We start from the raw sequence: 96,230 nt of genomic DNA on the forward strand, positions 1-96,230 counted from the left end.
TTCATAGTATCTCCATTTGGAGAGATACCTTTAGGAATCATACAGGCAACATTATCAACAGTAAGTTCAAATGATGAAGAACAGATATCACCTCCTACAGGAGTTACTGTTACGGTGTAAACACCAATCTCTGTAGCTGTAGCTGTTAAACCTGTACCGATGGTAGCACCGCTGGCATCAGTCCAGTCAATATTAACTGTAGCTTCTGTATAATTATCATCAAGAGTTACTTCAAGCATATAAATTCCGCCTTCACAGCCTTGGTTAACGCTTATTATAGGTGTAGGAACAATATTTACAACGAAACTACTTTCGCTAGAACAGTCTGTACCAGGAGCCTGAGCAAAGATGTAAACCGTTTGTCCCTCTGTTAACTCATCTCCGGCAGCAAGCATATCGCCTGTTCCATCAGGACCAGTATAATAGTTATTATTTTCACTTAGCGTAGGAAGTACAAAAGCATCACAATCAGTAACATCTTCTATTACATCTGCAACAGGAATAGCGATAACTGATACTTCGATAGCTGCACGCGGGCTCTCACATCCGTTTTCGTTAGACTGACTTACATAATATGTAGTTGTACCGGCAATAGATGTATCTGGTGTTGGAGCTTCAGTAAGCGCCACACCGTCTTCAGAATCATACCAGTTAATAGTATATCCTTCCAATATTTCTGCCGTTAGAGCTGTAGCAACTGCACCTTCACAGTACATAACATTACTAACAACAGGAGCAGGAATATCAATTGTAGAATAGGTTATTACAAGTGTACTGTTACAGAAAGGTGTAGACCATTCAAAATAATAATCACCCGGAACTGTAAATCCTGTAATTGTAGTTACATTACTGTTAGGGTCTTCTATCAAAGTTGTAGAAGGGTTATTATCATAAGCTACCCACGTACCTCCACCAATAGCTTCAATATTAGCTACCGGATCAGAACAGTCTATATTAAGCGGGCTTGGTGTAACAATACCTGTATTGGCATTAAATGTAACAGCATCAAGGAAGTTACCTATTGTTGGGTCTCCGGCTGTAGGAACTGATTCAAAAATGAAACGTGTTACATCCTGACCTGCAGGAACAATATAAGTACCTGTATTATAACTCCAGTCAGTAGTACCTGTAGAAACAGGGTCACCTACCGGAAGATATGGTCCACCCGGAGGACCTGCTTTAAGCTGACAGGTCTCTACAGCCATACGCCCACGGTGAGCAAATCCATATTCAAAAACAGTTCCCGGAGGTGCAACATAATCCTGATACACACCTGCTACCTGATTAGCATTAAGCTCTATAAACTGGTTACCGCTATAAGCAGGTACATCGTTAAAGCCATCTCCCCAATATTCTATCATACCATCTGTAGCTGTTGTTCTCCAGCCCGGCACTGCATTTTGGTGGAACATAGCCCATCCTCCTAAATCAAATAGCGGCTCCTCAAAATCAGAGTTAATTGTTGTTACTAAACACTGAGAAGCTCCGTTACCATTACTATCAGGAGTTGTAATACAAAGATCACTTACATGTAATGAATTGTTTGGCGTAGTTGAATTAAGGGAAATTCTTATTTTATAAGTGGCACCTACCGTTAATCCTAATGCATTAATAGCATTGTTTTCACTACAATATAGTGGTTCGCCAAGTGCATCACCACAAAAATCTTCATAAAGAGCAAGTACAAATGGCTGAGCAGAAGCGTTACCTACTTCAAAATTACTAAGAGTAATAATATGTGTTGGGTCTCCCGCAACAAATTCATACCATACATCACCACCATTAACACCGGTACAAACCGGCTCTGTAGAGGCAGTAGCTCCTAAAAATGATACTTCTGTAAAATCAACACATTCATATGTAGTATTTACAGGTGTCATTACTGCCCCGTCACACTCATCGTTCTCAATAGCTGAAATAAAGCTAAACGGACCTGTCCATGTACTATACCCATCGGCATCGCCACAATTAGCTCTTACATAAAATACATATTCTGTAGCCGAATCAAGTCCGGTAACTGTATGAGGGTTTTGGGTTGTTTCCTCACCTGCTTCTGTTGGAGCAGGCGATCCTGAAGGAAGTGCCCATACTTCCCATGTACCAGCATCTCCCATTTCGTCCCAACTAAATGTAGCCGATGATGAAGTAGTAGATATCAATGTTATATTTTGTGGTTTTGGACATGTAGGTTCGTCACAAGAAACCGTTCCTGCAATTACTATTGTACCCTGTTCTCCCAAACCTGCCGGTTTTGAGTAAATATCTTCATACTGACTGTAAATAATCAGTCCTTTATCTGCCGGGTTAGAACCCGATGTGTTCCAATACACCTCAATATCAACATCCGGACAAAGCGGAATATCTACGGTTGCCGATGTACCCCAGGTAAAACTTGAACCTATTACCTGAATCTCTACACCACCCTGAGAAACCGTCATGGTATTACCCTGCCAGCCGGTTCCGGCTTCACTGGTCATCTCAAAAGTGAATGTACACTGATCTACAGGATCACAAACATTTGTATGTGCACTTGTAGGACCTGCCCAATCAGTAAGAGAATCATCTGCACAAACATATCTTACATAAAAGTCATAGTTTGTAGAAGGATCTAAATCATTAATCGTAACCGAAGTTTCTGTGGTTGTAGTACCGGCATCTGTTGCCGATGGTGCCGGCTCACCAGCTTCAACATAAAAATATTCATACGACCCCGGAACATCATTCCATGACAAATCAACACTTGTTGTTGTTTCATTTGAAACTGTAATTCCTACTGGCGCTATACATAGTGGTTCGTCACAATCTACAGTTCCTGTATACAATGACGTATTTTGAGAACCTGTACCAGAAGGTTTAGTATAGAAATCCTGGTTGAATCCGTTTCTGGCAATAAGTCCCACTTCATAAGCATAACTACCTCCTGAATTCCAGAAAATCTCTATAGGCATATCATTACACACCTGTACATTAACCTCATAAGGTCCAGATCCTGTAAAGCCCGGCCCTAATACTGCTACCTCAACATCATTTTGAAGTACACTTATAGTATTACCATTCCATCCGTCACCATAACTGTCAGTAAGTACAAAAGTATATGTACACTGATCTGCAGCATCACAAACTGTTGTACTAAATACAAAAGGACCAGACCATGTACTAAATGTACCATCGCCACAATCTGCTCTTACATAATATTCATAATTTGTAGCTGATACTAATGGAGTACTGTCAAACTCTGTAGTAACATTATAATCTGTACTCACAGTAGTTGTTGTACCTGCTCCTGCCGGTATACCTGCTCCTTCTTCCTGCACTACTACTTCCCATGAGGTAGAACCATTAGCATCCCAAGTAAGATCGGCAGAGGCTAACCCCATATTTGAAGCCGATAGCCCTGTAGGAGGAGGACAGTTCACCTGTTGTACCGTTAAGGTATAAGGTGTAGATTGTGGTGATGCCCAAGTAGATATAACTATATAGTAAGTAGTACCACCTGTTACAGCAATAGTTGACAGCGAAAGTGGCTGTGAAGTAAAGCCAGATACTACACCTTCTAAACAGTTATTACCTATGTCAGCACAATCATCATAAATAAACACACCTACATAAGTACCTAAATCATCTAAATCTAAACTTATTACACCATCTGAAGCAGGTGTATAAGCATATACAACGTCATCACCGTCTAAATAACTAGATGTAGACCCACAACCAGAGGAACCTGCTGAACCACTATAATCATCTCCGTAGTTCGAAGTATTATCTGTAGCAGAGTATGGCAGTGACGTAATTTCAATTGGAGCAGCACAGGTATCACCTAATCCTACCGTAGTAAAAAAGAAAGGTCCTGCCCAGTTGCTCTCGTTTACATCTTCTTCACAAATTGTTTTTACATAAAACTTATAGTCCGTATTTTCTGTAAGAAGTGTTGCATTAAATTCTGCTGTTCCGGTAACCGATACACCTGTACCTGTAGGGACATCGGCAGTAGGAAGTACTTCTACTTCCCATTCACCAGCTAGACCGGCATCCCAAGACAGGTCGGCAGTTTCTGTACCGATATTATCTGCGGCAAGGTTTGTTGGTGCAATACATTCTTCTGTAACCGAAACATTATCTACCAACCAGCGGTCGCCATCATCACCTTCCATTACAAATGCGATATAAACATTTGTAGAGGCTGCAAAGCTGGAAAGCGAAACTACTATTTCGGTATATTCCTGCTGAATTGGGTTTATTTGCAGTTCAGTCCATTCTTCAACTTGAGTGTAAGCTGTTAAGTTTGAAGGGTCTGCATCTGTAGAAACCATTATACGGTATAAACTACCATCGTCACCATTCATACTTAATCTTGAGAAAAACCGTAATTGTGCATTATTCGGTAGTAATACCAATGGTGTAACCAGCCAGTCTTGTGCCGGCACATCTCCAATTACATTTTCTTTCTCAATAAGGGCTGCATAACTTCCTTCGTGAGGAGGTAATGCATCATTACCTAATTCACTTCTCTTCCATGCCTGTACAGGCCCAATTCCATTATTATAAATATTCCAGCCTGTAGGTGGCCAGACAGAGGTGTCTTCAAACCCTTCCTGAGCCAACTGCGAATAACTGCTCATGGCTGTAAAGAGCATGAAAAGCATGAATAAATTTCCTGCTATCTTTTTCATAAGATTTTATAGTTTGTAGTTAATTATGTTCGTTATAGTTTTCATTTCCGTAAATGAAGAATCACTGTGCTACAGTCCCTTAAGATTAAACAACCTTAAGGGAACCGATTTACACAGCTATAGTTTAGTTAAGGTTTAGTTCTTAAGTATTTTTGTTGTAGCAGTAGTATTGTTATCAAAACTTACTTTTACAACATAATAGCCCGCCTGAAGATCCTGTAAATTAACCTCACCTGTAGCAGCAGTATAAACCTGCTGTCCAAGCATATTGTATATTTTTACCTCATTAACAGTACTGTTAGCTTTGATGTATAAAGTAGATGATACCGGATTAGGATATACTGTAAATACATTAGCATTGAAATCAATTGTACCAAGTGCTCCAATATTAACAACTACTTCAAGCTCACCATAAACATCGGTATTATCTACAGAGGTAGCCCTTACAGTAGCAGTACCGTTAGCCAGAGCTGTTACAAGACCGTTATCGTCTACAGATACAAAATCAGTACCTGCCTCTACGCTCCATGTAACATCGGTAACTGTAGCATCTTCCGGAGTGGTTACTGCTAAAAGCTGCAGGGTTCCGTTTTCAGTAGTGATAGTAGCTTCTGCATCATTTTCAACAACAACTTCAACAGCTGTTACATCAATATTTTGGTTAGAAACTGTGATTTCGATTTCGTCGTATACTGTTTCATCCGAAGAAAGTGTAGCTCTCACTACCACAGTACCATCTGCAACAGCAGTTACAAGTCCGTTTTCATCAACAGTAGCATATTCAGCTCCCTGCTCTACAGTCCAAACTACAGTTTCCTCTTCCGGAGTAACAGCAGCCTCTAACTGAAGTGTACCTTCGTTTACAATAATTTCAGGAAGTACTTCATCCTGAGTAGTGATTACTACTGAAGGCTCTACTGTAACCGATTGTGTTTCGCAAATACTAATTGCAATTACAGCGGTAGTTGCTGCCGGGTTTGCAGATGTTTCTTTAGTAAATTCAATAGAGCTGATAAGCTTATCATGATTTTCTTCATCAAGCGTAAACTCTGTTTGGAAAAGCTGGGTTTGTGTAAGTCCGCTAAAACTGTTTAACGGTGCCCATGCTGCTGTAGTGATAACCGATATTCTACCTATACCTCCCATTGCAACCGTAGCAGCATCAGGACTTGTAGACCACCAGTCTGTAGCATTTTGGTTTGCAAATATTTGTGAAGTACCATCGGTAAAATTAACCTGAACATCCACATTGTTAGTATTTTCTGCACTTACCCATGCGATGTATACTTTCTCTGCCTTTTTCTGCTCTGTAAGTTCAAGTGTACCTGTATTACTGGTAGTATTTCTTAATACAAGTCCGTTATTTTCAGTATAAGAAGCTAACTGGTACGTTAAACCTTCTGTAGCACTGCTTGATATTAAACCATCATTTGGAAAACCTCCGCCATAAGCAGCAGCACTAGCACCCGAACTGTGAGGATTTGTAGGAACAAAATCCTGAGCATAAAATGCATTAGCACCGTCTACAGGATGTGTTGTTTTATCGTTAGCATCTCCACCTGTACCTTCGGCAACCACATCATGATTAAATCCTGTTAATGTTAACGGAGTAAACACACACTCACCGGAATTAACAACCTCTGTAGCTGTTACACTTACTGCCAGTACAGACATACGTATTTCACTTGCCCATTCTGCAGTACTGTCACCATTAAATGTGAAAGTAATACCGGTAACCGTTTTTTCCTGATTAGCTTCATCTATCGCTAAAGCTATTTCATAAAGCCTCGGGTTAGAAGCATCACCTTCAAGGTTATTATTGCTTGTATTTATCCTTCCTATACCCTGTATTGCAGTACCGGTACCATTGTACCAGTCGTTTACAGTAAGTGAAGCCGTTTGGCTGGTTGCATCACTAAAGTTTACAGTAGCGGTAAATGGTAGTGTTTGCATACCGCCACCTGCACAAGCTGCAAGGAAATATACATCGGTTACATTTTGAGCCGAAAACTCAAGCGTTCCTGTGTTTGTACCTGTACCTACATAATCGGGTGTAAGGAACAAAGCGTTATTACCCGAGTAATCTGCAAGCTGGAAAGTAACATCAGTGGTAGTGGCACTGTTTACAACTCCATCTGCAGGTAAACCATAGGTAGGGAAAGTAGCTCCTGATGTAGCCTGAAAATCTAATGACACCAATGCACGTGTATTGGTTTGATCAAAGCTCATATCTGTACTCTCAGATGCATTACCTACTCCATTAGCAATAATGTCATGGTTAAATCCTGAAGTAATTGTTACAGCTTCGTTATAAGGTTCCTGAGCAGAAACCTGCCCGGCAGCAAGTAAGAACAGTCCCAGTAGTGATGGGGTATAGTTCTTCCTTACAAAGTTTGATGCCCTGTGCATAGTATGCACGGCATCTCTTCTAGTAAAGTTGATTTTCATAATGATTTGGTTTTTGGTTTTGTTGCTGCAAAATTAAAACTATTTAGACTAAATAAAAATAATATTTATCCCCGCTAAACAGTTTTAACAATGATTAGTTTTTAACTATCTTTTTTACAGCAGTTTGGTTATTAGCAAATTGTATTTTTACAATATATACACCGCTTTGAAGTGAAGAAAGGTCTAGTGTTGACGCTTTAGCTTCAAATACGGTTTGTCCGGTAACAGATGTTATTACAACATTCTCAACATCAGTCTCCTGTACGTTAATATTTAGTACATTATTTACAGGATTTGGTGTAAGGCTAAAATCCATAGTAGTGAAGTCATCAGTATCTAGTGTCATACTGAATCCCTGTAGGTATACAGACATAGGGAATTCACCCTGATCGCCATTAAATACAGCATCTGGAACATCAATTTTAAACGAGTGCTCACCGGCAGTCAAATCACCAAGTTCAATAACGCGAATAGGAATTTTATCCCCAGGACACCAGTTACTAAATGAAGCCCATTGTGCAGGTGTCATAGTATTGCTGCCATAAATACCGTTTGGCTGAGTATTATAATATCTAAAAGGCTCACAAGATATTCCTCCTGGTTTGTAACTAAGTACTTCCTCACCATCTAAATAAATATAATGCCATCTTCTTATGTACTCCTCTCCTCCTGAGTTAGCACCGTGGTTTGAAGTAATAAGGTAAAAATGTGCATTTGGAACATCTTCCTCCAGCGTAAAATTGATTGTTCTTACTGTTTCACCAAGCACATCTGTACCCTCAAGCGTATAATCTCTTAAAGCATACTTAAATGAAAGCGGTAAAAAGAAATTATCACCATATTCAACGCTTGTATCAACATCGGTTACAAACTCAAGGGTACCATAAAACACATCGCTTCTTCCGGCACAGCCTGCAACCTGTTCGTTAGCTGCATAAGGAACTCCAAACAGCTCAAGTTCAATCCATAAATCGTAATCAGCTAAAACAGTAGGATCCTGAAAAATTTGAGCTACATTATCCATTTCAAATGTATAAGGAACTTCATCCGGCTGTACATTCTTATTCATAAACGGAGTAATGTAACGACCAAGCTCAACACGCTCAACTTCACCATAAGCATAAGACTCCTGATCTTTTGGGACAAGCGCCAGGTTAACATTACCTATCCTGTCATAATTATCACACGCAGCTTTAATAGTGATGTTCATTGTTAGCGTATTTCCGAAAAGCGCTAACTCATCATTAGTAAGTTTACGCGTAAAACAGGAATTGCTTAAACGAAATACTCCGGCAGGAACAGGCTCATCTACAGTTGCTGCATACCCATCATAAAAAAGCACCTCATCAAACACAGTAATAGTTTGCTGTGCATTCATTTTTGATGCCCCTGTTAAAAGGAAACTAACCATCAAAAATTTGAAAATATTTTTAAAATAGGAAACAGAGAAATAAGCATTTCCAGAAAATGTAGTTTTACTCATAGTTAAAATAAAGTTTAAAGAATTGTTAAAGGTGTAAACCTCACATTTTTTAAACTTTAACTATATAACTATTGTTTCAAATACTGTAATAATTGTTTCAACCCGCACTTTTTTGAAGATATTCCGTTGGCGTTAAGGAATATACCTCTTTAAAGCATTTTGTAAAATATGACGGACTTCCAAATCCGGTTTTATAAGCAACTTCAGATATGTTGTAGTTTTCATGAAGCAATAAAACAGCTTTTTTTAGTCGGTACACCTTTACAATTTCACCTGTACTCATATTAGTAAGTGATTTAATTTTTCGGTGTAAACTCGTTCTGCTCATGTTTAATGATGAAGCAAGCTCTTCCATACTAAAAGTTTCATCATCCAATCTGCTATCAATAATATCATACATTTTTTGCAGGAACGGATCTTCTGCCACAGTAATTTCCTGTTGGGTTTCCTGAGGCAGTAATTGCAGTTGTTTATATAAAAAGTTACGTTGTTTATTTTGAAGTTCAAGCCTGTTTTCAATACGCAATAAAAGTTCTGATATATTAAAGGGTTTAGTAATATAATCATCTGCACCATAGGACAGTCCCTCCAGTTTACTTCCCAAATCTGATTTTGCGGTAAGGAGTATAGCCGGAATATGACTGGTGTTAATATCTGATTTTAAATACTTACACATTTCAAAACCGTCCATTCCCTCCATGAGTACATCACTTAAAATCAAATCGGGCATAATACTCAGTGCCAAATTTATCCCCACACGCCCGTCTAAAGCATGATGCACATTGTAGTGAGATTTAAGACTGCCTTCAATAAATGCTGCAAGCTCCTTATTATCCTCTACGAGTAATATAACAGGCTTATCTGAAGATGCCTCTGTATTTTGATCTTCAACCACCTGGAGTTCAGGTTTAGCTGTCTCAGTTTCAGTCGCCTTTTTGTAAGGAAGCGAAAGCGTAAACAATGTTCCATGATCCTGCTGTGCATCACTACTGGTAAAGGTTATTGTACCATCCTGTATTTCAATCAATTCTTTTACCAATGATAATCCAATACCTGTACCTACTTCTTTTTTCTCTCCATCAATATGATAAAATCTATTGAAAATATTAGACTGTTCTTCTTTTGGAATACCTCTACCTGTATCCTGAACTTCAAGAATTACTCCGTTATCGGTTTCTGTTAAGCGTACAAAAACTTTATCCCCTATATAACTGTATTTTAAAGCATTTGACAGAAGATTATAAAGTATTCTTTCCAGTATATCAGGCGCAAAAAAGTATTCGGCTGTTTGTGGGCCTTCAAAAACAACCTCATTATTTTTAGCCGATGCTTCCTCGCTAAACACATTAATTACCTGTTTAACAGCTGTAACAATGTCCCCCCATAACATATAAGGCTTCAAAGCGCCTGCTTCGAGCTTAGCAATATCCAGTAACTGGTTGGTTAGGTTTAACAGGCTATTGGCATTTTTGCTTATAATAGATAATAACTGTTCCTGTTGTTCCTTATCATTAATGGTTTTTAACTGCTCAGCCGGTCCCATAATAAGGGTAAGCGGAGTTCTTAACTCATGGGTTATGTTAGAAAAGAAACGGCTTTTTACCTCATCCATTTCTCTTAGCTGTTGTGCTTCTTTCTGTTTAAGTAATATCTCATTTTTTACCAGTCCCTGTTTTATACTGTAAGTAATAAACAATACGGTTAATGCAACAGCCGCAATAATATATAATGTAAATGCCCACCACGTTTTCCACCACGGAGGAGAAATCTTAATAGCAATGGCTTTAATTTTAGTACTCCATTTTCCGGTTGTATTGGTAGCATTTACCTCAAACTGATAATTTCCGGGAGGTACTTTTGTATAAATAGCTTCTCTTTTTTTTCCTGCAGGTATCCAGTCATTATCATAGCCTTTTAGCCTATAACGGTATTGTATATCCTGTGGTTGGCTAAATTCAAGTGCAGCATATTCTACCGATAGTGTATTTTGGTTATAAGGCAAGTCTATACTCGTAATTGTATTTTCGGCTTCAGCACTCTCCCCTGTAAAAGGCTCGTTATTAATTTTAATACCTGTTATCGCTGTATTGGGGTTGTATAAATCATTTGTTATGGACAACGGATTAAACACTACCCCACTTTCTATACCTCCAAATGCGATTTTACCATCAGGAAATGAAAACTGATGAAACCTGTTAAACTCATAACATGGTAATCCATGGCGTTCGGTAAACGTTCTTACCTCTAGTGATTTTGAGTCAAACCTACACAAGCCTTTATTGGTTCCCATCCACACATACCCTTCACTATCGGTTAAAACCGAATAGATTATGTTATCTGGTAACCCGTCTTCAACCGAAAACAACTTAGTTTTAAAAGTATTACTATCAAAACTTAAAAGCCCCTGTGAAGTTCCAATCCAAAAAAGACTTGTCTGTTTCCTGTCGGGCATAATACCATACAGTTTATTTACAGGTAGCGGATTGGGCTCATCTTTTGCAAAATGTTCAATACTGACCTTTTTAACATCAATATGAAGTAAGCCGCTATATTCGGTTGTTACCCATAGTTTGTTATCTCTTGCCAATATGCCTGTAGGATTAACAATAAAACCTAATTTATTTTTAACCTGTTGGTTCGTAAACAACTTTTCCCAGCCAGACATATCTTCCTTACAGCCATAAATATTGTTATCTTCATCTATAACAATAAGCCTGTTCTCATTTGAGAGTGTTATCCCTTTTATTGGCCTGAATTCTCCATACACCTCCGTTGGTAACACAGGTAGCTTTTGCGGTTTCTTGTCAGAATCGTCAAAATACCCCACCGTTCTGTTCATGGCTATCCAGGTTATCCCCCTTTTACCATCGTGTACTGAGCGAAGATAATAAGCCGGAGGTAACAACCCTCTGTCGGTAGCACTTATATTAAAAAAATGATATACCGATATTCCCAGTTCTTTTTCAAGCAAATCGACAGCAAAATCTTTTTTATACTTAAAAACTTCAAAGTCTATTTGGAAATCTATTTGGTATATTCCACCCGTATTAGCCCCAAGCCATAAAAGTCCCGACCCGTCTACCAGTAATGCCTGAGTATCCCTATCGTTTATAACATCTATATAAGTACTTTTTTCAATACCCAGTTTATCGTCATAACTGTATATTGTTTTGTTTATCTGAAAATATACTTTACCATCGGGCGCTTCAGTAAGCAGTTTCCCATTAAAGGAAGCTTTTTCAGGTAAATTCAGTTTACTGTATTTCTTTTTTGAAAAATCAAAAAAGTACAAATTGTTTTTATCCAACCATATCAGCTCACCGTTCTTTCTTTCGGTAAGTCGCGGAATCTCTTCCCCAAAGTCAAAGTTATTATCAAAATCTGCTTTATAAGGAAGTTCAAAGTTTTCAAACTTTTTTTGAGAAGCATTATATCTGCTTAACCCCTTATTTGTTAGTACCCACATATTTTTCTTACTGTCTTCCTTAATAGCCAGTACAGTTGTATCCTTAAATTCATATTGGGATACTTTTACATTTTCCTGTCCCTTTTCAGGCAGCAAAAAATTAAAAACAGTGTTGTCTTTACCTGTAAACCAAAAAGAACAGTCAGACGCTACCTGCCAGCCCCTTCTGTATATTTCCAACTTATTATGGTCCAGAAAATCGGTTGTAAGGATATGATTTATTTTATGGCTTGCCATGTCAAATATATCTATGGCACCGCTATCATACCTTAACCATAAATTATTATGCTTGTCTTTTATAGATTGCGTAATGAAATTAGTGGAAATGGATGTGGTATCGTTAGGTTTATTCTGAAAGATTTTAAACTGATGCCCATCATACCTTGCTAATCCGTTATGGGTACTTACCCATATAAAGCCATCCTTATCTTCAACAATACCCGATACGAATGACTGAGGCAAACCGTCTGCCACAGAAATATGCCTTATATTCTGGGAAAACAGTATATAGGGAAATAATAAAAACAGGGGCACTATTTTTTTTATTAACTCTTTCAAAGCGGGTAATTTTTAAGGTATGGTTTGTGTAAAATCTCACCCGCAAGATAGTTAATTAAATGTTAAGGATTTAAAATTTTACTAATATCAACATGGTTTCCGTGGCTTTTTAACAAGAAGCAAAAAAAAATACGTTTTAGTAACAAAATGTATAATTAATAACCATAAAAAAAGGGAGCCGAAGCTCCCTTACCAAATCAACCAACCTGCCTCAAATTAATTCAAGGCTGAACCTTCTCTTATTTCTTCACTGGCAAGTTTAACCAGCTTGTCATTTTCTTTTAAGCTATCACTGTAAATCTCTACCTTATCACCCTCGGTTCTTCCTTTTTTCACAGTAACTCTGTGGGCTTTTCCGTTAACCGATTGCACCACAAAAGTACCTTCACTGTAGGTTACTACTGCCGATTTGGATACTACAAACGTACTGTCTGTAGATTTTAAAGGCAATGTTACCTCGGCAACCATTCCGGGCATTAATAAAGTATTGTTTTCTATATCCATTTCTACCCTTTCAGATCGTAGCCTTGCATCAAGCGCGCCCGACATCCTTGCAATTTTTGCCTTAAAGGTTTGGTTAGGTAGTGACCTTACTGTAAAACTTATACTGTCACCGTGTTTAAGGTAAGCCGCATACGTCTCGGGCACTGCTACCGAAAGTCGGAGTTTTTTATCGTCCTGTACGGTTAACAAGGGTAGTTCTGATCCTTTACCTGCAGGCCCTACATAAGCGCCGGTATTAATGTTACGAGCTGTTACCACTCCGTCAAACGGTGCTCTTATCTGCAAATAGCTCTGCATAATCTGTACTTCCTTATAGGCGGCTTTTGCTGCCTGAAGTTTAGCATAGTCAGAATTTTTACGTGACAGTGCCACCTCAAGATCGTTTTTAGAAATAGTACCTTCTACCTTACTGGTTTCCAAAAAGCGGTTATAAGTACTGTTACTTGCTGTATATACTGCTTCCTGACTGTGTAATTGTGATTCGGCGGCTGCAAGTTGCGAACTAATCTCAGGCGCTTCAAGATCAATAAGAAGTTCTCCTTTTTTCACTTTACTACCTATGTCTACCTTTAGGTCTTTTACATAACTGCTCACTTTAGCATACAGGTCTACATATTGAAAACCTGTCATTTCTGCCGGAATGGAAACACTTGAAGATAGTATTTCTTTTTGCAGATTAAATGTTTCTAAAACAGGAGCCTTACTTTCTGTTACGGCTTCCTTGTCTGTTTTTCCGCAGCCTGCCATCAATAAGAGCAAACCCGGTAATAGTATGGTGTTTTTAACTGAATATCTTTTCATATTATCTTTCTGATGGTGATACATAAAACTTACTTTCTTCGTCCTCCGGATCCAGTGATACCGACTGCGTACTTGCCTTGCCCTGTGCCCAGGCAAATATTAACGGAAGGATTACCAGTACTGTAAAGGTTGAGAACATTAGTCCGCCAATTACTGCTCTACCCAGCGGAGAAACCTGCTCACCGCTTTCACCGTGTCCTATAGCCATTGGTAACATACCGGCTATCATAGCCACACTGGTCATAATAATAGGCCTTAAACGTATAGATGCTGCCTCTCTTGCTGCCTGTAATGCATTACCGCTAACCAAGCGGAGCTGTTCGGCATTAGTTACCAGGAGTACCGCATTGGCAATAGACACACCAACCGACATAATTATACCCATATACGACTGTAAGTTAAGTGTAGATCCTGTTGCCAATAGCAGTAATAATGCTCCCAGTACTACCGCAGGTACCGTAGTAAGTACAACAAGCGAAACTTTAAATGACTGGAAGTTTGCCGAAAGCATAAGGAAGATAACCACAATGGCTACCAGTAATCCTACCCTAAGGCTATCCATAGTTTCACTTAGTACTTTACTAAGCCCTATCGGTTCTATAAAGAGTCCCCTTGGCAATTCGCCAAGAGAAGCGATGATTTTATTTACTTCGTTTGAGGCCGTACCTAAGTTGGTATGGTCTATATTGGCAGTGATAGAGATATAAGGCATAGCCCCAACGTTATCATTCTCACCATGTGTTTCGCTTTCGGTAATGGTAGCCACATCACTAAGTACGGGCCTTGCCGAATTTCGTAACACAGGAATTTCAGATATATCCTGCTTAGTATTCATTTTATCTAAAGGTACCTGTACCTGTACACTATATGCCAGTCCGGCCTTTTCGTCAATCCAGGTGTTCTTTTCGGTATAACGAGATGATGATGTAGAGGCGATAAGTGAACGTGAAATATCACTCATATCTACCCCAAGCTGTGCTGCCTTAACCCTGTCTATATTAATATCGAGCGCCGGATAATGAATAGACTGTGCAATTTGCACATCTCTAAAGTATTCCACATCACGCATTTTTGCCATAATCTTTTCGGCATATTCCTCATTGCGTTTTTTATCTTTACCTGCCAGTCGTATCTCTATTGGTGTAGGCGATCCCTGACTCAATACCTTATCGGTAAGTTCAATCGGTTCGAAAGACACTTTCATATCGGGCACAGCCTTTTTGATTCTAGCCCTTAACTCATCTTTAAAGTCATCCATATCGGCATGGTAGTCTTTAAGCGATACCTGTAGTACTGCCTCATGCGGACCTGCCATAAAAAGATAGATAGGGTTTACCGAGAATAACGAAGGGTGTGTACCCACATACATAGAGGAGATACCTATATGCTCCTGCCCTACCATGTTTTCCACTTCGTGGAGTACTTTAACGGCTTTCTCCTCAGTACGTTCCAAACGGGTACCGTCGGGAGCACGAAGCCTTAACTGAAACTGGGTTGAGTTTACCTTAGGGAATACATCCTGACCTATTACACCCAGTATCATAACCGCTATAGCCGATACCCCAAGCAGGTAACCTATACCAATAGCTTTCCTTTTCGGCATAAGTCTGTCAATAAGCCTCATAAAGCCCATCCTGAATTTTTCAAAACGGCTTATTTTTCCGTTATCATCATAATCTTCACGTTCAGAGTACGCCTGCTTCTCAGCAGCAGCTTCTTTCTCATTATGTGAATGGGCATGGTCGTGTTTTGCATGTCCGCCTTCTTTCATTAACCAGTTGGCCATAACAGGTACAAAGGTTTGTGATAAAAGGAATGAGGTTATCATGGAGAACCCAATTGCCAGTGCTAATGGCAAGAATAAAGCTCCCGGTATACCCATCATGGTAAATGCAGGTGCAAATACCGATAGTATACAAAGTAATATTAACAGTTTAGGCAGTGCTATTTCCTTACAGGCATCCCAAATGGCGAGAGCCTTGGGTTTGCCCATATCGAGGTGCTGGTGTATATTCTCAATGGTTACGGTACTCTCATCCACCAGTATACCTATGGCAAGTGCCAGTCCGCTTAGGGACATAAGGTTAATGGTTTGCCCGAACAACTTAAGAAAGAATACACCCGATATGATTGATATTGGTATCGTTAGGATTACAATAAGTGCCGCACGCCTGTCCCCAAGGAAGAGGATAACCATAAGCCCGGTAAGTACCGCCCCTATAATCCCTTCGGTAATAAGACTCTTAACCGAGTTGATAACATATACCGACTGGTCAAACTCATAACTTACCTTCACATCTTCCGGCAGGGTACTTTGTATTTTAGGTAGTGCCTTTTTAAGGTTTTTAACCACCTCCCATGTAGAGGCGTCTCCGGCTTTTGCAATGTTTATGTAAACCGATCTTTTTCCGTTTACCAGTGCATAACCGGTGGTAACGTCGGCACCGTCTTTTACAGTAGCCACATCACCAAGGTACAGGTTTTGAACTCCGCCTTTAAACAACGGTATTTTTTCAAAATCCTTTATATTCTTTATGGTATTATTTGTTGGGGTCAAATAATTTATATCACCTACCCTTACATTACCCGGAGGTGCTGTTTGGTTGTTTAGCCTAATGGCCTCTACAACCTGATCTGGCGTTAGGTTATGTGCCCTAAGCTGTGCTGGGTCTACATTGATCTCGATAGTCCTTGGGCTACCGCCGAAAGGCGCCGGAGACAATAATCCCGGAATTGAGGTAAATGACGAACGCACGTATACGTTTGCCAAATCCTGAAGTTCGTTATTACTGCGTTCCTTACTACTCAAGACCAATTGCCCGATAGGGAGTGTAGACGAGTCAAAACGGATAACAAACGGCGGTTGTGACCCTGGTGGGAAAATAGCCTGTATCCTGTTTGCCAGTGCACTTAATTCGGCTGCTGCCTGTGCCATATTAGTGTCTTCATAATAGCTTACTTTCATTAGAGTAAGCCCCTGAAGATTTTTGGTTTCAATGGATTTTACACCATTGGCAAACAACATTATATTGATATAGTTTTTTGCAAAGTAAGATTCCATCTGGTCGGGCGTGTAACCTGCAAACGGGTGTGCCAGGTAAAGTACCGGCATGTTCATTTTTGGCAGGATATCCACCTTAACCGTTCTCACTGCCCCGATACCGAAAAAGAACAATCCGGCAACGAGCACGAGTATGGATATGGGTTTGCGGAGTGCAAATCGGATTAAATTCATTATCTGATGCTGTTAGAATTCGTTAATAAAAAGATTGAAGTCGCCCGTTGCGGCTGCTTTCATGAGCAGCGCCTGCCATACATTGGTGTAAATCACATCCCTGTCGGTCTCTGCCCTGTTCAGGGTATACAATGCCTGTGTTACATCAACAAGATTGGTAAGCCCGTTGTTGTACAGTGCCGTGCGTTGATTGTATGCCTGCTGTGCAGCGTTTACCTGTTGCGGAGCCTCATCATAATTTTGCAGAGCATAATCTATGCGGGTATTGGCAGCATCAATCTGGGTTTTAAGCTCATTGCTTATGGCATTATATTCTTCCTGTAGTCCCTGTGCTATTAGCTTTTGGGCAGCCACTTTTTTAGAAGAACGGGCTATAGTGGTGAGATTCCACGTAACTCCTACCCCCAGCAGGTAATTACTCCTAACGGGGTCTATACCGTCAAAATAATTTTTGGTATAGGAGTTTTGATTTGTGGAATAGTCAGCATTAAAGCCCGAACCTCGTGACTGAAAAACACCAAACAATGAAAAAGTAGGATAGTACTCTTTTTTATATAAACTAAGCTGGCTTTTGCTTACCTCAATCCTGCTTCTGTAAAATTCCAGTATAGGGTTAAGGCTGTCGTTTTGCACCTCGGCAGTTAAAAGTCCGCCCGGTACTTTAGTCACAAAAGTGGTATCGATATCAAAATCCCTTGCTTCGATACCCATGTAGTTTGCCAGCTCATTATTTTGAATTTTTAGCTGTTGCTTAATTTGGTTTAAGGCAATTTTTGCTCTCGAAACCTCGGCTGCTGCAAGAGTTGAATCTACTCCTGGTAACAGTCCGCTCTTAACACGTACTGCTGCATTATGATGCACCACCTCAGCACGTTCAAGATTTTTTTGCTGCGAAATCATAAGCCTGTGGCTTGCCAACAGGTTTAAATAAGCCGCTGCGATTTTAACCTTATGGTTAAATTTTTCCTGTTCATAATCTTTCTGATACCTCGTGGCATCGGCTTTTGCAATTTTAATGCGTTGCTTAGCCCTACCGAAGGTAAAAAAGTCCCAGTTGACATTTACAAGATACAGCGCACCAAAGGCAGCATTCCAGTTTTGTTCGGCAAGCGGAAGCCCTGACGAGGCTACCCCCAGTCCGCCAAAACCATATAACGGACCATTTTGACCGTTAACCGTACCATAGTCCTGCTGTGCTGCTAAGGTTAGGTTAGGCAGGTAATCCCTTTTAGCCTGCTTTACCGTTTGCTGTGCGGCATCACTGTAGTTTTGTTTGGCATGAATAATGCCGTAGTTAGACATTCCTGTCTCTATTGCATCTTTAAGTGTGAGGGTTTGCGAATTCCCCAAAACGGAATAAAAAAGCAATAGCAAGATAATTTTCCTGAAGTACATTTAAAATAATAGTTAGTAAGGATTATTAAAAGAAATTGATTAATGCTGCACAAATGTATAATGAGCAATTGGGCATTTGCCGTTTTAAATGACGAATTGAATTCGTCATGCGTTTAAGTGTATATTAAAGTATAAGTGCTTACTTTGCAGTAAAATGTAGATTAATGAACAAGTATATAAAAAGCATTTTGGAGAAAAAATGGTGGCAGGAACTGTTTATCCTAACTTTCTCTTTTGTTCTTTTTACTCTTAACGACTGGATATTAATTAAGTCATGGCGCGGTGTATGGTCGGGTTGTGCTTATTTCCTCTTGTTATATTCGCACGCACAGCTAAACAGGTTTTTCCTGCTCCCTATACTTTTAAAAAAGCATAAACCGTTACTGTATATAGTTTCCAGTTTGGCATTGCTTTCGGTATTCTCGTTATTTTTATATGAGGTTGCCACATTATGGATTTATAAAAACTGTTTTCTTTATAAAACTTCCGAACAGAAAAGCTACATCTTTCAGGCAGCAACACTGGTAGCCACTCTTATTTGTATACTATCGGTTACCCTTATACTTAAATTTTACCGTGACAGTAAAAAGCTGGACAACGAAAAACTGCTTTATAACAGGGCACAGCTTAACTCCCTTAAGGAGCAGCTTAACCCCCACTTTCTTTTCAACACTTTCAATACACTGTATGGCATAAGCCTGCAGTTCCCTGAGCGTACTCCCGAACTTATTATGCATGTTTCACAGCTAATGCGCTATCAGTTGGAAAGTCATGAAACGCAATGTGTACCACTGGAAGACGAAATTAACTTTGTAAGCAGCTATGTGGAACTGGAAAAAGAACGACTGGGTTACCGATGTAATATTACACTCAACACATCTATAGACCTGGAGAATACTTACAAGATTCCGCCAATGCTTCTTATCTGTTTTATTGAAAATGCCTTTAAACACGGAACCTGTACAGCCGAAAACTGTTTTGTAGATATTGATATAAATGTAAATAACGACAGACTTGAGTTTATGGTTAAAAACTCTATTCCTGTAAAGAAAAAGAATATCGTTTCTACCAAAATAGGTCTTAAAAATACCAAAGAGCGCCTTAAACTGCTTTATGGTAACGACCACGAACTGACTATTGAGGAAAACGGAACCTACACCGCTACCCTTAAAGTTAAACTGAAAAGATTATGACAAAGGCCGTAAGATGTATAATTGTAGACGACGAGCCTGCCGCACATTATGTGCTTAGCAATTATATAAAACAAAACCCATCACTGGAACTGGTATTTGAAGCCTTTAACGGTGAAGATACCTTAGAATATCTAAAAGAAAATGATGCCGATTTGATGTTTCTGGATATCGATATGCCCGATATTACCGGACTGGAACTTCTGCAAAAATTACAGCATCCGCCAAAAACCATACTTACTACCGCATATAGTGAATTTGCACTGGAAAGCTATGAGTATGGTGTTTTGGATTACCTGCTTAAACCGGTTTATTATCCGCGTTTTGTAAAGGCTATAAACCGATTTTTTGAAAACGGAGAACTACAGGAAAAGCAATCTACCGAGGTTTTACCCGACAATATTAGCGTTAAGGTAGACAGTGATAATATTGACATCCCTATTGATACCATACTGTATACCCAAAGCTATGGTAACTATGTAAAAATAGTAACCTCTAAACGAAACTATATAGCTACCATAACCACTGCCGATCTTGAAAAGAACCTACCGTCTGAACTTTTTATGAGAGCCCACAAATCCTACATTATCGCCATTAATAAGGTAGATGAAGTGAATAAGGATTATGTAGTTATTAAACGTACTCCAATCCCTATCGGGATAACCTACAAACGTGAAATAACCGACAGGCTTAAAAACGAATAGACACCATTCGTTTTTAATAGGTAAAGGCTATACCGCCACCTAAGCCCATATCACTGTCATAATGTGCAGAAAGCGACCAGAATTTACTTAATATATACCTACTACCTACGTTGTATTCGTAGTCGGTATTCCAGCTACCCCACAATCTTAATCGTGAAGTAAGAGGTATATCTTCTCTAGTAAACTGTAGTCTTACATTACCTTCGTGGTCTACCCTTAAATCGGTTTCCACAAACCAAGGGAGTACATATACAACACCTAAACAGGCTACTATCCTTTTATCTTTTGTACTGGTTTGCCCAAACAGATTGGTTTCTGCATCATCTGATTTCCTGTATCTAAAGTCCCATCCTGTATAAACCGACAGGAACTGTTTGTTGTCAAGATAACGGCCTATGTGTGCTTCGGTTTCATAACCCGACTCATCATCATACCCCAATCGCCATTCCAAATCGGCAAAATTCCTAGTATTAGCCAGTCGTACTTCTCCGTCACTACCGTTTGACTCTAAACCTATATCTGCCGAAAGGAAATACCTCCTATCATCATTATACACTTTTTTAAGTGCTGCAGCCTTATCCGGTAATTGCGGGTTTGGCGGAGAGTTTTCATAACTAAAAATCCTTCCCATACCCGACATCATATGATACAATATATGGCAATGGAAAAACCAATCCCCATATTCTTCCGATGCATTAAACTCAATCACATCGGTTTCCATAGGCATTACATCAATTACGTTTTTAAGAGGTGAATATTCCCCAAATTGGTTCACTACCCTAAAGTAATGCCCGTGCAGGTGCATAGGGTGGCGCATCATGGAATTGTTAGTAATTACAATACGGATGTTCTCCCCTGCTTTAATTAGTATTTTATCGGTTTCCGAAATGGTTTTGTTGTTCACTGTCCATACATAGCGGTTCATGTTTCCGGTAAGTTCGAAGTTTAATGTACGGAAAGGCTTATCGGGCAAAGTTGTTTTTACGGGCGATTTCAGCATGTTGTAATTAAGGGTAACAAGCTTCCCTTTATCCTTACCCATCTCCATATGATGCTCATGTCCATTCATATCCTTTTTTTCCATATCCATTTCCATGTGGTGTTCGTGACCGCTCATATCTTTTTTATCCATGTCCATTTTCATGTCTCCTTCCATCGACTGGTGGTCATGCTTATCCTGATTTTTAAGTTCAGGATACATAACCGAATTCATATCCATTTTCTGGAGGCTCATTTTCATGCCCATATCTTTCATGTTACCGCCTACAGTCATCATGTCGTTCATCATTTTCATCCCTGCAAAGTAATCAAGCCTACCCATAGGCTCCATGTATTTTTTATTACCATCACCCAGCCATAATGAAGCATGTCCCATCCTGTCTTCAGATGTTGCCATAAGCTCATATGAAGTATTACCTTCGGGAATTGTAACAATAACATCATACGTTTCAGAAACACCAATAATAAAGCGGTCTACCTCCACAAGTTCTACTTCAGCACCGTCTGAAGCTACAACAGCCATTTTACCTCCGGCATAATTAAGCCAAAAATAACTTGACGAACTTCCGTTTATAATACGTACCCTTACCTTATCTCCGGCTTTAAGTTCAGGGATTTCCTGCTCCTGTACACCATTGGCAAAAAAACGGTCGTAGTACACATCACTAACATCCATAGCATGCATGCGCTTAAACTCGTTAGTGAATTTAGTCCCTAAATGTCCTTTTATCAGTGCTTCGCCATAATTTTGGGTAGCCCCTTTTTTAATGGCATACCAGTCGGTTTCCTTGTGTAATGACCGTTCTATTTCGTGCGGGTTCTCATCACTCCAGTCACTTAAAAGCATTACATATTCGGGCATTTTTGGTTCTCCTTTTTTATGGATGATAAAAGCACCATACATACCCGATTGTTCCTGTAACATGGTATGAGAGTGGTACCAGTAAGTACCACTCTGTTTTAGGGGGAATTTATAAGTGTGTACGGTATTACTTTTTATAGGGGCAGTAGTTAAATAAGGTACACCGTCCTGTTCGTTTGGCAGGAGTAGCCCGTGCCAGTGTATAGATGTTTCGTGTTTTGCATTATTGTGCACACGTATAACAGCAGTATCACCTTCGGTAAAATGCAGTTCGGGTCCGGGAATGGTACCGTTAATGGCAATAGCCTTTACCGTTTTGCCCGTATAGTTTACTACGGTATCGGTTACATATAAATCGTATTCCGTTACCTTTTGTGCATTTGCCACGAACCCTATAAACAACAGGAACGGCAAAAACAATTTCATAGCTATTTGTTTTGTTTTCCTCATGATTAATCTAGTTTCAGGTTTTTGATTCGTAAGGAATTCACAATCACTGATACCGAACTCAGGCTCATAGCCAGTGCCGCTACCATAGGCGAAAGTAATATCCCGAACAGCGGATACAATACACCAGCCGCAAGCGGAATACCCAGTGCGTTATATACAAAGGCAAAAAACAGGTTCTGTTTTATATTTCGCATTACACCTTCGCTAAGTTGTCTTGCTTTTACTATACCATGAAGGTCTCCTTTTACCAGAGTAATCTGGGCGCTTTCTATAGCTACATCGGTTCCGGTTCCCATAGCGATACCCACATCGGCTTTAGCCAGTGCAGGAGCATCGTTAATACCGTCTCCCGCCATAGCCACAACCTTGCCCTGTTCCTGTAACTTTTTAATCTCATTAAGCTTGTCTTCAGGCAGGCATTCGGCCATAAAGTGTTTTAACCCCAGTTCGTCGGCTACAGCTTTAGCGGTATTTTTATTATCGCCCGTAAGCATTACCACATCAATACCCTGCTCCATTAGGGCTGCAATAGCTTTTTTACTGGTTTGTTTAATGGCATCGGTAATAGTAACAAAACCTTCTACTTTGCCGTCAATGCTTATGTAAGACACCGTTTTACCCTGTTCCTGCTCGCCTATTACCTGCTGTACTACCTCATCACTAACGGTTGCATTTATTTGCTCCAATAGCTTTTTATTACCTATGGCAATATTTTTATTATAAATAGTGCCTGTTACACCCTTACCGGAAACAGCCTCAAAATCTTTAACCGGACTTAGTTGTGCTCCCAGCTTATCGGCATAATTTACCATAGCCTGTGCCAACGGGTGTTCACTCTGCTGGTTTAGCGAGGCAATAATACCCGACAGATGTTTTTCATTAATAGCTCCAACAGTCACTACTTTTTGTACCGATGGTTTACCTTCGGTAATCGTACCGGTCTTATCGGTTATCAGTACGTTTACCTTAGCCATGTTTTCCAGTGCTTCGGCATTTTTAATCAGTACTCCGTTATGGGCTCCTTTACCCACACCAACCATAACCGACATAGGGGTGGCAAGCCCCAAGGCACACGGACACGCAATAATGAGTACCGCAACAGCATTAGCAAATGCAAATACATAAGCCTCCTGTGCTCCAAATATCGCCCAAATCACAAAGGTTATTATGGCAATACCAATTACGATAGGTACAAAATATCCTGAGATGGTATCGGCCAGTTTTTGTATTGGTGCACGCGAACGACTGGCATCGTTCACCATGTGTATAATTTGTGAAAGCAGAGTATCTTTCCCTACCCTTTCGGCAGTCATTAAAAATGATTTTGAACCATTTATAGTCCCTGAGCTTACTTTGTCCCCCTCGTTTTTACTTACAGGTATAGGCTCTCCTGTAATCATAGATTCGTCAACACTACTACCGCCTTCCTTAACTACACCGTCTACAGGGATTTTCTCTCCGGGTTTTACCCTTAAAATGTCTCCCTCTTTTATATCGTTTATATCGATTACTTTTTCATTACCATCAATTACTATCGTAGCTTCTGTTGGTGAAAGTTTTAGCAGTTCCTTAATAGCGGTATTGGTATGGCTGTGTGCCCTTGCTTCCAGTAACTGTCCCAGTAATACTAATGTCAGGATAACGGTTACTGCTTCAAAATAGAGGTAAACACCGCCTCCGTGCCCCTTAAACTCATCGGGGAAAAGCGACGGAAATAACAAACCAAGCACACTAAAAATAAATGCTGCTGCAGCACCCACACCAATAAGACTAAACATATTTAGCTTCCATGTTTTGAAGGAAACCCAGGCCCTTTCAAAAAACATCCAAGCTGCATAAAATACTACCGGAAGCGATAACACAAACTGAATCCAGTTTGAAACCGTGTGTGACACATATCTTGAAATTGGATTACCAGGAATCATTTCACCCATAGCAATGACAAATACCGGAATGGTAAAAACAAGTGCTATTTTAAACTTTTTCACCAGCATTTTGTAGGTTTCATCTTCCTCCTCAGCAGGTTCTAAGGGAACCAAATCCATACCGCAAATAGGGCATGCCCCCGGCTCATCCTTTATTATCTCAGGGTGCATGGGGCATGTATACTGCTTTTTCTTTGGGGTAAGATCGGGGGCTTTTTCAAGATTCATTCCGCAATCAGGACAACTCCCGGGTTTGTCATACGTTTTGTCGCCTTCGCAAAACATAGGGCAATAGTATTTACCCCCCTCAACCTTATGTGTATGATTGTGGTTGTGGTGGTTTTTATGTTCGTGATGATGATGATTTTCATTTTCCTTTGGCGGCTCTGTACTTATTGTATAATTACCTGCCTGTGAGAGTCTATCCTGAAGTTTTTCTAAAGGGATATGTTCTTCCATAGTAACCTCGGCAACCGGAGGATTAAGCGATACTTTTGCTTCTATCCCCTCTATTTCATTTAAGGTTTTTTCTACTTTGCCACGGCAGCCGTTACAGCTCATACCCTGTATGCTATATGTATGTTTCATAGTCTGTTATAATAAAAAATGACACCTAAAGTATTGATATAAAGGTACTGCTTATTAAAACAACAGCTTTTATGGAATTTTTGGTTTATCCTTTAAAATTTACGCAAAAAAAGCGCTTTACTGTGTAAAGCGCCTATTTGTTTAGTTACGTGAGGGAGTGTACATTTTAGCACTCTTATCTCCGTTAAGTTTTTTTGCCTGTCCGGGTGGTAATGTTTTCTTTTTTGGTGTAACAGCTGTTGACTTAGTCGATGTTGTTACAGTAGTAGTGGTTTTACAGCTTGTAAAAGCTACCGCAAAAACCAGCAATAAAGCTGCCTTAGTTAATTTGTTTAGTTTCATATTTTAGTTATAGTGGTTATTTAACCGACTAAATGTACTAAAAAAACAAATTTAACAATAACTCTTTATTTGGTTTTGCATTTAATTTGCAATTGTTCATCCTTAACTCCTTCAGCTTTTGCAGATAAAATAATATCATTACCACTACCGTTTGTTTGTACAATTACCTGTGCTAATCCGTTAAACAGTTTTCTGTGCCAAGTTCCGGCTGGTGTAACCACCTGAATTACTCCCGGATTGGTATTTACCACATCCCAGTCGTGCTCTTTATAAACCGGAGTAGCAATTATATGTATAGTGTTTGTTCCTTTTTGTAATAATGACTGAGCCAACACAAACTTTTGTTCATCATCAGGATCCGAATTAACCTTTTTACCGTTTATGAATACAGCCGACCTCCCTCCTATTTTCTGATAGAAGAAGGTAACTTTATCTTTAGTCAAATCTCCATTAAGTTCGAATGTACCTTTATATACATAGGCCGGAGCCTGTTTTTTATAATCCCTGTCTTTAAACGCTTCTTTCCATTTATCATCTGCATAAGTCGAAAGTTCATCTGGTAATGTTGCTGTAGTAAGTTCCTGTTCCTGCAGGTTATTGATATTCACTAAGCTTACAGCATCTGTAAACCTGTCCTGTTCTAAAGAGGTTGGGTTACCATTACCCACACCTATTATTTTACCACCTCTTATTATCTCAAAAGTAATATCGTTATCGGCAGTTGGTACAGGTAATCCTTTTTTATCCAGTATCTCAACGGTAATCATAGCTATATCGCTATCGTCGGTTAATGTTTGTTTATCGGCTGTAAGTTTAATAGCCTTAGCCTCTCCTGTAGTTTCCCTTATTTGCTCAAGGGTTTTCTTCCCGTTGTTATATCCTATTGCTTTTAGCTTACCGGGTTGATAGTTTACATTCCACTCCAGGTGGCTGTTAACTTTCATTTTCTTTTTTCCTAAGCTTTTACCGTTAAGGAAAAGCTCTACTTCATCACAGTTGGAATATACCCAAACCGGAATCACTTCTCCTTCCTTCCCTTTCCAGTTCCAGTGTGGTAGCAAATGTAGTACAGGTTCACTTCCCCACCATGATTTTAAGTAATAAACATTATCCTTAGGAAAACCACATACGTCCATCATTCCGAAATATGAAGTAACCGACGGCCATCCGTATGGTGTTGGTTCACCTCTGTAATCAAAACCTGTCCAAATGAACATCCCTGCCAGATAATCACGTTCGGCATAAAATGTCCACCCTTCCTCAATACTGTAAAAAGTTGGTCGGGGTTTACGGTCATAAGCTGCCTGATAATGTTTCTCATCATCGGTAAAGTAAATACCTCTTGTGGCAAAAGTAGATCCTTCTTCGGTTCCCATTCCCGGCTGTTGCTTAAATTCATTGCGATGGGCATCTATATCTCCATTACCAAGATAATTGTAGCCCATTATCTCCACTACCGATGATATACCACTCCTGAAACCGCTACTAATACCAACCGTTACAGGTCTTGTAGGGTCTATACTATGGGAATACTCCTGCATGGTTTGTGTAATGCGTTCCCCTTTTATATTGCCTTCAATATTCCACTCTTCATTGCCAACCGACCAGCAAATGATACTAGGATGGTTACGATCGCGCTCAATCATTTCCTTCACACTTTCCAGGTGTACCTTGTTTATTCCCATAAGTCGGGTTTCATCTATAACCAGCATACCCAGCCTGTCGCAGGCATCAAGCAGTTCGGGTGTTGGCGGATGATGCGAACAGCGATAAGCATTACTACCCATTTCCTTTAACTGCTTAATACGCCAGTATTGCAGTCCGTCGGGCATTGCAGTACCTACACCGGCATGATCCTGATGGTTATTGGTACCCTTTAGTTTTATATTCTTCCCGTTAAGGAAAAATCCTTTTTCGGCATCAAAACGAATGGAACGGATACCAAATGTAGTTTCATACCTGTCGATAACTAACCCGTTCTGTTTTATTTCGGTTACTAACAGGTATAAATTAGGATTATCCAAATCCCATAGTTCCGCATCAAAAATTTTAAATATTGAAGTAACATCTGTGGTTTGATAAAACTGCGGTGCTTTTGTATTTTCTGTAGCCGAATCCACCTGTTTACCCGCAGGGTTAAACACTGTTTGTACTACCTGTATATCTCCTTTATAGTAGCCTTTATTTTCTACCGATACTTTGGCAGTAATCATAGCATAATCAGTATATACATCACTTGTTACATAAGTACCGTTTTGTACCACATGTAACGGGTTTGTTTTTTGCAACCATACATGCCTGTATATACCTGCTCCCTCATAAAACCAACCTTCCTCCATAGAGGCATCTACCCTTACAACTATGGTGTTTTCTCCTCCATAATTTAAATAATCGGTAACATCATATTCAAAGCTATCATAACCGCTTTCTTCAGTTCCTAAATAGTATCCGTTAAAAAACACTTTGGAGTTCCGGAAAACACCATCAAACTTTAGGGTTATAATACGTCCTAAATCCTCTTGAGGAATTTCAATCTTTTTGCGGTACCAGCCAATGTTTCGTTCGGGGAATCCTTTCCCTGCAGCTTTAAAACCATGACTAAAACTACCCTCCTCGGTAAAAGGTTGTTCTACAGCCCAATCGTGTGGTACATCAAGTAGTCGCCATGCCCTGTCGTCAAAACCCGGGGCTGCAGGTCCTTCGCCGTTTCCTGTTTTCGCTAAATAGGAAAAATAAGCTGTGCCATGATTAAAATCTTTTTCGGTATCATACTGATGTCCGAAGTTAAAACGCCAGTCTTTATCTATTTGTATCTTTTCTCTTGTGTTTATATTTTGTGCCATACAGCACGTGGTAAATAATAAAATCAAGCCTAAAGCTTTTATCCTTTGTAAGGCAATCCCCATAACTACTATTAATTTTTGATGCTTAACCCGTAAAAATACCTTTTTTAACCTATTGCCTTTTATAGTATTTTGTCATATCCCCAACTTATATATTCTTTTTTACCGAAAAGATAAAACCCTACAGTTTCCTGTAGGGTTTCCTAATTTATTAGTAATAAATTTTTAAGTTTTACTTACATGCTCCTTAGCTTATTAAAATCTTTAAGGGTAATTTTCTTGCCCGAAAGTTCTATAAGTCCGTTTTTATTAAACTCAGATAATAGCCTGATACAACTCTCTGTTGCCGTACCTACCATACCTGCAATTTCCTCACGGGATAATTTTATCCTAAGGCTCTTGTCCTCGTTAGTACCAAAAGTTTCATAGAGTTCCAAAAGCGTTTCGGCAAGCCTTTGTCTAACCGATTTTTGAGCCATATTAACCAAGTGATCATCAGCTTCTTTTAAGTCTCCGCAAATGGATTTCATAACATTCATGGAAAATTGGTTGTTTCCATTAAAAAAGCCAAGTATTTCGCTTTTTGGCACAAAACAAACCTCCATGTCCTCAAGTGCCACAGCACTAAGGTTTACGGGTTCGTCACTAATCATAGAGCGTTGCCCCAGTAGTTCACCTTTAGCCACCAATTTTAAAATTTGCTCGTTACCGTTCTCACTAAGTTTTGAGAGTTTGCAAACACCATCCTTAATACAAAAAATGCCGTTAACATTTTCACCTTCACTAAAAATAGGCTCACCTTTTTTGATAATATAAGATGTTTTACAGTTGGCCATTTTGAGTAGCTCTTCCTTATTCAGCGCTTTAAGTGAGCTGAATTCCCTTACAATACACTGGTCACATTTACTCATAGGGCAATTATTGATTAGTTGTACAAATGTACTGATTGTATGACAAATATCATATTTTATTTTTTGGCTGTGTCTCAACTTTGTATCAGGTAAATGAGCAGATTATGGACACGCAAAATTGTTATCATTGCGGGTTAGGCTATGCAGATAAAGATGAAATTGTTTTTAACGACAAGTCTTTTTGCTGTAATGGCTGTAAAACCGTATATGAGATTTTTACCCTTAACGGGCTTACAGATTATTATTCTTTTGAAAAAACACCGGGTGCCACCCCAACCGAAATTAACGGCAAGTACGATTTTCTGGAAAATCAGGAAATCGCATACCGCCTGTTAGAGTTTCATGAACAGGACACCCATATTGTTTCACTTTACATTCCGCATATTCATTGCAGTTCCTGTATATGGATACTGGAAAACCTCAACAGGCTTAATATAGGTGTAAGCAGTTCGCAGGTAAACTTCCACAATAAAAAGGTACGCATAGTTTACAATCCCGAAAAAACAACCCTTAAAGAAATTGTACACCTGCTATGTAATATAGGTTACGAACCCTACATAAGTCTGGACAATTATGAAGCCCGCAAAAAAAAGGTAAACCGCGAACTTATCTATAAACTCGGGGTAGCCTTCTTTTGTTTTGGTAATGTAATGCTGTTATCCTTCCCGGAATATTTTGAGATGGAAGAATACTGGCTGGACAATTACAAAGGCTTTTTCCGCTGGTTAATTTTCGGGCTTTCTCTTCCGTCATTTCTGTATGCCGCTAGCGGATATTATATATCAGCATGGAAAAGCATTAAAACCGGAATGCTCAATATAGATGTACCTATTGCACTTGGTATAATAGTTATGTTCATAAGGAGTACCGTAGATATTATTTTCGGTTACGGGCAGGGCTTTTTTGACAGCCTTACAGGGCTGGTGTTCTTTATGCTTTTAGGGCGTTTGTTTCAGCAAAAAACCTATAACTTCCTTTCTTTCGAAAGGGATTTCAAATCCTATTTCCCTATTGCCGTTACCAAGATATTGCAAGACAAAAGTGAAACATCTGTATCGGTATATGATGTGGCTGCCGGAGACAGGCTGCTTATACGTAATCAGGAACTTATTCCTGTAGACGGTATACTTATTAGTGACGATACAGCGATTGATTACAGCTTTGTAACCGGTGAAGCCGACCCAATAAATAAAAAATCAGGCGATAAGCTTTTTGCCGGAGGAAGACAAATAGGTAAAATAATAGAAATGGAAGTGCTCAGCTCGGTATCACAAAGCTATCTTACACAGCTTTGGAGCAATGATATATTTACCAAAAAAGACAGACAGGACTATAAAACCATAACCGATACCATAAGCAGGTATTTTACTCCTGCCTTACTTATTATTGCCGGCCTGTCTTTTGTTTACTGGGCATTTATAGACCTTAACACTGCCTTTAATGTATTTACCGCGGTACTTATTGTGGCATGTCCCTGTGCACTGGCATTAAGTGCTCCTTTTACACTGGGTAATATACTCCGCATTATGGGGCGTAAAAAACTATACCTTAAAAATGCCACAGTAGTAGAACAAATGGCTAAAGTTGATACTATAGTTTTTGATAAAACAGGTACAATAACCACCAATAAGAAATCAGATATAGTATATGAGGGAACTCCGTTTACCGATGATGAACTCCTGCTTATCAAAAACGTATTAAGAGGATCTAATCATCCTTTAAGCCGAAGGTTATACGACTTTCTCCCTACTACAGATACACTACTTACTGATGATTTTACCGAAACCATAGGTAAAGGAATCAAAGGGAAAATAAATGGTAAGCAAATCAAAATCGGTTCGGCTCATTTTATAGGTCTTACTAAACAACTTACCCTCCAAACGGCAGTATATATAAGTATTGACGGTGAGTTTAAAGGGAAGTATGTTTTCGCCAACAGTTACCGCAATGGCGTAAAAGCCCTGTTTGAAAACCTTAGTAATAATTACGAGCTCAAAATACTATCGGGCGATAACGAGGGGGAGCGCGAAATACTCAAGCAACTCTTGCCACCCGATACCCGATGCATTTTTAACCAGAAACCCGAACAAAAACTGGCTTTTATAGAAAACCTGCAAAAGGAAGGTAAAAACGTAATGATGATAGGCGACGGATTAAACGACGCAGGGGCTTTGGCACAAAGTAATGTGGGTATATCGGTATCTGAAGATATTAATGTGTTCTCCCCCGCCTGCGACGGTATACTGGATGCTACCAAATTTGAAAGCATTGCCTACTTCCTTAAACTATCTAAAAAGGCTATTAAAACCATCAAAATGAGTTTTGGTATTTCCCTAACCTATAATGCCTTTGGACTTACGGCTGCCATAAGCGGAAAACTATCTCCGTTAACCGCTGCTATTGTTATGCCGCTAAGTACCATAACCATAATAAGTTTCGTGACTATTATGAGTAATTATTATGCTAAAAAAGAATCAAAAAATTAATGTAAAAAAATGTGTGGGCATGACAAATATCATGTTTTTTCCTGCTGCCCCACAGTAGTTTTGTTAACACAAATTAATTAGGTATGAGTGTCATTTATTTACTAATCTCCATCAGTATCGTTGTGGCAATACTGTTCTGTTTTGCCTTTATAAAGGCCGTAAAAAGCGGCCAGTATGACGATGACTACACCCCGTCTGTAAGAATGCTTTTTGACGACGAATTAAAGAAAAAAGAAAACAATCACAATAACACAAATTAATATGGAAGTGCAGCAATTTTATTATGACAATAAAATAGTTAAAAAATTCCTCTATGCCACAATAGTATTTGGTGTGGTAGGGATGCTTGTGGGCTTGTTAATAGCCTCTATGTACATGTTTCCGGGATTAACCGAAGGTATTTCGTGGCTTAGCTACGGTAGGTTAAGACCCTTACACACCAATGCGGTAATTTTTGCCTTTGTGGGTAACGCCACATTTGCAGGGATTTATTACTCTATGCAAAGGCTGCTTAAAGCCCGCATGTTTAGCGATTTTTTAAGTAACGTAAACTTTTGGGGCTGGCAGCTTATTATTGTAGCCGCAGCCATATCACTTCCTTTAGGATACACCACTTCAAAAGAATATGCCGAACTGGAATGGCCTATAGATATTGCTATCGCTATTGTTTGGGTTGTTTTTGGTATCAATATGATAGGTACTATTTTAAGGAGAAGGGAGCGCCACCTGTATGTAGCTATTTGGTTTTACATCGCAACATTTATAACCGTTGCTGTTCTACACATCTTTAACAGCCTTGAACTTCCGGTAAACGGAATGAAAAGTTACTCTGTTTATGCCGGTGTACAGGATGCCCTTGTACAATGGTGGTATGGTCACAATGCCGTGGCATTTTTCCTTACAACACCATTCCTTGGGTTAATGTACTACTACCTGCCTAAGGCAGCTAACAGACCGGTATATTCTTACAGACTGTCTATTATTCACTTCTGGTCGTTAATCTTTATCTATATATGGGCAGGACCTCACCACCTGTTATACTCTGCCCTGCCAGACTGGGCTCAAAACCTGGGTGTGGTGTTCTCAATAATGCTAATCGCTCCGTCATGGGGTGGTATGATTAACGGACTACTAACTTTAAGAGGAGCTTGGGATAAAGTACGTACAGATCCTGTTTTGAAATTCTTCGTAGTTGCCGTTACCGGATATGGTATGGCTACGTTTGAAGGACCAATGCTTTCGCTTAAAAATGTAAATGCTATTGCTCACTTTACCGACTGGATTGTGGCTCACGTACACGTAGGTGCACTGGCATGGAACGGTTTCCTAACCTTTGGTATGATTTACTGGTTAATACCAAGAATGACAAAAACATCACTATACTCTGTTAAGCTTGCCAACTTCCATTTCTGGATAGGTACACTGGGTATTATATTATATGCATTACCTATGTATGTTGCCGGATTCACTCAGGCATCTATGTGGAAACAGTTTAATCCTGATGGTACTCTTAAATACGGTAACTTCCTTGAAACTGTAAAAGAGATTATGCCAATGTACTGGATGAGAGCCATAGGTGGTACTCTGTTCGTAATAGGTTTACTGGTACTGGTATACAACATTATTATGACAGTTCGCCAGGGTAAGGCTGTTGAAGACGAACTTGCCGAAGCTCCTGCTCTTGAAAGAATAACAGGTAAAAGAATGAAAGGTGAGAAATTCCACCCTTGGTTGGAAAGAAAACCTATACAACTTACCATACTGGCTACTATCGCCATACTTATAGGTGGTATTATACAAATTGTACCTACCCTAATGGTAAAATCTAACATCCCTACTATCTCTACGGTTAAGCCATATACTCCGCTGGAGCTTGAAGGTCGTGACCTGTACATAAGAGAGGGTTGTGTAAACTGTCACTCTCAAATGATACGTCCGTTCAGATCGGAAGTTGAACGCTACGGTGAGTACTCCAAATCAGGCGAATATGTGTACGACCACCCATTCCTTTGGGGTTCTAAACGTACCGGACCAGACCTAATGCGTATAGGTGGTAAATACAGTGACAACTGGCACTTTAACCACATGTGGGATCCGCAAAGTACATCGGCAGGTTCTATAATGCCATCTTACAAATGGCTGTTTGACAACAAGAAAATGGACCGAAGCGAAATTGAGAAAAAAATGCAGGTAATGGTAAAACTTGGTGTACCATATACTGATGAGGATATTGCCAATGCACAACAGGCTATGAACGAGCAGGCTACTAAAATTGAAGAAAGTCTGCATGTTGACCCTGATTTTGTAAAAAGTTATGAAGCCAGCAAAAAAGCGGCACAGGCAAACGGTGAAGAGTTTGTCCCGATGAAAGACAGGGAAATCACAGCACTTATTGCTTACCTGCAACGCCTGGGAACCGATATTAAAATTAAACCGGCCGCTACTGCCAATAACTCAAAATAATAAGTCATGCTAAAGTTTATAAAACACAATATGGATACCATCTCAGGGATTGAGGTGTACCCTATCATATCGCTGCTTATTTTCTTCATCTTCTTTGTATCACTATATACCTGGGTGTATACCTACAAAAAAGACAAGATAAACGAAATGAGTAACCTACCGTTTTCAGATAACGACAACGACAACCAATAGTTGAACATAAACTTATAACTATGAAAAAATTTATACCGGTATACGTAAGGGTTCCTGTAATTTTTGCCCTCGTTTTCATGGCACTGGAGTACTTTATAGATTCGGGAGACAGACCTGCATTCCTCAAATATCCTGAAGTATCCATCTTCCTGTTTATCTTTTTGTTCCTTCAAATAGCCATTGAAATTACCATAAGTGCTATCGACAAGGTTACCTACAGTATTCTTACCGATGAACAAAAGAAAAAACTGGCTGAGGCCGATGCTTTAGATTTTACCGATTCTAAACTATTTAAAAAAATAAAAAGCTGGTTTGTAAAAGTTAAACCTATTGAGGAAGAAGGAGAAATACTGCTTCATCATGATTATGACGGAATCAAGGAATTGGACAATGTTCTTCCGCCATGGTGGATTAACCTTTTCTATGTAACCATAATATTCGGATTGGTCTATCTGGTTAAGTACCACATAATGGATGGAGCTGATCAGAAAAAAGAATTCGAAATTGAAATGGAAGAGGCTCGCATCGCTGTGGAAGAATACAAAAAAACAGCTAAAGACCTTATTGATGCCAACAGTGTTACACTACTTACAGATGAGGGTGACCTTGCCGCAGGTAAGAAGATTTTTGAAACTAACTGTGTAGCCTGTCACAGGGCAGATGGTGGTGGTGCAATTGGTCCAAACCTTACTGATGAGTACTGGATTTTAGGTGGCGGAATTAAAAATGTATTCCACACTATTACAGAAGGTGGTCGTGACGGTAAAGGTATGGTGGCATGGAAAGGTACACTTAAACCATCAGAAATTCAGCTGGTAGCAAGTTATGTATTGTCTTTACAGGGCACAAATCCTGTAGACCCTAAAGCTCCTGACGGAGAAATATGGAAAGACGAAACCAAAACCGATGGCGACCAGCCAACAGAAGAAGCTAAACAGGAAACAACAGAAGAAACACCTGAAGTAGCAGCAAACTAAAGCTAAATACCATGAGCAATATACAGGAAGAAGAGTTTAGGGACAGGATAGGAACCATAGATCAGGAAGGTAAACGATCATGGGTATACCCCAAAAAACCTTCGGGTAAACTATACAGGTACCGCAAATTAGTTAGTTATTTTTTGCTCCTCTTCCTGTTTGCTGCTCCGTTTGTAAAAATAAACGGGAACCAGTTTTTAATGTTCAATGTGCTGGAACGCAGGTTCAACATATTTGGTTTCCCTTTCTGGCCACAGGATTTTCACCTGTTTGTTATCTCAATGATAATCGGGGTGATATTCGTAGCACTGTTTACGGTAGCCTTTGGACGTATTTTCTGCGGATGGATTTGTCCGCAAACCATATTCATGGAAATGGTTTTCCGTCGCATTGAGTACTGGATTGAAGGCGACAGAAATGCCCAGATAAAACTGGAAAAGCAAAAATGGAACGCCGAAAAAATCAGAAAAAAAAGCCTTAAATGGTTTGTGTTCTTTGTAATATCATTTTTGATTGCCAATGTGTTCCTTGCCTACCTTACAGGTAGCGACAAACTTATACAAATGATTACCGAGGGGCCGGGGCAACATGTAAGTACTTTAATTGCCTTACTGATATTTACCGGAGTATTCTACTTCATTTATATATGGTTCAGAGAACAGGTGTGTATCATTGCCTGCCCCTACGGAAGGCTACAGGGTGTACTGCTGGACGACAAATCTATTATCGTTGCTTACGACCATAAAAGAGGCGAAGGCGAAAACGGACGCGGCAAAATTGTTAAAAATGAAAACAGGGCTGTAACGGGTAAAGGTGACTGTATAGACTGTAAACTGTGTGTACATGTTTGCCCTACCGGTATCGATATAAGAAACGGAACCCAACTGGAGTGTATTAACTGTACTGCCTGTATTGACGAGTGTAACACGGTAATGAACAGGGTTGGTTTTCAGGAAGGACTCATTCGTTATGCCAGTGAAGATGAGATTACCAAAAAGGAAAAATTTGTTTTCACTGCCAGGATGAAAGGCTACACTGCCGTACTGTTTATACTTATGGGCATATTTACCGGAATGATGTTTTTAAGAAACGATGTTGAGGCAACTGTATTACGCCTGCCGGGACAATTGTATGAGCATAAAGGTGAAAACATAAGTAATGTATTTACCTACAAAATTATAAACAAAACCACAAAAGACTTTAATGATGTACACTTTAAGCTAAAATCGCCTAAAGGAGAAATAAAAGTGGTGGGAGCTTCTCATTTTACTGTACCAAAAGCAGGTACTGCACAGGGAACTCTGTTTGTGGAAATAAACGAAGCGCTTTTAAAAAGCGACAAAACTAAAATACGCCTTGAGGTTTATGATGGTGACAGACTTATAGAAACCGAGTCGACCAACTTTTTAGGCCCAAGGACATTTAACTAAAACCTAATGATTATGAAAATTAACTGGGGAACGGGAATCGTAATCGCATTTGCTCTCTTTATGAGCTTCATACTGTTTTTTGTATTCAGGGTACAATCAGACAGGAAATATGACAACGAACTGGTTGTGGAAGATTACTACAAACAGGAAAGAATATTGCAGGATCAGTTAAACAGGCAGGAAAATGCCGTGAGCCTGCAACATCAGGTAAAAATAAACAGTACCGAAGCCGGTGTGGAAATAGAGTTTCCTGCCGAATTTGATACTGCCAAAATAAAAGGAAAAGTGTTCCTGTACAGGCCGTCTAACCAAAAGCTGGATATTGAAAAACCAATATCAATATCTGCTTCTAATCTGCTCATACCTAAAAGTGATTTGGTAGGCGGCCGCTGGAACATTACTGTAGACTGGGAATATGAAGGTAAAGGCTACCTTAATAAAAAAGAGGTCACAGTGTACTAATTAACAAAACTAAAAAATAAGAGTATGTTATATTCAGCTCTTTTATTAGGATTAATATCAAGCCTGCACTGCATGGGCATGTGCGGGCCCATAGCCATGATGCTGCCGGTAGACCGAACCAACGAAACCAAAAAAACGATACAAATACTTTTGTATCATGCCGGCAGGCTCACGGCCTACGGTTCACTGGGTTTAGTTTTCGGACTCCTGGGCAGAGGGCTTTACCTTGCCGGGATGCAGCAAAACATGGCCATAGCATCGGGAATCATCATGATAACCATAATTGCCATACCGGAAAAAAAGTTTGCCAAATACAACTTTTCAAAACCGGTATACAAAATAATAAGTAGTGTAAAAAGTAGCCTTGGAGCCCAGTTTAGAAAAAAAACCAATAAAGCGATATTTGTAACCGGGCTCCTTAACGGCTTTTTACCCTGTGCACTGGTATATGCTGCCCTGTTTGGCGCAATAGCTATGCAAAATGCACTACTGGGAGCTTTATTTATGGTACTGTATGGACTGGGTACTATCCCTATGATGAGTGCAGTTGTATATGTAAGTACCATGCTTACCTCTCCTTTTAGAAATAAGATAAATAAACTTATCCCCTATGCAGTTGCCATTATTGGCGTATTTTTTATTGTAAGGGGACTTGGGCTGGGTATCCCCTATATTTCACCGGGTAATACCAGCCTTTATGTACAGGAAATACCTCATTGCAGGTAGTTTTAAAATGATAGTTCGACAAATCGAAAAAGCCTCTTAATCAAATAAGAGGCTTTTTCTTTGGTCAGGTTGTAAGGAGTGATTTAAACAACCATCGAAAACAACTTGGTTTCCGGCGCTTTCCTTTTCAGCCTTAAATCAAAGGCCATACAAATATTTCTTACATAGGCTTTACCAGCTTCGGTAACAGTGATACTGTTTTTACCAAACTCCAGCAGCCCGTCATTTTCCATTTCCTTCAGGCTTAATAATGTTTCAGGCAGTTCAGGGAAATAAAGTGAACTATCTTCCCATGATGTTGTAAAACTGCACATAAGGTTTAAAATATGCCTTCTTATTATAAGATCTTCATCGGTTAATAAGTGCCCCCTAAAAACCGGAAGCTCATTAAGTTCTATTCTTTTATAGTAATCCTCAAGTACTTTTTCATTTTGTGCAAAGGCATACCAGCTATCACTAATTGAAGACACCCCAAGTCCTATCATAAGTTGGGTTTTAGAGGCACTGTAGCCCATAAAATTACGGTGCAGTTTACCTTCTTTATAAGCTGTGTACATTGCATCGCTTTTAAGAGCAAAATGATCCATACCTATTTCATAGTAATCATTTTCATCAAGGAGTTGTTTACCTATTTCATATAACATACGTTTCTCCTCATCTTTAGGCAGATTCTTTTCGTCATAACCGCGTTGCCCGTTACCTTTTATCCAAGGCACATGAGCATAACTGTAAAATGAAATCCTATCGGGATTCAGGGCTTTGGTTTTCTCAATGGTGTCTACCATAGTTTCCACCGTTTGGAACGGAAGTCCGAAAACCAAGTCATGACTTATAGAGGTATATCCTATTTCCTTTGCCCAAAAAGTAACTCTTGCCACATTTTGAAACGGCTGTACACGGTGAATGGCTTTCTGTACAATAATATCGTAATCCTGTACCCCGAAGCTCACCCTTCTGAACCCTAAATCATATAAGGTTTGCAGGTGCTCCTTTGTGGTATTATTAGGATGCCCTTCAAAACTGAATTCATAATCGGGTGCTTTTACAGCCCTGTCAAAAATTCCGTTTATAAGGATCTCTAAATTCTCCGGACTGAAGAATGTAGGTGTTCCTCCACCCAAATGAAGTTCTTTTACTCTTGGTTTTTCGGGTAACAAATCACAATACATATTCCACTCGTTAAGTACTGCTGTTATGTATGTGGTTTCTACCTCATGCCTGCGGGTTACCCTTTTGTTGCATCCGCAAAAAGTACACATGCTTTCACAAAACGGTAAATGGATGTACAGGCTTATACCCTCGGTTGCATTACTTTCGTCAAAAGCCTGTAAAAAACTCTGTTTCCAAACGTCTTCGGTAAAGCCGCCATTATCCCAGTATGGTACTGTAGGATAGCTGGTATAGCGTGGCCCCGGAACGTTATATTTTTGAAGTATATTATTTTCCATTGTGACTGATTTATTTGAATATCAAAATTATACCACACGCTACTGCTAAAAAATGACAATTGTCATGTAGCCGATTTTGGAAAATAAAAAATCCGCACGGGTTGCCCTATGCGGATTTCGGTCAGATTTTATTAAATAGTGTAATAAAATTTAAAGTGAATTAAGGAATTTAAGCAGGTCTTCCCTTTCGGAAGCCGAAAGTTCCTTAAACATGTTTTTGGCGGTTTGCGCCTCGCCACCGTGCCATAAAATAGCCTCAGTAATGTTACGCGCCCTTCCGTCATGCAGGAAGTTGGTATGCCCGTTTACGGTTTCAACCAATCCTATACCCCATAATGGCGGAGTTCTCCACTCACTGCCTGTTGCCAGGTAATCAGGAGCATTGTCTGCCAGCTCAGTACCCATATCGTGTAAAAGCAAATCAGTATACGGCCTTATGGTTTGGTTAGCATATCCTGAAATGTAGTAACTGTTTCCTGTATCCACTTTCGGGATATGACAAGCCACACAATTAATGTCATTAAAAATTTGCTTTCCTCTTAATACCGACCGGTCGTCATAATTCCTGCGGATAGGAACAGAAAGCGCACTGGAGTACAATACCATCCTGTTAAAAGCAAGTTCTGGTATTTCAGGATCACCTCCGTTAGGAATAGTACTACAGTCTACACCCGGTGGGCAGTTTTCCTCAGGGAATACAGGAGAAGTTATCCCCATATCACCACTAAGTGCGCCTGCAACCTGTTGCCTTACATTAGGCTGATTGGCTTTCCAGCCAAAACGGCCCATGCGTTGTGAGTTGCTCTCTACATCATATACATAGTTTGCCCTTCCTGAAATTCCGTCACCATTAGCGTCAAACTCATCGGCAAAAGAAAGCCATGTAGCCTCCGGTACTGCCTCCAGAAGTCCTAAACCAACAATCTGGTTAGCTATACGTGGCGAAATTTGCACGTTTGAAGCAAGGCTTCCGTAACCAAGATCGGTTACGGTATATGTTGGTTTTTGCAGTTCTACGGTAGTACCGTCTGCAAAAGTTTCTGTAATCGTTTGGTAAACAATGGTCATCTGTCCTTCACGAACAGGCCCTAAAATTACGTTGTCCTGTAACTGACCTCCGTAAACCGGATCGGGCAAGGCAGCCCCGTGAGCATCAACCCCCGGAACACTAAACCTGAAAAGAAGTCCTCTTCCAAGTTCGCCATCATACATAGGCGGGCGTCCTCTACCATCTTTAAAGTGACAACTGGAACAGGCAACAGCATTATAAAAAGGTCCTAAACCATCGCGCGCCGTAGTGCTTGATGGTGCCGAAACCCAAGTTTGCCTGAAAAAAGAATTACCTACCCCAAAATCAGTAGACTGATCTGGTGTTAATCCTGAGTAAGCAAAACCAAAAGCCTCTTCGGTTGCATTGTTTACGGTAGCCACACCACCGGAATACTGTTCTCCCTCTTCAGGAGAGAGGCTTACATAATCTTCATCATTATTGCTGCACCCCATGATAAAAAGGGAAGCTAACATTACTGAACAGATAACTTTTTTCATTTCCTTATAGTAACAGCAAAGTGCCCATCTTTAAAAAAGAGGGCACTTTGATATGATTTAATTTGCGTGTAAAACTACTTAATAGTTACTCTATATCCAAGTTAAGCTTAGCTGCTCCTGCTAATAAGTTAGCCCCTAACTCCTGTTGTAAATTAAGTACAGCTGCTTTTACTTTTGCTCCTTCTTCTGAAGTTGCACCGCCAGAGATAGCATAATCAAATGGTATAGCGATCGCTGCAATACTAGCTTCTGTAGTAGTTATAGCTGCATCTGTATTTTGAGCTGTTTCAGCATCGGCCTGAGCTACAAGATCTTCAAGAGAAGCACCTGATACAGAACCATACTCACCTCTGTAAACATTAATTACACCTTTATAGTTTAGGTAAACATCTCGGTGAGTGTTATCACTAAAGCAAGAGTGCTCATCTTCCTGATCCATGTTAGCAAGAGCCACATCCATACGCTCAACAGCAAGTTCGGCTGCAGCAAGAGTAGTGATACCTAAATACATATTTTGTAAAGCCTCATCTTCCGGTAAAGCAAGAAAAACACCTCTGTATTCTCCACCTTCTTTCCACTGGTCAACAAGGTAAGAAAGGTGATCTGTAAGTAAATCAGCACATACTACAAGGTACTCACGTCTTCTGTCTTCATTAAGTGCTGTTCCGCCTTCGTCAACAAAATCAGTATAAGCTCTCTGTCCCGGTAAATTATCTGCAGGAGCAGTTAAATCCTGTCCCCATAATAAGAACTCAATAGCATGGTAACCTGTACTGATGTTTTTCTCACCACCATCTTCGTTAAGACTAATAAGAAGATCCTTAGTAATTTCAGGGAAGTTTTCTGTATCGTTAATAATACCACCGTTTAAAACAGCACCGTTATTGTCTACATAGTCAATATAATTTTCATCAAGCGGCCATGCGTTAAGTAAGCCTTCCGGTCCGTTTTCATCATCAATTGGTCCGTTAGCAAAACGAAATGCCTCGGTAGTTCCGTAACTTTCCCTTGCATCTCTCCATTTGTTTTTAGCTTCAGTAAAATTAGCATCTGTAGGCTCTCCAACAAAAGTGTTGATAGCAGTTTCAAGTGCTACTGCATCATCATAAGCGTCCTTATAATTTTGGTAAACGATATTAGCGTAGTTCTCAATTACTGCTGATTTAGTCACCTGATTCCCCGCAGGTGTACTTTGATCGTCATCACTGCTACAAGAAGCTAATAGTAAACCTGCTGCTGCAACAAATGATAATCCAAAAGTAAGTTTTTTCATTATTTAAATATTTGGTTAACGTTATTTAGATTTATTAAAAACAAGGCAAATGTAAAAACTTATATAATATCTCAAAAGAAATTGGGGATAAATTATTTATAATAATTATAGATAAGTGGTTTCAGTTTTTTATTTTTGCAAAAATTTTTTAGAAATGAAAAAAATACTTGCGCTATTTATTTTGGCAGTAGTTGGATTAGGATGCTCATCTAATGATAATGAAGAAGTTAACAACACACCTACTTTTGACCGTAGTGCCATACTTGTAAACTGGGCCGATAATATTATAATCCCATCTTACGAGAATTATACTGCAAAAGTTACCACTCTAAGTGAAAAAGCTACAGCATTTACACAAACTCCTGATGAAGCAGGACTTGCAGAATTAAGAACTGCATGGCTTGATGCTTATATTGCTTACCAATATGTAGCAATTTATGATTTTGGAAAAGCATCCCTGCTTTACCTTAAATTAAGTGCTAATACTTACCCTACCGATGTTGACGGAATTGAAGCTAACATTGCTTCGGGCAGTTATAATCTTGGTACACAAATACAGTTTAGCCGTCAGGGGTTCCCTGCAATAGACTATTTAATATATGGTACAGGTACAGATAGCGAAATTATTGCTTCTTACAGCAACCAGGCAACTACCGATTACCTAAACGCTATAATAGCACAGCTAAAAAGTATTGCTGAGCAGGTTACTAACGACTGGAACGGAGCCTACAGAGATACTTTTGTAAACAACAACGGAACTTCGGTTACAAGTTCTGTAAACGTTACAACAAACAACTTTATTAAGAATTTTGAAAAAGATGTTAGAAGCGGTAAAGTAGGTATACCTGCAGGCGTATTCTCTAACGGAGTTACTTATGCAGACAAAGTAGAGGCTTATTATAAAAACGATGTTTCAAAAATGTTACTTACTGCTGGCATAAAAGCACAACAGGACTTTTTTAACGGTAAGGCTTTTAACGGTACAACAACAGGTGCGAGTCTTAAAAGTGCACTTGATGTTGTAAATGCTGTTAGAGACGGACAAAATCTTAGCACTATAATCAACAATCAGTTTGGTACAATAAATACTGCTGTAAGCGCACTTAACGAGAGTTTCTCTAACCAGATTACTCAGGATAACAACAAAATGCTTACTGCTTATGATGCCATGCAACAAAATGTAATTTACCTTAAACTGGATATGATGCAGGCTCTTAATATTACCATTGATTATGTAGATGGTGACGGTGATTAATAATGACATCACATATAAAATCATATCTAAACTCATACACTAATGCCGCAACACTGGCCTTTTACAGGCTGGTGTTCGGTTTTATGATGCTTTTAGGACTTGTACGTTTTGCATCATACGGATGGATAGATAAATTTTATATACAACCTTCCTTTCATTTTACCTATTACGGATTTAGCTGGGTTAAACCCATAGGCATATATACTTATGGTATTTTTATACTGTGTGCCTTGGCTGCTATTGGAATAGCAATTGGCTACAGGTACAGGCTTTCGGCAATTGTTTTCTTTCTATGCTTTACTTACATAGAGCTTATGGACAAAACAACCTACCTTAACCACTACTATTTTATATCAATAGTAAGCTTTGTAATGATATTTTTACCGGCAGCATCGTGCTTTTCGGTAGATGCTTATAAAAACCCCAAACGTGCCTTTTCACAAATACCACGCTGGACAGTAGATATTTTAAAGCTGTTACTTGCCATAGTATACTTTTATGCCGGACTTGCAAAACTTAATTCCGACTGGCTTTTACGAGCCATGCCATTAAAGATATGGTTATCAGGTCATGCCGAACTTCCACTAATTGGTCCGCTTATGCTTAAAAACTGGATACACTATTTCTTTAGCTGGTTTGGTGCTATATATGACTTGGGTATTGTATTCCTGCTTATAAATAAAAGGTTCAGATTAATAGGTTTTGCCTTTGTAGTTGCTTTCCATCTACTAACAGCACTGTTGTTCCCTATTGGTATGTTCCCTTATGTGATGATTGTTTCTACACTGATATTCTTTAGTAGTGACTTTCATAAAAAATGCCTATCAATACTAAGTAAAGCCCTAAGGCTTCCTTCAATAGTGATTGACAATACAAAAAAATACATTCCGCGTTTCAGGCCACTATATAATTTCAGTATTGCATTGCTTTCCCTCTTACTATTATTTCAGTTAGTGTTTCCTTTCAGGTATATATGTTATCCGGGAGAACTTTTCTGGACCGAAGAGGGCTTTAGGTTTTCATGGAGGGTAATGCTTATGGAAAAAGCAGGTTACGCCCAGTTTATAATTACCGACTCCAAAACCGGAAAAAGCATTTATGTAAATAACGAAGATTTCCTTACCCGTTTTCAGGAAAAACAAATGTCTTTCCAACCCGATTTTATACTGGAATATGCACATTACCTGCACGACCATTATGAAAAGAAAGGAATGACAAACCCTGAAGTAAGGGTAAACTGCCATGTGGCACTTAACGGAAGGCTAAGCCGACCGTATATTGATCCAAAAATAAATTTAGCAGATAAAAATGAATCATTTAAGCACAAAGACTGGATATTACCTTTTGAAGAAACTATTTGGGGGCTATAGCCTGTTGTTGCTATTGCTGCCGGTATTTGCCCTGGCACAAAACTCCATTACAGGAAAAGTAGTTTCTGATAAAGGAGATGCTATACCCTATGTGGATATTTTTAACAAAACCGCAAACAGTTCTTTGTCAACTAACGGGAAAGGTGTTTTTAAAATAAATGCCTCTACCCCTCAAACCCTTGTGTTTTATACTGATGGTTATATGCTTATTGAGCAAACTTTATCTCCGTCATCAACAGAAACTGTTATTACCCTGCAAAAAGTAATTGACCTTGACGAACTGGTTATACAGCAGGAAAAGTTCTATTCACTTAATAAGATGAAAGACATAGATGGTACCGCCATTTATGCCGGAAGAAAAACAGAAGTTATAAGTGTTGACAAAATCACTGCTAATAAGGCAACTAACAATACACGTCAGATTTACGCACAAATTGCGGGTCTTACTATTAACGAAAATTCCGACGGCGGATTACAGCTTAGTATAGGAGGCCGCGGATTAAACCCTAACCGTACCTCAAACTTCAACACCCGCCAAAACGGATATGATATAAGTGCCGATGTTTTGGGCTATCCTGAAAGTTACTATACTCCTCCTACCGAGGCTTTGGCAGAAATTCAGGTAATACGCGGTGCTGCTGCATTACAATACGGCACACAGTTTGGCGGACTGGTGAACTTTAAGTTCAAAGCACCATCAGGCCAACCAATTGAGGTGGTTACACGCAATACCGTAGGTTCATATAACCTTCTTACTAACTTTACCAGCCTTAGTGGTACAACAGGTAAATTTAGTTACTACACCTTTTTTAACTATAAGCAGGGAGATGGTTTCAGGCCTAACTCTGAGTTTAACAGTCGTAACTTTTTTGCTAACCTGAACTATCAGTTTACCGAAAAGACATCCATTCATTTTGATTATACCATGTTTGACTATCTGGCCAAACAACCCGGTGGATTAAGTGATTATATGTTTTATCAGGATATGTTTCAAAGTAACAGAAACAGAAACTGGTTTGACGTAAACTGGAATCTCTTGGCATTAAGATTAAACCATCATTTTACCGACAAGTCCCAGTTCTCATTACAACTGTTTGGACTGGATGCCAGCCGTAATGCATTAGGTTTTCGTTCTAACAGGGTAGCAAACCCTGATATTGAAGGAACAGAAAGAGACCTGCTTAAAGGAGATTTTGTAAACTGGGGTGCCGAGGCTCGTTTTTTACAACAATATGATATTAATGGTAATAGCAGTGCATTACTTATTGGTGCCAAGTACTATCAGGCGAGAAATACAGGCTCTCAGGGACCAGGAAGTTCTGGCAGTGACCCCAATTTTGACTATGCTTTTGATGAGTTCCCTAATTATGCTAATCAAAACGATTATGTGTATCCAAACCTTAATGTTGCCTTTTTTGCCGAAAACATGTTCAGGTTATCACCAAAATTCACATTAACACCGGGGATTAGAGTTGAAAATATCCGTACAAAAGCAGACGGATATTACAGAAGGATAAATACCGACCTTGCCGGAAATGTTATTCTTGACGAAACCGAATATGAAAATGTAACAAAAAACCGTAGCTTCGTTCTACTTGGACTAGCTGCCAGCTACAAACCTAATAACCGTATTGAGTTTTATGGTAATTTAGCTCAAAACTATAGGTCGGTTACTTTTAATGATATTCGAAATACTACACCAAGCCAGACAATTGACCCCAATATTACAGATGAAAAAGGATATACTTCCGATATAGGCGTTAGAGGAAAATTAGATGATCAATTATCTTATGATGCCAGTATATTTGGCTTGTATTATAATGATAAAATTGGTGAGTATCCTACATTTATAAATCGAAAATATACACGTTACAGAAGCAATGTAGGAACGGCGATAACATATGGTTTTGAAACATTATTAGACTGGAACATTACAAATACTTTTTTTAAAGGAAGTAAATTTAAATGGAGCCTGTTTACCAACACCTCAATAACAGGATCTGAATACTTAAAATCTGAAGTCCCAAATATTGAAGGTAACAGTGTTGAGTTTGTACCACTTGTAAACCTAAAGGCTGGCTCAGGACTTAGATATAAAAACTTTACCTGTAATATCCAGTTAACCTATCTTTCATCTCAATTTACCGACGCTATAAACAGTACTTCAGGAAAAGATGACAACACATACGGAATTTTTGGAGAAATACCATCGTACTATGTTGCCGATATATCTGCTTCTTACCAATGGAAAATGCTGAAACTGGAAGCTGGTATAAATAACTTTACCAACAACTACTATTTTACCCGCAGGGCAACCGGATATCCGGGGCCGGGTATTATTCCGTCTGACCCACGAGTGTTTTATACCACACTGGAAATAAAGTTTTAAAATAGCAAACGCCCGGACCAAAAACCGGGCGTTACCAATCAAAACCAATAAAAAAACATTATGAAAAAGTTTTATTCCTCCTTATCTGTAATGCAGGGTGATTTGCCCTAATTGCCCTATCAGGCTAAATGAATTGAATACCGATACTTTTGTTTTACGGGCATAAATCCATCTGTCAAGTGGTTTTTCATACCACATTTGTTTTACGGTATAACCACCGTATATTTTTTTAAGTCTTAGTAATATCTCTACATCAAACAGGCTTTTAGTTAAAAACCTTTTACCAAAGGCCAACTCTACCACATCACTCGACATTATTTTCACTCCACATTGCGCATCCCTAAAATCAAGCCCAAACACTTTTCGCATGGTATAGTTTATTACCCTGTTTAAAAACTTTCTTGTAGGCTCTGTAGAAATATCGGCTCCCATTCTGCTTATCCTGCAACCGCTAACCACTTTAAACTTTGAGTGTGTTATGGTTTTTACCAAGTCGCTAAAATCCTGGAAGTTTGTAGATAAGTCGGCATCCATAAAGCCTATATAATCAAACTGCTTTTGTTTTTCAAGACTCATCATACCAAGGCGTATTGCCTCTGCCCTTCCTACATTCTTCTTACAGTTATATATACTTATACGACCTTTATTTTCCTTTTGTATATCCCTTAGCACTTCTAGTGTACTATCGGTACTGCCATCGTTTACAAAACATAAATGGTAGCCCAGGTTTTTAAACACAAAGTTTCTAAACTCATCACTTAATAACCAAGCTTCTTCATTATAGCAGGGTATAACAACGCCTATACAACCGTTTTGTATATATCTGTTATTATTTGTCGCTTTAAGCTCTGTATAACCTCCTATGAGTCTTTTTACCCTTATTCCAATCTCTTTAAGGCTCAAAGGTTTTTTCATATACTCATTAGCACCAAGTTCAAAGCCTAACTCTATAATATCATCATCTGTATTACCGGTTAATATCATAACCGGAGTATTATGTTCTTTTATGAACCTTATATATTTTAAAACCTCTAAGCCCGACGATTTATCATTTATCTCAGCTAGTGTATTTTCTACAGAATGTTGATCTGCAGTAACCGACATATTAATATCAATAATGGCCAAATCAGGCTTATGGATATCATAGTACTGAACCGCGTCAAAAATATTATCGGCGCTTATGACTTCATATCCTAAATCGGTCAGTGTTTTTTGCAGAGACAACAATACCAGTTGCTGATCATCCATTATTAATATTTTCATTTCGTATGCTTTAGTGATTTTGATATAACAAAGTTACATTAGTATGTAAGCCCGGTGGTCAAATTTAGACAGCGTGTAATTTGGTATCGACGAACTGCTTATTTTTATCGATTTACGACATCTCTAAAAAACATAAAAAAACCCCAATGACTGTTACATCAAAGGGGCCTCGCTTTAAAAAAAATAGACATTAGTAAAGCTAACATTAAACATTAATGTTTTTGGTATTTTGTAAGGCTATCGGTATTATGGCGGGGGATTACAGCTACATAATTAACTATGTTGCTTAATCATATCGCAAAGATGTAAAGTATTGAAAAGTGTTTGAGGTAATTTTCGGTGAATGACATTTTTGTTTAGACGAAACAAAAAATTCTCCTGATAATTTAATTGGAAAGCGCTTTAAAAAAACAACCATCCCGGAGTATTAAATACCTAAATCCCCGAGATGGTCAAACTAGCTAAAAAAAGAATTAATATAAAAATATTACTCAACTAAACCCTGGGAATTACTTAAGGCCGTATTGTGTAAAGTAATTAGAGGATTAAAATTGCCCCACATAATCCTTAATTATCTTTACAGCTCCTGTACAAGAATTCCTAAAAGAGTCGCTGCAAAGCTATAGCTAATTATGACCTCTGTAAAACATAAAACTTTAAATATCATGGAATTTTCCCTGATTTTAAAAGAAAAAAAATAAATAAAAAACACTGAAAATCAAAAGATTAAAACTCAAAAAGCTACTTATATCTCTTTATCGACCTGTTTCTTTTTTTTGCTTATTTTTTTCCTTTTTTTCACAATTTTATAAGACATATAAGATAGGATTACAATAAAAACAAGTATTGAACCCAATAGCAAAAAAGTGAATTTACTTTTTGTTTCCTGTTGTGATTTTTGTGTTTCCTGAGATAAATCATTAACCACTGTGTTTAAGGATTTTTTCTCTTCTGCAATTATCCTTTTTGTTTCCTCAAAATAAAGTTTACTGTAATACTCATAATTTTGAGTATCCTTTATGGCTTTATAATTTTCAGACAATTGTTTGTAAACTTCTTTTTTTATGGAGAGGTCATTCATTTCCTCTAAATCAGCATTCACTTCCTTTAATAAGCCGATAGCCTTTTCGTTTTCATTTTCCTGTTTATAAATTCTGGAAAGTCCCATTTTTGCATACGCCAGGCTATGCCCAGAATTTACCTCAAGTGAATACTTTATAGCCTCTTTAAAATTAAATTCGGCAGCATTAAAGTCGTTTATCTCAATATAACAATCAGCAATATTATTATGGGCTATGGCTATACTTACCATATTAATTTTTTTCGACACATATTTTTTATACACATTTGCTGCCTCTTTAAAGTAAGGCAACGCATACTCACACCCCAAACTGGTGCGTTGAATAAGTCCCTTAACTATAAGTATGTTTCCGCCAAGGTATTTTAAAGAGTCGGGAATAGCTTCAGTTTTAAAAACCTCCTCGGCTTCATTAATGTATAACAATGCTTTATCATCAAGTCCAAGCCTTCTGTACTGCCCGCCAATAAAACCCGACACCTGTAACCTATTTACCGGACTCCCCTTTTCATCGGCTATTTTTTTTGCTTTTAGAGCCGTTTCCATTACCGCGTCGTGATTTTTTAAAACAGCATAGGCATTTGCCGATGTTAGCAAATAGCTAATTTGCATTGAAGGATTTGTAATGGTAGGATAAATCTCCTCAACCCGCCTTATTGCTTCTTTAGGGTTATTGTACACCATAAGATTAAGCTCTGTTTTAAGGCTATCAAGATTTACCTGTGCTGTTGCATAACCAAATACAAACAGCAGGCACATAATTAATTTAACTTTTTGCAAAGTGATTTTATGCATGGCTATTAATAGAAAAATAAATCCCGCACAAGGTACTTATTATTTTAAGCAGACTCCTTTTCCTTCTCTATTTTCTTTTTAAGAAAGTTTATAAACTGTTTTGGGGTTAAATCAGTAACCGATTTAAACACTACAGTAAAAGCACTGTGAGACGAAAAACCACAAATTTCTGCCAGGTAACTTACCTTGTAAGTAAGGTATTTTTTATCTGACTGCATTAAAGCAACTATATAATTAATACGTAAATCATTTATATAAGCATTAAAGTTTTTCCCCTTATTAGTATTAATTATATCCGACAGGTATTTTGAATTGGTTTTTACCCTTTTTGATAAAAGCTGTAACGACATGTTTGGATTGGTAAACTCATCGCCTCTCTCAAACTCTTTAAGCTTTTCCAGCACAGCCTGTTCTGTCTTTTCTGATATAGCCAATATTTTTCCCTCAGCCTTATCTGTTACCTCATTTACATCTGATACAGAAACCGTATTAATCTTGGCAGCTTCAATTCTGGATAGCAGTTTTTCAAACTTATTATATTCATCATCCAGCTTTTTGTTGTACACAAAATATACTATAAAAACTATCGCAAAAACCAGTAGCATACCTACAAATATACTGGTATACCTCGATCTGTCTTTATTAATAACAATGTTTTGCTCTTTTTCAATTTCAGTAATCAGGATATTTCTGGCATCACGTTCCTTCCATATAAGTGCTGTAGATATTTCCTTGTGCTTAATGGAGCTATCATTATACAACTCTTGGTCATCAGTTTTTAAATATAGTTCCGATAGGTTTTGGTATACATCTGCCTTTACCCACGATTCAATTACATTACAGGCCAGTGCTGCCTCAAAAGCAGCCTGTGCAACATCATATTGGCTGTTTTTAATAGCTATTTGCCCCATACCATTGTAGGCACAGGCCGCTATTGATGAAAATTCAAACCCAATTCCCTTTAAAATATCAATGCATTTTTGATAATGATTTGCTGCCGCTACATAATCAGATGCCAAAAAGGAAACATTTGCAAGCGCCTTTCTAACCTTAGCCTGCAAAACAGGATGATTCTGCTTAGTATTTTCCAGTAGCTTATTAGACGATGAAAGTGCATTAATCGCTTCACTATACTGTTTAGACTTAATTAATACACCGGCTTTTTCATATAAAATTTTGGTCTCAACCACTGTTTTGGCATCTGTACCCTCTATATGTGTCAGTTCTTGTTCTGCTCTTGCAATATATGATGATGCCCTGTCTTCAATACCAAAAAAACGGCAGCGGGAAGAAATAGCGATATACACCAAACTTTTAAGATAATAGTCATCGCCGGAATCAGCCAGAAAATTAGCCTTAAAAAGGTACTCAATACTTTCACTAAAATCATCAGTAAGGAATTTACTTTCAGAAAGCAAATAGTAAGCCTTTACCTTATCATTATTGGTTTTGGCATTTTTAAGAAGATATTCGGCAGCTTTTATAGTCTGAACAGGATTGTTATAATATCCGTTTATATTTTCCGCAAAAATTTTTTCAGTATCAGTGACAATCTGAGCCATTGTAGTTTCTGAAAATAGTAACAGAAAAGCAAATGATATGATAAACCGGATAAACATAAGCATCAATTTCTCCTACAAAGATAAACTTTTGTAAAAATGTTAAAGTCGATTTTTTATGTCTTTAGATAAATTTAATACAGTAATTGCTGTTAAACCAGAAAGATATTATTTTGAAGTATTTATATTCTTAACAAATTCAAGTATTTGCTTTATATCTAAAACAAAGTCAGGACTCATATTCTCTATGGCATACCCTGGCATATAGGCCACCTCGGCACTATCGGGTTTTTGCACTACTGTTACACCTCCCGCTTCCTTTATAGCCTGAAGCCCGGCAGTACCATCGGCATTTGCTCCAGATAGTAAAATGGCTGCAAGTGAAGGTCCGTAAACATCGGCAGCCGATTCAAAAGCTACGTCAATACTGGGACGGCTGTAGTTTACTTTTTCAGATGTGTCTAACGATATGGTTTCATCCTTTTCAAAAAGCAGGTGATAGTCAGATGGTGCTATGTAAATGTATCCCGGCTCTACCGGAACCTTGTCTTCCACCTCCATAATAGGAATGGGAGTTTTTATGGATATAAGGTTTTCCAGTAAATTATCTTCTCCGCTTTTGCGATGCAGCACTATTATAAGGGCAAAAGAGTTAAGTTGCTCCAGTTTGGGGAGTACTTCTATAAGTACTTCAAGACTTCCTGCAGAACCTCCTATAAGTAATGCCTTGCATCCTGAAATTATTTTACTTTCTTCCATATCTTCTCCCTGTTAAGTTGCTGAAATTTATCCTGAACGGTAGAAAACTTAATGGTTTCCTTAGTACCCAGTGCCAAATATCCTAAGCATGATAAACTACTATCAAACAACCTTAGAACCCTGTCCTGCAAATGTTTATCAAAATAAATAAGCACATTACGACACATTATTAAGTCAAACTCATTAAACGAAGCATCTGAAACCAGATTGTGTTGTGAAAACACCATTTTCTCATTAAGCTCACAGCTAAACTTCGCCAGTCCGTAATTTGCCGTATAATAATCTGAAAAATCCTCACTCCCTCCCGAAAGCCTGTAGTTTTCTGCATATTGCTTAATCATTCTTAACGGAAACAAACCTCTTTTAGCAGTGTCTAAAACAACCGAATTTATATCTGTTGCATACAGTAATGATTTGTGCAGCAAGTTGGCTTCCTTTAGTAATATAGCCATAGAGTACACCTCTTCTCCGGTTGAACAGCCGGCATGCCATATCCTTATAAAAGGCTTGGTAGCCAGTACCGGTACTATTTCTTCACGCAGCAATTTGTAAAACAACGGATCCCTGAACATCTCGGTAACATTAACCGTTATCTCCTCGACCAAATGCTTTACATACCCCTCTTCGCTTCTTATTTTAGAAAGCACATCAGAAAAACGGGATATACCATCTATCTGGTACAACCTTTCCACACGTCTTTTTAAAGAAGCTTTAGAGTAGCCACTAAAGTCGTAACCATAATATTCAAACACCTCATTTATCAAAACTTCAAGTTCACGGTCACTAATCATACAGTTTTATATGGTATTTAATAAAAGTAATAATTTATCTACATCAATAGGTTTGGAAATATAGGCATCGGCTCCCGCTTCAAGGCATTTCTCCCTGTCGCCTGCCATGGCCTGTGCCGTAACCGAAACTACCGGCAACAACTGCCTGTGGGGTATTTCCTTTATAAGCGGTATAGCTTCATAACCATCCATATCGGGCATCATCATATCAATTAATACAACATCTACCCCGGTATCGCCCTTTAGCATTTCTATCGCCTCTTCGGCTCCTCCACAGGATATACACTCAAACGACTTGGCCTTTAACGTTGCTGTTAATGCAAAAATGTTTCTGGCATCGTCGTCTATTATTAAAACTTTTTTACTCATTAGTTTTGTTTTATCAGGCTTTATCGTAAAGCCATACCCTTAATAATGAAAGTAGCTGGTCTACATCTACCGGCTTGGTTATATAATCAGATGCTCCCGCATTGATACATTTTTCCCTGTCTCCCGTCATGGCTTTTGCCGTAACAGCAATAACCGGAAGATCTTTAAGATTTTTGGTTTGCCTTATTCGGGTAGCTGTTTCATAACCATCCATATTAGGCATCATCATATCCAGTAGTACTATATCTACATCAGGGCGCTCTTCTAAAACCTTAAGCGCCTCTTTACCATCAATAGCGGTTAGCACATTCATTTTAAGTACTTCAAGTGCTTTGGTTAACGAATAAATGTTTCGCACATCATCATCTACCACAAGCACCGTTTTACCGTTAAGGATATTATTGAGAGTATTAAAGTTTTTGTTCTTTTTATTATTTTCCTTTTTGTTTTGTTCCACCAAATGAAGGAAAAGCGAAACCTCATCGAGCATTCGCTGATACGAATGGGCTGTTTTTATAACTATGGAGTCGGCATACTTTTTAATTTTTAGCTCTTCTTTCATGGAAAGGCTCTTACCGGTAAACACAATAACCGGAATATTATCAAGCGACTCATTTTTCACATTTTCAAGTAACTCATAAGCCTGCTTATCGGGCACTCCCATATCAAGTATTACACAGTCTACATTAGCACCCTGTAATGCAGTAACCCCATCGTTTACCTCACTCTTAATCTCTGATTTTATATCATTGGTTTCAAGGAAATAAGCCAGTGCTTTTGCATGTTTAGGGTTATCTTCAATAATCAGTACCTTTTGCGAATCCCTGTTTACAATGTGTTCAATTTTCCTGAAAACATCCGGTATCTGCTCGTAAGCTACAGGCTTATCCAAAAAGTTTACAGCACCTTTTAAAAGGCTTTCCTGCTTCACTTTGTAAGACGACATTATATGTACCGGGATATGTTTGGTAAGTACATTGTTTTTCAACTCTTCCATTACTTCCCATCCGCTTTTTATCGGAAGCTGAATATCCAGTAACACTCCTATAGGCTTGTACTTTAATGCCAGGTTAAGTGCTTCATCCCCCCTAACCGACACTACTCCTTTATAACCTCGCTGATGGGTAAAGTCCAGTAATGACTTGGCAAAATTGGTATCATCTTCCACAATGAGTATTACCTTATCGCCATCGTTTACCTCATCCCTGTCATCGGGTACATCGTCAGGAATTACAGCGCTTACATACTTATCTTCAACCACTGGTTGAGTAACGGTTTCAGTAAGCTCTTCCATTTTTTCTTTGGCAGCTACCGTAGTTGGCTTATTAACTATAAGCCTGCCCGATGCTACGCCCAGTACAGGTATGGTAAGAGTAAACTCACTACCTTTATTGGTATCACTAACCAAAGTGATTTCACCGCCCAGCAGTTTTGCCAGTTCCCTACTAATAGAAAGCCCTAACCCGGTACCACCATATTTACGTTTGGTAGAACCATCGGCCTGTTGGAATGCTTCAAAAATAAGCGGTTGTTTTTCACGTGGTATACCTATACCTGTATCTTTTACAGTGAACGAGACCAGCTTATCATTATCCTTAACCTTTTTGATTTGCAGGATTACCGAACCTTCTGCCGTAAACTTAATGGCGTTAGAAATAAGGTTCTTTAAAATTTGCTCCAGTCGCATTTTGTCTGTTTTCACCACCAGCGGAGCATCTTTATCATCTATAAGGAATTGTATATTCTTTTCTTTAGCTACTTCAGCAAAAAGATTTTTTAACCCTTCGTTAATTTCCCTTACCGAAACATCCAAGAACTCCACTTCCATTTTACCGGCTTCGATTTTAGAAAGATCTAAAATCTCATCAATCAGTCCTAACAATCCGTTACCCGAACTTTGTATAACCTTAGCAAACTCTATTTGCTCATCGGTCATGTTTTTATCATTATTTTCAGAAAGCAGTCGGCTTAAAAGTAATATTGAGTTAAGCGGGGTTCGAAGCTCATGTGACATGTTTGCCAGGAATTCCGACTTGTACCTTGTACTTAGTTCAAGGTCTTCGGTTTTCTTCTGTATCTCCATATTTCTTTCTTCCAGCAGTGTACTCCTTTCGGCAAGTTCTTCATTGGTTTGCTGAAGTTCTTCCTGCTGTACCCTTAGCTCTTCTTCTGAAGCCTGAAGTTTAGAGGTTTGTGCCTCCAGTTCGGCATTAATGTTTTCCAGTTCACTATGTTGGATAATAAGCTCTTCCGACTGTGCCTGTGTTTCTTCAAGTAGCTCCTGTATTCTTTGCCTGTTTTGAGCAGCCTTGATGGCTATTCCAATATTATTGGCGACGGATTTTAAGAACTCCATATCACGCGGGGTAAATTCGTTTACCGAAGCCAGTTCGGCTACCCCTATAACTTTATCATCTACTAAAGGAACAGCTACTACGTGCTTAGGCTTAACTTCACCTAAGGCATAAGAAATGATAATATCACTCTCTGAAAGCGATTTAAGTTCAAGTACTTTACCCGATGTTACTGCCTGCCCTGTAATACCTTCACCTATATTAAGTCGGTCTCTTTTACTGCCTCCGTAACTGTAGCCGGATATCATATACATCTCCTCACCTTCACACAGGTAAATAACACCTGCTGCTCCTTCTGTAAATTCGGCTATGTATTCTATTATGTCTTTTGTAAGTTCTTCAGGTGTTTTCTCGCCAATCATTACCTCATTGAGTTCGGCTACACCAGCCTGAAGCCATTCGTTATCCGAAAGGGATTTGAAAGAAGTATTAAGTGAACGCGCCATATTATTAAGTGAATAGGCTACCGTACCTAAGGCATCTTTCTCGCTATCGTCTACCTCTATCTCATAATTACCCTGAGCAATTTGTGAAGCAATATCACTTATAACCCTTATCCTTTCGGCCATTATTTCGTCCTTGTGTCTAAGTTCCTTGTGCAGTTTAGCTCTTTCATTATAGTCCTTAAATATTCGCATAAAAAAGGAAACACTTATTAAAAGCGCAAGGATTGCTGCAACAACAATCAGTATGGTACTGGTTGAGCCATAGGTTTCGGCAGTTGCATTACGTTGCTTTAAAAGCTCCAGTTCCTGACTCTCCATACGCTTTAAAATAACACGCATGCGATCCATAAGCTTTTTACCCTGATCCAAATCGCCGGATAGTGTGGTTTCTCCCCTTGTTTTTTCTTTTATAAGGCTTTGCAGATAATCAAAAAACTCGCTTCTTAACGGTTTCAGTTCCTGTAGGCTTTGTTGCTGTAAAGGATTATCTGACGTTAACTTTGTAATATTTTCAAATATATTGTTTGAGTTAATCTCGGCATTGGTATACTGCTCCAAAAAGCTTTGTTTGCCCGATACTAAAAAGCCCCTAACACTGGTTTGGGCATCAATCAAAACTGTAGCACCGTCGTTAATGTTATAAATAACCTCCTGAGTATGGTTTACATTCCCGTTACTTTTTAGCAAACTGGTAATGCTCACGAATGACGCTACCGAACTTACTATTAGTATAAACAGTGAAAGTCCAAAAAAGATTCCAAGATTCCGTTTAAAATTACTATCCATATTTTACCTGTTATAACGGTAGTACAATTAAAAAAGTAGCCCCTTCACCCGGAGTACTTTTTGCAGATATGAGTCCGTTATGTTTTTCGATTATTTTTTTTGCTATGGCAAGGCCTATACCTGTACCTTCATATTTTTTTCGGTCGTTAAGACTCTGGAAAATAATAAATATCTTATCCAGATACTGTTCGTCAAAACCAATTCCGTTGTCTTTTACAGTAATACGGCAATATTCTCCGTTAGCATCTTCGGGCGCATCAATATGCTTATCGGCTATTATCTCGCCGCTTATTTGTATAATTGGGCTAATATCTTTTTTAGTAAACTTTAGTGAGTTACTAAGTAGGTTTTGAAACACCTGCCTTAACTGGCTTGGTACACCTGTAACCTTAGGTAAATCCTTTTTAATTACTATAGCCTTGCTCTCCTCTATAAGATAGTCCAAATCAGTGACCACCTCATCAACCACAGCATTAATATCGGTCTGCTCAGGAGCTACGTCAGATGATAATCTGGAATAATCAAGCAAATCAGTAATCAGTTTAGACATTCTTTGAGCTGCTCTAACCGTTCGGTCTACATAATCCAAAGCCTTTTCATCATCTGTAAGGTAGCGTTCCTTTATCATTTTGATAAACATTTCTATCTTACGTATAGGCTCTTTCAAATCGTGTGAAACCACCCATGAAAACTGTTGCAGTTCATGATTTCTAAACTCCAGCTCTTCGTTCTTCTTAATGAGTTCCCTGGTTCTTTCCTCCACTTTTGCCTCAAGGTTTTCCTCGGCAGCTTTTCTTATTTCAACCTCTTTAGAAAGTATGTCTCTTATGTTTTTGAGTTCGGTTTTCTGTTCAGATAGTTTAAGGAAAGTCTTTACTTTGAGTATAAGCAAATCAGGATCTACCGGTTTGGTAATATAATCCACTCCTCCGGTTTCATATCCTTTAGAAATAAACCTTTTTTGCTTGTTTACAGCCGAAAGAAATATTACCGGAATATCTTTTGTCCTGTTACTACCGGCAAGAATCTCGGCTACTTCAAAGCCATCCATACCCGGCATTTGTACATCCAGTATTATAAGGGAATAATTTTGTTTGAGTATCTTTTTTAAGGCTTCCTCACCCGACTGGGCTGTATCTACCTGTAAATTGTGGACTTCAAGAGTTTTTCTCAGCGCCAAAAGATTCTCAGATAAATCGTCTACAATTAATATCATCGTTTAAAAAGACTCTGTGTGGCAAGAGTTATTTTTGGGGTTTTAAAATTATTTTAAGTGAGCAGTATGGATATTTTTAGTAAAAAAACTGCCCTCTTTTTTATTATTGATGCCCAAATTTAGGGAAACACAAACAGAACAGGTTTTACATTAAGACATTTTTTACAGTACTTTACCTACAAAACAGCATTTTATAACCAAATGCGTAAAATACCTAAAAACCCTGTACAAAAAACTATCGTATATATGCAGCGAAAAAAAGCTGCCCCAAACGCCGAAAAAAACACAAAATTGCCAGTGGAGGCTTGTTATTTCAAAAGAAAATTTTACATTTATTGAATAATATCCCCACTAAACAACACACTATGCTGCAATCCTCTTCTGCTCTGCAAAAAGAGTTTAATGATTTACTGCTAAAAGATCTCTCACTGTTTAATTGGTTAACCAAAGAATCCCTTGATGGTATATGGTTTTGTGACCTTGAACATCCCGGACATTTTTGGATAAACGATACCTTTTGGAAAACCATAGGCCACTCTAAACCCGAAGGCAATAATGTTTTTGACCGCTGGAGTATGGCTATTAACACCTTTGATAAAAACAGGACTTTATCACTTATTAGGCAATGTAAAGAAAAACCTGAAAAAGGTTTTAACGGTATTTTTGCCTATAACGACAGTGATAACCACGAGGTTATATTACACTCTAAAGGAAAAGTTATTTATGATGAGAATAATAAGCCTGTAAAACTGGTTATAAAGCACTATAAAGAGCGTAACCTTAAACAGGAAAAGATTTTAAGCAAGATCAAAAAGCTTAAAAAATTAAGAGTAATACTTAACGAGACTAATAAGGTTGCAAAAGTAGGTGGATGGGAAATAGACCTTGTTCACCAAAAACTGAACTGGACTAAAGTTACCAAACAAATTCATGAGGTTGACCACGGTTATAAACCCGAATTGGAAAGCGCTATCAATTTTTATGAGGAAGGCTGGAGCAGGGATAAAATAACCGAGCTTTTTGCCGAAGCTGTGGAATACGGCAAACCTTTTGATGCCGAGTTAAAAATAGTTACCGCAAAAGGAAACCCGGTATGGGTACGTACTATAGGTAAACCGGTAATTGAAGACGGACAATGCGTTCGGGTGTATGGTGCTTTTCAGGATATCTCTCCAAGAAAAAAACAGGAAGCCATTTACAAGGAGGCAAGAGAACGGTTTGAGAAAGTATTTAACCACTCCTCTATTGGTATTGTATTGGTTGACACTAAAGGAAAAATTATTAATGCAAACCCTGCTACCATAAAAATGTTTGGGTTTGATGAAAGCAATGCCGAATATGCTATCAATAATCTTACCTATAAAGACCTTATACACCCTGAAGACCTTAAAATAGCTAACGAATACAGACAAAGACTGATTGATGGTGAGTTTACTCATTACAGTCTGAGAAGCCGATACTATAAAAAGAACGGTGAACTTATACTGTGCAAGGTAAATGTATCTTACATTGAAGGTGCTGAGCCTTCTGAAAGCATGATTATTACTCACGTTGAGGATATAACAGCACAAAAAGAACTGGAAGACCAGGCACTGGAGTACTCTTTACGTTTTAAAAGTGCATTTGAATATTCTCCTAACGGTATGGCACTGGTGGGACTGGATGGAAAATGGCTTATGGTTAACAAAAGCCTTTGTACTATGCTGGGGTACTCTAAAGAAGAGTTCCTTAATCTTACGTTCCAGGATATTACCTATAAAACCGACCTTGATGCTGATTTACGATTCCTTAAAGAAACTCTTGAAGGAAAGAGAGATACCTACAGCATGGAAAAACGATACATTCATAAAGACGGCAGTATAGTATACGGCTTACTTAATGTATCATTAATAAGGGACGAGAAAAATGACCCACAATACTTTGTTTCTCAAATAAACGACATTACAAAAAGGGTTAAGGCAAAAGAAGAACTTCAAAACAGCCTGTTGGAACTTGAAGGACTTTTAGGCGCTACTACCCATGTATCTATAATAGAAACCGACCTTGTAGGTAATGTAAGGAAATTTAACAAAGGGGCTGAAAATCTATTAGGCTACAAAGCCGAAGATGTGATAGGTACATTTAATGTAGGTGCTATTCACGATGCTAAAGAGATTGAAGAGCGCGGTAAAGTGCTTTCAAAACAATACAACCAGCATATAGAAGGTTTTAATGTATTTGTACATAAACCTAATTTAGGACAGTACGACTCTCACGAGTGGACTTATATAAAGAAAGACGGAAGCAGGTTCCCGGTACAGCTTGTAGCAACTGCTATTAGAAATAAGCATAATGAAATTACCGGATATGTAGGTATTGCTACTGATATTACCCAGCTTAAGGAAATGGAAGCTTCCATTTTGAAAGAAAAACAAAAAGCAGTAGCTGCCAATAAATCTAAATCAGAGTTCCTGGCTAATATGTCGCACGAAATCCGTACACCGTTAAATGGTGTTATTGGGTTTACCGACCTGTTAATGAAAACCGACCTGAATGAAACGCAAAGAAAGTACATGCAAATGGTTAATACTTCGGCACACTCATTACTGGATCTGATAAACGATATTCTGGACTTCTCTAAAATAGAAGCCGGAAAACTGGAACTAAACCAAGATAAAACCGACCTGATTGAACTATGCTCCCAAACGGTTGATATTATTAAGCATGAAGCTCACGAAAAAGGGCTGGAACTATTACTTGATATTTCGCCAAAAGTAAAACGCTTTATTTATGCCGACTCTGTTAGGATAAGGCAAATTTTAGTGAACCTGCTGGGTAATGCCATCAAGTTTACCGAAAAAGGGGAAGTAGAACTTAAAATAAGAAACAAAAAAATAGAAAACGACGAGGACGAAATGATGTTTGAGTTTTCTATTCGTGATACAGGTATAGGTATTGCACCTCATAACCTGCAAAAAATATTCAATGCCTTTGATCAGGAAGACTCCTCCACTACCCGTAAATATGGTGGTACCGGGCTCGGGCTAACCATTAGTAACAGACTACTGGAACTTATGGACAGCCGCCTTGAGGTTGATAGTGAACTGAATAAGGGAAGTGTATTCTCCTTCAAGGTGAAGTTTAAAACCGAAGTTGGTGAAAGCTTCCCTGAAAAGAATACCGAACTGGTGAACAATGTTCTTATTGTAGATGATAACGAGAACAATCTTACCATTTTAAGGGACATGCTTGCCTTTGGTAAAGTGAACTCGGTTAGTGCCATAAACGGTATTAAGGCGCTTGAAATTCTTGAAAAAGGAAACAACTTTGACCTTGCCATTATCGACTTTAATATGCCATACCTAAACGGTTTGGAATTAATAACACATATTAGAAGAAAGCTACACATAACAAAAGACGAGCTTCCTATAATGCTATTACACAGTTCGGTTATCGATAATAAATCGTTACAAATGTGTAAAGATATGGATGTTAGGTTTGAGGTTACAAAACCTATAAGAATAGATCAGTTATTTGAATTTATCAACCATATTAATGATGATGAGGAAACAACTGTCGATGAGATTGTAACAACAGGCAGCAATGGCGAAGACCAAACCATTAATATATTAATCGCCGAAGATAATCCGGTAAACCAGTTCCTGGCAAAAACCATTATCCAAAAGGTATTACCTAAAGCTAATATTGTAGTAGCCGAAGATGGTGAAAAGGCGGTTAAAATTTACAGAAGCATGCCTTTAGACCTTATTTTTATGGATATACAAATGCCGGTTATGAGTGGTTTTGACGCTACAAAAAAAATACGATCTCTGGAAGACAGTGATACCCACATTCCTATCATTGCGCTTACAGCAAGGGCTCTTAAAGGAGAAAGAGAACGTTGCCTTGATGCCGGAATGGATGATTATATAACCAAGCCTATTATTTTTGACACCATTAAAGAAACCATAAAACTGCACATGCCCACAGCAAACAGATAAAACGGTTTCACTTAATTTATTTAACTTTAATCATTATTAAATCCCCACTCTCATGCACTTAAACATTTTAGTTGTTGAAGACAATAACACAGAAAAGGCCGCCAGACTGCTTCCGGAAGACTGGCAGGTTACTTATTGTGACAACAGCTATGACGCTATACAGTTAATAAAAAAGGAAGATAGCTTTCAGCTTTTAATGCTGGATGAGTATGCCTCACCACTTAGCGCTTACCAGACTTTTGACTATCTTAAATCAGAAATAAAAACCGAAGTACCTGTTCTTGTATTAGGAGAAGAAGGAGAAAACGGCATATTAGAGCATTATCAAAACAAAATGGCTTTTATAAAAAAGCCGGTAACAAGTAACGACATCAAAATCATAAACGATTTGGTTGAAAAAAACTTTGTCCCAAAAGAAGTTTCAGACAAGGCTTACTCACTGGAGTACCTAAATGTTATATCAGACAGTAATTTTGAGTTCATCAAAGAAACACTGGTAATATTCCGCACCTCTGTAAAAGATAAACTGATTCAGCTTAGAGAAGCTTTAGGTCAAAACGATTTTAAAAGTGTGGCAGAAATTGCCCACAATATCAAACCTTCGTTTGAGATGCTTGAAAACAAAATATCGGTACATATATGCGATCTTTTAAACAACAGAGCTCCAAAAGAAGAAGTGCCTGAACTTGTTACAGAACTTGAATCTCAATTTGATAAAATTAATACCGAACTGGAAAACGATTTCCCTGAATTAAAATAGCTATGAAAAAGAAAATTCTGGTAGTGGAAGACAACCCAATGGTTGTAAAATCATTAGAATTTAAACTGAATAAAGATGGTTATGACGTTGTTGTGGCCGTAGACGGAAGGGTTGCGCTTGACACCCTTAAAAACAACGACTTTGATTTGGTAATAACCGATTTGATGCTACCGTTTGTTACCGGTTCACAACTTATTGAGCATATTAAAAAAGAAACTCCCAATACACCTATAATAGTACTTTCTACAGCTACACAGGAAGACATCATTATGGATGCCTTTACTATGGGCGTAGATGATTTTATAACAAAACCTTTTAGTCCTAATGAGTTATCGTTAAGGGTTAAGCGAAGCCTGAGTAAAACCTAATACTTTTTAAGGATTGGAAAAGTTTTACGACTACATATATTACAACAGTGGTTTGGAGTGGATAGTAAATGTGAATATACTAATCAGTTTACTTTTTCTGCTTTTAATACTGTTGCTTATTTTGTTTATCCTTTATTTAAGGGTATACAAAAACCTTCGTAATATTAAAAAGGCTGAACATGTTGAAAAACTTACCGATTTTATTAACGGGTATCTTTTTGATACAGAGTTTGAAGAAGCCAGTATTGAAGAGTTTAGGGCGCACCATGTTAGGAGTAAACTTCAAAAAAAGGTAACCACAAAAGAGATACTTATATACAGCCAAAACTTTAAAGGCGAAGCAAACGCCTCTATCAAAAAGCTATTTTTCAGGCTGGAACTGGACGGTTTGGCTTTTAAGGAAATAGCCAGCAGGAAATGGTACCTGCGTGCACGTGGTATGCATACGGTTTCTAACATGGGAATAAAAATACAGGAATCTACTGCTGTTAGGCTTCTTAACGACAAAAGGGTTGAAGTGAGGCTACAGTCATTACTGTACTTTATAAAACTCTCTCAAAAGTATCCGCTTAACTTTTTATACCGATTAGAGGAACCCTTAACCATATGGCAGCAAATTCATATTGAAGATGCGCTAAAAGGTTATAAGGAAGAAATTCCTGATTTCTCTAAGTGGTTAAATCACAAACAGCCAACGGTTATAGGCTTTTGTATAAAGCAAATTTCGGCTTTTGACCAGTATGAAAATGTAGAAAAAGTGATTCCGTTTCTGGAACATCCTGAAGAGATGCTAAAAAAAGAAGCCGTAAGATGTATGCGAAAAATGGGTAACCATGAGTCGGTCGATATTGTACTTACCAATTTTGCTTCTGAAAACAACACCATTAAAAAGGAAATCCTTAAACTGATAAAAGAAGTAGGTTCGTATAACCAACTTCAAACATTATCTTATGAGTTAAACGGGGATAATGAGGAAATTAAGATTGAGTATTTAAAAGCAGAAGAATATTTTTTAAAGTAAAAAGCCATGAATTACGATCTTTTAGTTGACATAGCGAGCTGGCTTTTCCTGATATATGCGGTTGTTGTATCTTCGGGTTATCTTTTTGCTGCCGTATTTTCGTTTCTGGAAATAAAAGAATATAAAAGGGAAAACATTCCTACAGATGATGTTACCCTGCTACAAAGCACCTCTCTCCCACCCGTTTCGGTACTGGCTCCGGCTTATAACGAAGAGGCAAACGTGGTAGAGAATGTAAAATCACTACTAACCGTAAGTTACCCTTCTTATGAAATTGTGGTTATTAATGATGGTAGTAAAGATAACACCCTGCAAAGGCTTATAGACACTTTTGACCTTGTTAAGGACGAGTCGCTTAGATACAACTCTATACCAACAAAGGAAATTAGGGGTGTATATATGTCTACTCACAAAGCATATAAAAACCTAACGGTTATAGACAAAGCTAACGGAGGTAAGGCCGATGCACTTAATGCAGGTATAAACAACTGTAAGCACGACCTTATTTGCTGTATAGATGTTGACTGCATTTTAGAAGACGATGCACTGCTTAAACTGGTAAACCCTTTCCTTAATAATGAGAAAACAGTAATTGCATCGGGCGGTATTATCCGTGTGGCAAACTCCTGTATTATTGAGGACGGACGTATTATAGAGGTACGCCTGCCGGATAAGTTTTTGGCAAGAGCACAAATACTTGAATATTTCAGAGCTTTCCTTATGGGGCGTATGGCATGGTCAAGACTGGATGGACTCCTGCTTATATCGGGAGCATTTGGTATGTTCAATAAAAAAATAGCTATTGAGGTAGGCGGTTACAATACCAAAACCGTGGGTGAAGATATGGAACTACTGGTGCGTATGCGGAGGATGATGCGTGAGAAAAACGAACCGTATACAGTAGGTTTTATACCCGATCCGCTTTGCTGGACTGAGGTACCCCAACAATGGAAGGTTCTCCACAGGCAACGTAACCGATGGACCCGCGGTACTATGGAAACACTATGGATTCACCGCAAAATGCTCTTCAATCCAAGGTTTAAAGTACTGGGTATGCTAAGCACTCCTTACTGGATGTTTTTTGAATGGCTTGCGCCTATTATTGAATTCTTCGGGGTACTGTTTATTGTGTTACTATATGTGCTAGGCAGACTGGACTGGACTATTTTCTTTAGCTTTTTTGCTGTGGTATATTTCTTTTCGGTACTGTATTCCATTACAGCTATTTTCTTTGAGGAATACTCCTTCCAGCAATATAAAAAACCGAAGTACATATTCAGGCTTGTGGGAACTGCCTTTGCAGAACCTTTGCTGTACCATCCGTTTGTAATGTGGGCCGCCATAAAGGGAAACATCGACCTTATAAGGGGAAAAAATTCATGGGGTACTATGAGCCGTACCGGATTGGCAAATCCGCAAAAGAAACAAGTATAATTTTTAAAGACTTTTAGTGTGAAAATCATTTCCGTCAACATAACAAAATCAATTATAGCTAGCTTTTACATAATGGCTGCACTTTTGTTTGCACCTGCTGCTTTTGCACAGCAAACAAGTGACGAACTGTATGCCGAAGCCCGCACACAGGCTTTTGATAATAAAAATTATAAAGAGGCTATTATCCTTGCCCAAAAGGCGCTAGAGCAAACACCTGATTATCCGGATTTAAATATCTTTTTAGGAAGACTATACACTTGGGACGGACAAACGGAAAATGCACGCAATACATTTGACAGTGTAGTAAAAAAATACCCAAACAATGTAGATGCCTACCTTGCCTACGGAAGTTTGGAGTACTGGAGCAAAAACTACGACAAAGCATTACAACTTACAGATAAAGGTTTAGCCATAAATCCAAAATCAGAAGAATTGTTATTGCTTAAAGCCAGAATATTAAGCGATTCCAGAAAGTACCCTGAGGCTAACAAATCATTAAAAACGTTACTGGAAATAAACCCAAAAAATAATGATGCCCGAACGCTGAGCCAAAAAATAAGCATGATGAGTTCTAAAAATGCTGTAGGGATTAACTATGATTACTATCATTTTGACAAACGTTTTGATGACGACTGGCACATTGCAGGTGTAGATTACACAAGACAAGGAAGCTTTGGTACCATAACAGGTCGTGTTAATTATGCCAATAAGTTTGCCATGGATGCGCTACAATTTGAAATAGAGTCTTACCCTCGTATATCAAATACGTTTTATGCTTTTGTGAACTTTGGTATGTCAGACGATCAGGGGATTTTCCCTGAGTACAAAACAGGCTTCTCATTATTTGCAAACCTGCCAAAAGGTTTTGAAGCCGAAGGAGGTTTCAGGATGCTAAGCTTTTCGGGAGAACAAACCTGGACCTATACAGCATCTGTAGGGAAATATTATAAAAACCTATGGTTTAATTTAAGGGCTTACATCACACCAAATAGTGATTCGGTAGGTCAGTCCTATCAGCTTACTACACGCTATTACCTTGGCGGACCCGATGATTATTTAAGCTTGAGACTGGGAACAGGTATTAATCCTGACGGACAAAACAATATATTACTTAACGGTGAAGCGTTTAGTTATAAACTAAAATCTAATAATATAGCTGCAGAATACAGGACTACCATAAACCAAACTTATGTGTTTTATGTAAAAGCCGGACTGGAAAACCAAAAATATGCACCCGATACTAAAGGGAACCAAATATCGGCAGGTATTGGTGCTATAAAAAGGTTCTAAAAAAAATAACACCCGCCATCAACGGGTGTTACTCAACCAAACCAACCATAAAACTATCATAAACCTATTTGCAAGTATTTATGAAGTATCTTTATTTTTAATTAAGACAAAGTCTTGTACTTCCTGTAAGTCGTTTAACCCTTGCCTCTATTTCAGATATGCTAAGTGGCATTTTAGCATAATCATTAACTCCTAATTCAAAACTCTTATTAAATACGCCTTCATCACTATGGCATGAAACAACCATAACCGGTGTAGACTCTTTTTTAATAAGCCTTATGTACTTTAAAAGCTCCAGCCCTGCTGTATTGCCTCTGCTTTTGTTTATAAAAGGCATCACAGTATATGCTACCGGCAGGCTTATATCTGCTATCAGTAAATCTGGCCTAAAAGCCTCATAGCTCTGCTTTGCATCTATAGCGTTATCACAACACTCTATATCATAACCTAAGTCGCTAAGGCATCTGCCAAGAGACATCAGTATATGTCTTTCGTTATCCACAATTAGTACTTTCATAATCTCCTTAGCATTAATAAACTTTATTACTCTTATCTCTGTTTTGTACTATCACCTTAACCATTTAAAAAAGCATTTACGGTATTTTTGGGTTATCGGTCATCATTAGGGGCAATAATTTTCGATTCTCTTGTTACCGGGTTTCGGTGCTAATTACATTACAAATGTCCGTCAAGTTTCAAACTTTTATGTCTACTTTTCGATTAACAAGCCTTAACTGTAGACGAACGGGGTTATATCTTCCGCTAATATGTTAAATTGTATTTCATACTACGGTTAAACACCACCCTCTATAATAACAGAAAAGCCTCCGCAAGGGAGGCTTTCTGAGCATTAACCAATTTACATTCCAATCATTATTTCTTTCACCTTTATCAAAACATTCTATCCTCCTGGGGGCTTAGTCAGATAATCTGTTTTGTCATTTCTTTTTTCTTGCTTAATGAAATAGCATTAACGGTATTTTTGGGGTATCGGTTATCATTGGGGGGCAATAATTTTCGATATCTTGTTATTCGTTTGTCATTAATTACACTGCAAATATCCGACGGGATTGCAACTTTTACCCCTGTTTTTCGATTAGCAGACTTTAACTGTCGACGAATGGAACCTATTTCCGGTTAGTATGCTTTTTACTACAAAAACACTATTATTTTTTAAACTGCATAAAAACAGAAAAGCCTCCGTACGGAGGCTTTTCTAAGCATTAATCAATTGCATTCCAATCATTATATCCTTCACCTAAATAAAATTATCATAATCATTTTTTGGGGGCACAAATACGATAACCTTGTTTTGCTTATTGCTATAATTATACTGCAAAGATGGATAGATTTGATAAGTTAAACACGCTTTCTTCGACGAATGGGATTTTACTGTAGACGAATGGTTTAAACTTGTCCGACGAATTGATTTAACCTATTTATGCGCCCGGAATATAGCCATAAAAAAAGCCTCCCGAAGGAGGCCACCTGAAAATAAACATAAGTTAATTGTGTATCCTAACTGTTTATTTTTTTCTTATAAACCATTTAACTATCATAAATATTCTTGGGGGCATATAAGTATGACAATCGTTCTATATATTCATCAATTACACAACAAATGTCGGGAGAGATTAAAAAAGTTAAGATCATATTTCGACAACTGGCAAATTTCTGTAGATAAAACACCAATTATAAAAAGGCTAACCGTAATATAAAAGCCAAATTGATAGCCATAAAAAAAGGAGCCTCTTTACAAGCTCCTTTTACACACCAGTATTCTTTAACCGAATATTCAATTTATAGCACTATGATATAAATTATAAAACTAAAAACTATCAGATAAAAAGCTAATTGTTAACCTCTTATCTTCAAAGCAAATATCAATACTTATGTAAAGCTAATAAGTCTATTTCGACGAATAACATGTTAGTGTAGACGAATGGTTCCAAACAAGATGCCGCAACCCCAATAAAAACACATACAAAACACTGAAAAACAACAATTTAAATACTTATTCGCATTTTTGATGTAAGAAACTGCTTATAGCAGCTCTATTACCATTCGTCGCTCCACAACTACCATTCACCGAACATTAGACATCGGTTATCGAAAAGAAAAATAAACGGATACGGACTCCCGTAATTTTGTTCTTGGTAAAAATTGTATACATTCCAGAATCCCAGATTTTAAAATGGCGAGAGCACTTAATATATTATTAATTGAAGACGATGCTATAGAAGTTATGAAGTTTAACAGGGTTTTAAAAACCCTGCATCTTAATCATAAGATAGTTGAAGCTAATAACGGAGAAGAAGCATTATCTATACTTAAGGATAAAGAGATTATCCCGGATATTATTATCCTTGATCTTAACATGCCTAAAATTAACGGAATTGAGTTTTTAGGTATCCTTAAACAAGATGAAGTGCTTAGATACATCCCGTCCATTATTCTAACCACCTCAAACAACCACAGGGATGTAATGGAATGCTATAAAATTGGTATTGCCGGTTATTTACTAAAACCTCTTAAATATGAGGATTATGTAGACCGCGTTAAAAAGCTGATTGACTATTGGAGCGTAAACGAATTAATTTCGCAATAACAAACATATGTATGGCTTTGTTAATAATGCAATAAAAGATTATGTAGTTTCTACATTTGGGCAGCCACTTTGGTCAAAAGTGAAAAAGGAGTGTGCGCTCAAACCAACATTTTTAGATGCCGAACAACCATACAACGAAGAATTAATTTTAGCAACAGCTAAAGCAGTATCAAACCACACCCAAATCCCTATAAGCGACATACTTAGAAGTTTTGGAGAACGTATTTCGCTTACACTTTCTGAGAAATATAAATTCCTGATGGAGTCCAGAGGTGAAAACCTCAAAGATTATTTAGTAAATTTACCTAACTTTCATAACAGGATCATGTTGATTTATCCCGAATTAACCCCGCCTGAATTTAGGATTAGTAATGTAGCCCCAAATAGTTTATATCTACATTACACTTCTGATAAGAGCGGAATGAAGGATTTATTGATAGGTTATATAGATGGTTTGGTTAAAATTTTTAATGAAACAGTATTCGTAGAAACCGTTGAGTCCCCAAATGAAAGCCGCCCTCAGGAAGTTTTCAAAATCAATTGGTAATTATGAACAAAAGCCATACGTTTAATTTTAATTCCGAAAATTTTAATCGGATATTTCCCTTTTATATACTACTCAACGAGCATCTTGAGGTTGAGTCGTTAGGGAACAGTATCCAGAAAGTAGACGGTACTCTGAAAAAAGGGGTATACTTCCCTGATTATTTCTCTCTCGTAAGGCCACATTCAGAAAACATATCGCAGGAAATACTTGTAGACAACCTGAGCCAGTTAGTGATACTGGAAAGCAAAAAACAATCAGAGTTTATATTACGCGGGCAGTTTGAACCTATGGAGAATAATTTCCTGTTTGTGGGTTCACCATGGTTAATGTCGGTCGAAGAAATAAAGACCAGGAAACTTTCCATTTTTGACTTTGCCAACCACGACCCCCTGCTTGATTTACTGCAAATATTAAAAACACAGGAAACCACAACTCAGGAGCTCAAAGAGCTTTTACGTGTAAACAACGAGCAGAAAAATGCACTTAAAACCGACCGTGAGGAGCTAAACAAACTATCGGTAGTTGCCAGTGCAAACGAAAATGCCATTGTTTTTACCCACCCTAATGCACAGATATTTTGGTGTAACGATGCCTATTTAAGGCTTACGGGTTTTAGCCGTGAGGAAATTATGGGGCGTACTCCTATTGAAGTAGGACTTACAGAATCGACCGACAGGGAGGCACTGCAAAAAATGATGGACTTGTTTTACACAGGTGAATCATTTGATGTAGAGATAACCCATGGTCGCAAGGATGGCAGTTACTTTTGGACAAGAACAAAAGGTCAGCCTATTTATGATGATAACGGAAATGTGCTTCAGTATTTCGCTATGATTGAAGACATGACTGAAGTAAAGGAGAAAGAAGAACAACTGGTATTACTTTCGCTAATTGCCGAAAAAAATATTAACTCGGTTGTAATATGTGATAAGGAAGGACAAATAGAATGGGTAAACTCCAGTTTTGAACAAATGTCCGGCTACACCAAAGAAGAACTTATAGGGCAAAAACCCGGTATATTATTACAGGGACCCGACAGTCATCCTGAAACAGTTACCTATTTAAGCAACCAAATAAAAAAAGGAGAGCCGTTTAACTGCGAAATAGTTAACTACTCTAAATCAAATAAAAAATATTGGGTAAAAATACAGGGACAGGCTCTTTACAATAACTGGGGAGAAATTGTCCGTTTTTTTGCTATAGAAGAAGATATTACAGACAAAAAGCTTCTGGAAAGCCAAAAAGAAGTACTGCTTAAAAGCCTTGCCAAAAGTAATAAAGAACTGGAAGATTATGCCCAAATCGTATCACACGACCTTAAATCGCCATTACGAAGCATAAACTCGCTTGTTGCTTGGATTAAAGAAGATAATGAGGGAGCACTTACAGAGCAGACGACCCAATATCTTAACATGATTGAGGACAAGCTGGAAAAAATGGATCACCTTATCCAAGGAGTACTTACCTATTCTAAAATCGATAAAACAGATATTGCTAAGGAGAATGTAAACATCCATGAAGTGGTAAGTAACATTATAAGCATTATACATATACCGCAACACACAAAGGTAGAAATCAAAAACACATTGCCGGTACTTAAAGCCGACAGGTTCAGGATACAGCAACTGTTCCAAAACCTTATAAGTAATGCGGTTAACTATATAGACAAGGAAGAAGGACTTGTTAGTATTGACGTAGAGGAAGCTAAAGACTGCTTTATATTCTCTGTAAGGGATAATGGTCCCGGCATTGCAGAAGAAAATCAGGAGAAAATATTTAAAATATTCCAGTCGTTTAGCAAAAGTGAAAAATCTACCGGGTTAGGGCTATCCATAGTAAAAAAGATTGTAGATAACTATGGTGGTAAAATCTGGATTGAAAGTGAATTAGGCTCAGGCACCGTTTTTTATATTAAACTTTACAAGTAGGTATCATGAAAACAGTACAGGCATACAAAAAAGAAAACGGAAAGTGGAAATACATTTCCGAAAAAAACACACTTAAAAATCCATTGGTACTGGTTTTTGGCAACAGGTACTTACTGGAAAACGACGAAGTAATTGAAGATATAAGAGCTGAATTCCCATACGAACACTTGGTATTTGGCTCCACATCTGGAGAGATTGCCGACACTAATGTTCTGGACAAATCAGTAACTGTTACTGCTATTGAATTTGAAAAAAGCTCTTTTGTTATAAAACGAGCTAATATACTGGACTACAATAAGGATGCTGCCGAACTGGGTAAGATACTTTATGATGAAATGCCTAAAGATAACCTGAAACATCTTTTTGTACTTAGTGAAGGGAGTTTTGTAAACGGTAGCTCATTAATTGCCGGACTGGAAGATGATCTTTATAAAAACGTTTGTATAACCGGAGGAATGTGTGGCGACGATGCCCGCTTTGAAAAAACCCTGGCTTCCTATAAGCAAAACCCTAAGGAAGGCGAAGTCATACTAATGGGCTTTTATGGAGACACCCTGGATATTAGCTTTGCCAGTGTAGGCGGATGGCAACCTTTTGGACCGGAAAGGCTTATTACAAAATCAAACGGTAATATATTATATGAAATAGACGGGCAACCAGCTCTCGATTTATACAAAAAATATTTAGGAGATAAGGCTGTGCAATTGCCGCAGGCTTCCCTACTCTATCCTCTTAATGTTACTATACCGGGTAAAGAAAAACCTGTGGTAAGAACAATATTAAACATAGATAACGACAAACAGTCTATGATACTTGCCGGAGATGCTCCCGAAAAATCACACGTACAGCTTATGATGGCTACCGTAGATGCAATTGCCGAAGGTGCCAGTAAAGCAGCCCTTTACGCAATGCACAACCGTAAAAGTATGCCACAGCTTGCATTACTAATCAGTTGTGTAGGCCGTAAGCTGGTAATGAACCAACGTGTGGAGGAAGAAATTGAACAAGTTAAAGAAATGGTTGGTGACACTACCACTATAACAGGATTTTACTCGTATGGGGAAATGGCTCCCTTTGTAAATACCACATCCTGCGAACTACATAACCAAACAATGACCTTAACATTAATTAGCGAATGAAAAACTCCCTGATAAAAAGACAGATAGCCAAACATATAGGATCTAACATTCCTGAAGGACTTAATGCCTTTTTAATGGCCGTACAGGAATCATATATAAATTATGAAGATCAGATTTCAATGCTGCAACGCGCCATGCGCATAAGTTCTGAAGAACTTTTTGCCGCTAACCAGAAACTGAGAAATGAAGCCGACAGCCTAAAGGAGATTAACAGTAACCTGGAGTTTATTTTGAGCTCTATGAACATGGATAATGATGCCGAGGCTTCAGATAACACGGGAGATAATAATTATGATCCATCAGATTATATTAAGCAGCAGTCCATACAAATTATAAAAATAAACGATCAAAGAGAGCAATTGCTTCAAAGCCTGGAAGCACAAAATCAGGCATTAAACGAATATGCTCACATGGTTTCTCATGACCTTAAGGCTCCGCTTAGAAACATCAGCACCCTTATTGAATGGTTTAAAGATGATAATGCCGAAAAGGTTGGTGAAGAAGGTATAAAATCACTGGATCTTATGCAGTTTAATGTGGAGAAGATGGACTTGCTTATACAGGGAATTCTTGACTACTCCTCTATAGATAAAGTGAAGACCGATGATAAAATGGTCGACTTTAATTTACTGTTAGACGAGCTGTTAAGAACTGTAGCCATACCTAAAAATATTGAGATAAAAATAAACAATACGCTTCCTAAAATACAGGGTAACAATTTCAAATTCAAACAGCTTTTCCAAAACCTTATAGAAAATGCTATTAAATATAACGATAAGGAGAAAGGCTGTATAGAAATTAGCTCGAAAGAAAAGAAGTACGATATAGAATTTTGTATAAAAGACAACGGAAAAGGTATAGCAGAGGCTTATTTTGAAAAAATATTCAATATCTTTACTAAACTAGACAGCGAAAACCCATCATCAGGTATAGGTTTATCTATAGTTAAAAAGATAGTAATGTACTACGGTGGTAAGGTTTGGCTGGAAAGTGTTGAGAACGAAGGCACTTCTTTTTATTTCACCATACCTAAATATCATGGAACAGCCTAATTTAAACTACATAGACCAACTTGCCGGAGACGATGCCCCTTTCAGGCAAAAATTAATAGACACCATTAAAAGTGAACTACCTACAGAGATTGACACTTATAAAAGCTATTTAAGTGCCAATAACTATAATGCTACTGCGGGTAGTGTTCACAAGCTCAAACACAAAATTAGTGTTATGGGAATGGAAAAAAGTTATTATATTGCTGAAGAGTTTGAAAAAAACCTGAAGAATAATTCACTGGATTTACAGGCTGATTTTGAAGCTATTTTAGCCAGTATGCAAAATTATATTGACGGTATTCAATAAACAGGGGGACATATATGAACAGCATTATCATTGACGACGAAACATTAGCAAGAACTATAATCTCGCAAATGGCAACAAAAGATCCGGAGCTTAACGTAACCGGTGAATTTAGCAGTGCCATACAGGCTATGAAATTTTTAAATGAGGAAGAGACTAAACCCGACCTTATTTTTCTTGACATCCATATGCCTGATTTTACGGGGTTTGACTTTATTAAAACCATTAAAAACCCTCCTGCGGTTATACTTGTAACTTCAGATAAAAACTTTGCTATTGAGGCGTTTGAATATGATTGTATTGTTGACTATTTGGTAAAGCCCATAACAGAAGAACGTTTCCTGAAAGCGGTTAAAAAAGCTAAAGCTAAAAAGGATGAGGCTCCTGCTACAGTTTCCCTTTCAGCATCTACAGATGAGAAACAACCCGTAGATACCGCAAATGAGTTTTATGTAAATATTGACAGAAGACTTATTAAAATAGATATACCTACCATTAATATTGTGGAGGCAAAAGGTGATTATATCCAGATAAAAACTGAAACCAAAAACTATACAGTACACTCTACCTTAAAAAAGATTGAGGAAAAATTGCCTTCATCACTATTTCTTAAAGTACATCGTACCTATATTATTAATACCAAAAAGATTATAGATATAGAGGACAACAGTGTATTAATTGGTAAGGATGTGGTACCGGTAAGCCGTGCCAACAGGCCGGAACTTATGAAAAGACTAAACATGCTCTAAAAAACAATAAAATATATAATTCTAAAAGCGGCTATACAGCCGCTTTTGTTTTTTAAAGCTATCAAGCCTTTACAAATAAATGTTTTTCCAAAAAAACAAAGCACCCCGAAATGGAGTGCCCTGCCTTGAATAAAACGATAGAAATGTTATTTGGTATTGCCTGTCACAGGATTTGAACGCACAAATGTGTTGTTTTTAAACGATATATGGTAAGTTGATTTGAATAGCTTACTAGGCAAATAATAGTCGGTCGTAATAATTTGTGCACCACTATTACAGGCTTTTTCAAAACGGGTATAATCATTATTTCGGGCTTCGGTAGTACCGGCATCAGCCCTGGTACGTATTATATAACCTTTTTTAACAAGGTCTTTAATATCAGTATCGGTATCCGGTTCATTTCTAAACAACCACGCAGCTTCAGGAGTACCCGGTTCGGCGTTTACAAAAACAGCTCGTCCTTTTAATGAAGGATACCCTTCCATGTATAAATCCCTTTTCTCACTATTGTTATCCAGTATAAAAAGAAACTTACCTCTGGCATCTTTTAGCTTAGGCCAGTTATTGTGTAATACTGCCTCTTCCAGTGTAGCATAATTGCCCTTAACCATATCGGGAGTAATTATTTTATCCCTTCCCAGTACATTAAATAATACACTATCCATCTCATTAAAAAGTTTAGCTGTAAACTTTTCAGGCTGTGTACCAAAACGGGTAATATCACCGTCTTTAGGTTCAAGTGTTATAAATACAGGTACATGGTCAGGGTGCGCCTCACTCCATTTTCTTAATTTGGTAAGACAGTCTTCAAAAGTCATACACTGTGACCTGAAATCAATATCCGGAATATGAAAAACTTTAAAACCCGGTTTCATCATAGTCCCATCGGGATCATAAGGAGCTACCGGAGGTACAAAGTCAAGTCCTTTAGGATGGGCATATTTTCCTCCTTCGCTATCGGCATGTATATCTATTTCAAGATTCCTTAATCCCATATCCAGCTGCTTCTCTATAGCGATATGTTCATACTGTAATCCATATACAGAGTTTGTAGTATCAAGCTTTGCCAGAGCATCAAGCAAGTTTGATTCGATAGCAATTTTATAACTGTTGTGTGACCCTATTACCTGTATTTTATTAATAGGTGTATTGTTATCCTGCGCTACAGCACTAAAAAGCGGAGCAGCAAGCATACCAAAAAGAATTGGTTTAAGTAACGATTTCATGGTTGAGAATAATTATGGTGAAGTAATGTGACGCAAAGTATAAAAGCCATATTAAGCCTTTGTTATTTAAACAAAAACAAATCAAAATTTTACGAAAACGTTTTACACATCAGTATCAGCAAATTAGCTGTATAAGGAATTAATTAAAATATAACTTTCAAATAAAGTACAGTGCGTTTACATTTTCTTATTTAGCATTTTTATACAGCCCCTCTGTAAACAAATGAAAAGTACTGCCGAGTTTGAAAAAATATACACTGCATACTGGGAGAAACTCTATGTTTTTTCTTTTAAGATAACCCAGGACCGCGACCTTGCCCAAAATATCGTACAGGATATTTTTATCGATTTTTGGGAAAGGCGAAGTGAGCTCGAAATAAATTCTGTAGAGAATTATCTTTTCAGGGCAGCCAAAAACCAAATATTTAAACACTACCGCAATAACCGCTTTGACAAAAGCATACCCGAAGAGAAATTTGAAAATTACCTTATAGAAAATATTACTTCAATAGACGAGGAATTATTAGATAAGCTTTATTCATTACTGGATAAACTACCCGAGAAAAGAAAAGAGATCCTGATAATGTATAAAATTCAGGAAATGGATATAGACCAGATTGCCGCCCAGCTACAACTATCCAAACAAACCGTAAAAAACCAAATAACATCTGCCCTTAAGCAACTTAGAGCCGAAATGAAAAACATGGATTTTGCTACGGCTTTATTGCTATACTTCCTCTTAACTTTTCTTTAACAATATCGTAATAATTCACGATAGTACTATTTACTCCCTGTGGTACTTATAGACGAATTAGACTATGATGATTAAAAAAGTAAAACATTATCTGGAAAACCTTATCGAAAAAAGTACAGATAAGACCGCTTCTCAAAAAGAAGAACAATTGTTAGAAAACTTTGTTCAGCACGAGTATTCCCATAATAATGACTGGGACGAAACTACTATGGGCAACAAGGATGATGTTAACAATACCATTTACGGTAAAATAAACGATAGCATTAACAGCGAAACTAAAGTAAGAAAGCTATGGCCTGCTTACCTTAAATATTTAGCCGCCGCCTGTGTGGTAGCCGCTGCCGGAGCCTTTTTCTTTCTGAAAAATGATCCACAGGCTAAAATGCTGGCAATACAAACTACAAATACTATGGACTCCCTTAAACTGGGAGACGGTTCTACCATATTCCTGGCTGCTAACTCACAGTTATCATACCCTGAAAACTTTACAGGAGATGAGCGTAATGTAACCCTACTACAGGGAAATGCCTTTTTTAAAGTAGCTAAAGACCCTTCGCATCCTTTTGTTATAAAATCAGGAGATATTAAAACCAAAGTACTGGGTACTTCTTTCCATATAAAATTATGCAAAGAGAACTGTAATGTTACCGTGGTTACCGGTAAGGTAAATGTGTCATCGGCCGGAGAGAGTGTTGACCTGCTTCCAAACGAGGAAGCCGTTTATAACAACAATAAACTAACCAAGCAAGTTGTATCACAAACCATTTTAGCCGACTGGTATAAGGAGGATATAGAGCTTAATGATGTAAAACTGGAAGAGGTGTTCACATTACTTCGCTATAAGTATGGTGTAACAGTAGATCTTAAAGAAGATGAAATACTTAATACCCGACTAACGGTTTACATTAAAAATAAAGCATCACTAGACAGCATTTTAGAACAGATAAACTACATAACAAATCAAAAATTTAAAGCCTATGACGATATAATAAAAACTACTAAGTAAAACACAGCTCTAATAAAAAAAACCGCAGTTGGTGCGAACAACTACGGTCTTATATAAAATTAAGCCATCGTAAAACCAATAACTTAAAACATGTATTCTAAATTTACTTCTTTTAAGCTAAAAAACACATTTTTTTTAGTGACAATGCTTCTGACCTTTATAGTCGGTCAGGCAGGCGTGTTAAATAACCCGCCAAAGGTAAGCTTTAAAACAGAAAAAGCAACCCTGGTGACTATTTTTTCAACTCTAAGTGAGCAATCTAACTACAAGTTTAGCTATGGTGAAAGCATCATAGAAGACAAAAACCTTTATACGGTATCATACTCTGCTACAGCGGTAGAAAAAGTACTAAATGACCTTTCAAAAAAAGCTCATTTTACATACAGTATAAACAACAAACTGGTACTTATTAAAAAACAGGCTGCCGATAAAAAACTATCGGAAGTTCAGCAAGCTGTAAAAGGTAAAGTACTGGATGAAAACGGAATGGCATTACCAGGTGCTACTGTTATGGAAGCAGGTACTACTAATATAGTATCTACTGATATGGACGGTGCCTTTACAATCATGGTAGCTCAGGGAAAAACTCTTGAAATATCTTTCATAGGGTACAAAACTCAAAGTATTGTTGTTACCGGAAATAACATTTCGGTACAAATGGAATCAAACGCTTCAGAACTTGACGAGATTGTAGTAGTAGGTTACGGTAAGCAAACTAAGGCCGACCTTACCGGATCGGTAACACAACTTGAGGAAGGAAACTTCAGAAAAGGAGTTAACGTTTCTGCCGATCAGTTATTACAGGGTAAAGTTGCCGGTGTAAGAGTTGTTCAGTCAAGTGGTGAGCCGGGTGCTCCAATGGATGTAACCATTCGTGGTGTGGGCTCAATAAGAAGTGGTAGTACTCCCCTTTTTGTTGTAGATGGTGTGCCTCTTACTAATGATGATGCCAGCCCTGCCGGACAGGATGTTGGTTTTGGTAGCTCAAGAGCTAAAAACCCGCTTAACTTCCTTAACACAAGTGATATCGAATCTATAAGTGTACTTAAAGATGCTTCTGCTGCTGCAATTTATGGAGCAAGGGGTTCTAACGGTGTAGTTATAATCACTACTAAAAAAGGTAAAAAAGGTGAAGCCGGTTTCACGGTAGATTCTTACTTAGGTTTCTCTAAAGTTTCAAAAAAGCTTGATGTACTTTCTGCCAGCGAATACAGAAATGCGCTTACAGATCCTGCTTTTGACCACGGTGGAAATACCGACTGGCAGGATGTAATATACAGAAGCGCCGTTACTAAAAACAATGTAATGTCGTTTTCAAAACAAACCGATACCGGTAACTACTATGTATCACTTGGACAAATGGACCAGGAAGGTGTAGTAAACAATAGTAAGTTTAAGCGTACTTCGGGAAGAATTAATGCTTCTGAATCGTTTTTTGACAAGCGTTTACGCGTTAGTGCAAACCTTACTGCCAGTGAGACTGTAGATAACGGTGTACCTACCAGTGATGACGGTGGTTCTAACGGACAACTTATTATTCACACTCTTATGGCAAACCCTACACAACCGGTATTTGATGAAAACGGGGAGTATCAAAACTTCAACATGAATGCACATTATAACCCTGCTTACCTTTTAAGCATTTATAATGACGAAACACGTACAATAAGAGTATTAGGTAATTTTGAAGCTTCATTACGACTTGCAAAAGGTTTAGATTATAAACTTAACGTTGGTGTAGACCGTTCAATGTCAGAAAGAAATACTACTATTAATCGTAACGTAACCGACCTTAACCAAATTGGTAAATACGTTCAGGGTAACCTTGAGTCTAAAAGTTCACTTATAGAAGATTATCTAACTTACAACTGGTTTAATGATAAGCATAAAATAGAAGCTCTGGCTGGTTTCTCTTACCAAAAGTTTGAAAGATCGGGAACAAGCTTTAGTGTTGAAGATCTGGAAGAAGGTATAAATCCTGCAATCAATCCCGGCTCTGCTGGTGATAGAACAGGAATGACCGGTTTTGCTCAGGAAAACGAGCTACAGTCGTTCTTTGGTAGGGTTAACTACGCTTTCAACAAAAAATATCTTGTTACCGCTTCGATGAGAGCCGATGGTTCTACCCGATTTGGTGAAAATAATAAGTATGGTTACTTCCCGTCGTTTGCAGGAGGTTGGGTAATTTCTCAGGAAAATTTCCTTAAAGAAAATAAAATAATAGAAAACCTGAAACTTAGGGCAAGCTGGGGACAAACCGGTAACCAGGAAGTACAAAATAAAATTACAAAAGCAAGTTATTCTATTAACGGAGCAGACGGTTATTACCTTTATGATGATTTAGGTCTTGTTAACGGTTTAACTTTCTCCAGAACTCCAAACCCAGATCTTAAATGGGAGGTTGTTACTCAATTTGATTTAGGTATTGACTTTAGCTTATGGAACGGTAAATTATATGGTACACTTGATTACTTTAATAAAACAACTACAGATGCTATTCTAAACATACCTTCTCCATTACTTAGTGCAACACCTGATATTTGGGTAAATATTGACGGAGAAATTGTAAACAAAGGTTTTGAATTTATGTTAGGCTCTAAAATAGTTGACAACGGTGACTTTAAATGGTCGGTTGATTTTAACGGAGCTACACTTGACAACGAAGTGAAAAACCTTCCTGTTTCAGAAATCCTATCGGGTAGTATATCAGGTCCTGGTCAGTCGGGAGTACTAGCAAACATATATAAAAGCGGATATGCTGCCGGTTCATTCTACCTTATTGAACACGAAGGATTTGATGAAAACGGTGTAGAAATATTTAAAGATCAAAATGGTGATGGTGCCATTACCGGAGATGACCGTGTAATAATAGAAGGTGCATTACCTAAGTTCACTTATGGTATTAACAGCCAGATGAGTTACAAAAACTTTGACTTTTCTTTCTCTATCATTGGACAAACAGGCGGATATCTTGTAAACAACACAGGTCTAAATGCACTTAACATCAATAACCTTGCATCAGACAGGAATACGGCCAGTGATTATTACAACTCCGGAGCTAATCCTGCAAATGCACCTTTACTGTCTACCCTTTATCTTGAAAAATCAGATTTCTTACGATTAAACTCAGCCCGTTTAGGTTACAACTTTAAAATTAATGACATCAACTGGTTACAGGGACTTAACCTGTATGTAACAGGTCAAAACCTGTTTACAATCACAAACTATAGTGGTTATGATCCGCTAATTAACAGTGCAAAAGCAAGCGGAGGTAACCAGTCACTGGGTATTGACTACTCTAGTTACCCTAGTGCAAGAACAATTATTCTAGGTGCAACTCTAAAATTATAAAAAATGAAAAAGAATAAAATATTTACAGTAAAAAGTATAGCAGTAGCACTTGCAGCACTGACTTTGGCAAGCTGTACCGACTTAGAAGAAGTAGTGCTTGACGAAGTATTAGATGAAAATGTATATAGTGTAGACGGTGCTCTTGCATCTGCATATGACAGATTAGGTGACGGAACTTTTGTAGATAATGGCGGTATGTTTGCCATGCAGGAATATACTACTGATATAGCACTTTTACCTACCCGTGGTAGTGACTGGGGTGATGGTGGTAAATGGCGTACAATGCACGAGTTTACCTGGACACCAAGCAGCGCTGTTGTTACAGATAACTGGACTAGACTTACCAGTGGTATTACCCGTTCGTTAATCGCTATAAAAGCCGTTACTGAAAGTGATATTACCAATAAAGAAATGTTTCTTGCAGAAGCAAACGGACTATTGGCATTTTATACCTATTATACTTTAGACCTTTACGGACAGGCTCCTTACCGTGATCCTCTTGATGGTAATGCTCCTGTTGAAATACTACAGGCAGCTGATGCTATTGACGGACTTATTGAAGATGTTGAAGCTATTATCCCTGATTTAGCCGAGCTTGGACAAAACCAAACTCACACCGGAAGATTTACAAAAGAAGCTGCTTATGCACTTCTTGCTGATATGTACCTTAACCGTGCTGTTTATAAAGATCGCTATAATGCAAGTTCATCTTTCAATTTTAACGAAACCGCTGTAGATGGTAACGGTACTGATATGGACAGGGTAATTTACTACACCTCTCTACTTATCGATTCTGGTAAATTTAGCCTTAACCCTAACTTCTTTGATAATTTCTCTATCAATAATTCAGGAGGTCAGGAACACATTTTTGTAGTAGTACAAAAAATAGACAACATCCGTAACGGTGATAACGATCTTGGTTATATGTGTGTGGCTCGTAACCAAAGACCTTCACCTGCTAACAGGGGTACTAACGGTGCATGTACAACTCCTGAGTTTTTTGCAAGCTGGGATGGTAATCATGATGACCCAAGGTTTTCAAGAAAATACCAGTACAGTGATGGTACATGGTTTATGAATGATGGTACCGATGTTAGTGTGCCGGCTTCAGATCTTGTACCGGGTAGCAGCGACCTACCTTGGTTCCACTTTAACAGCGGATTACTTTTCGATCAGCAGTACGGTCCTAAACTTACTCAGGCGGGTGGTTTTGAAATGACAGACGACGGAAGAATTAAAGTATCTCAGTTATTCATGGAGAAAAGTTCTAATACTCCTATGGTGTTTACTCCTGAGCTTAATTTTGATAACCCTTCTCAGGCAGTATTTGCTCAGGATCAGATTAACCGTGGTGTACGTATCTTCAAGTTTGAGTACGACCCTGAACAAGGTAACGGATCTAGCAATGTTGATATCCCTTTATACCGTTTAGGAGGTATTTATACTATGAGAGCCGAAGCTTACTTACGTAAAGGAAATAACGGTTCTGCCCTTGCAGATATGAATATGCTTAGAACTTCAAGAACAAGAGAAGCACTTTTCGGAAATGTTCCGGGTACAGCTATCTCTTCTATTGATGCCGATATTTTATACAAAGAAATAGGGTTTGAACTTTACTGGGAAATGAAAAGAAGACCACAAATGGTACGTTTCGGTAAATTCGATCTTTCTTACACAGCAAAAGCTGCAACACAGCCATTTAGAAGGGTATTCCCTATACCTCAACAGGCAATGGATGTTACAGATGAACTAGAACAAAATTTAGGTTATTAGCATTATATTGTTTTCAGTGAAAAAAGACTCCGGCTCACGCCGGAGTTTTTTTATCCTCTTATCTAAAAATACTGTTTAGGTTTTGATTACTATATTTATACTACAAATCTAAACTAACTAAAATGGAACGGGAAGCATTAATAAAGTTTATAAAACAAACCATCCCTATATCTCAAAAAGAAGCAGCTACTATTTCGGCGGCATTTGAACCCGTTACCTACAGCAAAGGAGATTACCTCCTCCATCAAAATGAGATAAGTGATACTTACCTATATCTTGAAAAAGGACTCATGAGAACTTTTTTATTTGATACCGATGGTAACGAAATAACTACCGATTTCCATAAAGAAAATAATGTGGTTTTTGAGGTTACTTCTTTTTTTAACAGAGTAGCTTCTCAGGCTAATATTCAGGCTGTAACTAATTGCAGGGGCTACAGGTTATCATACAGTGAACTCAATACTCTTTTTCATAACAAGCCCGAGTTTCGTGACTTTGGAAGAGCTATATTAGTAAAAGAATTTATAAAGTCTAAAGAACGTAACTATGGTATGATAAATAAAACTGCCGAAGAACGCTACAAAGCACTTATAACAAACGATAATAAAATATTACAATATGCCCCATTAAAACACATTGCATCTTATTTAGGCATTACCGATAGTACTCTTAGCCGACTAAGAGGTAAACTGTAAAACTTATTTCTTGCCTTTTGTCAAGAACCAAATAAAGGCTTAAACAGAAATTTGTATTGTAAACACTTTATTATGGTACAAATTTCAACTCCGGCTGCGATAGGGTTTATTATAACCACAGTAATTACCGTATTCTTTTTATACAAAGCCACAAAAAGCATAAAAACACTCATCATCATAGCTCTATGGATGATTGTAACTACAATACTGGCTTTTAAAGGCTTTTACAGCAATACAAAGGAATATCCGCCACACTTTATATTTTTAATTGCTCCAGGTGTCTTATTTGCTCTCATAACAGGTATTGGAAAATCACTCTCAAAAGACAGAGTCAGCACCTTACTTAAATGGCTTACAATACTCCATATTATCCGTATACCAGTAGAGTTACTATTATTCTGTCTATATAAAAATGGCGTAATACCTCACCTCATGACATTTGAAGGATACAACTTCGATATCATTTCGGGTATTACCGCACCCATTATCTATTACTTTATCTTTATTAAAAAAGGGCTTGATTATAAGTACCTTTTAGTGTGGAATATCATTTGCTTAACCCTACTTATAAACATTGTAACCATAGCCGTTTTAAGCGCCCCTACTCCATTCCAAAAACTGGCTTTTAACCATCCAAATGTAGGGGTAACCTACTTCCCTTATGTATGGTTACCGGCTGTAATTGTCCCTATAGTTTTGTACTCTCATATTATATCCATTCGACAATTACATAAATCAATAAAATAAAAAAGGCCGGTATTACTACCGGCCTCCTTTTCATAAAATTATGTGTGTACTATCTGTTTACTTTTAGCATTTTGTAAGTACCTGTTTTATCACCCACTTTTACATTGATGATAAACACCTGCTCGCCCTGAAGCTGAGTTAGGTTTAAGTTAATGGTTTGGGTACCACCAGTAGTTTGTGCATTAACTGTAGTGATTTTTCTTCCTACAAGATCATACACGTCAACAACTACATCTTTACCACCTTCATCGTTAATTTCAACCGTTACCTTACCGTTTGTAGGGTTAGGATAAAGGCTTACTTTATCTTTTAACGGATTTGGAGTATCTATACCCAGAGCCTCTTCAACTATAATATACTCTTCTTTGGTAAGCGACTGGTTACCGGCAACGTTTGTTGCAATAAGAGTTACATCATAAGTACCTGCTTCGGCATAAGTAACTGTTGGGTTTTGCTCTGTAGATGTAGCAGGCTCACCACCTTCAAACGTCCAAGACCACTCTGTAGGGTTATTGGTACTAAGGTCAGTAAACGTTACTGTTTCACCTTCTTCAACCTCTACCTGATCTGCAACGAAATCAACCACAGGAGCCTGAGCACCTAAATATTGATTAAGTGAGAACACTACGGTAGCCGAAGCGTTAAAGGTTACATCGTTAAATGTAGCATCCTGTTGTGGTGCATTACCACCGTTAGGGTGCTGTACAGAGAAGAAACCATATTTAAAGTCTGGCGTAAATGTTAATCCTGTTGGCTCAGAACCTGCAGGCATAGATGCGAATAACTCAATTTTAGGCTCATTTTGAGAATGGTCAGGACGAATTACCCAAATGTAGTTTAATCCACCATCCTGGCATACCCAAAGGTTACCTTTATCATCAAACACAAGGTTATCGTTACCGTCGCCCCATGCTTCGTTTACTGTACCGTTTGCAGTTTCAATGTCGTAAGACATACCTCCGGCAAACGTTTCAAAGTCGGTAATAGTATCATTTACACTTGCAGGATCCGTAAATCTGTAAATACGGTTTCTTCCTTTTGCAGTGAAGTAAATTTTACCATCAAGCGGACTGATATCACAGTCTTCCACACCGTTAAAGTTAGTACCTCCTAAAGAAGAAGCTACTGTATTAAGGTTGTTTCTGTCTGCCTGAGTTGTATTAGGAACCTGAATCCATCTTGCTTTAGCAGAACTTGGCTCGTTGTCAGACATTTGAAGGTCTAAGTGAAGTACATATACAGTACCCGAGTATAGGTTACCAGGTACATCCGGTACAAATTTGTAAACACAGTGTGTACCACCATCTTCACCATAGTAAGCTGCTGATCCATCGGCTTTAATCACAACGTTTTCGTGATTCATTCTACCCATAGCCCAAAGTTTTTCCTGCTTACCGTTGCCATATTCCATAACCTGTGCAGTAGTTGGGTCTATTTCCACTAACCAACCTTCGTCATCATAACCATCACCATTAGCATCGCCAGAAGCTGTATTTTCCTCGGCAGTAATAACAGTTCCCCAAGGTGTAATACCTCCCGAACAGTTTCTTGTAGTAGTTACAAGATCATTGTTATAGAAATCTACCGGCTGAGAATAGTCTACTTCCCAAAGCTGATCGTCTGTATTTAAGTGAATATCTAACATAGATACACCACCCGGAGTGTTTTCGTGGTTTACAGATAAGTGACCTAATTCACTACTTCCGTCTGTTGCCACATAAGCAGAGAAGTCGTTATTACCCGGTACGTTACCCGAACCGTCCATATAAGCTTCTCCCTGCTTGAATAATAACTGGAACCTGTGGTCTTCAGAAATTATCAGGTTAGATGTTTGCCCTGTGGGGTTAATAGAAGTGAAACATGCAATGTGTTCTTCATCACAAACTTCCATTTCCTGAGGAGCATCTTTAATATACATATCAAAACTAATGTCAGAACTTTGTCCGTCACGGTTGTGCATTTCAACAGAAATTCTGTTCACACCTTCCTGGAATACTGTTTTAGGCAGTATGTGAGCAAAGTATCTCTTCTCATCTGCACCGTCTACAGTAGAGGCAGATGTAGTTAAATAGTCAAAGTCACCTTCGGCCATGTTATCTCTAAATACTTCCACACCGTTTACATAAACAACAGCACCATCGTCTCTTCTTAATCCAAACTCTACGTTATCTGCCACATCTGCAAGGTTAATTTCTATATCCCTTGTAAAGTAGTATGTAATGTATTTGTTTGAAGAATCAGGACCATAAGAAATCTCTGTTTTCGCAGGATCTCCATATCCAAGCGGAGCCTCACCTCTATCCCATGAGTTATTATCATAAGTAAGGGCACCCCATTCACTATTATCAAGGCTTGAACCGTTATCAAGATAAGCCCAAGTTTCTCCTTTTGGAAGCGGGTATGAAGCCGGCTCAAGCGGAGGAAGGTTAAAGTTAACCTCCATATCAAAACCAAGGTCTGAACTGTTTGCAGAAGCCTGGTGAAGCTCTACCGCAATTACGTTAGTACCGTTTTGAAGTAAGTTAGCTGTTTCAACAAGCTCATAAGTAGTTTCATCTTCACCACCTATTGTTGAAGAAGCATAAGTATTGTAAGTAACAGCACCTTCAGGCATGTTTGTTCTAAAGGCTTCAACACCGTTTACATATACTACCACACCGTCATCTTTTAGTGTATGGAATAGTAACGAACCTATTTGTGAAGCATCTTCCACATTAAACGTATGTCTAAAGTAGTAAGTTGGGTATTTGTTGTTAGCATCTTCACCATAACTAAGCGTTGTAGCTTCAACACCATCACCATAACCTAATAAACCGTTACCAAACATCCAGTTTGTATCATCATATTCAACCGCTGTCCATTCAGTACCAAGGTCCACACCGTTATCGTTGTACTTCCATAAGCTTTGAGCAGCAATTGGGAAGTTACCGATAGGATATTCTGTAGAACTCTCTAACCATGCAAGGTATACCGGAGTACCATCAAGAGGAATCTCTGTAAAGGTTACTATACTACCCAGTTTAGTACCTGTAGCTACAACGTTAACCTCTGTAGCAGGATCACCCGCTAACAGGAAGTAAGTTGTTGCAAGTGTATTTACATCGTTAGGGTTTTCAAACACTTTAGAAACATCTACACTAAGTGAAGCGTTATCTATAAATAAAGTATTTGGCATCCATCGGCTGTTTATATACAGAGTATCATTTTCTGTATCGTTTAAGGCATGAAGTACATCTGTACCAAGTTCCTTACCTATAACCACGTTATTGTTAACGCTTTCAATTTCGTTAGTAAGGTACATACCGTTACCACTGTCATTCATAACACTCCAGTTACCTTTAACCGCATTACGGAAAGGAGCTTCCATATCCCTTACAGGATTTGTAGCCGGTTGGATTGAAGCATTAGTATAAGCTACCTCTACAGCTTCAGAACCGCTGTTTACCAAGTAACCGCTATCGTCCTGATTAAAGGTATAGTTGTAAACAAGGTTATCTGTAACATCAGTTATAGTAAGGTACATGTCCTCACGTATCTCTTCGATTGTTTTAGCTGTATCCCAAATACGGAACTCATCAATATCACTGCTTGTTGGTGCATCGTTAGCAATGTTTCTACCAAAGGCAAGGTTATTTGCGTTTGGCTGGAATTCACCTACCTGCATGCTGTCTACAAGCTCACCGTTTATATAGAATTTAAACTCACCGTTAGGTACAAATGTTACCGCAACGTGATTCCACTCGTTTACTCCCCAAACATGGTCTGAGTTTAATGAGTTCCATCCGCCACCTGCACCTTGTCCGGTAATGGTTTGAAGTGTTTGGTTTCCTAAAAACTCCATTTCCCATCCGTAGTTACCACCGTTAAAGCTGGTAAATCCTACCAGTTTTCTGTTTGATGCAGATGGTTCTCTTAAACGCGCCCAAAGCTCAATTGTAAATTCTCCCGAAAGTGCTGCATTAACACCTTCTTTTGGTAATTGTACATCGTGACCTGCTTCCAGGCTAAGTACACCTCCCTGTGCTATGATAGCGGCAGCCGGGTCTATTTCAAAAGCAAGGTAGTAATTACCTATTGCAAGATCTACATCTTCAAAAACAACCACACCGTTTTCTTCTGTAGCTGTTGCCACAGTTTGGTATGTACTGTTAGGATCTCCTTTAATTAATGAGTACTGTGCTACTGTAGCATTAACCGCTGCAAAGTCTTCAATTACTGTTGCAAGGTCTATTTCTAAATTAGCAACACTCATATTAAGGGCATTTAAATGCCATCCGCCAGAGATGTATTTGTTATCGTCATCCTCTCCAAGAGGTAATACTTCGTTAGTATTGTTACGGGAAACAACTAAGTTTTGTGTGTAGTTAGTAATACCACCGTTTACATACAAACCGTTTAGTGTTTCGTTTGTTATACTCCAGTTACCTGTAACCTGGTCTGGGAACTCTTCGTTCACTACAGATACCGGACTTGTTGAGTTAACAATAGTAGCATTGGTATAACTTACCACAGTAGTTTGTGTACCACCTGCGTTTTCAAGTGTACCGTTATCTTCCTGATCAAAGTTGAAGTTGTATAATAATCCGTCCTGACCTTCTTCAAGAATCATGTGCATTTGCTCCACAATTTCTGCTTCAGTCTTAACATGATCCCATATACGGAACTCATCCATCATTGAGTATGACTGCCCACCGTAATTGATACTCTTACCAAGGGCAAAATCCCAGTTTTGATTAGGCACAAAATCTGCAAAAGCATTTTCTGCTTTAAGTTCACCGTTAACATAAAGCTTCATCATACCACCCGGTGAAGCTGTAACCGCAATGTGATTCCACTCACCTACAATTAATGGTGTTCCTGAGTTAATATTATTCCATGCACTTGTATTTGTTCCAAACACTGCCGAAATACTGTTATTATCCGGTAGCTCCATAGTGAAACCTGTTGAGTTACCGTTTATTTTACCGTGACTGGAAACTACTGGTGCATTATTACCCGGATCCTGTGTTAAATTTAACCAGAACTCAAGTGTAAATGCTCCTTCCATAATAGGGTTCATATCCTCATAAGGAATAGTAACATCATGACCTCCGGTAAGTGATAAAGCACCACCTCTGCCCGGTACAAATTCTGCTACCGACCATGCCACATAATAAGTACCTTCTGTAAGGTTAGCGTTATAGAACGTTACATTCTGACCGTCAAAGCTACCTTCGGCAACATTTGTAAATTCTTCCGATCCTTCTTCCTGTTTAAGCAGGTAGAACTGTCCGGCTGTTTGAGTTACAGTTTCGTAGTCTGTTATACTTTCCTCAAGGTTTATTTTTACTGTTGCAAAAGGAGTACTTAAAGGATCTATTCTCCATCCTCCCTGCAGGTAAGTCATTTCCTCATTACCCGGTACAACTGCAGTAGTCTCTATATTTTGTTTACCAACAACTATATTACTGTTATAAGCAGTAATGTTGTTAGGAAAAGTAAGACCTGAGTTATTGATATTGTTGTTACGGCTCCATTTACCGGTAACTACCTCCTGATACTCTGCCGGAAGCACACTTACAGGTGAAGTTGCCGTAGCAAACACACCTCCGTTAAGGAATATTTCCTGCTCTACAGCACCAAGGCTCATAAAGCTGTCTTCGTCCTCATTGGCAGCACTAAAGTCAAAATAAAGGGCAAGATCTTCCTCATCTCCTGTTAAGTGATAGTGCATTTGCTGATTGATCTCCTCGGCAGTAAGCGCTCTTTCCCAGATACGGAACTCATCTAGTTCTGCCTGTAAAGAATCAGCATAAGCCGGACTACGACCAAATCCTAAACCAAACGGGTTAGGTACATATTCTCCAAACGAAGCCGAACCTATTTCCTGTCCGTTTACATAATAAGTCATAGTACCGTTCTTAGTAACCGAAAGGGCTACGTGGTTCCACTCTCCTACGTTCCATACATCTCCCTGCCCCGAAATGGTATTCCAGCCCGAACCGTTTGTACCTACAACTACATTTAGTTTGTTGTTATCAGGAAACTCAAAAGATATACCTGTAGTAAGGTTATTTACCCTACCGTTACTGGCTACTATTTTAAAGTTATTACCAGGATCTGAAGTAAGTTTACCCCAAAACTCAATAGTAAAATCATCACTTAAAACATCGTTTACTACTTCCGAAGGAATAACCATATCCTGACCTCCGGCCATTTTAAGTACATCACCACGTGTTGACTCAAAATCAGCCTCTTCCATGATAGATTCATCAGAAATGATTCTTCCGTAAAGATTAAGCTTATCTAATAAACCAATATATTTCTTATCCTGGAAGTTGTTACCAATTGTAATATCAGCATCTGAAGCTATTGGAGTTACAATATTACTCCACTCCTGGATTAGGAACCCGTTGTAGTATACTGATAGTTTTCTTTTTACGTTATCGTACTTCCACACAATGTAAGACCACTGGTTTTCAAGCAGGTTGTACTCTGTAGAAAGTGTAGTACCTGTAGCATGGTCTGTATAAGTTAGTTTACCGTTAGAACTGATACCTAAAGACATACCCTGTCCTTCTGCTCCGTTTGAAAATATTACCGAACCTATTGAAGTAAACTGCTCCGGCTTAACCCAAAACGCTAAACTGAACGGACGGTTGTTCATATCAAAAGCAGTAGCATAAGGTATGCTCACGCTTGTTGTTGCACCAAACTGTAAAGCCCCGTTAGCCACATCATCTCTGTCGGCTGCAAAAGCATAGTTCTCTGCATTAATTGTATGGTTGTAGTCAGACCCGTCAAGAATAGAGTTCTCAATACCCATTTCCAGTTTAAGCGCGTCGGCATTCTGGCTGGTAAGCATGTCTTCGTGTATGATAGTCTCAAAGTAAGGCTGCCCTACCGAATCCACATACTCTACTTTCATCCTTCTGTCGTCTGCATCACCATAAACATTTATCCTAAGGTAAGTTTGTTTTACACCTGTAAGGATATAATTACTGTTATAGTTAATGTTGTAGTTACCACTACCTACATCTGAATTAATGTTACCCGAAAGCACATCGTATAACGGATAGTTAACATCACCGTCTCTTATCATGAACTTTTGCTCATGGATATCGGCACTTAAAGAAAGTACTCCGTTAATGTTGTTGTCCTTAATGTAGTTGATTAACTCCTGAGACTGCACTGTGTTACAGAAGTTTCTACCACCACAGTTACGCTCAAATGAAGGTGTACCGTTTATAAGTACTTTAAACGTAGCTGTAGAGTTTAATAGTCCGTCTTTAAGCCATTGCAGCTGATCCGGACCTAAATGCTGAGATATACCGTCGCGGTAGCTACGGTTATCTAATAAAAAGTATTCTACATCCTTATACACATAAGATGAGAATAATCCCTGTCCTTCCGGTGTACTGTTATACTCCGGGTTAGGCCACCAGTCCATGAATATTTCACGCATCTCACCAATGGTAGGAAGCGTTTTATTAAATTCATTTGGACCCAGGTCATGGTTGTCTGTAATAGCCAGCTGTGGCATTGCTACAGTTAAACTGTCATGGAAGTTCCTAAAGAACCTGTAACGGTCAAAAGCCATATCCTTGTTAGCCCAGTCGTCCACACCATCAGGACATTGTCCCATAGCGTGTTGTAACCCTAAAAGGTAAACGGCATCACCCAGCCACACCATAAGGTCACTCTCCTCTTCAGCCATTACATTGAACATAGTAGGAGTACCATTAAAATGGAATTCAGCTTCCGGCTGATCTATACAACGGGTAAGGTCGTATATACGGCCACATCCGCCTGAAAGGAATTCAAAATCACTAAGCGTGTTCTGTCCGTTAGTGATTGATGTTTCACGACCCGATGCCGTACCGTTTTCCAGTACCTGAGCCGTGTAACTTGCTCCCTCTATAAGACTGGTGTACTCAAAAGACCTAAGGCTGTAGCCTAACCTGTCGTCTGAATTGTAAACCGTACCTGTAAGAGGGGCGTTTTCTGTACCGTTTTGGGTAAATGAGATGGAAAGCTCATCTCCCGAACCGGTGTTGTTTTTGGTTAAAACCCAAACCCTTACTGAGTTATTGTATACAGGGCTCATCATGGGCCCGTATACTATGGAATCTCCCGGAATGGTTTGTGCCTGCAGGCCAAAACTCATTAGTAAAGACACCATAAAACTCAAAAAAAGTAAACTTTTTTTCATTTCTGCTGTTGTTGGTTTAAATTAATTAATAGATTCTGTCGCAAAATTAGCTTCACTATTCCTAAAGGGTTATTGGAAATCCTTAAGTTTACTTTAAGCCAACATGAAGATTTTTAAGAGTGCAACGTGCTCATTTTCACCCAAAAACACCCAAAGTGATTCTTAACATTGAAAATGACAACAAAAAGTATTAAAATGATATTTTTTTAATATCTAAACCTCTAAATAAACAACAAAACCAACCATGTAATAATTATTACATAATTGGCTTAAATCTTAACTTTCGCTTAAAACACTAATATGCTATATTAATGCGCGATGAAAATGTATTTATTTTTTAGATGAAGCAGGATTATCGGTTAGTGATTCCAAAAAGGCAATTAACTGTTTTATTTCCTTTTTACTTAATTCCAGTTTATCCGGCGGAAGGGTTTGGTAAGGCAGTTCATAATCCAGTCCCTTACCCGCAGCGCCGCCTTCATTATAAAATGCTATAACCTGTTCCAAAGTCTCATAAGCACCATTATGGAAATAAGGTGCCGTGAGTTTCACATTCCTTACTGTTACGGTTTTAAACGAGTTCCTATATATCTCCTGGTTGTCATCAATAACATCATTATTTATGCGCCCGCTATCGGTATCAATCATTAGCGTGTCAGGATGCTTTAATACGCCCAGTATCTCACTTTCGTTTTCTCTAAACAATGGAGGAACCAATCCGCTGAATGTTGGCGGATAATGACAAGTAGCACACCCAGCCTTACCCATAAAAAGATTAAAACCTGCTTTTACATCTTTAGGTAAGTTATCTTTTTCACCCTGCATGTACAAATCAAAATCACTCTTAAACGAACGCAACGACAATACATAAGAGGCTAATGCCGATGAAAACTGATACCTGTTAACAGCTCCTGAGTTTGTAAACACAGTACTAAACTGTTTTTTATATTCAGGGTAAGAATTCAGTTTACTTACTATTTCTTCAAAACTGGTATTGAACTCCATATGATTTTCCACTACGTGTTCTGCCTGCTCTTCTAAATCGTATGCTCTTAAATCGTAAAAGTATCTGTCGGCATAAACCGAATTGACTAAAGTAGGTGAATTACGCAACACATTTTTACCTTCCAAACTGGCCATCGATGTTTGATAACCATCGGTAAAAGCAAGTTCGGGCTTATGGCAGGTAGCACAACTCATTTTATCGTCCTTACTCAGTCGGGTATCATAAAACAGTTGTTCTCCCAGTTTACGTAATTCCTCACTATCATCCTCTTTTTTAAGCAGACTGTAATAATACGGGTTAAGAAAATCTTCAGAGAAGATATTATCACTATAAGCATTCCACGATGCCGTATAGCTTTTCATTTCGGCATCTGTTTTAATACCTAATGCTGTTTGCATTTCATGAAGTTTACCGTATAGCGGATTGATATTGTTTTTTATAAAGGTTAGTCGGTCAAAATTTTCAAACGATTTGCTCTTTTTCAAAACGGAAACCGATTTATCAAAAAGCTGTTCAATTTCATTTCTCAAACCTTCATTAGTTTTTAAAAGTAAAGGCTGTAATGCTTGCTCTATTCCCTGTAATGAACAGGCGGCCTCTTCCATAGCGTTTAACGAACCCGGTGTATCAAACCCGGTTATCCCCCTAGCCATAATCCTTACAACTTCAAGGCGGCAGGCTTCCAGCACTTCAAAATCATAATAAAATACACGTCTTTTAATAGCAGTAACCAAAACCTGGTAAGAATCCCTTACCTCCTTAGCCAACTTATAGGCTTTATCACCATCGGGTTTGTCTTCAAGAAAAAGCAACTCATCTAATACCTGTAACCCTACAGGTTCTACTATTGTAGGAACAGTTTTGTAATGCCCCGCCTCCAAATTATCCAGAGGCATACTGTTTTTATAGGCTTCCGGACTCATACCATAGTAGTTTTCGCCAACCTTGTCATCAATAGGAAGTGGATCCGGGTGTAAAAGCGGAGCCCCGTTTATATAAGCTTTTACATGCTCAGGATAATAAAATTCAAGTATGTATTCACACTCCTTAAAACTGTTACGGGTAGCAGTTAGCTGTTCCCTTATCTCCTTAACGGATGCTTCTCCCCTTCGATAAAGGGAAGCAGTATACTCTAAAGTATTTAATTGTGTATTAAAGTTATCTACAGATGTGATTATAATATCCCGAAATTCACTCGTATAATAATCACCCGAAGTGTATTGAAGGTTAAAAGGCAATACAAAAACAGCCAGTATAAGTAGTGGTAAAAAGCGTTTATACTTAGTATTCATCCCAAAGAATGTTTAGTAGTACAAACTTACCATGCTATAGTATGTATAAGGGTTTAGACTGTATTAAGAAATGATTAAACTATAAAACAGAAAAGGCAGCCTGTTGGCTGCCTTTTCTGTTTTATAGTTTGTTAAAGATATTATCTCTTCAATGAGAAGTGAGCTTTAAACTCTTTCTCTACAGGCTGTCCGTTTACCAG

Annotated in this window: 59 protein-coding genes; 32 read left to right on the top strand and 27 right to left on the bottom strand. The window is 38.3% G+C overall.

The genetic code is table 11. From position 1 onward, the window contains the following. The 7 genes from GN157_RS09410 to GN157_RS09440 form a co-directional block, all read right to left on the bottom strand. Positions 1 to 4,670: fibronectin type III domain-containing protein (locus tag GN157_RS09410; protein WP_157483162.1), on the bottom strand; the 4,670-nt coding region annotated here is incomplete at its 3' end. Positions 4,671 to 4,805: 135 nt separating this feature from the next. After that, entirely contained in the window at positions 4,806 to 7,118 is a 2,313-nt protein-coding gene (locus GN157_RS09415; protein WP_157483163.1) for an Ig-like domain-containing protein, read from the bottom strand. A 94-nt stretch (positions 7,119 to 7,212) separates the two neighbouring features. Continuing rightward, positions 7,213 to 8,601, bottom strand: a complete 1,389-nt coding sequence (locus GN157_RS09420) for a peptide-N-glycosidase F-related protein (protein WP_157483164.1) — start codon at positions 8,599 to 8,601, stop codon at positions 7,213 to 7,215. Between the two features lie 97 nt (positions 8,602 to 8,698). Continuing rightward, positions 8,699 to 12,625, bottom strand: a complete 3,927-nt coding sequence (locus GN157_RS09425; protein WP_157483165.1) for a hybrid sensor histidine kinase/response regulator transcription factor — start codon at positions 12,623 to 12,625, stop codon at positions 8,699 to 8,701. Between the two features lie 216 nt (positions 12,626 to 12,841). After that, positions 12,842 to 13,930 carry an efflux RND transporter periplasmic adaptor subunit gene (locus GN157_RS09430; RefSeq protein ID WP_157483166.1) on the bottom strand — a complete coding sequence of 363 codons (1,089 nt, stop codon included), beginning with the start codon at positions 13,928 to 13,930 and terminating at the stop codon, positions 12,842 to 12,844. 1 nt (position 13,931) lies between these two features. After that, a complete protein-coding gene (locus GN157_RS09435) occupies positions 13,932 to 17,165 on the bottom strand; it encodes an efflux RND transporter permease subunit (RefSeq protein ID WP_157483167.1) in 3,234 nt (1,077 codons plus the stop codon). Positions 17,166 to 17,177: 12 nt separating this feature from the next. Next, positions 17,178 to 18,533: a TolC family protein gene (locus GN157_RS09440; protein WP_231749110.1), complete on the bottom strand. Its 1,356-nt coding sequence runs from the start codon at positions 18,531 to 18,533 to the stop codon at positions 17,178 to 17,180. Positions 18,534 to 18,724: 191 nt separating this feature from the next. Here GN157_RS09440 and GN157_RS09445 point away from each other — a divergent pair, with 191 nt between their 5' ends. Next, on the top strand, positions 18,725 to 19,753 hold the full coding sequence (locus tag GN157_RS09445; RefSeq protein ID WP_157483169.1) for a sensor histidine kinase: 1,029 nt from the start codon (positions 18,725 to 18,727) through the stop codon (positions 19,751 to 19,753). Then, on the top strand, positions 19,750 to 20,454 hold the full coding sequence (locus tag GN157_RS09450) for a LytR/AlgR family response regulator transcription factor (RefSeq protein ID WP_157483170.1): 705 nt from the start codon (positions 19,750 to 19,752) through the stop codon (positions 20,452 to 20,454). The genes GN157_RS09445 and GN157_RS09450 overlap by 4 nt, the downstream gene beginning before the upstream one ends. 13 nt (positions 20,455 to 20,467) lie before the next feature. Here GN157_RS09450 and GN157_RS09455 read toward each other — a convergent pair whose 3' ends face one another. The 5 genes from GN157_RS09455 to GN157_RS09475 all read right to left on the bottom strand — a co-directional run bounded on the left by GN157_RS09455 (position 20,468) and on the right by GN157_RS09475 (position 29,374). Then, positions 20,468 to 22,741 carry a multicopper oxidase domain-containing protein gene (locus GN157_RS09455; RefSeq protein ID WP_157483171.1) on the bottom strand — a complete coding sequence of 758 codons (2,274 nt, stop codon included), beginning with the start codon at positions 22,739 to 22,741 and terminating at the stop codon, positions 20,468 to 20,470. 26 nt (positions 22,742 to 22,767) lie between these two features. Beyond that, positions 22,768 to 25,278 (bottom strand): heavy metal translocating P-type ATPase, encoded by a 2,511-nt coding sequence (locus GN157_RS09460; protein ID WP_157483172.1) that lies wholly within the window; start codon positions 25,276 to 25,278, stop codon positions 22,768 to 22,770. Between the two features lie 141 nt (positions 25,279 to 25,419). Continuing rightward, positions 25,420 to 25,620 carry a hypothetical protein gene (locus GN157_RS09465; protein ID WP_157483173.1) on the bottom strand — a complete coding sequence of 67 codons (201 nt, stop codon included), beginning with the start codon at positions 25,618 to 25,620 and terminating at the stop codon, positions 25,420 to 25,422. A 65-nt stretch (positions 25,621 to 25,685) separates the two neighbouring features. Then, entirely contained in the window at positions 25,686 to 28,463 is a 2,778-nt protein-coding gene (gene galA, locus GN157_RS09470; protein ID WP_231749111.1) for a beta-galactosidase GalA, read from the bottom strand. Positions 28,464 to 28,699: 236 nt separating this feature from the next. Beyond that, positions 28,700 to 29,374, bottom strand: a complete 675-nt coding sequence (locus GN157_RS09475; RefSeq protein WP_157483175.1) for a Crp/Fnr family transcriptional regulator — start codon at positions 29,372 to 29,374, stop codon at positions 28,700 to 28,702. A 104-nt stretch (positions 29,375 to 29,478) separates the two neighbouring features. Between GN157_RS09475 and GN157_RS09480 the strand changes: the two genes are divergently transcribed. The 8 genes from GN157_RS09480 to GN157_RS09515 all read left to right on the top strand — a co-directional run bounded on the left by GN157_RS09480 (position 29,479) and on the right by GN157_RS09515 (position 38,110). Beyond that, positions 29,479 to 31,860, top strand: a complete 2,382-nt coding sequence (locus tag GN157_RS09480; RefSeq protein WP_157483176.1) for a heavy metal translocating P-type ATPase — start codon at positions 29,479 to 29,481, stop codon at positions 31,858 to 31,860. An 83-nt stretch (positions 31,861 to 31,943) separates the two neighbouring features. Continuing rightward, positions 31,944 to 32,120: a cbb3-type cytochrome oxidase assembly protein CcoS gene (ccoS, locus tag GN157_RS09485; RefSeq protein ID WP_084596082.1), complete on the top strand. Its 177-nt coding sequence runs from the start codon at positions 31,944 to 31,946 to the stop codon at positions 32,118 to 32,120. A 1-nt stretch (position 32,121) separates the two neighbouring features. Then, positions 32,122 to 34,323 (top strand): cytochrome-c oxidase, cbb3-type subunit I, encoded by a 2,202-nt coding sequence (gene ccoN, locus GN157_RS09490; protein WP_157483177.1) that lies wholly within the window; start codon positions 32,122 to 32,124, stop codon positions 34,321 to 34,323. Positions 34,324 to 34,329: 6 nt separating this feature from the next. Beyond that, on the top strand, positions 34,330 to 34,515 hold the full coding sequence (locus GN157_RS09495) for a cytochrome c oxidase subunit IV (protein ID WP_035135600.1): 186 nt from the start codon (positions 34,330 to 34,332) through the stop codon (positions 34,513 to 34,515). Between the two features lie 20 nt (positions 34,516 to 34,535). Then, a complete protein-coding gene (locus GN157_RS09500) occupies positions 34,536 to 35,492 on the top strand; it encodes a cbb3-type cytochrome c oxidase N-terminal domain-containing protein (RefSeq protein ID WP_157483178.1) in 957 nt (318 codons plus the stop codon). A gap of 11 nt (positions 35,493 to 35,503) precedes the next feature. Next, on the top strand, positions 35,504 to 36,922 hold the full coding sequence (gene ccoG, locus GN157_RS09505; RefSeq protein WP_157483179.1) for a cytochrome c oxidase accessory protein CcoG: 1,419 nt from the start codon (positions 35,504 to 35,506) through the stop codon (positions 36,920 to 36,922). A gap of 12 nt (positions 36,923 to 36,934) precedes the next feature. Continuing rightward, positions 36,935 to 37,384: a FixH family protein gene (locus GN157_RS09510; protein ID WP_157483180.1), complete on the top strand. Its 450-nt coding sequence runs from the start codon at positions 36,935 to 36,937 to the stop codon at positions 37,382 to 37,384. Positions 37,385 to 37,408: 24 nt separating this feature from the next. After that, on the top strand, positions 37,409 to 38,110 hold the full coding sequence (locus GN157_RS09515) for a sulfite exporter TauE/SafE family protein (RefSeq protein ID WP_157483181.1): 702 nt from the start codon (positions 37,409 to 37,411) through the stop codon (positions 38,108 to 38,110). An 83-nt stretch (positions 38,111 to 38,193) separates the two neighbouring features. Here the strand turns inward: GN157_RS09515 and hemN are convergent, their stop codons facing one another. The 3 genes from hemN to GN157_RS09530 all read right to left on the bottom strand — a co-directional run bounded on the left by hemN (position 38,194) and on the right by GN157_RS09530 (position 42,379). Next, positions 38,194 to 39,558, bottom strand: a complete 1,365-nt coding sequence (hemN, locus tag GN157_RS09520; protein WP_157483182.1) for an oxygen-independent coproporphyrinogen III oxidase — start codon at positions 39,556 to 39,558, stop codon at positions 38,194 to 38,196. A gap of 150 nt (positions 39,559 to 39,708) precedes the next feature. Continuing rightward, positions 39,709 to 41,106, bottom strand: a complete 1,398-nt coding sequence (locus GN157_RS09525; protein WP_157483183.1) for a di-heme oxidoreductase family protein — start codon at positions 41,104 to 41,106, stop codon at positions 39,709 to 39,711. A gap of 85 nt (positions 41,107 to 41,191) precedes the next feature. Then, positions 41,192 to 42,379 carry an imelysin family protein gene (locus tag GN157_RS09530; protein WP_157483184.1) on the bottom strand — a complete coding sequence of 396 codons (1,188 nt, stop codon included), beginning with the start codon at positions 42,377 to 42,379 and terminating at the stop codon, positions 41,192 to 41,194. A gap of 154 nt (positions 42,380 to 42,533) precedes the next feature. Here GN157_RS09530 and GN157_RS09535 point away from each other — a divergent pair, with 154 nt between their 5' ends. The 3 genes from GN157_RS09535 to GN157_RS09545 are packed head-to-tail and all read left to right on the top strand — an operon-like array spanning position 42,534 to position 47,393. Next, positions 42,534 to 43,634, top strand: coding sequence for an imelysin family protein (locus tag GN157_RS09535; protein WP_157483185.1), 1,101 nt, complete (start codon positions 42,534 to 42,536; stop codon positions 43,632 to 43,634). A gap of 2 nt (positions 43,635 to 43,636) precedes the next feature. Beyond that, positions 43,637 to 45,004, top strand: a complete 1,368-nt coding sequence (locus GN157_RS09540; RefSeq protein ID WP_157483186.1) for an HTTM domain-containing protein — start codon at positions 43,637 to 43,639, stop codon at positions 45,002 to 45,004. Further along, a complete protein-coding gene (locus GN157_RS09545; protein ID WP_231749112.1) occupies positions 44,979 to 47,393 on the top strand; it encodes a TonB-dependent receptor domain-containing protein in 2,415 nt (804 codons plus the stop codon). The genes GN157_RS09540 and GN157_RS09545 overlap by 26 nt, the downstream gene beginning before the upstream one ends. An 81-nt stretch (positions 47,394 to 47,474) precedes the next feature. Here GN157_RS09545 and GN157_RS09550 read toward each other — a convergent pair whose 3' ends face one another. The 8 genes from GN157_RS09550 to GN157_RS09585 form a co-directional block, all read right to left on the bottom strand. Then, complete coding sequence (locus tag GN157_RS09550; protein WP_157483188.1) at positions 47,475 to 48,656, bottom strand: glycosyltransferase; 1,182 nt, start codon at positions 48,654 to 48,656, stop codon at positions 47,475 to 47,477. Between the two features lie 745 nt (positions 48,657 to 49,401). After that, on the bottom strand, positions 49,402 to 50,529 hold the full coding sequence (locus GN157_RS09555) for a tetratricopeptide repeat protein (protein ID WP_157483189.1): 1,128 nt from the start codon (positions 50,527 to 50,529) through the stop codon (positions 49,402 to 49,404). A 44-nt stretch (positions 50,530 to 50,573) separates the two neighbouring features. Next, positions 50,574 to 52,091, bottom strand: coding sequence for a helix-turn-helix domain-containing protein (locus GN157_RS09560; protein WP_197429428.1), 1,518 nt, complete (start codon positions 52,089 to 52,091; stop codon positions 50,574 to 50,576). Positions 52,092 to 52,256: 165 nt separating this feature from the next. Beyond that, a complete protein-coding gene (locus GN157_RS09565) occupies positions 52,257 to 52,847 on the bottom strand; it encodes a chemotaxis protein CheB (protein WP_157483191.1) in 591 nt (196 codons plus the stop codon). Next, a complete protein-coding gene (locus GN157_RS09570; protein WP_157483192.1) occupies positions 52,829 to 53,638 on the bottom strand; it encodes a CheR family methyltransferase in 810 nt (269 codons plus the stop codon). Before GN157_RS09570 ends, GN157_RS09565 begins: the two co-directional genes overlap by 19 nt. A gap of 6 nt (positions 53,639 to 53,644) precedes the next feature. Then, positions 53,645 to 54,007, bottom strand: coding sequence for a response regulator (locus GN157_RS09575; RefSeq protein WP_157483193.1), 363 nt, complete (start codon positions 54,005 to 54,007; stop codon positions 53,645 to 53,647). Positions 54,008 to 54,020: 13 nt separating this feature from the next. Continuing rightward, a complete protein-coding gene (locus GN157_RS09580) occupies positions 54,021 to 57,593 on the bottom strand; it encodes a response regulator (RefSeq protein WP_157483194.1) in 3,573 nt (1,190 codons plus the stop codon). Between the two features lie 10 nt (positions 57,594 to 57,603). Continuing rightward, positions 57,604 to 58,809: a sensor histidine kinase gene (locus tag GN157_RS09585; RefSeq protein WP_157483195.1), complete on the bottom strand. Its 1,206-nt coding sequence runs from the start codon at positions 58,807 to 58,809 to the stop codon at positions 57,604 to 57,606. A gap of 365 nt (positions 58,810 to 59,174) precedes the next feature. Here GN157_RS09585 and GN157_RS09590 point away from each other — a divergent pair, with 365 nt between their 5' ends. The 6 genes from GN157_RS09590 (at position 59,175) to GN157_RS09615 (ending at position 67,662) form a co-directional block, all read left to right on the top strand. Beyond that, positions 59,175 to 62,789 (top strand): PAS domain S-box protein, encoded by a 3,615-nt coding sequence (locus tag GN157_RS09590; protein ID WP_157483196.1) that lies wholly within the window; start codon positions 59,175 to 59,177, stop codon positions 62,787 to 62,789. Positions 62,790 to 62,841: 52 nt separating this feature from the next. Continuing rightward, entirely contained in the window at positions 62,842 to 63,549 is a 708-nt protein-coding gene (locus GN157_RS09595) for an Hpt domain-containing protein (RefSeq protein ID WP_157483197.1), read from the top strand. Positions 63,550 to 63,551: 2 nt separating this feature from the next. Beyond that, positions 63,552 to 63,917, top strand: a complete 366-nt coding sequence (locus GN157_RS09600; RefSeq protein WP_157483198.1) for a response regulator transcription factor — start codon at positions 63,552 to 63,554, stop codon at positions 63,915 to 63,917. 13 nt (positions 63,918 to 63,930) lie between these two features. After that, positions 63,931 to 64,938, top strand: coding sequence for a HEAT repeat domain-containing protein (locus tag GN157_RS09605; protein WP_157483199.1), 1,008 nt, complete (start codon positions 63,931 to 63,933; stop codon positions 64,936 to 64,938). A 6-nt stretch (positions 64,939 to 64,944) separates the two neighbouring features. Continuing rightward, positions 64,945 to 66,372: a glycosyltransferase family 2 protein gene (locus GN157_RS09610; RefSeq protein WP_157483200.1), complete on the top strand. Its 1,428-nt coding sequence runs from the start codon at positions 64,945 to 64,947 to the stop codon at positions 66,370 to 66,372. A gap of 72 nt (positions 66,373 to 66,444) precedes the next feature. Beyond that, positions 66,445 to 67,662, top strand: a complete 1,218-nt coding sequence (locus GN157_RS09615; RefSeq protein ID WP_157483201.1) for a YaiO family outer membrane beta-barrel protein — start codon at positions 66,445 to 66,447, stop codon at positions 67,660 to 67,662. A gap of 97 nt (positions 67,663 to 67,759) precedes the next feature. Here the strand turns inward: GN157_RS09615 and GN157_RS09620 are convergent, their stop codons facing one another. Further along, positions 67,760 to 68,179, bottom strand: a complete 420-nt coding sequence (locus GN157_RS09620; RefSeq protein ID WP_157483202.1) for a response regulator — start codon at positions 68,177 to 68,179, stop codon at positions 67,760 to 67,762. Between the two features lie 1,677 nt (positions 68,180 to 69,856). On the opposite strand from GN157_RS09620, the gene GN157_RS09625 reads away from it, so the two are divergent. The 7 genes from GN157_RS09625 to GN157_RS09655 are packed head-to-tail and all read left to right on the top strand — an operon-like array spanning position 69,857 to position 75,989. Then, the gene (locus GN157_RS09625; RefSeq protein WP_157483203.1) at positions 69,857 to 70,270 is read left to right on the top strand and encodes a response regulator; all 414 of its coding nucleotides are present in this window, start codon (positions 69,857 to 69,859) and stop codon (positions 70,268 to 70,270) included. Positions 70,271 to 70,277: 7 nt separating this feature from the next. Then, on the top strand, positions 70,278 to 70,817 hold the full coding sequence (locus GN157_RS09630; protein WP_157483204.1) for a heme NO-binding domain-containing protein: 540 nt from the start codon (positions 70,278 to 70,280) through the stop codon (positions 70,815 to 70,817). A 2-nt stretch (positions 70,818 to 70,819) separates the two neighbouring features. Continuing rightward, positions 70,820 to 72,745: a PAS domain S-box protein gene (locus GN157_RS09635; RefSeq protein WP_157483205.1), complete on the top strand. Its 1,926-nt coding sequence runs from the start codon at positions 70,820 to 70,822 to the stop codon at positions 72,743 to 72,745. Between the two features lie 5 nt (positions 72,746 to 72,750). Further along, positions 72,751 to 73,884 (top strand): FIST signal transduction protein, encoded by a 1,134-nt coding sequence (locus tag GN157_RS09640; protein WP_157483206.1) that lies wholly within the window; start codon positions 72,751 to 72,753, stop codon positions 73,882 to 73,884. After that, positions 73,881 to 74,936, top strand: coding sequence for a sensor histidine kinase (locus GN157_RS09645; RefSeq protein WP_157483207.1), 1,056 nt, complete (start codon positions 73,881 to 73,883; stop codon positions 74,934 to 74,936). The genes GN157_RS09640 and GN157_RS09645 overlap by 4 nt, the downstream gene beginning before the upstream one ends. After that, complete coding sequence (locus GN157_RS09650; protein WP_157483208.1) at positions 74,923 to 75,243, top strand: Hpt domain-containing protein; 321 nt, start codon at positions 74,923 to 74,925, stop codon at positions 75,241 to 75,243. The genes GN157_RS09645 and GN157_RS09650 overlap by 14 nt, the downstream gene beginning before the upstream one ends. A gap of 14 nt (positions 75,244 to 75,257) precedes the next feature. Next, positions 75,258 to 75,989, top strand: coding sequence for a LytR/AlgR family response regulator transcription factor (locus GN157_RS09655; RefSeq protein ID WP_157483209.1), 732 nt, complete (start codon positions 75,258 to 75,260; stop codon positions 75,987 to 75,989). Between the two features lie 146 nt (positions 75,990 to 76,135). On the opposite strand, the gene GN157_RS09660 is transcribed toward GN157_RS09655, so the two are convergent. Further along, complete coding sequence (locus GN157_RS09660) at positions 76,136 to 77,215, bottom strand: phosphatidylinositol-specific phospholipase C1-like protein (RefSeq protein ID WP_157483210.1); 1,080 nt, start codon at positions 77,213 to 77,215, stop codon at positions 76,136 to 76,138. Positions 77,216 to 77,438: 223 nt separating this feature from the next. On the opposite strand from GN157_RS09660, the gene GN157_RS09665 reads away from it, so the two are divergent. The 6 genes from GN157_RS09665 to GN157_RS09690 all read left to right on the top strand — a co-directional run bounded on the left by GN157_RS09665 (position 77,439) and on the right by GN157_RS09690 (position 85,541). Beyond that, a complete protein-coding gene (locus GN157_RS09665) occupies positions 77,439 to 77,969 on the top strand; it encodes an RNA polymerase sigma factor (protein ID WP_157483211.1) in 531 nt (176 codons plus the stop codon). A 64-nt stretch (positions 77,970 to 78,033) separates the two neighbouring features. After that, complete coding sequence (locus tag GN157_RS09670; RefSeq protein WP_231749113.1) at positions 78,034 to 78,975, top strand: FecR family protein; 942 nt, start codon at positions 78,034 to 78,036, stop codon at positions 78,973 to 78,975. A gap of 90 nt (positions 78,976 to 79,065) precedes the next feature. After that, positions 79,066 to 82,326, top strand: coding sequence for a SusC/RagA family TonB-linked outer membrane protein (locus GN157_RS09675; protein WP_157483212.1), 3,261 nt, complete (start codon positions 79,066 to 79,068; stop codon positions 82,324 to 82,326). Between the two features lie 3 nt (positions 82,327 to 82,329). Beyond that, positions 82,330 to 84,099 (top strand): RagB/SusD family nutrient uptake outer membrane protein, encoded by a 1,770-nt coding sequence (locus tag GN157_RS09680; RefSeq protein ID WP_157483213.1) that lies wholly within the window; start codon positions 82,330 to 82,332, stop codon positions 84,097 to 84,099. Positions 84,100 to 84,221: 122 nt separating this feature from the next. Next, the gene (locus GN157_RS09685) at positions 84,222 to 84,794 is read left to right on the top strand and encodes a Crp/Fnr family transcriptional regulator (RefSeq protein ID WP_157483214.1); all 573 of its coding nucleotides are present in this window, start codon (positions 84,222 to 84,224) and stop codon (positions 84,792 to 84,794) included. A 72-nt stretch (positions 84,795 to 84,866) separates the two neighbouring features. Then, positions 84,867 to 85,541 carry a hypothetical protein gene (locus GN157_RS09690; RefSeq protein ID WP_157483215.1) on the top strand — a complete coding sequence of 225 codons (675 nt, stop codon included), beginning with the start codon at positions 84,867 to 84,869 and terminating at the stop codon, positions 85,539 to 85,541. Positions 85,542 to 85,590: 49 nt separating this feature from the next. Here GN157_RS09690 and GN157_RS09695 read toward each other — a convergent pair whose 3' ends face one another. Further along, complete coding sequence (locus GN157_RS09695; RefSeq protein WP_157483216.1) at positions 85,591 to 93,732, bottom strand: LamG-like jellyroll fold domain-containing protein; 8,142 nt, start codon at positions 93,730 to 93,732, stop codon at positions 85,591 to 85,593. Between the two features lie 330 nt (positions 93,733 to 94,062). Next, positions 94,063 to 96,030: a cytochrome-c peroxidase gene (locus GN157_RS09700; protein WP_157483217.1), complete on the bottom strand. Its 1,968-nt coding sequence runs from the start codon at positions 96,028 to 96,030 to the stop codon at positions 94,063 to 94,065. Positions 96,031 to 96,230 lie beyond the last annotated feature (200 nt).

Origin of the sequence: Flavobacterium rakeshii (genome assembly GCF_009741375.1) — a bacterium.
In the GTDB taxonomy this organism is placed as follows: Bacteria; Bacteroidota; Bacteroidia; order Flavobacteriales; family Flavobacteriaceae; genus Flavobacterium; species Flavobacterium rakeshii.

Bases quoted from the DNA above. Each gene is read 5' to 3' on its own strand.
- GN157_RS09580 (WP_157483194.1), bottom strand. From the start codon at position 57,593: ATGGATAGTAATTTTAAACGGAATCTTGGAATCTTTTTTGGACTTTCA.
- GN157_RS09420 (WP_157483164.1), bottom strand. From the start codon at position 8,601: ATGAGTAAAACTACATTTTCTGGAAATGCTTATTTCTCTGTTTCCTAT.
- GN157_RS09450 (WP_157483170.1), top strand. From the start codon at position 19,750: ATGACAAAGGCCGTAAGATGTATAATTGTAGACGACGAGCCTGCCGCA.
- GN157_RS09565 (WP_157483191.1), bottom strand. From the start codon at position 52,847: ATGGAAGAAAGTAAAATAATTTCAGGATGCAAGGCATTACTTATAGGA.
- GN157_RS09525 (WP_157483183.1), bottom strand. From the start codon at position 41,106: ATGAAAAAAGTTATCTGTTCAGTAATGTTAGCTTCCCTTTTTATCATG.
- GN157_RS09630 (WP_157483204.1), top strand. From the start codon at position 70,278: ATGTATGGCTTTGTTAATAATGCAATAAAAGATTATGTAGTTTCTACA.
- GN157_RS09585 (WP_157483195.1), bottom strand. From the start codon at position 58,809: ATGATATTAATTGTAGACGATTTATCTGAGAATCTTTTGGCGCTGAGA.
- GN157_RS09445 (WP_157483169.1), top strand. From the start codon at position 18,725: ATGAACAAGTATATAAAAAGCATTTTGGAGAAAAAATGGTGGCAGGAA.
- GN157_RS09540 (WP_157483186.1), top strand. From the start codon at position 43,637: ATGACATCACATATAAAATCATATCTAAACTCATACACTAATGCCGCA.
- GN157_RS09670 (WP_231749113.1), top strand. From the start codon at position 78,034: ATGATGATTAAAAAAGTAAAACATTATCTGGAAAACCTTATCGAAAAA.
- GN157_RS09495 (WP_035135600.1), top strand. From the start codon at position 34,330: ATGCTAAAGTTTATAAAACACAATATGGATACCATCTCAGGGATTGAG.
- GN157_RS09610 (WP_157483200.1), top strand. From the start codon at position 64,945: ATGAATTACGATCTTTTAGTTGACATAGCGAGCTGGCTTTTCCTGATA.
- GN157_RS09645 (WP_157483207.1), top strand. From the start codon at position 73,881: ATGAAAAACTCCCTGATAAAAAGACAGATAGCCAAACATATAGGATCT.
- GN157_RS09700 (WP_157483217.1), bottom strand. From the start codon at position 96,030: ATGAATACTAAGTATAAACGCTTTTTACCACTACTTATACTGGCTGTT.
- GN157_RS09635 (WP_157483205.1), top strand. From the start codon at position 70,820: ATGAACAAAAGCCATACGTTTAATTTTAATTCCGAAAATTTTAATCGG.
- GN157_RS09620 (WP_157483202.1), bottom strand. From the start codon at position 68,179: ATGAAAGTACTAATTGTGGATAACGAAAGACATATACTGATGTCTCTT.
- GN157_RS09465 (WP_157483173.1), bottom strand. From the start codon at position 25,620: ATGAAACTAAACAAATTAACTAAGGCAGCTTTATTGCTGGTTTTTGCG.
- GN157_RS09615 (WP_157483201.1), top strand. From the start codon at position 66,445: ATGGCTGCACTTTTGTTTGCACCTGCTGCTTTTGCACAGCAAACAAGT.
- GN157_RS09510 (WP_157483180.1), top strand. From the start codon at position 36,935: ATGAAAATTAACTGGGGAACGGGAATCGTAATCGCATTTGCTCTCTTT.
- GN157_RS09500 (WP_157483178.1), top strand. From the start codon at position 34,536: ATGAAAAAATTTATACCGGTATACGTAAGGGTTCCTGTAATTTTTGCC.
- GN157_RS09530 (WP_157483184.1), bottom strand. From the start codon at position 42,379: ATGAAAAAACTTACTTTTGGATTATCATTTGTTGCAGCAGCAGGTTTA.
- GN157_RS09435 (WP_157483167.1), bottom strand. From the start codon at position 17,165: ATGAATTTAATCCGATTTGCACTCCGCAAACCCATATCCATACTCGTG.
- GN157_RS09590 (WP_157483196.1), top strand. From the start codon at position 59,175: ATGCTGCAATCCTCTTCTGCTCTGCAAAAAGAGTTTAATGATTTACTG.
- GN157_RS09460 (WP_157483172.1), bottom strand. From the start codon at position 25,278: ATGAAACATACATATAGCATACAGGGTATGAGCTGTAACGGCTGCCGT.
- ccoS (WP_084596082.1), top strand. From the start codon at position 31,944: ATGAGTGTCATTTATTTACTAATCTCCATCAGTATCGTTGTGGCAATA.
- ccoG (WP_157483179.1), top strand. From the start codon at position 35,504: ATGAGCAATATACAGGAAGAAGAGTTTAGGGACAGGATAGGAACCATA.
- GN157_RS09640 (WP_157483206.1), top strand. From the start codon at position 72,751: ATGAAAACAGTACAGGCATACAAAAAAGAAAACGGAAAGTGGAAATAC.
- GN157_RS09685 (WP_157483214.1), top strand. From the start codon at position 84,222: ATGGAACGGGAAGCATTAATAAAGTTTATAAAACAAACCATCCCTATA.
- GN157_RS09675 (WP_157483212.1), top strand. From the start codon at position 79,066: ATGTATTCTAAATTTACTTCTTTTAAGCTAAAAAACACATTTTTTTTA.
- GN157_RS09600 (WP_157483198.1), top strand. From the start codon at position 63,552: ATGAAAAAGAAAATTCTGGTAGTGGAAGACAACCCAATGGTTGTAAAA.
- hemN (WP_157483182.1), bottom strand. From the start codon at position 39,558: ATGGAAAATAATATACTTCAAAAATATAACGTTCCGGGGCCACGCTAT.
- GN157_RS09660 (WP_157483210.1), bottom strand. From the start codon at position 77,215: ATGAAATCGTTACTTAAACCAATTCTTTTTGGTATGCTTGCTGCTCCG.
- GN157_RS09680 (WP_157483213.1), top strand. From the start codon at position 82,330: ATGAAAAAGAATAAAATATTTACAGTAAAAAGTATAGCAGTAGCACTT.
- GN157_RS09655 (WP_157483209.1), top strand. From the start codon at position 75,258: ATGAACAGCATTATCATTGACGACGAAACATTAGCAAGAACTATAATC.
- GN157_RS09430 (WP_157483166.1), bottom strand. From the start codon at position 13,930: ATGAAAAGATATTCAGTTAAAAACACCATACTATTACCGGGTTTGCTC.
- ccoN (WP_157483177.1), top strand. From the start codon at position 32,122: ATGGAAGTGCAGCAATTTTATTATGACAATAAAATAGTTAAAAAATTC.
- GN157_RS09560 (WP_197429428.1), bottom strand. From the start codon at position 52,091: ATGGCTCAGATTGTCACTGATACTGAAAAAATTTTTGCGGAAAATATA.
- GN157_RS09595 (WP_157483197.1), top strand. From the start codon at position 62,842: ATGCACTTAAACATTTTAGTTGTTGAAGACAATAACACAGAAAAGGCC.
- GN157_RS09550 (WP_157483188.1), bottom strand. From the start codon at position 48,656: ATGAAAATATTAATAATGGATGATCAGCAACTGGTATTGTTGTCTCTG.
- GN157_RS09690 (WP_157483215.1), top strand. From the start codon at position 84,867: ATGGTACAAATTTCAACTCCGGCTGCGATAGGGTTTATTATAACCACA.
- GN157_RS09555 (WP_157483189.1), bottom strand. From the start codon at position 50,529: ATGCATAAAATCACTTTGCAAAAAGTTAAATTAATTATGTGCCTGCTG.
- GN157_RS09480 (WP_157483176.1), top strand. From the start codon at position 29,479: ATGGACACGCAAAATTGTTATCATTGCGGGTTAGGCTATGCAGATAAA.
- GN157_RS09695 (WP_157483216.1), bottom strand. From the start codon at position 93,732: ATGAAAAAAAGTTTACTTTTTTTGAGTTTTATGGTGTCTTTACTAATG.
- GN157_RS09650 (WP_157483208.1), top strand. From the start codon at position 74,923: ATGGAACAGCCTAATTTAAACTACATAGACCAACTTGCCGGAGACGAT.
- GN157_RS09535 (WP_157483185.1), top strand. From the start codon at position 42,534: ATGAAAAAAATACTTGCGCTATTTATTTTGGCAGTAGTTGGATTAGGA.
- GN157_RS09455 (WP_157483171.1), bottom strand. From the start codon at position 22,741: ATGAAATTGTTTTTGCCGTTCCTGTTGTTTATAGGGTTCGTGGCAAAT.
- GN157_RS09515 (WP_157483181.1), top strand. From the start codon at position 37,409: ATGTTATATTCAGCTCTTTTATTAGGATTAATATCAAGCCTGCACTGC.
- GN157_RS09570 (WP_157483192.1), bottom strand. From the start codon at position 53,638: ATGATTAGTGACCGTGAACTTGAAGTTTTGATAAATGAGGTGTTTGAA.
- GN157_RS09415 (WP_157483163.1), bottom strand. From the start codon at position 7,118: ATGAAAATCAACTTTACTAGAAGAGATGCCGTGCATACTATGCACAGG.
- galA (WP_231749111.1), bottom strand. From the start codon at position 28,463: ATGGCACAAAATATAAACACAAGAGAAAAGATACAAATAGATAAAGAC.
- GN157_RS09575 (WP_157483193.1), bottom strand. From the start codon at position 54,007: ATGAGTAAAAAAGTTTTAATAATAGACGACGATGCCAGAAACATTTTT.
- GN157_RS09475 (WP_157483175.1), bottom strand. From the start codon at position 29,374: ATGAGTAAATGTGACCAGTGTATTGTAAGGGAATTCAGCTCACTTAAA.
- GN157_RS09625 (WP_157483203.1), top strand. From the start codon at position 69,857: ATGGCGAGAGCACTTAATATATTATTAATTGAAGACGATGCTATAGAA.
- GN157_RS09665 (WP_157483211.1), top strand. From the start codon at position 77,439: ATGAAAAGTACTGCCGAGTTTGAAAAAATATACACTGCATACTGGGAG.